The organism is Mesorhizobium sp. M1C.F.Ca.ET.210.01.1.1 (genome assembly GCF_004791585.1).
Taxonomy (GTDB): domain Bacteria; phylum Pseudomonadota; class Alphaproteobacteria; order Rhizobiales; family Rhizobiaceae; genus Mesorhizobium.
In genome coordinates this window covers 1-107,868 of sequence record NZ_SRUU01000019.1, presented here as the reverse complement: position 1 = coordinate 107,868, position 107,868 = coordinate 1, and the positions used below count along the sequence as shown (strand labels likewise).

At 64.6% G+C, this 107,868-nt stretch carries 97 protein-coding genes, 1 pseudogene and 1 riboswitch; of the genes and pseudogenes, 43 read left to right on the top strand and 55 right to left on the bottom strand.

The window, feature by feature from the left end; translation table 11 throughout:
• From EN853_RS21195 to EN853_RS21145, 11 genes are all read right to left on the bottom strand, one after another.
• Positions 1 to 1,583, bottom strand: a 1,583-nt coding sequence (locus tag EN853_RS21195) for an SdrD B-like domain-containing protein (RefSeq protein ID WP_210236090.1), incomplete at its 3' end; no start/stop codon positions are given.
• An 88-nt stretch (positions 1,584 to 1,671) separates the two neighbouring features.
• Positions 1,672 to 2,973 carry an HlyD family type I secretion periplasmic adaptor subunit gene (locus EN853_RS21190; RefSeq protein WP_245517136.1) on the bottom strand — a complete coding sequence of 434 codons (1,302 nt, stop codon included), beginning with the start codon at positions 2,971 to 2,973 and terminating at the stop codon, positions 1,672 to 1,674.
• Position 2,974: 1 nt separating this feature from the next.
• Positions 2,975 to 5,005 (bottom strand): type I secretion system permease/ATPase, encoded by a 2,031-nt coding sequence (locus EN853_RS21185; protein ID WP_245517137.1) that lies wholly within the window; start codon positions 5,003 to 5,005, stop codon positions 2,975 to 2,977.
• Between the two features lie 483 nt (positions 5,006 to 5,488).
• Positions 5,489 to 6,829 (bottom strand): HlyD family type I secretion periplasmic adaptor subunit, encoded by a 1,341-nt coding sequence (locus EN853_RS21180; RefSeq protein ID WP_127861331.1) that lies wholly within the window; start codon positions 6,827 to 6,829, stop codon positions 5,489 to 5,491.
• A complete protein-coding gene (locus EN853_RS21175; RefSeq protein ID WP_127861332.1) occupies positions 6,826 to 8,526 on the bottom strand; it encodes a type I secretion system permease/ATPase in 1,701 nt (566 codons plus the stop codon). The genes EN853_RS21180 and EN853_RS21175 overlap by 4 nt, the downstream gene beginning before the upstream one ends.
• Positions 8,527 to 8,702: 176 nt before the next feature.
• Entirely contained in the window at positions 8,703 to 10,970 is a 2,268-nt protein-coding gene (locus tag EN853_RS21170) for a VCBS domain-containing protein (protein WP_135861331.1), read from the bottom strand.
• A 475-nt stretch (positions 10,971 to 11,445) separates the two neighbouring features.
• Positions 11,446 to 12,300 (bottom strand): patatin-like phospholipase family protein, encoded by an 855-nt coding sequence (locus tag EN853_RS21165; RefSeq protein WP_127861333.1) that lies wholly within the window; start codon positions 12,298 to 12,300, stop codon positions 11,446 to 11,448.
• Positions 12,297 to 13,589, bottom strand: a complete 1,293-nt coding sequence (locus EN853_RS21160; RefSeq protein ID WP_245517141.1) for a pitrilysin family protein — start codon at positions 13,587 to 13,589, stop codon at positions 12,297 to 12,299. Before EN853_RS21160 ends, EN853_RS21165 begins: the two co-directional genes overlap by 4 nt.
• 293 nt (positions 13,590 to 13,882) lie before the next feature.
• On the bottom strand, positions 13,883 to 15,241 hold the full coding sequence (locus EN853_RS21155; protein ID WP_127861335.1) for a pitrilysin family protein: 1,359 nt from the start codon (positions 15,239 to 15,241) through the stop codon (positions 13,883 to 13,885).
• An 83-nt stretch (positions 15,242 to 15,324) separates the two neighbouring features.
• Positions 15,325 to 15,879: a 16S rRNA (guanine(966)-N(2))-methyltransferase RsmD gene (rsmD, locus tag EN853_RS21150; protein ID WP_127861336.1), complete on the bottom strand. Its 555-nt coding sequence runs from the start codon at positions 15,877 to 15,879 to the stop codon at positions 15,325 to 15,327.
• Positions 15,860 to 17,833 carry a pseudouridine synthase gene (locus tag EN853_RS21145; RefSeq protein WP_128357051.1) on the bottom strand — a complete coding sequence of 658 codons (1,974 nt, stop codon included), beginning with the start codon at positions 17,831 to 17,833 and terminating at the stop codon, positions 15,860 to 15,862. Before EN853_RS21145 ends, rsmD begins: the two co-directional genes overlap by 20 nt.
• 182 nt (positions 17,834 to 18,015) lie before the next feature.
• Between EN853_RS21145 and EN853_RS21140 the strand changes: the two genes are divergently transcribed.
• Positions 18,016 to 18,468, top strand: a complete 453-nt coding sequence (locus tag EN853_RS21140; protein ID WP_127861338.1) for a nucleoside deaminase — start codon at positions 18,016 to 18,018, stop codon at positions 18,466 to 18,468.
• Between the two features lie 26 nt (positions 18,469 to 18,494).
• Here EN853_RS21140 and EN853_RS21135 read toward each other — a convergent pair whose 3' ends face one another.
• The 6 genes from EN853_RS21135 to EN853_RS21110 form a co-directional block, all read right to left on the bottom strand.
• Entirely contained in the window at positions 18,495 to 19,172 is a 678-nt protein-coding gene (locus tag EN853_RS21135; protein ID WP_127861339.1) for a hypothetical protein, read from the bottom strand.
• 207 nt (positions 19,173 to 19,379) lie between these two features.
• Positions 19,380 to 22,370, bottom strand: a complete 2,991-nt coding sequence (ileS, locus tag EN853_RS21130) for an isoleucine--tRNA ligase (RefSeq protein ID WP_127861340.1) — start codon at positions 22,368 to 22,370, stop codon at positions 19,380 to 19,382.
• Positions 22,371 to 22,677: 307 nt separating this feature from the next.
• Entirely contained in the window at positions 22,678 to 23,475 is a 798-nt protein-coding gene (locus EN853_RS21125; protein ID WP_127861341.1) for a MipA/OmpV family protein, read from the bottom strand.
• Between the two features lie 114 nt (positions 23,476 to 23,589).
• The gene (locus EN853_RS21120; RefSeq protein WP_127861342.1) at positions 23,590 to 23,802 is read right to left on the bottom strand and encodes a hypothetical protein; all 213 of its coding nucleotides are present in this window, start codon (positions 23,800 to 23,802) and stop codon (positions 23,590 to 23,592) included.
• A gap of 23 nt (positions 23,803 to 23,825) precedes the next feature.
• On the bottom strand, positions 23,826 to 25,370 hold the full coding sequence (locus EN853_RS21115) for an acid phosphatase (RefSeq protein WP_167524546.1): 1,545 nt from the start codon (positions 25,368 to 25,370) through the stop codon (positions 23,826 to 23,828).
• A 115-nt stretch (positions 25,371 to 25,485) separates the two neighbouring features.
• The gene (locus EN853_RS21110; protein WP_127861415.1) at positions 25,486 to 27,411 is read right to left on the bottom strand and encodes an adenylate/guanylate cyclase domain-containing protein; all 1,926 of its coding nucleotides are present in this window, start codon (positions 27,409 to 27,411) and stop codon (positions 25,486 to 25,488) included.
• Positions 27,412 to 27,581: 170 nt separating this feature from the next.
• Here EN853_RS21110 and EN853_RS21105 point away from each other — a divergent pair, with 170 nt between their 5' ends.
• Positions 27,582 to 28,136: an HdeD family acid-resistance protein gene (locus tag EN853_RS21105; protein WP_127861344.1), complete on the top strand. Its 555-nt coding sequence runs from the start codon at positions 27,582 to 27,584 to the stop codon at positions 28,134 to 28,136.
• A gap of 6 nt (positions 28,137 to 28,142) precedes the next feature.
• On the opposite strand, the gene EN853_RS21100 is transcribed toward EN853_RS21105, so the two are convergent.
• Both EN853_RS21100 and EN853_RS21095 read right to left on the bottom strand, forming a co-directional pair.
• Complete coding sequence (locus EN853_RS21100) at positions 28,143 to 29,126, bottom strand: bifunctional riboflavin kinase/FAD synthetase (RefSeq protein ID WP_127861345.1); 984 nt, start codon at positions 29,124 to 29,126, stop codon at positions 28,143 to 28,145.
• Positions 29,127 to 29,158: 32 nt separating this feature from the next.
• Positions 29,159 to 30,019 carry a TIGR01459 family HAD-type hydrolase gene (locus EN853_RS21095; protein ID WP_127861346.1) on the bottom strand — a complete coding sequence of 287 codons (861 nt, stop codon included), beginning with the start codon at positions 30,017 to 30,019 and terminating at the stop codon, positions 29,159 to 29,161.
• Between the two features lie 298 nt (positions 30,020 to 30,317).
• Here EN853_RS21095 and EN853_RS21090 point away from each other — a divergent pair, with 298 nt between their 5' ends.
• The 4 genes from EN853_RS21090 to EN853_RS21075 all read left to right on the top strand — a co-directional run bounded on the left by EN853_RS21090 (position 30,318) and on the right by EN853_RS21075 (position 35,678).
• A complete protein-coding gene (locus tag EN853_RS21090) occupies positions 30,318 to 32,285 on the top strand; it encodes a pilus assembly protein (protein ID WP_127861416.1) in 1,968 nt (655 codons plus the stop codon).
• 26 nt (positions 32,286 to 32,311) lie between these two features.
• Positions 32,312 to 34,285, top strand: coding sequence for a pilus assembly protein (locus EN853_RS21085; protein WP_167524547.1), 1,974 nt, complete (start codon positions 32,312 to 32,314; stop codon positions 34,283 to 34,285).
• 100 nt (positions 34,286 to 34,385) lie between these two features.
• Positions 34,386 to 34,814, top strand: a complete 429-nt coding sequence (locus EN853_RS21080; protein ID WP_127861348.1) for a DUF4440 domain-containing protein — start codon at positions 34,386 to 34,388, stop codon at positions 34,812 to 34,814.
• 231 nt (positions 34,815 to 35,045) lie between these two features.
• Complete coding sequence (locus EN853_RS21075) at positions 35,046 to 35,678, top strand: LysE family translocator (RefSeq protein ID WP_127861349.1); 633 nt, start codon at positions 35,046 to 35,048, stop codon at positions 35,676 to 35,678.
• Between the two features lie 130 nt (positions 35,679 to 35,808).
• Here the strand turns inward: EN853_RS21075 and EN853_RS21070 are convergent, their stop codons facing one another.
• Positions 35,809 to 36,633 (bottom strand): DUF2189 domain-containing protein, encoded by an 825-nt coding sequence (locus tag EN853_RS21070; protein ID WP_127861350.1) that lies wholly within the window; start codon positions 36,631 to 36,633, stop codon positions 35,809 to 35,811.
• A 188-nt stretch (positions 36,634 to 36,821) separates the two neighbouring features.
• Between EN853_RS21070 and EN853_RS21065 the strand changes: the two genes are divergently transcribed.
• Positions 36,822 to 37,331, top strand: a complete 510-nt coding sequence (locus EN853_RS21065; RefSeq protein ID WP_127861351.1) for a CAP domain-containing protein — start codon at positions 36,822 to 36,824, stop codon at positions 37,329 to 37,331.
• Positions 37,332 to 37,492: 161 nt separating this feature from the next.
• Here the strand turns inward: EN853_RS21065 and EN853_RS21060 are convergent, their stop codons facing one another.
• The 4 genes from EN853_RS21060 to EN853_RS21045 all read right to left on the bottom strand — a co-directional run bounded on the left by EN853_RS21060 (position 37,493) and on the right by EN853_RS21045 (position 43,875).
• Positions 37,493 to 40,180 carry an EAL domain-containing protein gene (locus EN853_RS21060; protein ID WP_127861352.1) on the bottom strand — a complete coding sequence of 896 codons (2,688 nt, stop codon included), beginning with the start codon at positions 40,178 to 40,180 and terminating at the stop codon, positions 37,493 to 37,495.
• Positions 40,181 to 40,398: 218 nt separating this feature from the next.
• A complete protein-coding gene (locus EN853_RS21055) occupies positions 40,399 to 41,931 on the bottom strand; it encodes a DHA2 family efflux MFS transporter permease subunit (RefSeq protein WP_127861353.1) in 1,533 nt (510 codons plus the stop codon).
• Between the two features lie 283 nt (positions 41,932 to 42,214).
• The gene (locus EN853_RS21050; protein ID WP_127861354.1) at positions 42,215 to 43,399 is read right to left on the bottom strand and encodes an HlyD family secretion protein; all 1,185 of its coding nucleotides are present in this window, start codon (positions 43,397 to 43,399) and stop codon (positions 42,215 to 42,217) included.
• Complete coding sequence (locus EN853_RS21045; protein ID WP_127861417.1) at positions 43,396 to 43,875, bottom strand: MarR family transcriptional regulator; 480 nt, start codon at positions 43,873 to 43,875, stop codon at positions 43,396 to 43,398. Before EN853_RS21045 ends, EN853_RS21050 begins: the two co-directional genes overlap by 4 nt.
• Before the next feature lie 83 nt (positions 43,876 to 43,958).
• Here EN853_RS21045 and EN853_RS21040 point away from each other — a divergent pair, with 83 nt between their 5' ends.
• The 7 genes from EN853_RS21040 to EN853_RS21010 all read left to right on the top strand — a co-directional run bounded on the left by EN853_RS21040 (position 43,959) and on the right by EN853_RS21010 (position 50,229).
• On the top strand, positions 43,959 to 44,321 hold the full coding sequence (locus tag EN853_RS21040) for a hypothetical protein (RefSeq protein ID WP_127861355.1): 363 nt from the start codon (positions 43,959 to 43,961) through the stop codon (positions 44,319 to 44,321).
• Positions 44,322 to 44,423: 102 nt separating this feature from the next.
• Complete coding sequence (locus EN853_RS21035; protein ID WP_127861356.1) at positions 44,424 to 45,032, top strand: CDP-alcohol phosphatidyltransferase family protein; 609 nt, start codon at positions 44,424 to 44,426, stop codon at positions 45,030 to 45,032.
• Between the two features lie 66 nt (positions 45,033 to 45,098).
• Positions 45,099 to 46,856 (top strand): bifunctional alpha/beta hydrolase/class I SAM-dependent methyltransferase, encoded by a 1,758-nt coding sequence (locus EN853_RS21030; RefSeq protein WP_167524549.1) that lies wholly within the window; start codon positions 45,099 to 45,101, stop codon positions 46,854 to 46,856.
• Positions 46,857 to 46,869: 13 nt separating this feature from the next.
• Positions 46,870 to 48,198, top strand: coding sequence for a phosphatase PAP2/dual specificity phosphatase family protein (locus EN853_RS21025; protein ID WP_127861358.1), 1,329 nt, complete (start codon positions 46,870 to 46,872; stop codon positions 48,196 to 48,198).
• Positions 48,195 to 48,638 (top strand): hypothetical protein, encoded by a 444-nt coding sequence (locus tag EN853_RS21020; RefSeq protein ID WP_127861359.1) that lies wholly within the window; start codon positions 48,195 to 48,197, stop codon positions 48,636 to 48,638. The genes EN853_RS21025 and EN853_RS21020 overlap by 4 nt, the downstream gene beginning before the upstream one ends.
• A complete protein-coding gene (locus EN853_RS21015) occupies positions 48,635 to 49,294 on the top strand; it encodes a lysophospholipid acyltransferase family protein (RefSeq protein ID WP_127861360.1) in 660 nt (219 codons plus the stop codon). Before EN853_RS21020 ends, EN853_RS21015 begins: the two co-directional genes overlap by 4 nt.
• Positions 49,294 to 50,229 (top strand): phosphatidate cytidylyltransferase, encoded by a 936-nt coding sequence (locus EN853_RS21010; RefSeq protein ID WP_127861361.1) that lies wholly within the window; start codon positions 49,294 to 49,296, stop codon positions 50,227 to 50,229. Before EN853_RS21015 ends, EN853_RS21010 begins: the two co-directional genes overlap by 1 nt.
• Before the next feature lie 9 nt (positions 50,230 to 50,238).
• Here EN853_RS21010 and EN853_RS21005 read toward each other — a convergent pair whose 3' ends face one another.
• From EN853_RS21005 to EN853_RS20995, 3 genes are read right to left on the bottom strand one after another with little or no spacing between them, the layout of a single operon-like run.
• Entirely contained in the window at positions 50,239 to 51,225 is a 987-nt protein-coding gene (locus EN853_RS21005; protein WP_127861362.1) for an iron ABC transporter permease, read from the bottom strand.
• Positions 51,226 to 51,254: 29 nt separating this feature from the next.
• Positions 51,255 to 52,202 (bottom strand): ABC transporter substrate-binding protein, encoded by a 948-nt coding sequence (locus EN853_RS21000; RefSeq protein ID WP_127861363.1) that lies wholly within the window; start codon positions 52,200 to 52,202, stop codon positions 51,255 to 51,257.
• Between the two features lie 40 nt (positions 52,203 to 52,242).
• The gene (locus EN853_RS20995; RefSeq protein ID WP_127861364.1) at positions 52,243 to 53,031 is read right to left on the bottom strand and encodes an ABC transporter ATP-binding protein; all 789 of its coding nucleotides are present in this window, start codon (positions 53,029 to 53,031) and stop codon (positions 52,243 to 52,245) included.
• 179 nt (positions 53,032 to 53,210) lie between these two features.
• Positions 53,211 to 53,416, bottom strand: a riboswitch (cobalamin riboswitch).
• Positions 53,417 to 53,742: 326 nt separating this feature from the next.
• Between EN853_RS20995 and EN853_RS20990 the strand changes: the two genes are divergently transcribed.
• The 4 genes from EN853_RS20990 (at position 53,743) to EN853_RS20975 (ending at position 60,179) form a co-directional block, all read left to right on the top strand.
• Positions 53,743 to 54,882 (top strand): efflux RND transporter periplasmic adaptor subunit, encoded by a 1,140-nt coding sequence (locus EN853_RS20990; protein ID WP_127861365.1) that lies wholly within the window; start codon positions 53,743 to 53,745, stop codon positions 54,880 to 54,882.
• 2 nt (positions 54,883 to 54,884) lie between these two features.
• Positions 54,885 to 56,453 carry an FAD-dependent monooxygenase gene (locus EN853_RS20985; protein WP_245517138.1) on the top strand — a complete coding sequence of 523 codons (1,569 nt, stop codon included), beginning with the start codon at positions 54,885 to 54,887 and terminating at the stop codon, positions 56,451 to 56,453.
• Positions 56,454 to 56,568: 115 nt separating this feature from the next.
• Positions 56,569 to 59,670 (top strand): efflux RND transporter permease subunit, encoded by a 3,102-nt coding sequence (locus tag EN853_RS20980; protein ID WP_281061507.1) that lies wholly within the window; start codon positions 56,569 to 56,571, stop codon positions 59,668 to 59,670.
• Between the two features lie 176 nt (positions 59,671 to 59,846).
• Complete coding sequence (locus tag EN853_RS20975) at positions 59,847 to 60,179, top strand: hypothetical protein (RefSeq protein ID WP_127861367.1); 333 nt, start codon at positions 59,847 to 59,849, stop codon at positions 60,177 to 60,179.
• 121 nt (positions 60,180 to 60,300) lie between these two features.
• Here EN853_RS20975 and EN853_RS20970 read toward each other — a convergent pair whose 3' ends face one another.
• A complete protein-coding gene (locus EN853_RS20970) occupies positions 60,301 to 61,794 on the bottom strand; it encodes a winged helix-turn-helix domain-containing protein (RefSeq protein ID WP_127861368.1) in 1,494 nt (497 codons plus the stop codon).
• A gap of 149 nt (positions 61,795 to 61,943) precedes the next feature.
• Here EN853_RS20970 and EN853_RS20965 point away from each other — a divergent pair, with 149 nt between their 5' ends.
• A complete protein-coding gene (locus EN853_RS20965) occupies positions 61,944 to 62,777 on the top strand; it encodes an AraC family transcriptional regulator (RefSeq protein WP_127861369.1) in 834 nt (277 codons plus the stop codon).
• A gap of 36 nt (positions 62,778 to 62,813) precedes the next feature.
• Here the strand turns inward: EN853_RS20965 and EN853_RS20960 are convergent, their stop codons facing one another.
• The 4 genes from EN853_RS20960 to EN853_RS20945 all read right to left on the bottom strand — a co-directional run bounded on the left by EN853_RS20960 (position 62,814) and on the right by EN853_RS20945 (position 67,539).
• Positions 62,814 to 63,749, bottom strand: a complete 936-nt coding sequence (locus EN853_RS20960) for a bifunctional helix-turn-helix transcriptional regulator/GNAT family N-acetyltransferase (RefSeq protein WP_127861370.1) — start codon at positions 63,747 to 63,749, stop codon at positions 62,814 to 62,816.
• A gap of 180 nt (positions 63,750 to 63,929) precedes the next feature.
• Positions 63,930 to 65,063, bottom strand: coding sequence for an alanine racemase (locus EN853_RS20955; RefSeq protein ID WP_127861371.1), 1,134 nt, complete (start codon positions 65,061 to 65,063; stop codon positions 63,930 to 63,932).
• Positions 65,060 to 66,340 (bottom strand): D-arabinono-1,4-lactone oxidase, encoded by a 1,281-nt coding sequence (locus EN853_RS20950; protein WP_127861372.1) that lies wholly within the window; start codon positions 66,338 to 66,340, stop codon positions 65,060 to 65,062. Before EN853_RS20950 ends, EN853_RS20955 begins: the two co-directional genes overlap by 4 nt.
• 14 nt (positions 66,341 to 66,354) lie before the next feature.
• Positions 66,355 to 67,539, bottom strand: a complete 1,185-nt coding sequence (locus tag EN853_RS20945) for an MFS transporter (RefSeq protein WP_127861373.1) — start codon at positions 67,537 to 67,539, stop codon at positions 66,355 to 66,357.
• Between the two features lie 122 nt (positions 67,540 to 67,661).
• Between EN853_RS20945 and EN853_RS20940 the strand changes: the two genes are divergently transcribed.
• The 4 genes from EN853_RS20940 (at position 67,662) to groL (ending at position 71,144) form a co-directional block, all read left to right on the top strand.
• On the top strand, positions 67,662 to 68,288 hold the full coding sequence (locus tag EN853_RS20940) for a TetR/AcrR family transcriptional regulator (protein ID WP_127861374.1): 627 nt from the start codon (positions 67,662 to 67,664) through the stop codon (positions 68,286 to 68,288).
• A gap of 270 nt (positions 68,289 to 68,558) precedes the next feature.
• Positions 68,559 to 68,903, top strand: a complete 345-nt coding sequence (locus EN853_RS20935) for a hypothetical protein (RefSeq protein WP_189343904.1) — start codon at positions 68,559 to 68,561, stop codon at positions 68,901 to 68,903.
• Between the two features lie 226 nt (positions 68,904 to 69,129).
• On the top strand, positions 69,130 to 69,426 hold the full coding sequence (groES, locus tag EN853_RS20930) for a co-chaperone GroES (protein ID WP_040975262.1): 297 nt from the start codon (positions 69,130 to 69,132) through the stop codon (positions 69,424 to 69,426).
• A 65-nt stretch (positions 69,427 to 69,491) separates the two neighbouring features.
• Complete coding sequence (groL, locus tag EN853_RS20925; RefSeq protein ID WP_127861375.1) at positions 69,492 to 71,144, top strand: chaperonin GroEL; 1,653 nt, start codon at positions 69,492 to 69,494, stop codon at positions 71,142 to 71,144.
• Positions 71,145 to 71,249: 105 nt separating this feature from the next.
• On the opposite strand, the gene EN853_RS20920 is transcribed toward groL, so the two are convergent.
• Positions 71,250 to 71,858, bottom strand: a complete 609-nt coding sequence (locus EN853_RS20920; protein WP_127861376.1) for a TetR/AcrR family transcriptional regulator — start codon at positions 71,856 to 71,858, stop codon at positions 71,250 to 71,252.
• Positions 71,859 to 71,970: 112 nt separating this feature from the next.
• Between EN853_RS20920 and EN853_RS35320 the strand changes: the two genes are divergently transcribed.
• From EN853_RS35320 to EN853_RS20905, 4 genes are read left to right on the top strand one after another with little or no spacing between them, the layout of a single operon-like run.
• Entirely contained in the window at positions 71,971 to 72,564 is a 594-nt protein-coding gene (locus EN853_RS35320; protein WP_348631851.1) for an alcohol dehydrogenase catalytic domain-containing protein, read from the top strand.
• Positions 72,468 to 72,953: a zinc-binding dehydrogenase gene (locus tag EN853_RS34655; protein WP_245517139.1), complete on the top strand. Its 486-nt coding sequence runs from the start codon at positions 72,468 to 72,470 to the stop codon at positions 72,951 to 72,953. The genes EN853_RS35320 and EN853_RS34655 overlap by 97 nt, the downstream gene beginning before the upstream one ends.
• 23 nt (positions 72,954 to 72,976) lie before the next feature.
• Positions 72,977 to 73,411 carry an OsmC family protein gene (locus EN853_RS20910; protein WP_127861377.1) on the top strand — a complete coding sequence of 145 codons (435 nt, stop codon included), beginning with the start codon at positions 72,977 to 72,979 and terminating at the stop codon, positions 73,409 to 73,411.
• Between the two features lie 18 nt (positions 73,412 to 73,429).
• A complete protein-coding gene (locus EN853_RS20905) occupies positions 73,430 to 73,816 on the top strand; it encodes a nuclear transport factor 2 family protein (RefSeq protein ID WP_127861378.1) in 387 nt (128 codons plus the stop codon).
• Positions 73,817 to 73,890: 74 nt separating this feature from the next.
• Here EN853_RS20905 and EN853_RS20900 read toward each other — a convergent pair whose 3' ends face one another.
• Together EN853_RS20900 and EN853_RS20895 are read right to left on the bottom strand one after the other, a co-directional pair.
• The gene (locus tag EN853_RS20900; protein WP_127861379.1) at positions 73,891 to 74,406 is read right to left on the bottom strand and encodes an OsmC family protein; all 516 of its coding nucleotides are present in this window, start codon (positions 74,404 to 74,406) and stop codon (positions 73,891 to 73,893) included.
• Between the two features lie 54 nt (positions 74,407 to 74,460).
• The gene (locus tag EN853_RS20895) at positions 74,461 to 74,886 is read right to left on the bottom strand and encodes a GFA family protein (RefSeq protein WP_127861380.1); all 426 of its coding nucleotides are present in this window, start codon (positions 74,884 to 74,886) and stop codon (positions 74,461 to 74,463) included.
• A gap of 44 nt (positions 74,887 to 74,930) precedes the next feature.
• Between EN853_RS20895 and EN853_RS20890 the strand changes: the two genes are divergently transcribed.
• Positions 74,931 to 76,127: an AraC family transcriptional regulator gene (locus EN853_RS20890; RefSeq protein WP_127861381.1), complete on the top strand. Its 1,197-nt coding sequence runs from the start codon at positions 74,931 to 74,933 to the stop codon at positions 76,125 to 76,127.
• Here the strand turns inward: EN853_RS20890 and EN853_RS20885 are convergent.
• From EN853_RS20885 to EN853_RS20860, 6 genes are all read right to left on the bottom strand, one after another.
• Positions 76,124 to 76,735: a LysE family translocator gene (locus tag EN853_RS20885; protein WP_127861382.1), complete on the bottom strand. Its 612-nt coding sequence runs from the start codon at positions 76,733 to 76,735 to the stop codon at positions 76,124 to 76,126. The genes EN853_RS20890 and EN853_RS20885 overlap by 4 nt on opposite strands.
• A 99-nt stretch (positions 76,736 to 76,834) precedes the next feature.
• Entirely contained in the window at positions 76,835 to 77,179 is a 345-nt protein-coding gene (locus EN853_RS20880; protein ID WP_127861383.1) for a YkgJ family cysteine cluster protein, read from the bottom strand.
• A gap of 197 nt (positions 77,180 to 77,376) precedes the next feature.
• A complete protein-coding gene (locus tag EN853_RS20875; RefSeq protein WP_127861384.1) occupies positions 77,377 to 78,156 on the bottom strand; it encodes an SRPBCC domain-containing protein in 780 nt (259 codons plus the stop codon).
• Complete coding sequence (locus tag EN853_RS20870) at positions 78,156 to 78,476, bottom strand: metalloregulator ArsR/SmtB family transcription factor (RefSeq protein ID WP_127861385.1); 321 nt, start codon at positions 78,474 to 78,476, stop codon at positions 78,156 to 78,158. Before EN853_RS20870 ends, EN853_RS20875 begins: the two co-directional genes overlap by 1 nt.
• Positions 78,477 to 78,558: 82 nt before the next feature.
• On the bottom strand, positions 78,559 to 79,314 hold the full coding sequence (locus EN853_RS20865; protein ID WP_127861386.1) for an SDR family NAD(P)-dependent oxidoreductase: 756 nt from the start codon (positions 79,312 to 79,314) through the stop codon (positions 78,559 to 78,561).
• 107 nt (positions 79,315 to 79,421) lie between these two features.
• A complete protein-coding gene (locus EN853_RS20860; RefSeq protein ID WP_127861387.1) occupies positions 79,422 to 80,081 on the bottom strand; it encodes a glutathione S-transferase family protein in 660 nt (219 codons plus the stop codon).
• Between the two features lie 177 nt (positions 80,082 to 80,258).
• On the opposite strand from EN853_RS20860, the gene EN853_RS20855 reads away from it, so the two are divergent.
• On the top strand, positions 80,259 to 80,438 hold the full coding sequence (locus EN853_RS20855; protein ID WP_127861388.1) for a CsbD family protein: 180 nt from the start codon (positions 80,259 to 80,261) through the stop codon (positions 80,436 to 80,438).
• Positions 80,439 to 80,453: 15 nt separating this feature from the next.
• Here the strand turns inward: EN853_RS20855 and EN853_RS20850 are convergent, their stop codons facing one another.
• A complete protein-coding gene (locus EN853_RS20850) occupies positions 80,454 to 81,587 on the bottom strand; it encodes a metallophosphoesterase (protein WP_167524551.1) in 1,134 nt (377 codons plus the stop codon).
• 147 nt (positions 81,588 to 81,734) lie between these two features.
• Between EN853_RS20850 and EN853_RS20845 the strand changes: the two genes are divergently transcribed.
• Positions 81,735 to 82,328: a hypothetical protein gene (locus tag EN853_RS20845; RefSeq protein ID WP_127861389.1), complete on the top strand. Its 594-nt coding sequence runs from the start codon at positions 81,735 to 81,737 to the stop codon at positions 82,326 to 82,328.
• A gap of 197 nt (positions 82,329 to 82,525) precedes the next feature.
• On the opposite strand, the gene EN853_RS20840 is transcribed toward EN853_RS20845, so the two are convergent.
• Positions 82,526 to 83,125, bottom strand: coding sequence for a TetR/AcrR family transcriptional regulator (locus EN853_RS20840; protein ID WP_127861390.1), 600 nt, complete (start codon positions 83,123 to 83,125; stop codon positions 82,526 to 82,528).
• A gap of 27 nt (positions 83,126 to 83,152) precedes the next feature.
• Between EN853_RS20840 and EN853_RS20835 the strand changes: the two genes are divergently transcribed.
• The gene (locus EN853_RS20835) at positions 83,153 to 84,094 is read left to right on the top strand and encodes an NIPSNAP family protein (RefSeq protein WP_348631598.1); all 942 of its coding nucleotides are present in this window, start codon (positions 83,153 to 83,155) and stop codon (positions 84,092 to 84,094) included.
• 60 nt (positions 84,095 to 84,154) lie between these two features.
• Here EN853_RS20835 and EN853_RS20830 read toward each other — a convergent pair whose 3' ends face one another.
• The 3 genes from EN853_RS20830 to choX all read right to left on the bottom strand — a co-directional run bounded on the left by EN853_RS20830 (position 84,155) and on the right by choX (position 86,577).
• Complete coding sequence (locus tag EN853_RS20830) at positions 84,155 to 84,634, bottom strand: sulfocyanin-like copper-binding protein (protein ID WP_245517142.1); 480 nt, start codon at positions 84,632 to 84,634, stop codon at positions 84,155 to 84,157.
• Between the two features lie 162 nt (positions 84,635 to 84,796).
• On the bottom strand, positions 84,797 to 85,621 hold the full coding sequence (locus EN853_RS20825; RefSeq protein WP_127861391.1) for an alpha/beta hydrolase: 825 nt from the start codon (positions 85,619 to 85,621) through the stop codon (positions 84,797 to 84,799).
• Between the two features lie 17 nt (positions 85,622 to 85,638).
• Positions 85,639 to 86,577 (bottom strand): choline ABC transporter substrate-binding protein, encoded by a 939-nt coding sequence (choX, locus tag EN853_RS20820; protein ID WP_127861392.1) that lies wholly within the window; start codon positions 86,575 to 86,577, stop codon positions 85,639 to 85,641.
• Positions 86,578 to 86,659: 82 nt separating this feature from the next.
• On the opposite strand from choX, the gene betI reads away from it, so the two are divergent.
• Positions 86,660 to 87,310 (top strand): transcriptional regulator BetI, encoded by a 651-nt coding sequence (gene betI, locus EN853_RS20815; RefSeq protein ID WP_127861393.1) that lies wholly within the window; start codon positions 86,660 to 86,662, stop codon positions 87,308 to 87,310.
• Positions 87,311 to 87,465: 155 nt separating this feature from the next.
• Here the strand turns inward: betI and EN853_RS20810 are convergent, their stop codons facing one another.
• Entirely contained in the window at positions 87,466 to 88,434 is a 969-nt protein-coding gene (locus tag EN853_RS20810; protein ID WP_127861394.1) for a LysR family transcriptional regulator, read from the bottom strand.
• Positions 88,435 to 88,538: 104 nt separating this feature from the next.
• Between EN853_RS20810 and EN853_RS20805 the strand changes: the two genes are divergently transcribed.
• The 4 genes from EN853_RS20805 to EN853_RS20790 all read left to right on the top strand — a co-directional run bounded on the left by EN853_RS20805 (position 88,539) and on the right by EN853_RS20790 (position 91,845).
• The gene (locus tag EN853_RS20805) at positions 88,539 to 89,021 is read left to right on the top strand and encodes a cupin domain-containing protein (protein ID WP_127861395.1); all 483 of its coding nucleotides are present in this window, start codon (positions 88,539 to 88,541) and stop codon (positions 89,019 to 89,021) included.
• A gap of 261 nt (positions 89,022 to 89,282) precedes the next feature.
• A complete protein-coding gene (fumC, locus tag EN853_RS20800; RefSeq protein ID WP_127861396.1) occupies positions 89,283 to 90,680 on the top strand; it encodes a class II fumarate hydratase in 1,398 nt (465 codons plus the stop codon).
• A 188-nt stretch (positions 90,681 to 90,868) separates the two neighbouring features.
• On the top strand, positions 90,869 to 91,291 hold the full coding sequence (locus EN853_RS20795; protein ID WP_127861397.1) for a DoxX family protein: 423 nt from the start codon (positions 90,869 to 90,871) through the stop codon (positions 91,289 to 91,291).
• A 131-nt stretch (positions 91,292 to 91,422) separates the two neighbouring features.
• Positions 91,423 to 91,845 (top strand): DoxX family protein, encoded by a 423-nt coding sequence (locus EN853_RS20790; protein ID WP_127861398.1) that lies wholly within the window; start codon positions 91,423 to 91,425, stop codon positions 91,843 to 91,845.
• A 4-nt stretch (positions 91,846 to 91,849) separates the two neighbouring features.
• Here EN853_RS20790 and ppx read toward each other — a convergent pair whose 3' ends face one another.
• Positions 91,850 to 93,385, bottom strand: coding sequence for an exopolyphosphatase (ppx, locus tag EN853_RS20785; RefSeq protein WP_127861399.1), 1,536 nt, complete (start codon positions 93,383 to 93,385; stop codon positions 91,850 to 91,852).
• Positions 93,382 to 95,577, bottom strand: coding sequence for an RNA degradosome polyphosphate kinase (locus EN853_RS20780; RefSeq protein WP_127861400.1), 2,196 nt, complete (start codon positions 95,575 to 95,577; stop codon positions 93,382 to 93,384). Before EN853_RS20780 ends, ppx begins: the two co-directional genes overlap by 4 nt.
• 238 nt (positions 95,578 to 95,815) lie before the next feature.
• Between EN853_RS20780 and EN853_RS20775 the strand changes: the two genes are divergently transcribed.
• Together EN853_RS20775 and EN853_RS20770 are read left to right on the top strand one after the other, a co-directional pair.
• Complete coding sequence (locus EN853_RS20775) at positions 95,816 to 96,061, top strand: zinc-finger domain-containing protein (protein ID WP_127861401.1); 246 nt, start codon at positions 95,816 to 95,818, stop codon at positions 96,059 to 96,061.
• A gap of 28 nt (positions 96,062 to 96,089) precedes the next feature.
• Positions 96,090 to 97,325: an FAD-dependent monooxygenase gene (locus EN853_RS20770; protein WP_127861402.1), complete on the top strand. Its 1,236-nt coding sequence runs from the start codon at positions 96,090 to 96,092 to the stop codon at positions 97,323 to 97,325.
• A gap of 77 nt (positions 97,326 to 97,402) precedes the next feature.
• Here the strand turns inward: EN853_RS20770 and EN853_RS20765 are convergent, their stop codons facing one another.
• The 5 genes from EN853_RS20765 to EN853_RS20745 form a co-directional block, all read right to left on the bottom strand.
• Positions 97,403 to 98,071, bottom strand: coding sequence for a TIGR02117 family protein (locus EN853_RS20765; RefSeq protein WP_127861403.1), 669 nt, complete (start codon positions 98,069 to 98,071; stop codon positions 97,403 to 97,405).
• A 109-nt stretch (positions 98,072 to 98,180) separates the two neighbouring features.
• On the bottom strand, positions 98,181 to 98,984 hold the full coding sequence (locus EN853_RS20760) for an amino acid ABC transporter ATP-binding protein (protein ID WP_126084530.1): 804 nt from the start codon (positions 98,982 to 98,984) through the stop codon (positions 98,181 to 98,183).
• A gap of 14 nt (positions 98,985 to 98,998) precedes the next feature.
• Positions 98,999 to 100,156 carry an amino acid ABC transporter permease gene (locus tag EN853_RS20755; RefSeq protein WP_127861404.1) on the bottom strand — a complete coding sequence of 386 codons (1,158 nt, stop codon included), beginning with the start codon at positions 100,154 to 100,156 and terminating at the stop codon, positions 98,999 to 99,001.
• A gap of 4 nt (positions 100,157 to 100,160) precedes the next feature.
• A complete protein-coding gene (locus EN853_RS20750; RefSeq protein ID WP_127861405.1) occupies positions 100,161 to 101,348 on the bottom strand; it encodes an amino acid ABC transporter permease in 1,188 nt (395 codons plus the stop codon).
• A gap of 62 nt (positions 101,349 to 101,410) precedes the next feature.
• A complete protein-coding gene (locus EN853_RS20745; RefSeq protein ID WP_127861406.1) occupies positions 101,411 to 102,439 on the bottom strand; it encodes an amino acid ABC transporter substrate-binding protein in 1,029 nt (342 codons plus the stop codon).
• A gap of 554 nt (positions 102,440 to 102,993) precedes the next feature.
• On the opposite strand from EN853_RS20745, the gene EN853_RS20740 reads away from it, so the two are divergent.
• From EN853_RS20740 to EN853_RS20720, 5 genes are all read left to right on the top strand, one after another.
• Positions 102,994 to 104,160, top strand: coding sequence for a cystathionine beta-lyase (locus EN853_RS20740; protein WP_127861407.1), 1,167 nt, complete (start codon positions 102,994 to 102,996; stop codon positions 104,158 to 104,160).
• A 226-nt stretch (positions 104,161 to 104,386) separates the two neighbouring features.
• Positions 104,387 to 105,472: an HPP family protein gene (locus EN853_RS20735; protein ID WP_127861408.1), complete on the top strand. Its 1,086-nt coding sequence runs from the start codon at positions 104,387 to 104,389 to the stop codon at positions 105,470 to 105,472.
• 79 nt (positions 105,473 to 105,551) lie between these two features.
• The gene (locus tag EN853_RS20730; RefSeq protein WP_127861409.1) at positions 105,552 to 106,265 is read left to right on the top strand and encodes an RNA polymerase sigma factor; all 714 of its coding nucleotides are present in this window, start codon (positions 105,552 to 105,554) and stop codon (positions 106,263 to 106,265) included.
• Positions 106,266 to 106,484: 219 nt separating this feature from the next.
• Positions 106,485 to 107,009 carry a DUF4142 domain-containing protein gene (locus EN853_RS20725; RefSeq protein WP_127861410.1) on the top strand — a complete coding sequence of 175 codons (525 nt, stop codon included), beginning with the start codon at positions 106,485 to 106,487 and terminating at the stop codon, positions 107,007 to 107,009.
• Positions 107,006 to 107,320 (top strand): cupredoxin family copper-binding protein, encoded by a 315-nt coding sequence (locus EN853_RS20720; RefSeq protein ID WP_127861411.1) that lies wholly within the window; start codon positions 107,006 to 107,008, stop codon positions 107,318 to 107,320. The genes EN853_RS20725 and EN853_RS20720 overlap by 4 nt, the downstream gene beginning before the upstream one ends.
• Here EN853_RS20720 and EN853_RS20715 read toward each other — a convergent pair.
• Positions 107,299 to 107,712: pseudogene (locus EN853_RS20715) on the bottom strand (enoyl-CoA hydratase-related protein); the annotation flags it as partial. The gene EN853_RS20720 and the pseudogene EN853_RS20715 sit on opposite strands and share 22 nt — an antisense overlap.
• Positions 107,713 to 107,868: the final 156 nt, after the last annotated feature.

The following is a 107,868-nucleotide window of genomic DNA, read 5'->3' as shown; positions in this document are numbered from 1 at the left end:
ATGTTGTCGTGGTTGTCGTCCTTGTAGAGCGTGATCGTCCAGTTCTCGACCGGCGTCTGGTCACCCGTCGTCCCCAGGCTGCCGTCGGCGTCCTCGAGCTTGTGGCCCGAGATCGAGCCGAGCTCGAAATTGCCGAAGTCGTTGTTGTGGCTCTCCTCGCCCGCCGCCAGAGTGACGGTGTACTCGCCCTCCGCGTTGTTCGGCGCATCCTGCGACCATCCTGCCTGCGCCACCTCCCGGATCGTGTAGGTGCCGGGCGTGACGGTGAAGTGATAGTACCCGTTTGCGTCGGTGACCGTAGACGGCTCGCCCGAATCCAAAGAGTTGTTGCCATTGATGTCAAGGTAGATCGTCCAGCCGCTGAGAGCCGGCTCCCCGGCCTCCCAAACGTGGTCGGCGTTCAGGTCGTTGAATTTGTGACCGTCGATCACTTGGCCGATCTGGCGGTTCCATTCCTCGAAGCCGGAATCAGCCGTCCAGGTGCTCTGTGCGGTTTCCGTGGGCCCTTGATAAGTACCGGCCTGATAACCGAACCCGGAATAGAGATAGATATAGGGCTTGCTCGGATCGAAACTGCTGATGGGAACCAGCAATGACATATCGGTGGTGTTGCCGCTGCCCGGCTGAAGCTCGCCGTTCAGCCCGACGAACTTGTCGCCGCCGGCATCCAGATTGTAGATCAGCGAAGCGTTGTCACCTGCCGGGAAGGCGCCGGTGCCCTGCTCCGGGGTCGCTCCGGGTGCGTAATCATGCAAATCGCCTGTAGGGGCCTGCCAGATCTGGAGCGAATCCAGGGAAAGGTTTTGTGACGTGGCAACGTTGGACTCGTTGATGTCGAGATCGAATCGATAGTAGCCGACACCATTTACGAATTGAATCGGAATGTCGGCAATGTTCACCGAATGAACGTACTGACTACCGCCCTTGGAGGTATTATCAAGAATAAAAGCATTAAAGTCGGTATTATACCCCTGCTCCGTCGTGTTGTTACCTGACGCCGAAATTCGGACGAAAGGATCAAGCAGACCTGTTCCCGCGCCGGTCGCGACATCCGAGGATGAAAAGAGGGCACCGTTGATCGTTACGGTGGTCTTGAAGGTCAAATCGTAGGTCGGCGCGTTCACCGCATCGGTGAAATTCACCGTCGCGACCCGGCCGCCTGCTTGGTCTGCCGCCGAGAGCACGAATGCCTGGTTGGCCGCGTCGCTGTTGACGTACCACGACGTCTGGATCTTGCCGTTGACTGTGCCGTCGAGGTCGCCGGCGCCGCCATCGGTGACGACCCAGGGCGTACCGGTCCCGGTCAGGTCGTAGGTGAGCACATCGTCCAGGGTGCCGAGGATTCCGTCGGCGCCCGCGCTGACATGGGCGACCGAGAACGTGAGCGAGCCGCCGTCCCCTACGTCGGTGGCCGTGATCCCGACCGTCTCGCCGGGCGCGTAGTCCGCGTCCGCCTGGTCGACCGCGACCGCAAGCGGCGGCACAGGGTCGGAAGAAGCCGGATCGGTGCTTCCGGTCACGGTGGAATCAAGTGTTGCAAGCGGATCGTTCGACAGATTGTCGCTGATATCGCTAGACGTCATGGCATTTTCCCCTAGCTTCGTGTTCAGTTTCTTATCGTGGCTGCTGCTTTCTCTTGGCTGCTGTTTTTCATTTTCCCGTTGTGCGGGCTTACTCTCTAAAGGCGCGGCTGATCTGGTCCTGCAACGGCTTCACCAGGTAGGACATCACCGAACGGTCCTCGGTCTTGATGAAGGTTTCCACCGGCATGCCGGGCACCAGCTTGACTTCGCCGAGGCGCGCGACCTCGGCGGCGGTCGTCTTGATGCGCACGGTGTAGTAGCTGACGCCGGTGCGCTGATCGGTGGCGATATCGGGCGAGGTTCTCTCGACAACGCCATCGATCTGCGGCGTCGTGCGCTGGTTGAATGCCGAGAAGCGCAACGATGCCTGTTGGCCGACCCATAGCTGGTCGATGTCGCTTGGCGCGATCTTGGCTTCCACCGCGAGGCTGTCATTGTCCGGCACGACCTGCATGATCGTCTGGCCGGGCGTGATCACCCCGCCGACGGTGTAGGCGAGAGACTGCTGCACGACGCCGTCCTGGGGCGCGCGAATGTCGACCCGCTTCAACTGGTCCTCGGCCGCCACCTTGCGCTCGAAAAGCTCGCCCATCTTGCCGTCGATGTCGCGCAGGTCCCGGTTCACTTCGGTGCTGAGGTCAAGGTCGATCTGGATGATCTGCAGCTTGATCTCGGCGATGCGCCCCTGGGCCTGCGCCTGCGCAGCGACAAGCTGGCCGCGCTCGCCATCCAGGCGCGTCGCCTCGCGCTCGGTCGAGGTCAGCCGGTCGATGGAAATGAGCTTCTTGCCCCAGAGCACGCGCACGGAAGCGAGCTCCTTTTGCACGAGCTCTATCTCCTTGCTTTTGGCTTCCATCTGCGCGGTGTCGCCGGCGATCTCCTTCTCGAGCTGGACGATGCGTTCGCCGAGCTGGCCCTTCTGGCCGGCGCGGGACGTGCGCCGCGTGTCGAAATGCTGCTTCTCGCCGGAGATCGCCTCGGCGACATCGGGATCGGCCGAACGAGCGAGGACCTCCGCGGGAAAAGTGATGCTGTCGGCGCCCCGACGCTCGGCGTCGAGCCTCGCCTTGCGAGCCGTGAGCTGGTCGAGCGCCTTGCTCACCACCGCGAGATTGGCAGCCGGCACGGTGCGGTCGAGACGCAGCAGCAGGTCGCCGGCTTTCACGAGGTCGCCGTCGCGGGCATCGATCTCGGCAACGATGCCGCCGGTCGAATGCTGCACATTCTTGACGTGGGAGTCGACGACGAGCGTGCCGGGGGCGATGACCGCGCCGGCAATCTCGCTGACCGATGCCCAGCCACCGACGCCTCCGCCAAGCAGGAGCACGGCTCCGAGCCCGAGCCTTATGTAGAAGCGGATCGATGCATGGGAGGTGCCCGGCGCAGCCATGCTAGTTCCCTCCCCCGGTTCCGTTGGCGAAAGCCTGCGGGGTGCCATCCGCGGCCGACCTCGGCGGCGGATTGGCCGTGGGCACCGCCCTCAGCATCGGGAACATCTTGCCGAAGACCTTGTCCTTCGGCCCAAAGTCATGGATGCGCCCGTGGTTCATCGCCAGGACGAAATCGACAGCCGCGAGCACGTTCGGACGATGAGCGACGATCACCACCACGCCACCGCGTTCGCGAACGCCAAGCATGGCCCGGATCAATGCCTGCTCGCCATCCATGTCGAGATTGGAATTCGGCTCGTCGAGCACCACGAGAAACGGGGTGCGATAGAGCGCGCGGGCCAAGGCAATGCGCTGACGCTGGCCGGCCGAAAGGGCCTCGCCATGGTCGCCGATCTCCGTCTCGTAGCCCTGACGGAAGCCCACGATCATCTCGTGCGAGCCAGCCGCCTTGGCCGCGGCGATGATCGCGGCCGGGTCGGCGTCCAGCTCGAAGCGGGCGATGTTTTCGGCGACGGTGCCGGCAAACAGCTCGACATCCTGCGGCAGGTAGCCGATATGGCGGCCGCGCTCCCGCGGCGACCACTGGTCGAGATCGGCACCGTCCAGCTTTATCCGGCCGGCCACTGGCAACCAGGCCCCGACAAGCGCGCGCACCAGGGTGGACTTCCCCGATCCGCTCGGGCCGATGATGCCAAGCGCATGGCCTGCCTCCATGGCGAAGCTGGCTTCCTGGACCAGCAGCCGCTGCGCCCCCGGAGCCGTGATCGCAACATTGTGCATTGTGACACTGGCACTTGGCGCCGGCAGCGGCATGGGCTCGGTCTCGGCGGGCAACGCCGTCAGCACCCTGGTCAACCGTTGCCAGCCCTGCCGCGCGCTCGCGAAACCTTTCCAGTTGGCGATCGCAAGATCGACCGGCGCCAGCGCGCGGCCGCTGAGGATTGAAGCGGCGATGATGATGCCCGCCGTCGCCTGCTGTTCGATGACCAGCCAGGCGCCGATGCCGAGCATGGAGGACTGCAGCAGCATGCGCAGTACTCTCGATACCGAGCCGATGCCGCCGGCGACGTCGCTCACCTTGCGCTGGTCGGCAATATAATCGAGGTTGGCATCTTCCCAGCGTGCGGCGAGCCCGCCGGCCATGCCCATGGCGGCAACGACTTCCGCGTTGCGACTGCCGGCGGAAACCAACCCGCTGCGGCGGTTCCCGCTCGAGGTTGCGGCCGATACCGGCTGGCGCGTCAATCGCTCGGCAAGCACCGTCAGCGTAACCAGCACGATCGCCCCGAACAGCGCCGTCACACCAAGCAGCCAGTGGAACATGAAGATGATGGCCAGGTAGAGCGGCAGCCATGGCAGGTCGAACAGTGCCGTCGGACCCGTGCCGGACAGGAAGGCGCGCACGCTGTCGAGATCGCGCATCGGCTGCAGGCTGTCGCCCTCGCGCCCGGCCTTCAGCGGCAATCTAAGCACCGACGTATAGACACGGCGGCCAAGCGTCTCGTCGAGGGCACCGCCGATGCGCGCCAGCACCCGCCCTCGCACGAAATCGAGAACGCCCTGCCCGCAATAGAGGATGATGAGCAGCATCGAAATACCGACCAGCGTCGGCAGGCTGCGGCTCGGCAGCACGCGATCATAGATCTCGAGCATGTAGAGCGAGCCTGCGAGCATCAGGACGTTGAGCATGCCGCTGAACAACCCGACCGCAAGGAAGGCCGACCGGCAGCTGGCAAGTGCCGCGGCCAGTTCCGAGCGAGCGGACTTGGCCGCTCGCCCAGTCGGTTTCGCCGACGGCTTGCTACGCGCCCCGGCCCGATGGAGCGTGTCGCCGACACCATTCTTCGCCGCCCCGCGGGCGCGAAACACGGCCAGGTAACCGGCGCCTGCCGTCGCCACCGCAACAAGCATCCAGCCTATCGAGGCGTGCCGGCCTAAGCCGAAGAGAAAAAAGCCGGCGACGCATGCGACGAGTGTCAGGCCGAAAAGCCTGACCTTCGCCTGCGCCGAACCAAGCGTTGGTTTGCCCATCAACCCGGGCGACGCCTTACTGAACCCCAACGTCACGACTTGCCCTTCCCAATCAGGGACGCGTCAGCCGCGCGCATCGGCGCATTGATCGCGCAAACGCGGCTGACTGGCCATGGCAATAGCGCCGAGATTCAGCGCTCAAGTCCGAGAGGGAGGAGGATCGGCGTAGCGTCTGGCAACCCGCGGCGGCAGCCGGCGAACTGCAAAACGCGACAGCGCCTCACGACGACTGGCGGCTCGATGGTGATGCGGCGGCGACTGATATGTCACCGCGCGGCGTTCCCACCCCCTGTAGCGCCGTAACTCGTTGTTGCCGGTCGGGAGATTGCTAACGCTACTATATTAGAACATTATTAACTCTATCTGAGCGTGCGTCAACGGGCATTTCGACGAAGAATTGGCTCGCTGGGATTGAAGTATAAGGGAGTATAACGCTGCGCGAAGCGAAGCGTCTCAATCCGTTTCCGCCGCGCCGAACCGCCCCTATTTCTGCCGGAACGCGGTATGCAGCGACGCCGTCAACGGCCCAAGGATGTAGTCCAGCGCGGTGCGTTCCTCGGTCACGATCATCACAGAGGCCGGCATGCCGGGATAGAGCTGGATCTGCGGGGCGGCGGCGAGTTCCTGCCGATCAACCGCAATGTCGGCGACATAGTAGGGAAACCCGGTCTTGGCATCGGTGACGCGGTCGGCGGAGACGCGGGTAACGCGGCCGTGGATGACCGGCGTCGTGCGCTGCTTGTAAGAGGTGAAGCGGACCTCGGCCGTCATGTCGGCGCGCAGGCTGGATATGTCCTCGACCTTGACCTGCGCCTGGACGATCAGCGAATTCCTGGTCGGCACGATATCGAGAATGGTCTGGCCGGGGGCGACGATCGCGCCGGTCGAGAAGACGGTGAGATCCATCACCTGGCCGTCATAGGGCGCCCGCACTTCGGCGCGGTCGACAGTCGCTTGCGCGGCGAACATCTTCGGCACCAGGTCGGCGAGGTTCGACTGGGTGTCGATCAGCATGGCCGACAGCTTTGCGCGGCGCTCGTTGGTGAGCTGCGCGATCTGGCTCTCGAGCTCGGCCTTGCTCTGGCGGTTTCCCGCGATTTCGCCGAGAGCCTGGTCGATCAGGCCCTGCAGGTCGGAGGCGGAGCGATCGAGCTCCAGGATGCGCGTGCGCGTCGTCAGCCCGGCCTTCAGCAGCTTGTTGAGGCCTGCCTTTTCATCGACCGTCGACTTGAGCTGCGCGCGGAAGGATTCGACGCGCGCCTGCTTGCCGTCAATCTGCTCCTCGAGTTCGGCTATCCGCTTCTCAAGGATCTGCCTGGCACCGGCCATTGAGGCGCGCTGGCTCTCGAGGTCAGCAATCTGGTTGGCCATGGCGTCCTGCAGATAGGCCTGGTGCTCGGCGGTGATGTCCTTCGGAAAGGCGACCGCCTCATGGCCGTCGAGCTCGGCGCGGATGCGGGCATCGGTGGCGCGCAGCAGCGCATATTGCTGGGAATAGAGGTTGAATTCGGAACGGGCGCGGGTGTCGTCGAGCACCACCAGCACATCGCCCGCCTTGACGATGTCGCCGTCCTTGACGCGGATTTCCTTCACCGTGCCGCCATCGAAATGCTGGACGCTCTTGCGGTTGCCCTCGACCTTCACCACCGCGTCGGCAAGCACCGCGCCGTTGAGCGGCGCGACCGCCGCCCAGCCGCCGAACACGCCGAAGAAGGCAACGATGATGAGCACGCCGACCGAGACCGGTCCCCTGATCGAATCCTGGTTGGCGCCCGCGTGTTCGGCGCCTGAGAGGCTGCTATAGGTGGCGGCGACGTCGGTCATTGGGTTGCCACCGCAATCGGCGCGGCGCGCTGGTTGAGCAGGGCCACGATCTCGTTCTTCATGCCGAAGGCCTCGACGGCGCCATCCCGCAGAAGCAGGATCTTGTCGACATTGGCCAAAGTCGAGGGCCGGTGCGAGACGATGATGACCGTGCTGCCGCGACGCTTGAGCTCCAGCGCGCATTCGGCGAGCGCGCGGTCGCCGTCGGAATCGAGGTTGGAGCTCGGCTCGTCGAGCACGATGAGGTTCGGCATGCCGAACACGGCGCGGGCAAGCGCGATGCGCTGCCGGTAGCCGCCGGACAGCACCGCCCCTCCCTCGCCGATCTGCGTCTCGTAGCCCTGCGGCAGGCGGATGATCATCTCATGCACGCCGGCGAGCCGCGCCGCCTCGATGACCTCGCGGTCGACATCGCTCTTGAAGCGGCCGATATTGGCGGCGACCGTATCCGAAAACAGCTCGATGTCCTGCGGCAGATAGCCGATATGATCGCCGAGCGCCTCCCGCCCCCATTGCGTGAGGTCGGCGCCATCGAGCCTCACCGTGCCGCGGCTCGGCTGCATGATGCCGGCGAGATGACGCGCGAGCGTGGACTTGCCGGCGCCGGAAGGGCCTACGATGCCGAGCGCTTCGCCTGCTTCCAGCCGGAACGAGACGTCGCGCAGCAACACTTTCTGCAGGCTGGGAATGGCGAAGCTGAGCTGCTCGACGGCAATCTTGCCGGTGGGCTTCGGCAGGTTGAACGAACGTTCGTTCTGCGCGCCGCCATCGAGGAGCTTCTCGACCCTTGCGAGCGCGGCCCGCGCCAGGATCAGGCTGCGCCAGAGGCCGACGATCTGCTCGATAGGCTGCAGCCCCCTGCCCAGCAAAAGGCTCGCCGCGAACATCGAACCGCCGGTGATCTGCCGCTCGATGACCAGATAGGCGCCGAGGCCGAGGATCAACGACTGCATGGTGAGGCGCAGGAAGCGGATCAAGCCAGACATCAGCGCGGCGCGGTCGCTGGCCTGCCCCTGCTGCTTGAGCGCCAGGCCGCGGTCTCGCCCCCAGCGGCGCACGAGGCCGTCGATCATGCCCATGGCGCGGACGACTTCCGCGTTCCTGAGGCTCATTTCGGTGAAATTGTAGTTAGCCGTGGCAAGGTCGTTGGCCTGCTTCAGCGGCGCCCGCACCATGTATTCGTTGAGCACCGCCATGGCGATCAAAAGCAGCGAGGAGCCGAGCGCGAAGAAACCCAGCCAGGAATGCAGGAGGAAGATGATGCCGATGTAGATCGGCGACCAAGGCAGGTCGAACAGCGCATGGATGCCGCTGCCGGTGATGACCTGCCGGAACGTGTCGAAATCGCGAATCGACTGGCTTTGCGAAGCGCCCTGCGACGGGGTCTCGACGGAGGCCGCCAGGATTTTTGCCGAAAGCAGCCGGTCGAGCCGCGCGCTGGCCCGCGTCAGGATCGCGGCGCGCACCAGATCGAGACCGGCGAGCGCCAGGAAAGCGGCGAGCAGCACCAGGGTGAGCATCACCAAAGTGGTCTCGCTGCCGCTGGTGACCACCCGGTCGTAGATCTGCAGCATGTAGAGCGGGGATGCGAGGTAAAGCAGATTGATCGCCAGGCTGAACGCCGCCGCGAAGAGGAAATAGCGACGGCAGGCGCGAAGCGCATCCGTTACGATCTTGGATTTCTTGTCGAAATTCACATACCCAGCGGAGAACCGCCCCCCTGTCCAAACCGCATGCCCCGGAAGCGATCCTACTCCCTATCCCTCAACTGGCCACGCGATCCGCTCGTAAACCTGCTGTAAACCTTAATTCATAACCTCGAATCGTCGGTTTTCGGGAGACGAGGTGAGCCGCGCGTGGCTCACCTCCTCCGTCACAGCACGAAGTCGCTCGCCGTCAGTCCGAGATTGACGCCGGTCAGCGTGATCTGGAAGTCGGCTGACGTGTTGCCATTGACGTCGACATGCACAATCGTGTTGCCACCCTGTTCCGACCAAGTGAGGCTGTTGGCGACGGTGGCTGGGTTCTGGCCGCCAAAAAGGAAGGCCTGATCGCCGCCGCTGCCGGTATTCGCGTCGATCGAGGACAGGTCGATCTTGTCGACGCCGTGGACGAAGTCGGTGATGATGTCGTTTGCGGCACTTGCCGGCGAATCCGAGACGTCCGGTCCGTAGTAGAACGTGTCGGCCCCTGCACCGCCGGTAAGTGAATCGGCGCCGGCGCCGCCGACGATCTTATCATTGCCATCGCCGCCGTTCAGCGTGTCGTTGCCGCTTTGGCCGAACAGCGTATCGTTGCCGGCCAAGCCAAAAATCTGATCCGCGCCCCCGTTGCCGTAGAGGATGTCGTCACCGTTGTTGTTGCTGGGGCTGTTGAACGTTTCTCCCGAATTGCCGTTGCTGCCGGTGATGAACTGGAACGTTTCGCTATACTGGTAAGCGGGCCCGGCCGGATCGCCGACCTGGGTGGCCTGCACAGTCACAGTGGATGTGTTGCTTGTCGTGAGATTTCCCGAGCTAAGCGTGTCCCCGCTGATCGAAAACAGGCCCGCGCTCGATTGCGATGTGATGCTGTAGACAAAACTGCCGGGATCCGGATCTGTCGCGCTCAGCGTTCCCGAGAAGCTGAACTGATTGAAATTCACGTCCCCGGTGGGGCTGGTGTTCGGTGTGAGCTGGATGTCGGTCGGAGCAAAGCGCGGTGGTCCGTCGTCTGTGCCGAGGATATCGATGGCGACCGAGGTGTGGGTGCCGTCGGCGCTGACCACATCGAAGTTCTCGGTGTAATGCTGGCCAGCCACGAACTCGTCATGCGCCGAGGACGCCGTGTAGCTCCAGTTGCCGTCGACATCGATCGAGAACGAGCCGTAGGTGCCGGCGGTGCCAGCCTGGGCGACGAAGTGCGGGTCGCTGTCGACGTCCGAGATGGTGAGCGCGCCGCTGGTCGAGATGTCGGCCGCGTCATCGGTCTCGGTCAGGTTGACCGAGGCCGAGGACAGCACAGCCGCATCATTGGTGCCGAGGATGTCGATATGGACCGAGGTGTGGGTGCCGTCGGCGCTGACCACATCGAAGTTCTCGGTGTAATGCTGGCCAGCCACGAACTCGTTGTGCGCCGAGGACGCCGTGTAGCTCCAGTTGCCGTCGACATCGATCGAGAACGAGCCGTAGGTGCCGGCGGTGCCAGCCTGGGCGACGAAGTGCGGGTCGCTGTCGACGTCCGAGATGGTCAGCGCGCCGCTGGTCGAGATGTCGGCCGCGTCATCGGTCTCGGTCAGGTTGACCGAGGCCGACGACAGCACAGCCGCATCATTGGTGCCCGTGATATTCACGACGATGTTATAGCTGGCGGTCCCATCCGCCGACGTGACCTGCAGCGTGTCGGTTACATGCTGGCCCTCGGTCAGCGGGTCGGCGAGGGCCTGGTTGAGCGCATAGGTCCACGCGCCGGATGTCGTGTCGAAGGTGAAGGTGCCGTAGGTCCCCTGGAGGCTCGCGGGCGTCTGGAAATGGTTTTGTCCCGCATCCGCGTCCGAAATGTTTAGCTGCCCGGAGGCATTGGGGTCGCCCGGCGTGCCGTTGGCGACACCGCCCGCTTCAACCACGCTGTTGTCAGCGCCAGCGGCAGCGGTGACTGTCGCACCGTCGTTGGTACCCTGGATGTTGACCGAAACGCTGGCCCAGCTCAGCGTCCCGTTGGCAAGCTTGATCGCATAGGTGAAGGTCTCATTGATGTGATCGCCGGCGCCAAGCGCCTGCAGGCTGGCAACGCCGTAGTGCTGCTGCAGATATTGGCTAAGGTCCATCTCGACCTTGCCGTTGTTGATGCGGATCCGGACGCCGTCGCCGATGCTCTCCCAACTGGAGATGCCGCTCGTCTGATAGTCCTGGGTGGTCAGGTCGAGGGGGGCGTATTGCTTGGTGGACGTCGTTGCGGACGTGCCGTCGTCGATCGAATAGAGGGTCTTGGCATTCCCACCCAAATCATTCGCCAAAACGTCCAGCAGTATACTGGATTGGGAGCCGGAAACGATGACGGCTGTGTCTTCGGTGTAGTTGAAGACATCATTTTGCGCCTGCGGCGTGTTGGAGAACGACGTCGTGGTGCCACCTGCACCGGAAATTTGCGTAGTAGTAGCCATCTATTTCCACCCCTGGCAGACGCGCGCGCGGCGTCCGCTCATTGCCGTCTAGCGACGACAGACCACCCCATGCCGAATGATTCGGCGCCCAGTCTTCGGGGAGAGGAAATGACCAGAATTTGCCGTGCAACCAGGCGCAACCCGACGGCTCGGCCCGTGAACGGCCAGCCCATCATGGCGGTTCACAGACAGCGGGTGGCTCAATGGTGACGGCTGCGACGGCGATCGATACCGCGCTGCGTTTCCCCTACCCCAGTAGCGCCGTGACTCGTTGTTGCCGGTCGGGAGATGTTCACGCTACCCTTATATTAGGATATTATTAACTCTACCCCCGAAGCGTCAACAGCCAATTCCGAGAAGAGTTAATGACAAAACGCGTACTTGTACGCGTTTGTGGATAAACTTCATTGATTGGAGTGCAACTGCGAGCCAAAAGGCGGTCGCTGGGCGGGGGAACCGAACCGGCTTAGCGCCCTCACATCGCCTTCTTGCCGCGCTTGCCGCCGCGCGCCGCAACCGCCTTGTCGACAGCGCGCTTCAGCTCGTCCTTGATTTCAACGGTGTCGGCCATCAGTGCCTCGATCTTCAGGAAATCGAGCACGCGGTATTTCGAGACCGCCGGGCGGATGAGAATGTCCGGCTGGTGCTGCTTCAGCTTGTTGGCGATGATCGACTGCATCATCAATTGGTTGGCGCCATAGAGCAGGTCGACCGTGGTCGGGTGCTTGCGCTCGGCCTCGCTCGGCGCCCCGACCACGTCGATGGCGATGATGATGTCGGCATCCTTCTCGACGAGATCGAAGGGCACCGGGTTGTAGATGCCGCCGTCGATCAGCAGCCGGCCGTCACGCGTCACCGGGCGGAACACCGCCGGAATGGCGGCGGAGGCCGCCAGCGCCGATTGCAGGTCGCCCTCGGCGAACACCGCGAGCTTGTGGCCGAAATAGTCGGTCGCCGTCACCTTGAGCGGGATCTTCAGCTCCTCGAAGGTCGCGGGGATGGCGTCGGGCAGAAAAGCTTTGAGGATACGCTCGACGTTGAACTGGCCGACGCGGATGCCGCCCTGCATGGCCTCCGCGATCGTGCCCGGGCGCGAGCGCCACATGCGCGCCGCCATCTCGGCGCGGCTGCCGAGAACCAACCGGCTGTAGTCGTGGATCTCGGCCCCGCGCATGCCGGCGGCCATGCCGGCGCCCATGATGGCGCCGATGGAAGAGCCGGCGATCGAAACCGGCTTGATGCCGAGCTCGTCCAGCGCCTCGATGGCATGGATATGCGCAAGTCCCCGAGCGCCGCCGCCGCCGAAGGCAACCGCGAAGGTCGGGCTCATCCTTTGCCGCTCCCCGCCACCTGAACCAGCGGCGGACCGATCACCATCACCGCCGGGTCGGTTGACAGGAGCTTCTTCGCCGCCGCCTTGACGTCGGCAAGCGTCACCGCGTCGATGAGCGCGGTACGGCGCTTGATATAGTCGATGCCGAGGTGGTCGAGCTGCAGTTCGACCAGGGTTGAGGCAATGGAGCTGGAGGAGTCCAGGTTGTTGATGGCGTAGGCGCCGGTCATGTATTTCTTGGTCGCCGCGAGCTCCTCCTCGGTCGGCCCCTTCTCAGCCATCTCCTTCACCACCTGGCGCACGATCGAGAGCGTCTCGGCGGCGCGGTCGGAGCGCGTCGCTGTCGTGACCAGCAGCGCGTTGGAATGCTGGTGATCGACGAGATCGGAGCTGACGCCATAGGCAAGGCCTCGCTTCTCGCGCACCTCCTCGTAAAGGCGCGACGTGAAGGTCGAGCCACCGAGGATCTCGTTCATCAGCACGGCGGCGTAGAAATCGGGATCGCTGCGTTTTACGCCAGGCCAGGCAAGCTGCAGCGAGGTCTGCGGCAGGTCGTAGTTCACTTCGAGCTGCTGGCCGAGCTTGGGCGCAATGTCGGCAACCGGTGCCAGCGTCTGCTTGTCCGGCAGATCGCCGAACACCTCGTCCAGCTTGCCGCTCAGCGTGGCGGCGTCGATGTCGCCCACCACTGCCACATGCAGGCCGCCGCGGGCGAAATTCGCCTTGTGGAAGGCCTTGAGGTCGCCGGCGGTTATGGTGGCGAGGCTCTCCTTGTTGCCCTCGTCCGGCCGGGCATAGGGATGCTGGCCGTAGATCGCGCGCAGCCAGCGCTGCTGGGCGATCGTGTTGGGGTCGCGCTCATTGGCGAGAATGCCGGAGAGTATCTGGGCGCGGATGCGGTCGATCGGCGCCTGGTCGAAGCGCGGGCTGTTCACGGCCAGCTTCAGCAGGCCGAAAGCCTCGTCCTTCTGGTCGGAGAGCATGCGCATCGAGCCATAGGTGCCATCGCGCGCCGCCTGAAAACTCATCTCGGCGCCGGCATCGTCGAGCTTCAGCTGGAAGGCCTCGCTGTCGAGGTCGCCGGCGCCCTCGTCGAACAGGCCGGTCATCAGGTTGACCAGCCCTTCCTTGCCGGCGGGGTCCTGCGCGGTGCCGCCGTCGAAGACGAAGCGGATGGCAACCAGCGGGATCGAGTGGTCCTCCACCAGCCAGGCGGCGATGCCCTTCTTCGACTTCACTTCCTGGATGTTCATCTCCGCGTGGGCGGCAAGCACCGGCAAGAGCAGGAAGAAGAGGGCGAAGCAGAGGGTGGCGAAGGCGCGGTAGAGCCCCCCTTCTCCCTTTGCGGGAGAAGGTGTCGCCGAAGGCGACGGATGAGGGGTGCTGGACGGAGCGCAACCTTGGAGACTGCCAGCGCTCAATGCCCGACGAGAAAGGTCGCGTTTCTTCCAGCACCCCTCATCCGTCTCGGCGCTGCGCGCCGATCCACTGCCCGGGGGCGAGCCACGGGTCTCGCCCCGTCCTTCGGACCCCACAAGGGGAGAAGGAAAGGTGCTCGTGCCAAGAACCACACCCATCATCAATTCCCCGCCTGTTGCTGCGGGAGGAGATAGCCGGTCGTCGAACGATCGAGCACCAGGTAGCGGGCCGCCGCCTTGACCTCTGCGGCAGTGACCTTGCGGATGCGGTCCGGCCATTCCTCAACATCCTTCACGTTGCCGCCGGTGGCGAGTGTCGAGCCGTACATATTGGCCATGTCGTCCTGCTTGTCGCGGGCAAAGATCATCGAGCGGACATAGCGGGTCTTCGCCCGCTCCAATTCGTCGTCGGTCACGCCGTCCTTGACAATGCGCGCGATCTCGGCGTCGACGGCCGCCTCGACATCGGAGAGCTTGGCGTCGCCGCGCGGCGTGCCATAGACGGTGAAGTTGGTGGCGTCGAGCATGGTGCCCTGGAAGAAGGCGCCGGCCTCGGAGGCGATGCCTTGCTTCACCACGAGCTGCTGGTAGAGGCGGCTGCGGTTGTCACCGCCCAAGATCGCGGCCAGGAGGTCGAGCGCCTCGGCCTCGCCGGGCTTGGCGGTGTGATAGGACGGCACCACCCATTGCGTGGAAAAGCTCGGCACCGAGACGCGCGCGTCGGCGAGCGTGACGGTGCGCTTGGTGTTCTGCTCGGGCTCCACAGGGCGGATGCGCGGCGGCAGGTCCGGCCCGCGCGCGACCTTGCCGTAGGTTCGCTCGGCCATCGCCTTCACCGCGTCGGGGTCCACGTCGCCGGCCACCACCAGGACCGCGTTGTTCGGCCGGTAGTAGTTGTCGTAGAAAGCCTTGGCATCGGTGCGGTTGAGCTGCTCCATCTCGTGCATCCAGCCGATCACCGGGATGCGGTAGGGCTGGTTCTGCCAGAGCGTCGCGTCGACCTCCTCGTCGAGCACCGCCTGCGGATTGCTGTCGATGCGCGAGCGGCGCTCCTCCAGGATAACGTCGCGCTCGGTCTTGATGACATCGTCGGTGAGGATGAGGTTGCGCATGCGGTCGGCCTCGAAACCCATCATCTGCTCGAGCGCCGAGGGCGCCACCGTCTCGTGGAAGGCGGTGTAGTCGTAAGAGGTGAAGGCATTGTTCGAGCCGCCGATGTCGGACACTGCGCGGTCGAATTCGCCGGCGGCGTGGTTGGCCGTCGCCTTGAACATCAGATGCTCGAAGAAATGCGCGATGCCGGATTTGCCGGGCGGCTCGTCGGCGCTGCCGATCTTGTACCACACCATATGGGTGACGATCGGGGCGCGGTGATCGGGGATGACGACGACCTCCATGCCGTTGTCGAGCAGGAAGTCCTTGACCTCGGCATCTTCAGCGGCGCGCGCCGGAACCTGCGCTGCGAGTGCCAGCGTGCCGGCAAGGAATGCCGCAAGCAGCCGTCTGGTGCCAAATGTCATCGAATGCTCCGGTTTCGGTCGCGCGACGATAGAAAAGGTCGCTGACGAGGCAAAGTGAATTGTTCGTCATTTTCGAGGCGTTGCTACCCGACCGCGATGAATCGGATGATCGTATCGCCATAGCCGCGCTCGTCCACCACGGAAAAACCGGAGCCCGGCTCGAACGCCGCCGAGGCCGCCTCCTCGACCACGCAGAGCGCGCCGGGCAGAAGCCAGCCGCCGGCCTTTGCCGAACGCAGCGCGCGCTCGCCGAGGCCCTTGCCATAGGGTGGGTCGGCGAAGACCAGGCCGAAAGGCGAGAGTGTGCCGGCCTCGCCGAGATGGGTGGCATCGCGGCGGAAGATCTTTGTCCGGCCGGTCAGCCCGAACGCCTCGACATTGTCGCGGATCAGCCCGCGCCCTTCCGCCGATTCCTCGATGAAGACGCAGTAGGAGGCGCCGCGCGACAGCGCTTCAAGCCCGAGCGCGCCGGTGCCGGCAAAGAGGTCGAGCACACGGCCGCCTTCGAGCTTTTCGGCGTGGCGATGCGCCAGCACGTTGAACACCGCCTCGCGGGTGCGGTCGGTGGTCGGGCGGATGGCGTTCGAACGGGGCGTCGCCAACGGACGCCCGCGAAGCTCACCGCCGACGATCCGCATTGCCACCCCTCGGAGTCTTGGGACCGCGTGGCCGGTCGCCCCCCTTTCCTTCGGGTCGATCGCCTTTCGGCTTGCCGAACGGCTTGCCCTTGCCGCCGGGCTTGAACGACGCCTTGCGCGCCTTCGCCTCCGCGGCCCTGGCAGCGTCGGCCTCCGCCCTGCCCTTGCCGATCGGCCGCGCGCCCGGCGCCATCCAGACATTGGCCTTGCGCTGGCCGGGCGGCTCGATCGGGCGAGGTTCGCGTTTGCCGCCGCCCGGCTTGCCGCCGAAGCCGCCGCGCTCGGGCTTGCCGAAGCCGCGCTCGGATTTGTCGAAGTCGGACCTGGGGCCGCGCTCGCCGAAGGCCCTGTCGGGCCTCGTCGACAGCTTGCCCAACGCCTCGTCACGGCTGCCTTCGCGGCGCTTGCGGGCCTTGATCAGCCCGCCCTCGCCGATTGGACGGCGGTCGCCCTCGCGCGTGAATTTCGGCCGCTCCGCCTCATCGCGACGCGGGTCGCTGCGCCGCACCGGCTTGTTGGAAAAGGGTTTTTGGATCTCGGCGTCGAAATTGGCGCCGGACTCCTCGATCAGCCGTTCGCCGAGCTGCTCGCGCAGCACGCGTCCCTTGATCTCCAGCACATGGCCCTCGGGCAGGTCCTCGAGCTGGAATGGCCCATAGGAAATGCGGATCAGCCGCGTGACATCGAGGCCAAGTGCGCCAAGAATGTTCTTCACCTCGCGGTTCTTGCCCTCGCGCAGGCCGATCGTCAGCCAGGCATTGGTCCCTTGTTCGCGGTCGAGCGAGGCTTCGACCGAGCCGTAGAAGACGCCGTCGACAGCGATGCCTTCGCGCAGGCCGGCGAGCGCGCTCTCCTCGACCTTGCCGTGGACGCGGACGCGGTAGCGCCGCAGCCAGCCGGTGGCCGGCAATTCGAGCACACGCGACAGCCCGCCGTCGTTGGTGAGCAGCAGCAGCCCTTCCGTGTTTATGTCGAGCCGGCCGATGGTCATCAGCCGCGGCAGATCGGCCGGCAGCACGTCGAAGACGGTCTTGCGGCCTTCCGGGTCGCGGTTGGTGGTGACCACGCCCGCCGGCTTGTGGAACAGGAACAGCCGCGTGCGCTCGATCGGCGGGATTTCGGTGCCGTCGAGATGGATGACATCGTCGGCTGTCACATTGAAGGCCGGCGAGGACAGGACCTTGCCGTTGACCTTGATGCGGCCGGCCGCGATCAGTTCCTCCGCATCGCGGCGCGAGGCGATGCCGGCGCGCGCCAACCGCTTGGCGATGCGCTCGCCGGCTTCCGGCGCTGCCTCCGCCGGACGTGGGCGCGGCTTGAAGCCGCCCTGCTTGGGCGCGGCGTCGCGTGGCGGGCGATCGCTAAAATCGCGCTTTGGCCGCTCCGCGAAATCGCGTTTGGGACGCTCGAAGCGCCTTTCGCCGCGCTCGCCTTCGGCAGCCATCGGCCGGTCGCCGCGCGGCGTATAGGGTTTGCGCGCGCCGTCGCGTTTCTCGAAGGGCTTGCCCTCGGGGCGCGGCCCCTTGCGGAACGGCTTTTCGCCGCGCTCGGCGCCCTCGCCCGCTTCACGTGGCTTGTAGGCCCGCTTGAACTGCGGCCTCTCGCCTTCGGCGGCCATCGGCCTGTCGCCGCGCGGCGCGTAAGGCTTGCGCGCGCCGTCGCGCTTCTCGAAGGGCTTGCCCTCGGAGCGCGGTCCCTTGCGGAACGGCTTGTCGCCGCGCTCGGCGCCCTCGCCCGCTTCACGTGGCTTGTAGGCCCGCTTGAACTGCGGCCTCTCGCCGTCGGCGGCCATCGGCCTGTCGCCGCGCGGCGCGTAAGGCTTGCGCGCGCCGTCGCGCTTCTCGAAGGGCTTGCCCTCGGAGCGCGGTCCCTTGCGGAACGGCTTGTCGCCGTGCGGCGCCGACCCGCCTTTGCGCGGCCCCTTGTGTCGTGGTGGTTTCTTGTCGTCGTCCATATGGATCTTGCTCGTCTTGGACTGCTACGGCGCACGCGCCCGTTCGGACGCGCAACGCAGGCAGTGTCATCTTGATTTTGCGCGTGCAGCAGCGCGGCAAAAACCGATTCCGGTTTTCAGGGTCACGCGCTAGATAACAGGATCACCGTCGGGTGGCGAGGAGTAATCGGAATGGAAAGCGCGTGAAGCGGCCGGATTTCATGGCTTTGGCGCTCAAGGAGGCCGAGGCGGCCGCAGGCCGCGGCGAAGTGCCGGTCGGAGCGGTCATCGCTAACGGCAACGTTGTGGTGGCGAAGGCCGGCAACCGCACGCGCGAGCTTGCCGATCCCACCGCCCATGCCGAGATGCTGGCGATCCGCGAGGCCTGCCATAAACTCGCCAGCGAGCGGCTCACCGGCCACGACCTCTACGTGACGCTGGAGCCCTGCGCCATGTGCGCCGGCGCCATCTCGTTCGCGAGGCTGCGGCGGCTCTATTTCGGCGCTACTGACGAGAAAGGCGGCGCGGTGGTCAACGGCGCGCGCTTCTTCGCCTTGCCCACCTGCCACCACGTACCGGACATCTATTCGGGGATGGGCGAAAGCGAAGCGGCACTCATCCTCAAGGATTTTTTCCGCGAGAAGCGGGAGATATAGAGCTGCGGCGCGGCTGACCGCGGCGTTTACAGACCCAGCCAGTCGAACCAGCCGCCGCTCTTCTTGCCTTCCGCCTGCGCCTTGAGCCGGCGCTCCTTCTTGTACTCGTCCTCGCCGAGCTCGTTCTGCGGCGCGGTGCCGGCGGCCTGACGATAGGCAAGCGGCGGCTCGCTCAGATATTTGCGGACATTGGGATTGCCCTGCTTCTGCTCGGCGAGGCGACGCTGGATCTCGGCGGTGCGGGTAGCACTGGAATCATCCGGCGACCAGCGCGGCGGATGGCTGGAAGCCGAATCGGCCATCGCCTTCTTCACCGCCACAGGATCGGTCTGCACGTCCTCGACGGCTTCCGGCTGGTAGTTCGGGTCGTTCTGGTGCGCGGTCGCGTCGGCGCGGATGCGGGCGCGCCGCGCCTCGGGCGATTCGGGCCAGTCGGCGCTCGCCGTCTGAATGCTCTCCTGCGGCGGCGGCAGGTTTTCCTTCTGGCCGGGAGCCGGCTTAACCAGATCGGGGCGCGGCTTGTAGTCGATCGGATCGCGGTGCTTCGGCGTGATGGCGATGGCGCCGGAAACGTCATCGGCGAGCTGCTCTGCGGCCGTCTTGTCGGTGCCGTAGGTCGGCGAGCCGACGCAGCCCGACATGGCAAAGGCCGATGCCACAAGCGGCGCCAGCAGCGCGGCGCGCGCAAACGTTCTTCCGGTCATGCCAAAAAGTCCCACTCTAACAGCCTTTCGGTCGCCACCGGCCACAGGGGCGCGGTCCCCTTCTTCCCCGCACTTGCGATGGAAATCCGGCGACAATTTGTCTGCCGGAGTGTCGCGTGTTTACCTCAACCACTTATTAAGGGCAACGCGCGGGCGGATTTGCGCCGCCCGGCGTGGCATTTCTGCATCGGCTTATAGATCTTGATGCTACAGCCGCCCGAGCGCCTTCAGCTCATGCAGCACAGCCGCGTCGCGGGCCGAGACATCCGGGAATTCCGGGTCCTGCCCGACATCGGCCGTGTAGCGCCAGGAGCGCGCGCATTTGATGAGACCACGATCCTCGGCCTTCTCGACCACCACCGCCACGCCCTTGACGTCATCCAGGGTAAAGGCGCCTTGCGGAGCCTTGCCGTGCTGGATGACCAGGTCGCTGGTGATCGCCATTTCGGCCATGTCGACGTCGGCGATGGCCGCTTCGAGCGCTGCATCGTCGATGGTCACCACCGGAACGGCTTCCAGCGAGGAGCCGATCAGCTTCTCGGCACGCGCGATCTCGAGCGCGCCGGTGACGACGCGACGCACCTGGCGGACCTTGCGCCATTTCTCGGCCAGCGCCTCGTTCCTCCAGTTTTCCGGGATCTCCGGGAACTGGTCGAGATGCACCGAGGCGGCGTCCGGGTGACGGTCGAGCCAGGCCTCCTCCATGGTGAAGGGCAGCATCGGCGCCAGCCACTTCACCAGGCATTCGAAGAGATTGCGCACGACCTGGACCGCCGCCTTGCGGCGCAGGCTCGACGGCCCGTCGCAGTAGAGCGCGTCCTTGCGGATGTCGAAGTAGAAGGCCGAGAGCTCGACCACCATGAAGTCGAGCAAAGCACGCGTGATGCGCTTGAACTCGAAGGCATCGTAGCCCTGGCGCACCACCTCGTCGAGCTCGGACAGCCGGTGCAGCATCAGCCGCTCCAGCTCCGGCATCGCCTCCAGCGGAACCTCCTCGCCGTCGTCATGGGCAAGCGTGCCCAGCATCCAGCGGATGGTGTTGCGGAGCTTGCGGTACGCGTCGATATTGGTCTGCAGCACGTTGCTGCCGAGCCGCTGGTCTTCCCAATAGTCGGTCGTTACCACCCAGAGCCTGAGGATATCGGCGCCGGACTGCTTGATGACGTCCTGCGGCACGACGGTGTTGCCGAGCGACTTCGACATCTTGCGGCCTTCCTCGTCCATGGTGAAGCCATGGGTGATGACCGTGTCGTAGGGCGCCCTGCCCCTGGTGCCGCAGCTTTCGAGCAGCGAGGAGTGGAACCAGCCGCGATGCTGGTCGGAGCCTTCGAGATAGACGTCGGCTGGCCATTTGAGATCGGGACGATCCTCCAACGTGAAGACATGGGTCGACCCGGAATCGAACCAGACGTCGAGGATGTCCATCACCTGGTGCCATTTGGACGCATCGTTGTTGCCGAGGAAGCGCTCCTTGGCGCCCTCGGCGAACCAGGCGTCGGCGCCTTCCTTGTCGAAGGCGTCCATGATGCGCTGGTTGACCGCCTCGTCCTTCAGCACATTGCCGTCGACATCGGCGAAGACAGCGATCGGCACGCCCCAGGCGCGCTGGCGCGACAGCACCCAGTCGGGGCGCTCCTCGATCATGGCGCGGATGCGGTTCTGGCCGGCCGCCGGCACGAAACGTGTGTCGTCGATCGCCTTCAGTGCGCGGCTGCGCAGCGTCGTGCCGTCGCCGAGGTCCTTGTCCATATAGACGAACCATTGCGGCGTGTTGCGGAAGATGATCGGCTTCTTCGAGCGCCAGGAATGCGGGTAGCTGTGCTTCAGCCGGCCGCGCGCGAAGAGCGCGTTGCGCTTGATCAGTTCCTCGATGACCGCCTGGTTGGCGTTGCCCTTCTTGCCGTTGTCGTCGATGACGCGCGCCGGCCCACCCTCGCGGTCCGGGCCGAAACCCGGCGCATCCTTGGTGAAGAAGCCGGCATCGTCGACGGGGAACGGGATAGCGGTGTCGACACCGCGCTTGAGCAATTCGGCGACCGCGTCCATCCAGGCGTCGAAGTCCTCGCGGCCGTGGCTCGGCGCGGTATGCACGAAGCCGGTGCCGGCATCGTCAGTGACGTGTTCGCCGGCGATCATCGGCACTGGGAACTGGTAGCCCTCCGCAAAGCCCCTGAACGGGTGCGAAAGTGTCAAGCTTCCAAGCTGTTCGGCCGAAACGTTGTGAAGGCGGTTCAACGTGACCTTGGCCTTGGATGCGGCGTCCTCGGCCAGCGCGTCGGCGAAGATCAGCTTCTCGCCGGGCTGCGGGCCGAAAGCGTTCTCGGCCGCCGTCACCTCATAAAGGCCATAGGCGACGCGCGGCGAATAGCTGACGGCGCGGTTGCCGGGCAGCGTCCAGGGCGTCGTCGTCCAGATGACGACATGGGCCTCAAGCAGGTCGAGCGAGGCTTCGGACAACGCCGCCGGCTGCCCGCCCTCGCCGCCGTCCACCGGGCGCGCGAGGCTCGCGACCGGGAATTTCACCCATATCGTGTCGCTCTCATAATCCTGGTACTCGACCTCGGCCTCGGCCAGCGCGGTACGCTCGACCACGCTCCACATGACAGGCTTGGAACCGCGATAGAGCTGGCCCGACATGGCGAATTTCAACAGTTCGCCGGCAATGCGCGCCTCGGCATGGTAGGCCATCGTCGTGTAGGGATTGTCGAAATCGCCGATGACGCCGAGGCGCTGGAACTCGCCGCCCTGCACCTTGATCCAATGCGTGGCGAAGTCGCGGCATTCCCTGCGGAACTCGTTGACCGGCACCTCGTCCTTGTTCTTGCCCTTGGCGCGATACTGCTCCTCGATCTTCCATTCGATCGGCAGGCCGTGGCAGTCCCAGCCCGGCACGTAATTGGCGTCGTAGCCGCGCATCTGGAAGGAGCGGTTGATGACGTCCTTGAGGATCTTGTTCAGCGCATGGCCGATATGGATGTTGCCGTTGGCGTAGGGCGGGCCGTCATGCAGCACGAACTTCTCGCGGCCGGCGGACGTCTCACGCAGCTTGCGATAGAGGTCCATGTCCTGCCAGCGCTTGACCAGCACCGGCTCCTTCTCGGGGAGACCGGCGCGCATCGGGAAATCCGTCTGCGGCAAATAGAGCGTGCGGGAATAGTCGATCGTCTCGGACGCATCGGTCGTGGGGGTATCGGTCATCGATCTGTCATCTCAATTGCCCGGCGGCGCAACAGCCCGGGCGTTGAAGTCTTGATTTGACGCATATCGTTTTCCCAAAACCGGAGCCCACATTTGGGCGATATGCGTTGATGTTCAGAAAAAGCGCGAGGGGCCGCGCGCACGAGTCCCGGCGGCTCCGGCGGCGCTCAGGCCACCCGGAACACCGGGCCCGTAATTCGTATCGCGATCGAAAAAAGGCGCGAAAAGCTCGTCATGGCGGGGCTTTTAGCGGATGGCGCGACAGGAATAAAGCGCAGATTTCAACGCAAAGCGCTGGTTTCCTGGCCTACATCGAGAAATTGAAGCGATAGGAGGTCGACACGCCGACGGTCCACTGGTTGCGATCGCCGCGCTCCTTGACCAGGCTGGAATCGGCCGCCGGCCCCATCAGGCGCGAATATTCGGTGAAGACGCTGGCCGTCATCGGCTCGGTCACCTTCCAGGTGATCGCGCCGCCGAGGCCCGTCGACTTCAGCCCGCCGCCCGGATGGTATTCGCTGAGGCCGGACGCGGCGGCCTCCGTGGCGTTGACGCCGTAATAGGCATCGAAATAGCCCGCGGAGGCGAAGGAGACGCGCGGGCCGCCGGAGATGCGGACCGTGGGTGTGACGTCGTAGAAGGCGTCCGCCGCGATGTCGGCGACGAAGCCGTCATGAGCGCGGATGCCGTGCCTGAGCTCGGCGCGTGCCCGGACCCAGTCCAACGGGTAGAATTCGAAGAAGCCGCCGACCTCGCCGCCCCAGCGCACCGGGTCGAGGCCTTTCAGCTCGTCCTTGCTGTCGCGCGAGAACAGGAGCTTGCCGGTGAGGCCGGCGCGCACGCTGCCGTCGTCGATCAGCGCCAGCGAGATGTTGTCGTTGCGCGAGGTGAAGCGCGCCTCGGGGCCGGCCTTGCCGAGCGAGATGATAGGCTGGGCGCTCAGCATATATTTCTTGCCGCCCTCGAAATTCGGAGCGACCAGGCCCGTGGCGCCGAGCGTCAGGTACCAGTCGCCGGAAAACCAGCTCCCCTCGCCCGCATGGGCTGCGGAGACGGCCATCAGGCCAGAGGCGAGAACCAGCGGAATCGTCCCGGCAATACGCATTATCAACCCTTACGCGAAACACGCCGGCACGAACACCCCGGCGGTGCAGAAGCCATGGCGTCAGTTCGGTAAAATTTGACTTAAGATCGTAACGCTGGGCGACAGCCGCGCGGCTCAGCGGCCACGCGGGGCGGGCGGCAGGTCCAGCAGCCTGGCCACGGCCCTGGCACCCTTGCCGGCAGCGCGGGCGGATCCGTCGTCACCCACCTCCACGGTCGCGCCGTTGGAGAAACTAAGCGACCAACCGTCACCTTTGGCGCTGCGGCGGCGGTCGGTGAGCTCGATGCCGGCAGCACTGACCAGTGCGACGATCCTGTCGGCGTCCATCTTCGTCCTCCGGATGCGGCGCCTCAATTCAGATCGAGCCCGCCGGTAAGATCGCCGAGCGGCGGCTCCCCATGCGCGGCAACGGTCCTGTCGCGCACCACGATGCCGTGCAGGACCGGCAGTTCGAAGCGCTCGGTGATGAAGCGCAGGATCGACGTCGTGTCATAAGGCGTCTGATCGACATAGCCGTGTTTGGCGAAGGGCGAAATGATGATCGCGGGGATGCGCGTGCCCGGCCCCCAGCGATCGCCCTTGGGCGGAGCAACATGATCCCAGATGCCGCCGTTCTCGTCATAGGTGACGACGACCAGCATATGCGGCCATTGCGGGCTTTTCTCCAGATGCGCGACGACATCGGCTATATGGCGGTCGCCGGACTGGATGTCGGCATAGCCGGAATGCTCGTTGAGATTGCCCTGCGGCTTGTAGAAGGAGACCTGCGGCAGGGCGCCATCGTCGATGGCCTGGATGAAGCTCACGCCGGCGAGCCCGGCGTCGCGCAGGTGCTCGCGCCTGGCCTCGGTGCCCGGAGCATAGTTGGCGTAGTAGTTGAACGGCTGGTGATGGTACTGGAAATTCGGGGTCGGTGTGTGGTTGCCGTGGTCGAGCGTGTATTGCCAGGCGCCCGAATACCACGCCCAGCTGACATGCTTGAGACTGAGCATGTCGCCGATTGTCGGCTCCGTCTGCGGCGGCAATGTCGTCGGCTTGGCCGGATCCGCCAGGCGAGGATCGGCGCCGGGCGCCGCATCGTTGCCGCTCGGCTGGTAAGGCGGCTGCATGGTGTTCACCGCGTAGAAATCCGGCGTCAGATTGCCGTCTGAGACGAATTTCGGGATACCCTCGCGCACCGATTTCGGCGAATTGTCCGCGATCTTCAACGCTGCGCCGCTATCGTCCGTCACCGAAATCGACGGCTTGGCCGGGTTCTTGTCGGCATCCGCGTAGTAAGGCGCGCAAGCGCAGATCAGCCATTGGTGGTTGAAAAACGAGCCGCCGAAACCGCCCATGAAGAAATGGTCGGCCAGCACGTATTTCTGCGCCACAGCCCACATGTCGGTCTTGGAGGCATCCCAGTTGCTCATCGGCATGGCGCCTGAATCGGCCCAGGCGACGAACATGTCGTTCTTGCCGCCATTGATCTGCATCTGGTTCTGGTAGAAACGGTGCCAAAGATCGTGCGTGGCGACGCTGAGCGGGACGTTGAAACCCTTGCCGTCGTTCACTGTGAACGGCGCGTTCGGAAGGTGCTCGGTCATCGCCTGCGTCACCGGCGGCGTGACGCCCTTGGCGGTCAACCCGTCCCAGACAGGCGGCAACTCAGACAGAACCGAACCGTCACGGTCGCGCTGCTCAAGGCTTTCCTTGCTCGCCTTGTCGATGCCCTCGGCGCCGGGAAAATGGCCATAGAGATTGTCGAAGCCGCGGTTCTCCGCGAAGATGACGACCACCGTCTCGATCTTGGTGATGCCATCCGGCGGATCGGCGGCCCGCGCCGCGAAAGCCGAAGCGGCAGCGGACAGAGCGAGAGTCGAGGAGAACAGGGCGAGCCCAGAGGATCGCTTCATCGTCATACCTCCCTAGCGCAAAGCGCGATGACAGCAGCTTCGGCGCATGTTGGCAATAGCCACCGCGCTGGACGGGTAGTGCCATTGGCGGCAGCCCGCCAATCGCGGGGCTGTTCTATGGCTGCCCGAGAGGCCGCGCCTCGCCCGCCTCGCATTCTGGCAGCCGCACAGGCTTGGCGAGTTTCGCGAGCGCCTCGGGCTTGGCGCAAGCTGGAAAGCCGGCGAGCGGCATTGTTTCAATAAACCGGCTGCGCTCTTTAGTACTCAAGCCAACCTCATTAATCATGCCCTCGACGGTCAGGTCCGGGTACTGCCTGAGAGTTTCCCTAACCGAAGCCTTCGCCTCCTCCATTCGACCCAGAGCCGCAAGGGAGCCGCTAAGCACCACCCACCTCCAATGGTCGTAGTTGTTAGGTGCCATGCGCTCCAGCATCTTCAACGCATCCTCATACCGGCCGGCCATAAAATAGGCAGGGCCGAAAAAGTTGGACGCCCACATCGGATAGTTCGGGTCGAGCCGCAATACCTGGTCGACCATCTGAGCGCCGCGTTCGGGTTCACCGAAGCGTGCCGCATAGCCGGTATAGAATGTCAGGATTTCGGACGAACCGGGAGCAAGACGAAGGGCCGTATCCAGTTCAGCCTTGGCGCGCGCGATGTCGCCCTTGTGGCTGAGGCTCATACCAAACACGGCGTGTGCCTCAGCGTCGCCTGGATCGAGCCGCACCGCGCGTTCGGCCACCTCGGCAGCCGCCTTGATCTCGCTCTCGGGATTGATACCGAAGCCAGCCAATATGCCATGAGCATGGTAAAGTTCTACCCAGGCGCGGGCCAGCCCGGGGTCCAGATCAATGGCGCGATTGAGAAGCGCGATTGCCTCTTGCTCATCCGCTACGGTGATCTCTTCAATCTTCTCGGTGCCGAGCAGATAGTAATCATAAGCATTCAGGTTTTCAGGTCGTTTGCGTTTGGCTGCGGCCCGCCCGGCCGCCTGAATCAACCCTACGCCGCCGCCCAGACGGTTGGAGACTTGCTCTGCGATCTCGGTTTGGACGGCGAACACGTCCTCAGCGGGCCGGTCCCAACGATCCGACCAAAGGTGGTTGCCGGTTTGCGCATCGATCAACTGCGCGGTGACCCGCACCCGCTCATCTTGCCGCTGGATGGAGCCTTCCAGTACGAAACCGACATGGAGCGCATGTGCGACCTGGCGGGCATCCACCGGCTTGCCCTTGTAAACTTCCGTCGAATTCCGGGCCACGACGTCAAGTTCGGGAAACCGCGCAAGGTCGGTGATGATATCCTCAGTCAAGCCATCGGCCAAACGCCCGCTGGCCTCGTCGCCATAGTTATTGAAAGGCAGCACCGCGACCGACGGCTTGGCCCCCAGTGACGTGGGCTGAAAGAACCACCAGGTCCCCCCAGCCACCAAAGCCAGCATCACGATGGCCGCCGCAGCCGTCCTGGTCCAGTGCGGCATCGCCTGGCGTAAGGTCCGGTGCACCCGCTTGCCATCGAGCCTCACCCGGTACATCCGCACCGGGCGGCTGATATTCTTGACCTGCTGCTCGCCGACGAAATCGAGTGGCCAATCAAGCTTGCCCTGCAAATGGTCGTAGGCCGTACCTGACACCATCACCCCGCCCGGATCGGCCAGTTGCTCTATGCGAGCGGCGACATTGACGCCGTCGCCATACACATCGCCATCCACCAGCGCCACATCGCCAAGATTGATCCCGATACGGAACACAATCCGCTCATGCTCCGGCAATCCACCATTGCGAACGGCCACAGCTTTCTGAATTTCGGCTGCGCAGATCACCGCATCGACCACGCTGTCGAAGACGACAAGTGCGCCATCTCCCAACAGCTTGACAATTCGACCCTGGCGCAAAGCGATCGCTGTATCGGTTACGTCGGCTCGGATAGCTCTCAGGCGCCCGATGGTGCCAGCTTCGTCAATCTCGGTCGCCGTTGAATAGCCGACCATATCCAACGCAAGGATCGCCAGCAGTTTCCGGTTCAATGGAGGGACGATCATCATTCGGCCCCGGCCCAACATGGCCAAAATGGTACACCCAACCCAGCACGCTGACGAGAGGCCCGACCCGCCAGGGCGGGATGCCCTGTCCTGCTCGCTGGACGCGCAATGCCATCGGGATTACCCTCATTGCGGCATGATAAGCGGCGAATTCTGGAGGAGATGCAGCCATGACCTTGCGAGGTGATGCCCTGAAAGACGCGATCGGACGGACGCGCGACAAATGGGGATGGTTCGTGGCTCTCGGCGTGCTGCTTCTGATTTTCGGCGGCATCGCCTTCGGCAATCTGTTCATCGCCACCGTCGCCTCGGTCTATGTCGTCGGCTGGCTGATGCTGATGGCGGGCGCCATCGAGATCATCCATGCTTTCGGCGTCAAGACCTGGGGGCGCTTCTTCTATTGGCTGGCGAGCGGCCTGCTCTACGCCGTCGCCGGCTTCTTCGCCTTCGACAACCCGCTGCTCGCCTCGGCGGTGCTGACGCTTCTGCTCGCCATCGCGCTTGTCGCCTCCGGCCTGCTGAGGGCCTGGGTTGCCTTCGATCACCGCCCCGAGAAAGGCTGGGGATGGCTGGTCGCTGCCGGCGTCATCTCCATCCTGCTCGGCCTGACCATCTCCATGGGCTGGCCGGTCAACAGCCTGTGGGTGCTCGGCATGTTCCTGGCGATCGACCTTGTCTTCCAGGGCTGGAGTTTTATTGCCATCGGGCTGGCACTGAAGCGGTAGCTCCCGTCAGAAGCACATCGCGGCGTCCAGATCCGACAGCGGGCGCACACCTGAGAGCAGCGCCCTCGCCTCTGCCTCGTCGCGCTTCATCTGCACCACCAGCGCGTCGAGCCCGTCGAACTTTAGCTCGGGGCGCAGATAGCCGAAGAACGACACCTCGCAGGTCTCGCCGTAGAGGTCGCCGGAAAAGTCGAAGACATAGGTTTCGAGCAGCGGCGCGCCATTGTCGTCGATGGTCGGACGGCGGCCGAAGCTGGCGACGCCGTCGCGAAGCGTGCCGTCGGCGCGGCGAAAGCGGACGGCGTAAATGCCTTCCTTCAGAGTGGCTTCCGGCGAAAGCCTCATGTTGGCTGTCGGGAATCCCAGCGTACGGCCGAGCTCTTGGCCGCCGATTACCTCGCTCTCGACGGTGAAGCGGTAGCCGAGCAGGCCGGCGGCCTCCTCGACCTTGCCGTCGCAGAGCAGGTCGCGGATACGGCTCGACGAAACCACCTCGGCGCCTTCGTCGCGGAAGGCGTCCACCAGCGTGACGCCGAAGCCGTGGCGCTCGCCGGCCGCCATCAGGAAGGCCGGGCCGCCCTGGCGGTCCTTGCCGAAGTGGAAGTCGAAGCCGGTGACGGCATGGCTGATGCCGAGCCTGTTCTCCAGCACATCGGTCACGAAAGCCTCGGCCGAAAGCGCGGCGAAGGCGCGCGTGAACGGCTGCTCGACAAGGGCGGCAAAGCCGAGCTTGGCCAGGAGCCGCGCCTTCATCGGTGGCGGCGTCAGCACGAAGAGCGGCAGCTCCGGCCTGAACACCTTGCGCGGGTGCGGCTCAAAGGTGAGCACCAAGGCCGGCACGCCGCGCCGGCCGGCCTCGGCCAGCGCGCGCTCCAGCACCGAAAGGTGACCGCGGTGGACGCCGTCGAAATTGCCGATCGCCACGACGCCGCCGCGCAGATGGGCAGGCAACGGCGCGACCGCCGAAATGCGTTGGAAAGCTTCTCTCATGTCCGAGGCGTCCGTCATGGCGAGGCTACAGCCTATTGCAGCCGCGGGATGACCGCGACAGGTCGATAGCCGTGCGTTGCCAGGAAACCCGCCAGCCTCTCGGGATCGGGCTTGAGCGGGTCGCCATAGTCGCGGGCATGGATGCCACCCGAGACATAGAGCACGTCGAAGCCGTTATCGGCGGCGCCCTTGACGTCGGTCATCATGCCGTCGCCGATGGCGAGAACCTTTCTGCGCTCGACCGGGTGGCCGAGCAGGCCGGCAATCTCCTTCATGGCGAGACTGTAGATCGGCGCAAAGGGCTTGCCGGCAATCAGCGTGCGGCCGCCGAGCTGCGCGTAGTCGCGGGCAAGCGCGCCGGCGCACCAGATGGTGCGCTCGCCGCGCTCGACCAGGATGTCGGGGTTGGCGCAGATGAAAGGTAGTTTGCGGGCACGCAGCCGCTGCAAGAGCTCCGCATAGTCGGCGGGCTTCTCCACCTCGTCGTCATAGAGCCCGGTGCAGACGACGCCGGAAGCTTCGAACTCCTCCACTATTTCGACTTCCAGGCCGTCATAGAGGGTGAAGTCACGCTCGGGGCCGATGTGGAAGATCTTCCTCGGACCCTCGGCGATGAGGTCACGCGTGACGTCGCCCGAAGTGACGACGCGGTCATAGGCATCGGCCGGCACGCCGATCGCATTCATCTGCGCAATGACGTCGGCGCTGCGGCGCGGTGAATTGGTGATCAGCACCACCGGCACTTTTGCCGCGCGCGCTTGGGCGAGCGCCTTCGCGGCGACGGGAAAGTGCCATTCGCCATTGTGCACCACGCCCCAGACGTCGCAAAGGATGGCTGCGTAGTTTTCCGTCAGATCGGCGAGCGAAGCGATGATGTCGGGCGTATCCGCCATACAGTTTTCCTGAGGCTGATCATAGACAAAGCCGCGACAGCCATCCTTTTGGTCCGGAGGCCGCCACGGCCGGTCCCGCATAACCGAAGCGCTCCATCCTGTCACCAGCTTTCGCCATCCCGCGGGGCGAGCCGCGACATCGCCCGTTCGGAAGCACAGGGTTAATGCGCGGTCAAAAAGGCAGCGCGTTCTTGATTGTTTCGCGCAAGCTGAAATTTATCGATCTATGACCATGGTTTCAGATCAACTACGACCTTGGTCGTACACAACATGGGATCCTTGGCGGGGGCTAAGCGCGATGATCCGCGAATTTTTACGCGACAGGCGGGGCAACTATGCCCTGATGACAGTTATCACGATGGTGCCGCTGATGGGCGGCGTGGCACTTGCAGTCGACTACACCGAGTTGATCCGGGAGAGGCAGGAGACGCTGAACGCGCTGGATGCGGCCGGCGTCGCGACTGCACAGCAGATCGTCACCGGAGCAAGTGATACTGATGCCAAGGCCTATGCCAGGCAGTTCTTCGAGGCCAACCTCAGGCACGTCCTTCCGTCCAACACGACGCTGACGGTCACCCTGCCTAACAACAATACCGGCGGCGGCACGCTGGTCATGGAGGCCTCCCTGAAATACCACCCCTATTTCCTTCCGGCTGCGACCATGCTGCTCGGCAGGAAGGCGAACGACTCGATCGTCAACTTCTCGGCAAGGTCGGAAATCCGGCTCAAGAACACACTGGAAGTGGCGCTCGTGCTCGACAATTCCGGCTCGATGTCGATCCTGGGCTCGGGAACCGGGCAGAAGCGCATCGACCTGCTAAAGGCCGCCGCGAAACAGTTGGTCAACACGTTGGCGCTGCAGGCCCAGCAGATGAAGCAGGTTTCGCAGCCGGTGCAGTTCTCGCTGGTTCCATTCTCCGCTTCGGTCAATGTCGGCCCGACACATGATCAAGACAGTTGGATGGACCAGGACGGAATCTCGCCCATACATCACGAGAATTTCGACTGGACGACGATGACCAAGCAGAACGATGCGAACAAGTACGCCGAGAGGGTCGACGGCGTCTGGTACAAGCGCGGGGCCGATTGGGGCGATACCATGAATCAGCCGCTGACCCGCTTCAGTCTTTATTCCGACATGACGGTCGAGTCTGACCGCGAAACGGTGCAACCCCCCAAGCAGTATGTGTGCGACGTCACCAAGAAGGACGGCACCTGCAGCAAGGGCCATTGGGTCACCCCGGCCCCGACATACGTCTACACCACAAGCCGCTATGCCAGTTGGCAGGGTTGTGTTGAGGCGAGGCCGTATCCTTACAATGACGATGACACGACGCCCGATAGCGCCAATCCTGCCACGCTATTCGTGCCGATGTTCGCGCCGGATGAGGCCGGCACGCTCTGGCGTGATTTCAATCGCGACGGCACGAACGACGTCAGCAGCACAAGTTACGGCTACGGCAACAACTGGTGGGCCGACTGGCCTTACTCATCCAACCCGACCGCGTCGCAGCGTCAGTCCGACATGCGAAAGTATTTTCTGGTGAAGCCTTACGGCTCGGCATCGGCCAGCGCCGGGGACGGTCCGAATTCGGCCTGCACCACCAGTCCGATCACACCGCTCAAGGATATCACGGTGGCTGCGCAGAAGCAGGAACTGGTCGACGCGATCGACGAGATGGCGCCCACCGGCAACACCAACGTGCCGGAGGGTCTCGCCTGGGGCTGGCGGACAGTTTCCAGCAACGAACCTTTCACCGAAGGCCGGCCAAACACCGAGAAAGGCAACGACAAGGTCGTCATAGTGCTGACCGACGGCGCGAACACGTACAGCGCAATCAACGATTCCAGCTACGCCAACGACCGTTCCACTTACGCCGCCTACGGCTATACGGGCCTGATATACCCTGGATCGGGTAGCGTCACACGTCTGTTCATGAACACGACCAGCGCAGTGCCTAAGACCACCTATACCGATGGCAACTATACAGCCGCGCTCGATGAACAGATGCAGACGCTATGTGCCAACGCAAAAGCGGCTGGGATCATGGTGATGACGGTCTCGCTCGACCTGGTTGATACCAAGGCGGATGAGAAGAAGGCCATGGCAGCGCTCAAGGCCTGTGCTTCCGATTCCCGCTTCCGCAGGGACCCGACCGATCCGAGCAAACCGGCGAAGCTGTTCTGGAATTCGACCGGTGCCACCCTGTCGGACGACTTCAAGGAAATCGGCAACGAATTGTCGAACCTGCGCATCGTCAGTTGATCCGAAAAAGGGACGGCTTACCGAAGATGCGCGAATTCTGGCGTCGATTTTGCCGCGACCGGGGCGGCAATTATGCCCTTATGACGGCAATCGCGATGGTGCCCCTGATGGGCGCCCTGGCTTTGGCCGTCGATTTCACCGAGCTCAACCGCCAGAAGCAGATGGTGCTGAACGCGCTCGACGCTGCCAACTTCGCCGGCGCACGGCGGCTCTCGGAAGGCGCCACGGACGACCAGATCAAGGCCTACGCAACCGGCTTCTTCAACGCCAATCTGAACAACATCGACCCGGCCAATGTGACGCTCGATATCACGCTGCCCGGCAACCAGGCGGGCGGGGGTCTGATGACCATGAACGCGACGCTCAGCTATCACCCCTATTTCTATCCGGCCGCGGCGCTGCTCGTCGGCGTGTCCGAAGGCGACGCGAACAAGCCCATCGAGCTTGGCATGACTTCCCAGGTGCGGCTGAAGAACACGCTGGAAGTGGCGATGGTGCTCGACAATTCGGGCTCGATGAGCATCAAGGGATCCGGCACGGGGCAGAAGCGCATCGACCTGCTCAAACAGGCCGCCAAGCAACTCGTCGACACGCTGGCGCAGCAGGCCGCACAGATCAAGCAGATCGACAAGCCGGTCCAGTTCAGCCTCGTGCCATTCGCGGCGTCCGTCAATGTCGGGCCGGACAACGACAATGCCTCCTGGATGGATATCTACGGGCTGTCGCCGATCGCCAACGAGAATTTCGACTGGTCGACGCTCAACGCATCCAACAAATACGCCGAGAAGACCAACGGCATCTGGTACAAGAAAGGCACCGGCTGGGGTACGGAAGAAGGCCAGGCGCTGAGCCGCTTCTCGCTCTATCGGGACATGAAGGTCATCACCAGCCACGAGCGCATCGTCGGCAGCAAGCGTGTCGTCTGCGACGAATACCGTTCCAACAACACCTGCAGGCGCAGCCACAACGAATATGACTACAACGACACCTATGGGCCGTTCGCGAGCTGGCAGGGTTGCGTGGAAGTACGCCCCTACCCTTACAATGTCGACGACACACCGGCGTCCGGCGGTCCAAACAACACAGGCATCGGCGTCGGCGACCCCGCGACCATGTTCGTGCCGATGTTCGCGCCGGACGAACCCGGCAATCATTGGAAAGTGACGCAGGATCCCGACGAGCCCAATCCGGTTACCTACGGTGCAGCCAACAGCTGGTGGAACGACGATCCATCGAGCTCCACCGGCAAGACCAGGCAGTCCAATATGGCGAAGTACTTCCAGCCCCGGCCGATCGACGCGCCGGTGCTGGGCGCAGGCGCCGGCCCGAACTACAGCTGCACCACCACGCCGATCACGCCGCTCACCGACGTCACCAATGCCGACGGGCTCGCATCCGTCAAAGCGGCGATCGACCTGATGCAGCCCAACGGCAACACCAATGTTCCAGAAGGCATGGCCTGGGGCTGGCGCACCGTCTCGAGCGCCTCGCCCTTCACCGAGGGACGGCAGGAGACCGAACGCGGCAACGACAAGGTCGTCATCGTGCTGACCGACGGCGAGAACACCTATTCGACGGTGAGCTCCGATCCGGCCGGCAACAAGTCGACCTATGCCGCCTATGGCTATACCGGCATCGGCTACAACGGCACTTCGGTCACGCGCCTGTTCGGCGGCACGTCGAGCGACATAGGCCAGTTCAACTATTCCTCGAGCAATTACACCAATGCGCTGAACGAGCAGATGGCCAAGCTCTGCGACAACGCCAAGGCGGCCAACATCATGGTGATGACGGTGGCGCTCGACATGTCCTCGACCGACTCCGGCGACAAGAAAGCAATGGAGGCGCTGAAGACCTGCTCGTCCGACTCCCGCTTCCGCAAGGATCCGACCGATCCCGGCAAGCCCGCAAAGCTGTTCTGGAACGCGACCGGCGCGACGCTCTCCGACAATTTCAAGGAGATTGCGAACGAGCTGTCGAATTTGCGCGTGGTGGGATAAGGCACATAAACGAATGCTGGCGTGCCAAGAAATGAAAAGGCAGTATTAGGAGCTGGTTTTCAGATAGTATCCTCTTTCCCTGTCATCTGAGGATGCTGAGATGTTGGCCGACCTCGCGAAACTCATCGAGCAGAACCATTTAGCCGTGGATGCCTTCGTCAAGGGCGATCCCGAGCCTTTGAAAAGTCTCTATTCCCAACGGGATGACGTCGTCATCGCCAATCCGTTCGGCCCGCCTGCCAAAGGATGGAGGGAAGCTGCCGAAACGATGGACCGTGCCGCCACCAACTACCGGGACAGCGAGGTTATCGGCTTTGAGCGCATTTCCGAGTATGCAACGACGGATCTGGGTTACATCATTGAGATCGAGCGGTGCCGATCCAAGGTCGGCGGCAGCGACAAGCTGGTGCCGATTGCACTTCGAACCACCACTATATTTCGACGGGAGGAAAGCGCGTGGAAGATCGTCCTTCGCCATGCCGATCCCATAGTCTCGCCTCGCCCGGCGGCCTCGGTCGTCGGTGAGTAGAAAGCCACCGACACCTGGAGATGACAGCCTCCGTTTGGGGCTGCGCAGTGCAGCGATATCGATATAGACCTCACCGCGGAAGCAAGGCCGAGACTACCCATCCCTGCGCATCTGCCCGCTCTGGCGCAACGGCCGGAGCCGGCAAGCCCTTGTGCGCGTTCGCGGCACAAGGCACATGTCCGTGCTCACCGGCATCGGACCGTCCCTGCCGCAGGCGCTGGAGATCAAGCCATGCCCGACGTCGCCAACCATCTCACTTTCGCGCTGATCTGCCTCGGCATGGTGCTCACGCCCGGGCCGAACATGATCTACCTGATCTCACGCTCGCTGTCGCAAGGGCCGAGGGCGGGGCTGATCTCGCTCGGCGGCGTGGCGCTCGGCTTCCTGTTCTATGTGCTGTCAGCCGCATTCGGCATCACGGCGCTCATCTTCGCCGTGCCTTACGCCTATGACGCGCTGCGCTTCGCCGGCGCGCTCTACCTTCTGTGGCTCGCCTGGCAGGCGCTCAGGCCCGGCGGACGCTCGCCGTTCCAGGTCCGCGAGCTGCCGAAGGACAGGCCGCGCAAGCTCTTCGTCATGGGGCTGATGACCAACCTGCTCAACCCGAAAGTGGCGGTGCTCTATCTGTCGCTCTTGCCGCAGTTCATCAACCCGGCCAAGGGCCATGTGCTGTCGCAGCTCCTGGTGCTTGGCGTGACGCAGATCTCGATCAGCCTCACCGTCAACGCCATCATCGCGGTGACCGCCGGCTCGATCGCCAGCTTCCTTGCCGGACGGCCGTTCTGGCTGGTCGTCCAGCGCTGGATGATGGGCACGGTGCTGACCGCGCTGGCGTTGAAGATGGCGACGGAAGCGCAGCGTTAAAGCGCGTCGCGCAGAAACGAATTCAGGCGACGCGCTTTAAGCTCTTGTTTTGATGCATGTCGTTCTCCCAAAACCGTTGCGCACCTCGGGTCAAGCCCGAGGCATGCTTTTGGACGGCATGCATTAAACGTCACATCGGCCGGCGGGCCGGCCGGATCTGCACCGGCTCCACCACCTTGCGGTAGAGATGCCAGGTCGCGTGGCCTAGGATCGGCATGACGACCGCAAGGCCTGCAAACAGCGGGATCGAGCCGATCACCAGAAGCACCGCGACGGTGAGGCCCCAGAGCGCCATCTGCAGCGGATTGGCCATCACCGCGCGCGCCGAGGTCTCGATCGCCGAGACGGCGCCGACATCGCGGTCGAGCAACAGCGGGAAGGCAATCACGGTGGTGGCGAGCACGACGACCGCGAAGACGAAGCCCGCTGCATTGCCGAGCAGGATCAGCGTCCAGCCCTTGCTGGTCGTCAGCACGTCGCGCAGGAAGGTGCCGACGGAAGCCGGCGGCGCGGCGCCAAACAGGCTGGTGTAGATCGACTGCGCGGTGAACAGCCAGAGCAGGAAGAGGGCGAACAGCAAAATGCCGATTACCGCGATCGAGGGCAGCGCCGGCGAACGGCGCACGTCGAGCGCATGGCGCCAGCTGGTGTCCATGCCGAGCTCGCGCCGGCGGCTGATCTCATAGAGACCGATGGCCGCGAACGGACCGATCAGCGCAAAGCCGGACATCAGCGGATAGACGAGCTGGATGGCGTTGGTGCCCGACGTCCACCGCGTCAGGATCAGGCCGACGACCGGATAGATCAGGCACAGGAACACATAATGCGAAGGCTTGGCCCAGAAATCCTCGGCGCCGAGCCGCAATGCATCCCAGAGATCCGACGTGCTGATGTGGCGCACCGTGGGTTGCACATGCATCCCTTGCGCGTCCGCCATGACATGAAAACCGGCCATTACCGTCCTCCGTTTTGTCGCGGGGGGCGGTCACCGCCTGGATGGCCGCCCGTGGCTGCCACTTAGTAGCTGCGGCAATATAGCGCATTTGCCAGGCGTTGTCCTCGCAAGGATTGTATTCGGCCGTCATCAAGCGAATTTCATTGCCTTGCCCGGCAAAAGCCACGATCGCCGGTATCAGAGGCCGGATGACCATCTCGACCTGCCAAGCCCACCCCTCTCTTTCCCGTCGCACGCTGCTCAAGGCCGCAGGCCTTGCCGCAATCGGCGGCGTCGCGGCCTGCAACAGCGTTTCCTTGCCGACCGGCGAAGGCGCCGGCGTTTCGTCCTCCGCGACCACCACATTGAGCACAATCCGCACATCGGCCGGGCTGCCGGCGCTGGTTCCGGATGCGCAGCTCGAACAGGCGGCGCTGCAGCAGGCCGGCTACATGGCGTCGCGCGCCCGCATGAGCCACACGACCCGCTGGGGCAAGGATTTCGCTTCGCGCATGAAGGGAAACGGGGTGCAAGGCGCCGCCGGAGAGAACATCGCCGAGGGCCGCTTCGATCAGCAAAAGCTGTTCGACATCTGGATGCATTCCGACGGCCACCGCCGCAACATGCTCGACCCGGATTTCAGCCGCTTCGGGCTCGCCTACGTGCGCGACGGCCGCGACCCCAGCCTGCGCTATTGGGCGCTGGTGCTGGGGAAATAGGCCTCGCCTACCCCCATTTGATCTTTTCCTGGTGAAGAAGGCGCGCTTCTTCGACAGACGGCGTCGATCATCGGCTCGGGATCGCCGCGGGTGTCACGAGGGGATGCCTCCGCCACGCTGGGCGCCGGCGAAGCCGTCAGGGTTCTCGGCGCAAGAACGCGTCATCCACCACGCTCGCCGCCAAGCAGTTTCGCGATACCCAGGGCTGATACCGGTTTGCTGAAATGATAGCCCTGCATTTCATCACAGTTGTTCTTGCGCAGGAAGGCGACCTGATCGTCTGTCTCGACGCCCTCGGCAATGACCCTCAGATGCAGATTTTGACCCAATGAAATCACGGCGCTGGCGACAGCCTGATCGCTCTCGTCGGCGGCGAGATCCCTGATGAACGACTTGTCGATCTTCAGCCGCGCGACAGGAAAGGTCTTGAGCGCGCTGAGGCTGGAATAGCCTGTTCCGAAATCGTCGATCGATATCTGAACGCCCAGGCCCTGCAACGCATTCATCGTCGCTACCGCCAATTCGACGTCCTGCATGATAAGGCTCTCGGTTACCTCGAGCTCGAGATGTCTGGCCTCCAGGCCGCTGTCCTTCAGTGCGTTCACGACCCGGCCAATCAGGTTCGGCTCCCTGAATTGCCGCGCCGAGACGTTTACGCAGACGGTCAGGGGTGGCAGACCGGCATCCTGCCAGGCCTTGTTCTGCCGACAGGCTTCGTGCAGGACCCAGTCGCCGATCGGCACGATCAGGCCGGTCTCCTCGGCGGTCGGAATGAATGCGTTCGGCGCCACCATGCCTCGTGTCGGATGCTTCCAGCGCAGCAAGGCTTCGACTGCAAAGACGTCCCCCGAGCGAAGATCGACCTGCGGCTGATAGAGCAGAATGAACTCCGAGCGAGCCAGCGCATTTCGCAACTCTTCCTGAAGCACGAATTTCTCATGCGCCCTGGTGTTGAACTCGGGAGCGTAGAACTGGAAATTGTCGCGGCCGAATTCCTTCGCGCGGTACATGGCGGCATCGGCATTGGCCAGCAGTTGATCCGGACCCGTCCCATCCTTGGGATAGTTGGCAATGCCGATGCTGGCCGTCGCCCTCAGCCGATGCCTTCCCAGATGAACCGGCTCCGCGATCGCCGACCGAATCTTTTGCAGGGTCTCGGAGATCAGATCGACGTCGGTCGGCTGATCGAACAGAACGATGACGAACTCGTCGCCGCCAAGCCGCACGACGGTGTCGGTTGACCGGACGCATTCGACCATACGGTTGGCGACGGTCTTCAGCAGCACGTCACCGGCGTTGTGGCCGAGCGTGTCATTGACGAGTTTGAAATTGTCGAGGTCGATGAACACCACCGTCACCCAGCGCTCATAACGCTGCGCATAAAGCAGAGCCTGCGAGAGCCGGTCCTCGAGCAGAGCGCGGTTTGGAAGCCCTGTCAGCACGTCATGGTTGGCCATGAAATGGATCTGGTCTTCAGCCAGTTTGCGCTCGATGGCGATCCCTGCAATGCGTGTCGTGAAGTCGATCAGCCGTGTTTCGGCCTCGGTCGGTTCACGCACCGTCATCGAATACATCGCAAAGACACCCAGAACGGCGCCTTGATGCGACAGGATCGGCGTCGACCAGCAGGAACGATAGCCGAAGGGCGCCACCACGTGACGGTAATCTTCCCAAAGCGGATCCTGCATGATGTCCGAGACGATGACCGGCTCGCGCCGATAGACGGCAGTGCCACACGATCCAACCTTGGGGCCGATGGCGATCCCGTCGACGGCGGTGGTGTAGTCTTTCGCCAGGCTCGGCGCGCCGCCGTGCCGCAAATGGCTACCGTCCTTGTCCAGCAGCAGGACGGAACCGAATATTCCCGTCAATTGCGACTCGACGAGGCGCATCAGGCGATCGAGCACGTCTTCGAGCAGGGCGCTCATCGCGATCATTTCGAGAATATGCGCCTGTCCATCCCGAAGGATATCCGCCTGCTTGCGCGCGGTGACATCGTGAGCGATGCCAACCAGACCGATGATCTCATCCCGCGCATTGCGCAGCGGCACCTTTGTCGACGAAACCCACTTGCCGGCGCCCGACGCATCGACAATAAATTCCTCCTTGTCGATCATCGGTTGCCCGCTGCGGAGCACGATCTCCTCGATCGCGCGAAATTTCCGCGCAAGTTCCGGGGCATGGAGATCAAAATCGGTCAAGCCGATCATGTCGCTGGTCTTCTCCCGCCCGCTGTCGACCGCAAGCGCCCTGTTCGCCACGACGAACCGGCTTTCTGTGTCCTTGACCCAGAGATAATCGGGCACCCAGTCGATCAGCGTTTGCAGCGAGATGCGCTCGTCGACGATCTGTTGATTGGCAGCGAGCGCCGTAATGTCCTCATGCGTGGCCACCCAGCTGCCGTCAGGCATGGGCTGATGGCAGACCTGAATTGCCCGGCCGTCGGCGAGGTTGGCGGTCCAGACTCTTGGAGCCATGCCCGAATTGATGGAACGGGCCAATGCGAGATAAGCGTCGGCATCGGTCGCGGATGTCCCGACGGCGACGCGACGTTCGACGATTTCCCGGAGCGTCAGCCCCGGCTGCAATTGCTCAGGCGCAATGCGGTAGATTTCCGCATAGCGGCGGTTGCACAGGATCAGCCGTTCACTGGCGTCGAAAAAGCAGATGCCCTGCGAAACGTTTTCGATCGCCGTCTCAAATCGCAGCGCCTGCCCTTCGAGCGTTGCAATCCTGGCTCGAAGATCGCGCTCGAGCGTTTCGTAGGAAGCGATCGTCAGCTTCGCCAGCGCGGCAAGATTGGCCGACCCCGGTGTTTCAGCGGCTTTCCTGGATGATTTCGTGCCCAAACAGAGTTCCTCCAGTTTGGTGCCGGCGCAAAGCAACGCGGCTCGCTTTCAACCCAAAAGCGACCGCATCGTGATCGAGATATACTAATGGTAGGTGAACCAGCTCCGAGTCGAGGGCAGGCAGATGTGGATATCTGAAAGTTCCGGGCTGTTCCCGAGCCTACGATCTTGAGCCCGGCTGCAGGCGCGGCCGCTGCGTCGCGCCGGTCCGCGAAACGTCAATCCATATGCGCCGCCGGCGCGCCACCCGCGGGTGCGGCCTTTGGCTTGCGCAGCAGGACCACGAACGGAACGGCGATCAGCGTCATCACCATCAGGATTTTGAAGTCGTTGATGTAGGAGATCATCATCGACTGGACATTCACCAGCCTGTCGACCTGTGAAAGCGCGGCGGGATCGCCGCCCGCCGCGGCCGGCGAGGCCGCCCACAGATTGGGATTGTACGGGTTGATGAAGGCGGAAAGCTCGGTGTGGTTCACCTGCGTGTTGCGCACCATCAGCGCCGCGACCACCGAGACGCCGATCGAGGAACCCAGATTACGCACCAGGCTGAACAGCGAGGTGGCGTCGGTGCGGTAGCGCGCGTCGAGCGTGGCGAAGGCCACCGCCGACAGAGGCACGAACACCATGCCCATGCCGAGGCCCTGGATGACGCCCGAGGAGATGATCAGCCAGTTGTCCATCTGCGGCGTGAAGCTTGCCATCGTGTAGAGCGACTGCGCGGTGAGCAGGAAGCCGATGGCGACGAGGATCCTGGCATCGACCCTGTGCATGATGCGGCCGACGAACAGCATCGAGATCATCGTACCGATGCCGCGCGGCCCCAGCACGACACCGATGGTCACGGTCGGGTAGCCGAAGATGTTGGCGAGCATCGGCGGCAACAACGACATCGAGGCCAGGATGAGCACGCCCATGACGAAGATGAAGCCCAGCCCGGTCACGAAATTGCGGTCGAGGAAGATCTTCGGATCGATGAATGGGTGTTCGGACGTCACCGTGTGGATGATGAACACCCAGAAGCCGGTGATCGACAGGCCGAGCTCGACCCAGATCTCGGTCGAGGAAAACCAGTCGACCTCGCCGCCGCGGTCGAGCAGAAGCTGCAGCGCGCCGACGCCGAGCGAGAGCATGGCGAAGCCGAAGAAATCGAAGCTGCGCACGCGCTTGGCGACGACAGGCAGATAGGCGGCCATGCCGAGGAAGGCGAGGATGCCGACCGGCAGGTTGATGAAGAACACCCAGCGCCAATTGAAGTTCTCGGTCAGCCAGCCGCCGAGCGTCGGGCCCAGGATCGGCCCCAGCATGATGCCGGCGCCCCAGATGGCCATCGCCTGGCCATGGCGCTCCTTCGGGTTGATATCGAGCAGGAAGGTCTGCGACAGCGGCACGATGGCCGCGCCGAACACGCCCTGCAGCAGGCGGAAGAGCACCATGGTCTCGAGGCTCCAGGCGAGGCCGCAAAGCATTGAGAAGATGGTGAAGCCGACAACGGAGGCGAGGAACAGCTCCTTGCGGCCGAGGCGATCGGCAAGCCAGCCGGTGACCGGCGTCATGATCGCGGCGGCCACGATGTAGGAGGTCAGCACCCAGTTGATGTTGTCGGGCGAGGCGCCGAGGTCGCCGGTCATGGTCGGCAGCGCCACGTTGGCGATCGTGGTGTCGAGCGCCTGCATGATCGTCGCCAACATCAGCGCGACTGTGATCAAGCCGCGATGTGGCACTTCCTTGAAGGGTTCGGGCGTGCTCATGATGCTGAACTTCCAGCAGGTAACGAAACCGTGTACACAGGGTTTCCGGGCGGCAAAGCCTTCCGTTGAGAGACCCTCATCGCGGTGGGACGCGATTATCGATGTGGGGGTTACATCGACCGAGAGTCTCTGTTCGAGCGGGATGTGTGCCGCCCGGAAACCTGAGGACCGACGGGTCCGTGTCGAACGCCCCTGCCTTGATCGAACCGCGAGGCGGCCCGTCTCAAGCGCCTGGCTTTCCCACGCCTGCCGTCAGACCAATCCCCTGCTCCAACTCCTTGTCCTACTGCGCTTGCTCGCCGGCCGTGGCGTGGCCGAAGAACGACGGCAGGCCGCGCGCCACGCCGGTGTCGACGGTGACCGTCGCGCTCATGCCGGTGCGCAGCGCCATCTTGGCATCCGGGTCCGTCAGTTCCAGGCGCACTGGGATGCGCTGGGTGACCTTGACCCAGTTGCCGGTGGCGTTCTGGGCGGGCAGCAGCGAGAACTCGGCACCCGTGCCTGCGCCGATCGCCTTGACAGTCGCCTCGAAGGTCTTGCCCGGATAGGTGTCGACCACGATCTCGGCCTTCTGGCCCGGCTTCATGTTGGTGAGCTGGGTCTCCTTGAAATTGGCGTCGATCCAGGTGTCGCCGGTCTCGACCAGCGCGAACAAAGGCGTGCCGACAGCGACATACTGGCCGACCTTGAAGGACGAGGCCTGGTAGACAACGCCGTCCGCCGGCGCCTTCACCGTGGTCTGGGCAAGGTCATAGGCGGCCTTGTCGCGCGCGGCGAGCGCCGACATCACCGTCGGATGCTTGTCGGTCTCGATGTCGGGGTTGCCGCCGAGCGCCGCCTTGGCGCTGACGATGCCCTGCTGCGCCACAGCGAGCTGCTGCTTTGCCTTGTCGAGGTCGTTGCGGGCCTCATCCAGCGACGACTTGGCGTTGATGCCCTTCTGGGCGAGATCGGCCGCGCGGTCATATTGCGACTGCGCGTACTCGACCTCGCTGCCGGCCGACTTCTCCTGCGCCATCGCCTGGCTGTAGGCGGCGCGCAGCTGCTCGACATTGAGACGCGCCGCAGCGACCGCGGCGTCGGCCTCGGCCAGCGCGATGCGATAGGGCTCGGGGTCGATGACGAAAAGAAGGTCGCCGGCCTTGACCGTCTGGTTGTCGGCGATGCCGACCTGGACGATGCGGCCGGCCGCATCTGAAGCGATCGAGATCCTGGCCTGCTGCAGGTTGGCGTTCTCGGTCTCCTGATAGCGCCCGCCCGTCACCCAGACATAGGCGCCGCCGGCGAGCAGCGCCAGCGGCAGGGCGACCATCAGAAGGAAGCGGCCGGAGCGGCGCTTCCTCTTCGGCGCTGCCGGGGCAGGCTGCGGATCGAGCGCCACGGACAACGGGGCAGCCTCCGGCTTCGCCGGCGCTTCCATTTCGAGCTTGGTGACGTTGTCGTCTATCTTCTTGACCTGCGCGTTCATGCCGCTGCGCCTTCCGTATTCTTGGTCTTTTCAACGGACGACGCTTCGTCGTCCGTCAGATTCTGCACGATCGCATCGAGCACCCGGATCAGGACCCGCCGGTCTTCCGGCGAGACGCCGGTGAGCGATTCCTCATAGACCTCGCCGGCGAGGCTCTTGACGTCGGCATAGGCAGCGCTTGCCTTGGCGGTGGGAAATATCAGGCGCACACGCCGGTCGGTCGCGTCGGTCCGGCGCTCGATCCAGCCGCCCTCTTCCATCCTGTCGACCAGGCGCGAGACGCTGATCGGCTCGATTTCCAGCATGTCGGCGAGCCGCGCCTGGGTGATGCCAGCTTCCTTGGCGACGCGCACCATCAGGCGCCATTGCGCCGAGGACAGGCCTAGCCCGCCAGCGCGCGCCTCGAAACGCTTGCGCATCAGGCGCTGCACGTCGTGGATCAAAAATCCCAATCTGTCGATGCCGTCCGAAACCATGAGCGGCATATATAATAAGCGTGCTTACTATTCAAGCGGGATGCTTTGTTCCAGATGGCGGCAAATAGCATGGCAGCCATGCGATGCGATCATGGTCAACGGTTGGTGAAAACGGCCCAGGCGCAAGCAGCGGCTGCCAGGAAGGGCCCGGCGCAGTCAGACAGGCGCAGTCAAAGCGTGCCGAAATCCGGGTCCGGCCCGGCTATGGCACCGCCATCAACCTGTTGCGCATCGAGCGGCTGACGCCGGAGGAATTTTCGGCCGACATCGTCAAGCGGCTGTCGCCGCAGGGCTGGCTCGACGGCTTCGACACCGGGCTGCACACGCTGTCGGACGGCGGCGGCGTCACGCTGATCGATGTCCGGCGCGTCGAGCGCAAGCCGATGCGGCACCTGATCAAGCTGCAATACTGGCTGCGGCGACGGCTTGAGGCAATGCCTTCATAGCAAGGCGTCAACCGACTGAAAATTCACTGTGTTTTTTGCCTCATGCTGGTGCCATTCGGCGTCTTCGTGATACACATAGAGGTGGATCGGGGGATCAACGCAATGCCGACGCTCTATGCGCTCAAGCCGGCTTTCCAGGATAGGCTGCGGCCGCTGGTCGAGAGGCTGGCGACAATTGGCATCACGGCCAACGGCATAACGATACTTGCCGCCTTGCTGTCCATTGCCGCCGGAACGGCGATCGCGCTTCTGCCGGGCTGGCGCATCGTTCTTCTTCTCATTCCCGTCGTGCTTTTCGTTCGCATGGCGCTCAACGCCATTGACGGCATGCTGGCGCGGGAGCACGGCCAGGCTTCGACGCTCGGCATGTATCTCAATGAGATCTGCGACGTCGTCTCCGACCTGGCGCTGATCCTGCCATTTGCCGCCTTTGCGCAGTTCGGCAGCTGGGGTGTCGTCGCTTTCGCGGTCGCTGCTGTGCTCACCGAGTTCGCCGGTGTGCTCGGCGTCGCCGCCGGCATTGGACGCAACTATGCCGGGCCTTTCGGCAAGAGCGACAGGGCGCTGGCGCTCGGCGCGGTCGCGGTGCTGTGCGCCGCCGGGCTTTGGCCGGTATCGATCGCGCCGTTTGTGTTTCCAATCATGGCAACGCTTTCGCTGCTGACCGCCATAAACCGGATACGCGCCGGTCTTATTGGCAGCGCCGGCTAAGCAGTGAGGCTAGCCATGCCGCCCGGGGGAAACACCATGCTTCACGAACCGATCGCCACCGCGCCGATGCAAAGCGTCGCGCGGCAAGCGGAGGAACGCACGTTCCGCAGCCATGACGGCACGCAGATATTCTACCGCTTCTGGCCGGCGGTATCGGCAAAGGCCAAAGGCGCGGTCGTGCTCTTCCATCGCGGGCACGAGCATGGCGGCCGCATGGCGCATCTCGTCGACGAACTCGGCATGCCCGACCATGCCTTCTATGCCTGGGACGCGCGCGGCAACGGCCGCTCCGAAGGCGAGCGCGGCTATGCTCCTTCCTTCGCGGCACTTGTGCGCGACATCGATTGCTTCATGCGCGAGATCGCCGCGAGGGACGGTTTTGCAACGCAGGACATCGCGCTGATCGCGCAGTCGTTCGGCGCCGTGCTCGCCGCGGCGTGGGTGCACGACTATGCGCCGAAGTTGCGCGCCATGGTACTCGCCTCGCCCGCCTTCTCGGTCAAGCTCTATGTCCCCTTCGCCAAGGAAGGCATCGCGCTGTGGCAGAAGATCAAGGGGCGCTTCTTCGTCAATTCCTACGTCAAGGCGAACCTGCTTACCCATGACCAGCTGCGCATCGCCTCCTTCGAAAGCGATCCGCTGATCACGAGGCCGATCGCCTCGAACATCCTTGTCGAGCTCTACCAGCATGCGGCGCGCATCGTTTCGGATGCACGCGCCATCACCGTGCCGACGCAGCTTCTTCTGTCGGGCAGCGACTGGGTGGTGCGGCATGGCCCCCAGCACGAGTTCTTCGTCAATCTCGGCAGCCGCGCGAAAGAACGTCACGTGCTGCAGGGCTTCTTCCACGACACGCTGGGCGAGCGCGACCGCGCCAAGGCGTTCGACCTGATCCGGCCGTTCCTCGATGGGCAGTTCGCTTCGACTGCCGAGGCTGTCGACCTGAAGCAGGCGGATATCGCCGGCTACACGCGCGACGAGGCCGACAGGCTCGCCTCGCCGCTCGATCTCCTGTCGCCGAAGGGCCTCTATTGGGCGATGAGCCGCGCCTTCATCCGCCTCGGCAGCTGGTTCTCGCGCGGCATGAAGGTCGGAGTTGCCACTGGCTTCGATTCCGGTTCGACGCTGGACTATGTCTACGAGAACGAGGCGCGCGGCCTCGGACCTATCGGCCGCATGGTCGACCGGACCTTCCTCGACGCCATCGGCTGGCGCGGCATCCGCCAGCGCAAGCTCAACCTCGAAGAGCTGATCGGCTCGGCGCTGGCGATGCTCAGGGCCGCCGGACGGCCCGGTCACATCCTCGATATCGCCGCCGGCCACGGCCGCTATGTGCTCGACGCCATCGGCAGAAGCCCCGAGCAGCCGGCAAGCGTGCGCCTGCGGGACTATTCAGACCTCAATGTCGAGCTCGGCCGCAAGCTGATCGCCGAGCGGCAATTGCCCGCCAGCGTCTCGTTCCAGCGCGCCGACGCCTTCGACGGCGATGGGCTGGCCAGGCTCGATCCGGTGCCGGACCTCGCCATCGTCTCCGGCCTCTACGAGCTCTTCCGTGACAACGCCCTGATCGCCCGCTCGCTCGGCGGCCTAGCCCGCGCGATGCAGCCGGGCAGCCTGCTCCTCTACACCAACCAGCCCTGGCACCCGCAGCTCGAGATGATCGCGCGCAGCCTGACCTCGCATCGCGGCGGCCAGGCCTGGGTGATGCGGAGGCGCACGCAAGGCGAGATGGACCAGTTGGTCGAGGCGGCCGGCTTCGAGAAGCTCGACCAGCGCATCGACCAGTGGGGCATCTTCACCGTCTCGCTCGCAAGGCGGCGTTAGGAACCGTCCACGCATGCCCACCAGTGCCGAGCCCCCGCCACTTTCAGCCAGCCCAGCAGCCGAACCCTACGGCAGGATCGTGGTCCGGGCAGCGCTTTGGCTCGCGTTGCTCGCGCCATTCTTCTATTCGACCTACGGCTTTGCTAACTGGCTGGCGTCGACACGCGAGCATGTCGGCAGCATCGTGTTCGCCTGGGAGCGGCACATCTCGTTCCTCGCCTGGACGATCGTGCCCTACTGGTCGATCAACCTGTTCTACGGCCTGTCGCTGCTGCTCAACGACAGCCGGCAGGGCGTCGACCGGCTGGCCGGCCGATACCTCACGGCACAGGTCGTCGCCGTCTCGTGCTTCATCCTGTTTCCTCTGACCGCGACTTTCGTGCGGCCGACGACAAGCGGCCTACCAGGTTTGCTGTTTGCCGTGCTCGGAGGCTTCGACAAGCCGTTCAACCAGGCGCCGTCGCTGCATATCGCGCTTTTGGTGATCATCTGGGATCATTGGCGCCAGCGGCTCCCTGGCCCTCTCCTGACGCTCTGGCACGGCTGGTGCTTCCTGATCGGCGCCTCGGTGCTGACGACATGGCAGCACCATTTCATCGACATCCCGACCGGCGCGCTGCTTGGGGTCTTCGCGCTGTGGCTGTTTCCGGCCAGGGGCGAATTGCCCTTCGCCGGCTTCCGCCTGACCGCCGATGCCAAGGCACGGAGACTGGCGCTTTGCTACGCGCTGGGCGCTGCTCTGGCGCTCGCCTGTGCTGCCATCGGCGTCTTCTTTTCTGCTATCGCGCTTGTTCTTGTGTGGCCGTCGCTGGCTCTGGCGACTGTCGCCTTCGCCTACGCCGGAGCCGGCGCGAAAGTGTTCCAGAAGACGGCTGACGGTTATGTGTCGCTGGCAAGCCGCATCCTGCTCTGGCCTTACAGGCTGGGTGCCAGGATCAATGTCTGGGCATGGACGCGCAAGCTGCCGCCGGTGGTGGCGGTCGCCGACGGCGTCTTCCTCGGACGTTTTCCCGACGCTGCCGAAGTTGATCGCTTCGGCACGGTCATCGACCTCGCCGCCGAGCTGGAGCGGCCGCGTTACGCGCCGGGCCGCTGGGAAAGCTTCGGAATGCTCGATCTCCTATCGCCACCGGCGGACGCGCTCGACCGGGCGGCGACGGCAATAGAACCGGCGCGACGGCAAGGCACGGTGCTGGTATGCTGCGCGCTCGGCTTTCAGCGCAGCGCCACCGTCGTCGCCGAATGGCTGGTCGCCAGCGGCCGCTCGCACACGCCGGCGCAGGCGCAAAAGCAGCTCGCAGCATCTGGCCGGCCGGTGCATTTCCAGGACGAGCCGGCATGACGGACGACGCGTATCGGCAGCGGACGGCAGCTTTCGCCGCCATGCTCCTCAAGCAGGCGGCATGGCCGGCCGCGGTCGTGATCGCCGGCGACAGCGTCGCGCCGCTGGTCGCCTCGGCGCGCGGCGCCCTGCAGGCGCCTCTCGCCGTGCTGGCGCTTCTGGTCGCGGCGGGAAGCGCCGTCGCCGTGCTTGGCCTTTCCGCGCTGCTCCTCTTCGATGCGCTGCTGTTCCGGCTGATGGCGACGCACGATAATGAGGTTTCCGGTGGTGCCGCGGTCGACGATCTGCTGGCGCGCATGCGGCTCAAGCCCGCCCCTTCCTCTTCGCGCACACTCGACGACCGTATCGCCGGAACGCGCCGCCTGCTTGCCCGCCAGCGCGTCGCCTTCGCGATCTTTGTCATCTCGTTCCTGACCGCCGGATTCTGGATGCCGCGATGAGCAAGCTGTCGCTGCGGACCTTCACCCTGCTGCAGACGGCGACCTCCGTCGGCCTGTCGGCGCTGGCCTGGGCGGTGACCGGCGTGCGCCCAATCTGGAGCGGCAGCCAGCCGTCCGACCGGCAGCGCATCTATTTCGCCAACCACACCAGCCACGGCGATTTCATCCTTTTGTCGGCCTGCCTCAGCGAGAAGGAACGTGCCATCACGCACGCGATCGCCGCTGCCGAATATTGGGGGAAGTCGCGGCTGCGCCGCTTCATAGCCGAGGACATGCTGTCCTCCGTGCTGATCAGCCGGCAATGGACAAGTCCGGAAGAGAATCCGATCTCCGTCATGCTCTCGGTACTCGACCAGGGACATTCGCTGATCATCTTCCCGGAAGGCACGCGCAACATGAGCGATGAGCTGCTGCCCTTCCGCTCCGGGCTCTACAATTTGTCGATGGCGCGGCCGGACGTGGAACTCATCCCCTGCTGGATCGAGAACATGTCGCGCGTCCTGCCCAAGGGCCAGTTCCTGCCGGTGCCACTGCTTTGCCGTGTGGTCTTCGGCGCTCCGGTGGCGGTGGCGCCTAGCGAGGAACGCCGCGCCTTCCTCGCGCGTGCCCGCGCAGCACTTCTGGCGCTCGATCCGCGCCCTGACCGAGACGATTGATGCGCCATGAAATCAGCATATTGATCATCGGCCTTTTCGTGGTGCTGAGCACCGCCAGCGTCACCGCCGGCGTGCTTTCGGCGCGCGCGCCGAAGCCGCTGAGCGCAACGCTCGTCAACCTCACCCAGCGCATCAACGCCTGGTGGGTGATGGTGGCGCTGATGACGGTCGCCTTCTTCTTCGGCCGCTACGGCATGACCATCCTGTTCGCGCTGATCTCGTTCGCGGCGCTGCGCGAGTTCGTGACGCTCACCCATAGCCGCCGCAGCGACCACTGGGTGCTGCTCGGCATGTTCGGCATCGTCATCCCGTTCCAGTACTGGCTGGTGTGGACGGCCTGGTACGGCCTCTTCGTCATCTTCATCCCGGTCTACTGCTTCCTGCTGATGCCGGCGATCACGGCGCTGCATGGCGACACCGAGCGCTTCCTGGAGCGCATCGCCGCGCAGCAATGGGCGATCATGATCTCGGTCTACTGCGTCAGCCATGTCCCTGCCCTGCTGACACTCAACGTGCCCGGCTTCGAAGGCCGCAACCTCTTGCTCATCGCCTTCCTGATCATCGTCGTGCAGGGCAGCGACGTGCTGCAGTACATCTTCGGCAAGCTGTTCGGAAAACACCGCTTCTCGCCGACCGTCTCGCCGTCGAAAACCTGGGAAGGCCTGGTCGGCGGGCTGGTCGCCTCTAGCCTGCTCGGCGCGCTGCTCTCCTTCATCACACCGTTTTCGCCGCTGCAAGCCTCGGCTGTCGCCTTCGTCGCCTGCACGATGGGATTCCTCGGCGGGCTTGTCGCCTCGGCGATCAAGCGCGACCAGGGCGTCAAGGACTGGGGCCATCTGATCGAAGGCCATGGCGGCATGCTCGACCGCACCGACAGCCTTGTCTTCGCCGCGCCGATCTTCTTCCACATCGTGCGCTATTTCTGGACGGTCTGAGCGCGCGGATCAGAGGCGGCTGCGCATCAGCATGGTGACGACGAAGAAGGCGCCGAGCGAGCTGGTGATGATGCCGATCGGCAGTTCCTGCGGCGGCAGCAGCGTGCGGGCGAGAAGGTCGCTTGCCAGAAGAAGGATCGCCCCGAACAGCGCGCAGATCGCTATCAGGGGCCGGTGCAGCGGACCGGCCAGCGGCCGGCCGAGATGCGGGATCATCAGGCCGACGAAGCCGATGACGCCGGCCACGGCAACGAGGATCGCGGTGGCCAGGGCCGCGATGAGGAACGTCGTGCGGCGCATCCTCGCCACCGGCACGCCGAGGCTTTCGGCAGCACTTTCGCCGGCGAGGAAGGCATCGAAGCGGCGGTGGTTCCAGAGGCCATAGGCAAGGATGATGACGGCGCCCAGCGCCGCTAGGCCGATATTGTCCCAGCAGGCGAGACCGAGCCCGCCCATGGTCCAGAACAGCACCGAATGGGCGGCGCGCTGGTCGCCGGCGAAGACGAGATAGTTGGTCAGCGCGGTGAACATGAAGGAGACGGCGAGACCGGCAAGGATCAGCCGCTCAGGCCCCTGCCCCCTAACCCGCGAGACGAGCAGGAGCACGATTGCCGCCGCCAGTATGCCGCCGGTGAAGGCGGCAAGCGGAAGCGTCCAGATGCCGAAGCTGTCGCCGAAGACGGTGATGACCGAGACCGCGCCGGCGGCGGCGCCCGAGGAGAGGCCGAACAGGAACGGGTCGGCGAGATCGTTGCGGGTGACGGTTTGCAGCAGCGCGCCGACGACACCGAGGCCGGCGCCGACAGCGATCGCCAGCAGCGCGCGCGGTAGCCTGAGGTCGACGACGATGCTGCCGACCGGGCCGGGCACGGCCTCACCGCCCAACCCGGCCGCATGCGCCAGCGCGCCGACGACCTCTCGCAGGGGTATCAGCGTCGAGCCATAAGCAATCGACAGCAGCGCCAGCGCGACGAGCAGCGCCGCGCCTAGCGTCATCGCTAGCACGAAAGATCTATGCGGCGATCTCAAAACGCTTCCGGATGCATGGCCCTGGCGATCTTGCCGATCGCTTCGATGTTGGCGGGTCCGGGCGTCAGCTCGGCGTAGCGCAAGGCGACGAAGCGCTTGTTCTTGACCGCGTCGGTCTCCTTCATCGCCGGATGCGCCGAGAGGAAATCGAGCAGCTTCCTGTAGCCGCCGCCATCCTGGTAATCGAGCAGGATCAGGAACTGCGGATTGCGCGAGGCGACCGTCTCCCAGTCGGTGTTGCCCCAGCTCGTCTCCATGTCGGCCATGATGTTTTCCCCGCCCGCGGCGGCGATCATGGCGTTGGGGATGGCGAACTTGCCGGCGGTGAAAGGCTTGTCCTCGCCAGAATCATAAAGGAACACGCGCGTGCCCTTGTGGTCGCCGACCTTGGCGGTGATGCCGGCCAGCTCGGCCTTCCAGCCGGTGACCAGCTTTTCGGCCTCGGCGTCCTTGCCGAAGATCTTGCCGAGCTTCTCGACGTCGCCAAAGAGCAGGTCCATCGAGGCGGCGGGCCGGTTCTTGTCGAGGTGGACGCAGCTCTCGGTCAGCACCAGCGTCTTGATGCCGTGCGGGGCAAGCGTGTCGGGCGTGACCTCGCCGCCCGGCTTCATGCCGTAGTACCAGCCGGCGAAGAAGAAATCGGGCTGCACGGCGACTAGGTTTTCCAGCGTCGGGTATTTCGGCGCCAGCTCGGGGATCGAGCCTTGCTCGGCCTTGAATTCGGGGCCGACCTTGTACCAGCCGGTGATGCCGGTGAGCCCGACGATCGACGGCTGCAGCTTCAGCGCGAAAGCCATCTCGGCCATGTTGAGGTCCTGGATGACAGCGCGCTTCGGCGGCGCGTCGAAGGTGAGCGGCTTGCCGCAGCTGTCGACGGTCACCGGGAAGGCGAAGGCGGCCGAGGCGGCAAGCGAGAGGGCAAGCGACAAAGCGAGGCGTTTCACGGGATGGTGCTCCTTGATTGGGTTGGATTGTTTGGCTGGCTCAGGACGGCGAGGAAGCGCGCCTGGGCAGCTCAAAGACGGTAAGCTCGCGATCCTCGGTCGGGTGCTGGAGGCGCAGCACATCGATGCCGAACACCTGGCGGATGAGCGGCTGCGCCAGCGCCTCGGGCGGCGGCGCCAGCGCGTGCAGCCTGGCGTTGCTCATCACCGCGACGCGGGTGGCGAAGGGCGCCACCAGCGCCAGATCGTGCAGCACGGCGACGACGGTCATGCCGAAGCCGGCGACAAGGTCGAGCAGTTCGCCGCGGGCGCGCGGATCGAGGTGGTTGGTCGGCTCGTCGAGGAACAGGATCTTCGGGTCCTGCGCCATGGCGCGGGCGAGCTGCGCGCGCTGGCGTTCGCCGCCGGACAGCGAGCCGATGGTGCGCGCGAGCAGCCGCAGCAACCCGGTCCGGCGCAGCGCCTCGACGACGATGTCGCGATCGTCGTGGCGGCGCCTCAAGCCCGCATGCGGAACGCGGCCAAGCTCGACATAGTCGATGAGCGCCAGCCGCGGATCCGGCTGGTCCGTCTGGCCGACGACGGCGATGCTGAGCGCCCGCTCGGCGGCGCTGATTTGGCCCAGCCGGCGTCCGCCAAGGCGCACCTCGCCGCGGCTCGCCGCCAGCGCTCCGCACAGCATGCGCAGCAGCGTCGTCTTGCCGGCGCCGTTGGGGCCAATGATGGCCAGCCGCTCGCCGGCCGCCAGCGACAGGCTGACATTCTCGACCAGCGTCCGGCCGTTGGCCGTCGCACCGAGGCCACGGGCTTCGAGAAGCGGCGCGGTCATGGGCGGATGCCCGCCCGACTGCCCGGATGGATTCTCCAGGGCACGTGTCCGATGGCGTGGTGGATGCGATCGATGGAGCCGTCCTGCATTCCCGTCACTCTCCAAAATGGCGACGGAAGGATGCTGGACGAGCCGGCCAACAGGACCGGCGCCCGCGTCTCCTCCCGGCACACCCCGTCCGGTCAACTCTTGTCTATGGCAGGTCTCCTGGCTCGCGGGTCGCCGCGCCATCCGCCTTCCCAGCCTTGCCGGCCAGTGGCATTCCGGATGGAGCTAACCGCTCACAGTTGCGGGGGCAGCCACGGCCTCGACCCAAGTGGGCCTCACCGTGTTCCCTTTTCACCCCTCGCCTTGCGGCTCGGGGACCATGACGCCGCCATCGTAGGTCGTCCGCACGCGAGTCGCAACGGGCTTGTGCGAGAGGTCCTCATGAAACCGTCCGGGTGATCAGCTTAAGGAAATGCTTTCTCTTGGTTCACCAGCTTTCGATATGTAATAACATTACATACACCCGAGGTATGCCTGTCAATCTCTTGGGGGGCCGTCTCAGCCAAACATCGGAAAATTTTCAGAAACCATTCGGGATTTCCCGGACCCGGAACCGCAAAGAGGTGGGGCTGGCGAAAGACAGGCCGCAACGCCCAGTCAGCCCACATATTTTCCGGTCGAGCATCCTCCCGGCGCGACCGCAACCTTGGTCACGGAGACAACATGATCGCCGCACTCCTTAATAACAAGCCGCTGAGGCGCCGACTCGTCGCTGGATCGATCGCCGTTCTTGCCTGCGGCGCAGCAGTAGTCTGGCACGGCGCAAGAAGCGAGGCCTCGAACGCCACCCCGGCCGCGCCTGAGACGAAGCTCGTCAAGGCTATCGCGGTGGCGCCGACCAGCAACACTGACGCCCGTGTCGCCATCGGCGAGATCAAGCCACGGCGCGAAAGCGACCTCGGCTTCCGTGTTTCCGGCAAGCTGGTCGAACGCATCGCCGAGATCGGCTCGATGGTAAGGAAGGGCGAGGTTCTCGCCCGCATCGATGACCAGGATTATCGAAACCGGCTCGCCAGCGCGGAGGCCGATGTCGCTGCCGCACAGGCCGTGCTCGTCGAGGCCAGCGCCGCCGAAGCGCGTATCAGCGCCTTGCTTGCCAAGGGCTTCACCACTCGCGCCAATCACGACGCGACACTGAAGAATCTGCGCTCGGCCGAAGCCAAGCTGAAATCGGCGACCATCGCTTTTGCCATGGCCAAGGACCAGCTCGGCTACACCGAGCTGCATGCGGAATTCGACGGCATCGTCACCGCCACCGGTGCCGAGGCCGGCCAGTCGGTCAATGTCGGCCAAATGGTGGTGCGCGTCGCCGATCCGCAGAGCCGCGACGCGGTTTTCTCGATCGCGGAAGCCGCTTTCGCCAACGCGCCCGACGGAAAGCGGCCGCCGCAGGTTACCGTCTCGCTGCTCAGCAATCCGGCGATCACCGCGATCGGCACCATCCGCGAGATCGCGCCGATGGCCGATGCCGCGACCCGCACCTTCCAGGTGAAGGTCTCACTGGAGAATGCGCCCGACGAGATGCGCTTCGGCGCAAGCGTCGCCGGCCGCGCCGAGATGGGTGGCACGCCGGTGGTGGTGCTGCCGGGCAGCGCGCTGTTCGACAAGAACGGCAAGCCGGCCGTGTGGGTCGTCACCGCCTCGTCGGCAGTGGAACTCAAGCCGGTCACGGTCGCCCGCTACGAGACCGACCACGTCGTGGTCAGCGAAGGGCTCGCCAAAGGCGATCTTGTCGTCACCGCCGGCGTAAACCGGCTGCGGGAACACGAAAAAGTCCGTATCGTTGAGGGAGAAGGAAAATGACCATGTCCAAGACAAAGGTCCTCATCGCCGGCGCCGGCCCGACCGGACTGACGCTTGCTCTCTGGCTGACCAGGCTCGGCGTCCCGGTCCGCATCTTCGACAAGGCCGCCGCTCCCGGCGAAACCTCGCGGGCGCTCGCTGTCCAGGCGCGCACGCTGGAGTTCCATCGCCAGATCGGCATCGTCGACGACGTGCTTGCGGCGGGCGTGCGGCTCGAGCGGCTCACCGTTCACACGCCGGCCGGCGTCGCAGCCCGGCTGCCGCTCTCTGATTTCGGTCGCGGCATCAGCCCCTATTCCTTCGCCTTCGCGCTGCCGCAGGACGTCCACGAGCGCTTGCTGATCACGCATCTGGAGCGCGCCGGCGTCGAGGTCGAGCGCGGCACCGAGCTTGTCGCCTTCCAGGACAAGGACGAAACGGTCATTGCCACGCTGAGCAAGGATGGCCGAACCGAGACGGTCAGTGCAGCCTATCTCGCCGGTTGCGACGGCGCTCGCAGCACCGTTCGGCATGGGCTCAATATCGGCTTTCCCGGCGGCACCTACGAGCAGGCCTTCTACGTCGCCGACGTCAAGGGCACCGGCGAAGTCACCCACAACGGCATGGACGTCACCATCAGCGCCTATGGCTTCGCCATCGCCATGCCGGTCAGGCAGTTGGGTTCTCTGCGCCTTATCGGCATCGTGCCGAAGGCGCATGAGGCCGACGAGACGATCACCTTCGAGGCAATCCGCGCCGATATCGAGCGCGACACCGGCATCAAGGTGGAAGAGGTCAACTGGTTCTCGACCTACCGCGTTCATCACCGGGTTGCCGAGCGCTTCCGCGCCGGTCGCGTGTTCCTCGTCGGCGATGCCGGCCACATTCACAGCCCGGCCGGCGGCCAGGGCATGAACACCGGCATGGGCGACGCGGTGAACCTCGCCTGGAAGCTTGCAGCCGTGGTGCAGGGTCGGGCCGATCCGCGGCTGCTCGACAGTTATGAGCCCGAGCGTATCGCCTTTGCGCGCAAGCTGATCGAGAGCACCGACACCGCTTTCCGCTTCATCACCAGCCGCTCACGGCTGATCGGCCTGTTCCGGCGCTACCTGATGCCGAAGATCATGAACATCGCGCTGCACACCTCATTCGGCTCACGCTTCTTCTTCGGCGTGATCTCGCAGGCGGCGATCCAGTACCGCGCCGGGCCGATCAGCTCCGGCACGGCAGGCAAGGTCAGCGGCGGCGACCGCCTGCCCTATGTCGCCCATGCAAATGGCGACAATTTCGAGCCGCTGCGCTCGCTCGATTGGCAGGTCCACGTCTATGGCGAGGTCAACTGCGATTTCCGAGGGATGATTGCGCCGAGCGGCATTCCGATCCACGCCTTCGCCTGGACAGACGCAGCCGGGAAAACCGGCCTGCAGCGTGACGCAGCTTATCTGGTGAGGCCCGACGGCCATGTCGCGCTTGCCTCGCCGGTCCAGGAAGCGGCCGCCTTCCAGCGCTATCTCGCCGGCCTCGGCATCCGGCCGAGGACGGCCGAGCGCGCGCCTTACCGGGTGCCGGGCACCATGCACAGCCTGGCCTGAACCTTCGGCGCCCGCCGCGCGGCGGACGCCGACCGAACCCAACCGTCATCTGTTTTCGCTAGCCGGCAGCCGCCGGCGGAACGCGCCTTCGCGCGCGCTGAAAGGGACTTGCATCATGACCAGCTTCAACCTTTCCGATTGGGCGCTGCGCCACCGCAGCTTCATCGTCTACCTGATGATCGCTGCGGCCCTTGCCGGCCTCTACGCCTATCGCGGCCTCGGCCGCGAGGAGGACCCGCCCTTCACCATCAAGACCATGGTGGTGAAGACGATGTGGCCGGGCGCCACCACCGGCGACACGGTGGAGCAGATCACCGACCGCATCGAGAAGAAGCTCGAGGAGCTTCCGGACCTCGACTACGTCAAGAGCTACACCAAGCCCGGCGAATCCGTCGTCTTCGTCAACCTCAAGGACACGGTCGCCGGCGACCAGGTGCAGCCGCTCTGGTACCAGGTGCGCAAGAAGCTCGACGACATCAAGCCGACGCTGCCGTCGGGCGTCCAGGGCCCGTTCTACAATGACGAGTTCGGCGACACCTATTCGCTGATCTATGCGCTGACCTCCGACAGCCTCAGCCATCGCGAGCTGAAGGACCTGGCCAGCAGCCTGCGCGCCGGGCTGCTCACGGTTAAGGATGTCGCCAAGGTCGACCTCATCGGCCAGCAGGACGAGAAGATCTATCTCGAATTCTCGACCCAGAAGGTGGCGGCACTTGGCCTCGACGTCAGCACGCTGTCGCAGGCGCTGCAGGCGCAGAACGCGCTCACCCCGAGCGGCACGGTCGATGCCGGCCCGGAGCGGATCGCCGTCCGCGTCTCCGGAAGCTTCACGTCCGAAGAAAGCCTGAAGGCGATCAACTTCTACGCCAACGGCCATTACTTCCGGCTGGGCGACGTCGCCGAGGTCCAGCGCGCCTATTCCGACCCGCCGCAGCCGATGTTCCGCTTCAACGGCAAGCCGGCGGTCGGCATCGCCATCTCGATGACCGCGGGCGGCGACGCGCTGGCGCTGGGCGACAACGTCAAGGAGAAGATGCATGAGATGGAGGCCGAGCTGCCGCTCGGCGCCGAGCTGGGCATGGTCGCCGACCAGTCGCATGTGGTGGAAGAATCCGTCGGCGAGTTCACCAAGAGCCTCGGCGAAGCGATCGCCATCGTGCTTGCCGTCTCGCTGCTGGCGCTCGGCTGGCGCCCCGGCGTCGTCGTGGCGGTCGCCATCCCGCTGGTGCTGGCGATCACCTTCGTCACCATGGAGTATTTCGGCATCTCGCTGCAGCGCATCTCGCTCGGCGCGCTGATCATCGCGCTCGGCCTTTTGGTCGACGATGCCATGATCGCGGTCGAGATGATGATCTCGCGCATGGAGGAAGGCTACGACAAAATCTCGGCCGCCACCTATGCCTACACCTCGACCGCCTTCCCGATGCTCACCGGCACGCTGGTGACGATCGCCGGCTTCGTGCCGGTCGGCTTCGCCAAGAGCGGCGCCGGCGAATACTGCTTCTCGCTGTTCGCCGTCGTCGCAATCGCGCTCGTCGTCTCCTGGGTGGTCGCGGTGCTGTTCACGCCGCTCACCGGGGTGGCGCTGCTGCCGAACCGCATCAAGGGCCATGGCAGCCATCAGCCTTCGCGCATCGCCCGCGGCTTCCAGGCGCTGCTCGAGGCGGCGATGCGGGCGAAGTGGCTGGTGCTATCGGCGACGGCGGGGCTGTTCGCGCTCTCGGTCGTGGCCATGGGCTTCGTCGGCCAGGAGTTCTTCCCGAAGTCCGACCGGCCCGAGGTCATGGTCGACCTGACCTTGCCGCGCACCGCCTCCATCAAGGCCACCAACGCCGTGGTGGAGCGCGTCGAGAAGCTGCTTGCCGCCGATCCGGACATCGACCACTGGAGCTTCTATGTCGGCCAGGGCGCGGTGCGCTTCTACCTGCCGCTCGACGCGCAGCTCGCCAACGACTTCTTCGCTCAGGCCGTGGTGGTGACCAAGGGCCACGCCGTGCGCCAGGCGGTCATCGACCGGCTGGAGAAGCAGCTATCGACCGGCTTCGACGATGTCATGGCCCGCGTCACGCCGCTGGAGCTCGGCCCGCCGGTCGGCTGGCCGTTGAAATTCCGCGTCAGCGGTCCGGATCCGGACAAGACGCGCAGCCTGGCGCAGCAGTTCGCGCAGGTGCTGGGCAGCAATGCCGCGGTACGCAACATCAACTACGACTGGAACGAGCCGGCCAAGGTCATCAAGGTCGATGTCGACCAGGACCGGGCGCGTGCGCTGGGCATCTCCTCGCAGCAGCTCTCCGAGACGATCAACGCGGTGCTGTCCGGCTCGAAGATCACCCAGATGCGGGACGACATCTACCTCGTCGACATCATCGCCCGTGCGGTGGAATCGGAGCGCGCCAGCATCGACACGCTGCGCGGCTTGACGATCAGCGCTTCGGGCGGACGCCGGGTGCCGCTCGAGCAGGTGGCGAAGCTCACCTACCAGATCGAGCCGCCCCTGATCTGGCGCCGCGGCCGCCTGCCGACCGTGACGGTGCAGGCCGATGTCGCGCCGGGCACCGATGCCACCGCCGTGACGCGCAAGCTGGAGAACGCCATCGCCGCCTTCAAGGCGGAGCTGCCGGCCCGCTACAGCGTCGAACAGGGCGGCGTCCTCGAGGACAGCGCCAAGGCGCAGGCCAGCATCTTCGTGGTCTTCCCGCTGATGCTGTTCATCATGGCCACGGTGCTGATGGTGCAGTTGATGAGCTTCCAGCGCCTGGTGCTGGTGTTGCTCACCGCCCCGCTTGCGATCATCGGCGTCGCCAGCGCGCTGCTGCTCTCCGGCGCACCGATGGGCTTCGTCGCCATCCTCGGCGTGATGTCGCTGATCGGCATGGTGATCCGAAACTCGGTGATCCTGATCGCGCAGATCGACCAGCACATCGCCGCCGGCGAAGAGCCCTGGGCTGCCGTGATCAGCGCCACCACACATCGATTGCGGCCGATCCTGCTGACGGCGGCGGCCGCCATCCTCGGCATGATCCCGATCGCGCCGACGGTGTTCTGGGGTCCGATGGCCTATGCGGTGATGGGCGGCCTGATGGTGGCGACCGTACTGACGCTGGTGTTCCTGCCGACGCTCTACGTCGCCTGGTTCGGCATCAAGGCGCCGGCCGAGATCACCCGGGCGGCCGAGCCGATCACGGCCGTGGCTGATCCGCAGCCGCTTGCCGCCTGAACGAGGCCACGGCGGAGACGCCGCCGTGGGGCGGTTCTTCGCCACTGCCGACGTGCTCGTCGGCGGCGGCGTCACAACCGCGAGCACACTGCTCGCGGTTGCTCACCCCGTGGCGGACGGGCACAGCCCGGCTTGCCGCTTCATCCTTCCAACTTTCAACATCAGGAGAAACGAAAATGCCCATGAAATCTTTCAGGAAAATGCGCCCGGCGGCGGCCTTGCTGGCAATCGCTCTCACCACTGTCGAGATCGTCGGCAGCGCCGTGCCAGCCCTGTCGCTGGTCGGTACCGCCGAGGCCCGCATCGGCGCACCCTGGACGCCGCGCAGCGCCGCGGGCGTTGCCCGCCGCGCCACGACGTGGCGGGTGCTGCGGCACACCACGGCCTGGGTCGCCACGCTGCCGGCAGGCTGTGTCCGCACCAGGGTCAACGGCTTCGACGTCTGGCGCTGCGGCGGCACCTACTACCGGCTCTATCAGGGCCGCTACATCGTGGTCGTTGTCGATTGAGGCGGCTCGGGCAGAGTCTAAAGCGCGTCGCGCTGAAACGGATTCAGGCGACGCGCTTAGATCTTTGTTTTTGATGCATGTCGTTATCCCAGAACCGCTGCACACTTCTGGGCGACATGCATCAGCCAAGGGCAAGCCTGACGCCCTCGGCGAGGTGCTCGGCATCGGCCGGATTTTCAAACGGCACACCGCGCAGCGCGTAGTCGAGCGGCGAGAAAGGTTCGCCCTCCTCGATGAGGGCGATCTGCCGACGCGCCTTTTCCATGTCGCCCATCTGGGCATAGCAGGCCGCGAGCCGCGTCCGGATCCACGGCGCCGGGCGCGTAGCAAGCTCCAGCGCTTCCGCCGCCTGCCGGTATTCCCCGATCATGTAGAGCGCCAGCGCGCGATCGAACTGGTACCAATGCGGATGCAAGGGATCGATGCGGATGCCGCGCGCCAGCCAGGTCAGCGCGTCGAGCGGCCGGCCGCGCATGGTGAGCAGCATGCCCATCTGCTCGATGCTGTCGGCATCGTAAGGGTTGAGCTGCAGCGCGATGCGCATGTGGTGCTCGGCAGCCTCGTGGTCGCGCATATAGAGGCGGATCAACGACTGCACGCGATGGCCGGTCGGCTGGTCCGGCGACAAAGCCAGGCCTTTGTCGGCAAGGTCGCGCGCGTTCTCCAGGACGGCGTCGCTGGCGCGTCCGAATTCCCCATCCAGCGAGCGCGCCAGGGCGAGATAGGAGTAGGCCAGCCCGTAGTTCGGATCCTTGGCGATGGCTGCCTCGAACAACGCCTCGGCGCCGCGCTGGTCGGTCTGGGCCGGATCGCGCAACAGCGCGAAGCCGCGCAGCAGAAGCTCGTAGGCGGCAAGGCTGGTCACCGGCTTGCGCGCGGCATGCTCCAGCCCGGCATTGGTGACCCGCGTGACCAGCCGGCTGACGATCTGCTCGACGATCTCGCGTTCGGTCGCGAACAGCCCGGCGCCCTGCGACTGGTAGCGATCGCCCCAGAGCTGGCTGGCGCTGGCGATGTCGACGAGGCTGACGGCCACCACGACATTCTCGCCCTGCCGACGAAGCGACCCTTCAACCAGATAGTCGGCGCCGATGCGGGCGCGAATCTGGGGCCATTCTGCTTGGCCGAAGGAGGCGAAGGAGAAGCTCGAATTGCGAGCAAGCACGGTGACCGTGCCGAAGCGCGCCACGCCATTGATAATGTCCTCGGCGAAGCCGTCGACCATAGCCTCGTCGGACGGATCGCCGCTGTCGTTGCGAAAGCGAATGACGGCCACAATCGGCTGGGCGCTGATCTCCGGCGCGGCCTCGGCTTCAGCGGCGAGCATATAGCCGCGCTTGGAAACGGTGCGCACCATGTCGTCGCCAAGCACCTTGCGGATTTCGCGGACCGACTGGGTGAGCGAATCCTCGGTGACGTAGACACCCGGCCAGACGACATCCATCAGCTCCGATTTCGGCACGACGCGGCCCATGTTGCGGGCGAGGTGCGAAAGCAGCGCGTAGGCTTTCGGCCGCAGGAACAGGGGCTCGTTGACGCCGCGCAGCGTCCCCATGGCGAGGTCGAGCGTGAACCCGCCAAACCGGAAGACCTGATCGGCCGTCGCCGTCGTCATCGGGACACCCCTTCCCGCCTGCCGCGCGCAATGCCAAGTCGATCCCACCGAAACCGGCACGCGCATCGTCATTATTGCCCAGTGCGCAATTTCGATCAAACTGACTGTCGGCGCGGCGGCTAGTGTCGCCCCGCCAAATGCGAGGAACCATGAACCCGACCGAAAAAGCGCTGTGGTTTGTCGAAAGCCATCTGCCCGACGCCGTCTCTCTCGACGATGTCGCGGCAAGCAGCGGCGTGTCGCGCTTCCACGTGACGCGCGCCTTCGGCGCCGCCACCGGACGGTCGGTCATGGGCTATATGCGGGCGCGCCGGCTCAGCGAGGCGGCGCGCAAGCTGGCCGGCGGCGCGCCCGACATTCTTCAGGTCGCGCTCGATGCCGGCTATGGCTCGCACGAGGCTTTCACGCGGGCCTTCCGTGACCAGTTCGGCACGACGCCGGAACTGGTGCGCGCTGCAGGCTCGACCCATAGGCTTGACCTTGTGGAGCCCATTCTCATGGACAGTTCGCTTCTTACCACGCTCGAGCCGCCGCGCTTCGAGACCAGTCGGCCGTTCCTCATCGCCGGGCTCGGCGCGCGCTACAGCTGCGAGACCAGCGCCGCCATTCCAATGCTATGGCAGCGCTTCGGACCCTATATCGGCAACATTCCCGGCGAGATCGGCGACGTCGCCTATGGCGTCTGCGTCAACGGCGACGACACCGGCAATTTCGACTATATCGCCGGCGTCGAAGTGTCGGATTTCTCCGACCTGCCCAAGGATTTTTGCCGGGTGCGGGTGCCGGCGCAGAAATATGCGGTGTTCTCGCATCGCGAGCACATCTCGACCATCCGCCGCACGGTCAACACGATCTGGAACAAATGGCTGCCGGGCTCCGGCCATGAAATCGCCGACGCGCCGGACTTCGAGCGCTACGGCCCGGAGTTCGATCCACGCAGCGGCAATGGCGGACTGGAAATCTGGGTGCCGGTTAAAGGCTGAAACTCCTTCCCCTTCTCCCCTGGAGGAGGAGGAAGGCTAAAGCTCCAAATCCCAGGTCTGGCCGACCAGATCCTTGCCGAAGGAATGGTGGCGCTCTTCCTCGACCAGCTTGAAGCCTGCCGCCTGGTAGATGCGGCGGGCCGAGCCCAGTATGTCGTTGGTCCACAGCGTCAGCGTCTTGTAGCCCTTGGCACGCGAAAAGGCGATGCACTCGTCGACGAGACGCCGGCCGATGCCGAGGCCACGCGCTGATGGCTCGACATAGAGCAGGCGCAGCTTCGCCACCTTGGGCGACTTGCGCATGACGAACACCGAACCGACCACCTCGCCTTCGCGCTCGGCGACCCAACTGCGCTCCCATTGCGGGACGAAGTTCTTGACGAACTCGCCGAGGATCTCGGCAACCAGCGCCTCGTAGGTTTCGTCCCAGCCATAGTCCTGCGCATAGAGCAGGCCCTGGCGATGCGTGATCCAGCCGATGTCGCCGACCTGGAGCGGCCGCAGGATACAGGGCACCTTGGGTTCGGGTTTGTCGCCGAGCAGGTTCTGGACCGTGCGCATCGCGTTGACCAGCTTTTCCTGATCGGCCGGCGCGAGGCGATCGAGCAGCGCGCGCACCTGGTCGTGCGAATCCTGGTTGAGCGGCGCGAAGGCGTCCCTGCCCGCCAGTGTCAGCGCAATCGGCGAGCGCCGTGCATCGGCTTCGGAAGCGGCGCGCTCGACCAGGCCGCGCTCCTCGAATTTCTTCAACAGCCGGCTGACATAGCCGGGATCGAGACCGAGGTCGCGCACGAGGTCGCTGGCGACGAGACCGTCGCGATGGGCAAGCTCGTAAAGCACCCGCGCTTCGGTCAGCGAGAACGGGCTCTTCAACAGACCTTCGTCGAGCAGTCCAGTCTGGCGCGTGTAGAAGCGGTTGAAGGCGCGCACGGCATCGATGCGTTCCTTGCCGGGGTGGTCGTGGATGGTCATGGCGGGTTCTCCTGTCGAGGAGAGGATCAAGCATTTAGTTGACTGAGTCAATAAATTGATACGGCGAGGACCACACAACTTCGTCATTCTAGGGTGGAGCAAGGAGCAAAGCGACGCGCGCAGACCCTAGAATGACGACCTCACGATCGCCGGCGCTAGTCGCGAGCGCTGAAGCGCTCCTCACCCCATCGGCAGCGCAGGCCAGAATTCGACGATGCGCCCGCCAGCAAACACCGCGATCGATCCGAAATGCTGCAGCACGGCCTCGCTCTGCGTCGGCCTAAGGAAGGCATAGTCGCCGGGCCTCACATTTACCCCGGCGGGCAACCCCATGAATTGCTGGTTGGACGACAGGCCGATCAGGCCGTTCGGCTTCATGCCGTCGGGGAATACCGGCTCGGCCATCCATTTGCCGCCATACAGATAGCAGCCCTTGGGTGGGAACAGGCCGAACGCCTGCAGCATCCTGGAAACCGCTGCCGGGCCCGGCAGCATCGCATCGACAGCTTTCAGGATCGGGGTCGCGATGAAGGCCGCCGGCTGCAAACCCTGGAGGCCAGGCGTGTCGAAATCCTTGGGCAGCACGAAGGCAGAGCCGATCGACACTTCGTTGGCGACGCCTGCGCCATGCAGCAGCGCCGTCTTCGAGCCGCCGATGTTGAGAATGCGGCGCTGGTCCGGATCAAGGGCCGCCACGAATTCCGCTGCCCGCGCCGAAGCTTTCTTCAACGCGTTGGCGGCGCCACCGAAAAGTCCGGGGATTTCCGGCGCGTGCGCCTCATAGGCCATGATGCCTTCGCAGCGCAGCCCCTTGGGAATCGAGAGCGCCCTGATCTCGGCGGGATTGGCGAAGCCGCCGCGATGCAGGCCGACATCGACCTCGAAGGCAAAGCGCAGTTCGGTGCCGCGTTCGGCGGCAAGCGCGCCATATTCGGCCAGCCGCTCGGGCGAATCGATCAGCCAGCAGACGCGCGACCACCAGCCGCCGCCCCTGGTGAGCGCGGCCTTGGCGGCACCCGCCGGCATCGGCTTTCCAAAGAGCAGGTCGGCCTCGGGAAAGGCGTCGAGCACGGCCTGCGTCACCGGCGGATGGAAGGTCATGAATCGGTTCGCGCCGAGCGCCCGCGCGATATGCGAAAGCAGCGGCAGGCATGGCAGCGACTTGTCGACCAGCCGCACGGCAAGGCCCGGCGCCAGCCTTTCCTTCACCAGCGCGACGTTGCCATCCAGCCGGTCGCGGTCGAGCACCAGGCAGGGACGGAAGATCTCCGCCGCTTTCAGCGCCTTCGACAGCTCGGCGAAATAGGCGCTCATCGTTCGATGCCGAACAGGCCGGCCATATAGGGCGACACGAAGCGGTTTTGAGGATCGATGTCGCGGCGGACCGCCATCGCATCGTCCCAGCGCGGGTACAGTTTCTTGAAATCCGCCGCCTTCAGGCTGTGCATCTTGCCCCAATGCGGCCGGCCGCCATACTTCAAGAAGATCGGCTCGGCGGCGCGCATGAAAGGCAGCGGGTCGTTCGCCGCATCGTGGTGGATGGCGATCGAACAGGTCAGCCTTTTGTGGAAGGGCGAGAGCCAGAATTCGTCCGGCGCCACCGAACGCACCTCCATCGGGAAATAGACTTCCGGAAAGTGCTTCTCCGTCAGCGCGATGATCTCGGCCAGCGCCTTTGGCCCTTCCTCGAAAGGCAGGTGGTATTCCATCTCGTTGAACCTGGTCTGCCGATCGCTGACATAGACATTGAGCCAGTCCTGCACAAAGTCTTCCGCCGGCACTTTCTTGACCGCGCCCTTGATCAGCGCGCGACGCAGCGACGGCAGCCAGCGCAGCACGGTGCGCAGCTTGCGCAAGGTCGCCAGGCCCGCCTCGTCGTCCTCTGTCGGCCGCGGCGTTGGCTGCGCGCCGCTCAGGTCGCTGGCGATGAACTGCGCATAGCCGGAAAACGGGATGTAGTAGAACTCGGCCGAACGGTGCGCGGCCATCATCGTCTCGAAGTCGCGCAGCATGTCGCCGATCGGCAGTACCCATTTGCGACGGCGCAGCCGGTAGGTCGGGACGTTGTTCATGGTCACTTCGGTGAGAACGCCGAAGGCGCCGAGCGCGACACCGGTGGCGTGGATCATGTCTTGGTCACGCTCTCGATTGAACTCGCGCAGCCTGCCCTCACCATCGACGAACTGCATCGCCTCCAGTTGCGTGTGATAGGCGCCAAGCGTCGGGCCGGAGCCATGCGTGGCGGTGCCCAGCGCCCCGCCGATCGCCTGGCGGTCGATGTCGCCCATGTTGGGCAGGCCCTGGCCGATGCCTTGCAGGATGTGCATCAACGACCCAAGCCGCGTGCCCGCCCTCACCCGCGCCCGGCTGGTTTCGGCCTCATGCGAGACCAGCCCCTCGATCTTCTCCAGCGAGACGATGGTGCCGTCCGACTGCACCAGCGGCGTGAAGGAATGGCCGGCGCCGGCGACGCGCAGCGGACCAGGCGCCGAGCGTATAAGTTCGGCCAGCTCGCCGGCGTCGGCGGGTGTCGTGATCAGCTTTGGCGCGGCCTTCACGAAGCCCGACCAGTTGCTCCAGGCGTTTGCCATCAAAATCCTCCCGTTCAGGCTCGACCGCGGCGGCGCGCGACCAGCACGAAGACGCCGAGCAGCGCTACGCTGGCGAGCGCGGTTGCGGCGGCGAATTCCGGCACGGGGCGGAAATTCTCGCCATCGATGAGCAGCGAAGCGGCGATCGGGCCGATAGCCAAGCCGAAGAGCTGGGCCGCCGGCACCAAAAGGACCGCCGTTCGCGTTTCGTCGGCGGTGATGGCCATGCGGATCTGATAGGGCACGATGAAAAGCAGGATGAAGCCCATCACCAGCGCCACCGCCCAGAACACCGCGAGCCCAGGTCCGGAGGCGAGCAGCGCCGAACAGACAACAGCGACCGCACCAATGATTGTGATGGCGAAGCGATAGTCGATGCGCGCCTCGAAGGCAGTCGCGGTCATTGCGCCCACCACCTGCGCGGCCAGGCTTGCCGATACCATCAGGCCGACGGTGCTGCCGTCGATGCCGAATTGCGCCCCGAGTGGTTCGAGAAACGCCCAGACCGCGCCGAAGAACATGGAGTAGCAGAAGATCGAGAGCAGCGCGGTGGTCGCCGGCGCAGTCAGCACATTGGAAAAATGCTCCTCCTTCGGCAGATCGGCATAGTCGTCCGACACCAGGCAGGCGACGGCCAGCGACAGGAGGCAGACGACCCCCAACGCGACAAAGCCGCCGGCCGAGCCGGCCGCCGGCACGGCATAGAGCGCAAGCAGCAGCGCCAGGGCGCATTGCGCCAAGGTTTGCAGCGTGATGAAATAGCCGCCGATGCGCTCGGCCCGGCGCGAGCGGGCAATCAGCTCGGTGGCGACGGCGACAAGCCCGCCCTCGGCAAGGCCTGCGAGGATGCGCGCGCCAATAAGCGCATTGGGGCTTTCAGAAAAGGCCGTCCCGAAATTGGCGAGCGCGAGCACGACCAAAAGCACAGCGCTCTTCCAGCGCATGTTGCGCGCCGGCAAGAGCATCGCCACGATGGCTGAGCCGATGGCGATCGCGATCATCTCGGCGGTGGCGACCAGCGCCAGCTCGTCGCCGGTGACATGGCCCTCGGTATAGAGCGCGCCGAGCAGCACTGGCTGCAGGCCCAGGATGAGCAGGCCTACCGAGCCAATCCACAGCGCCGAGGCGAGTTGCAGGCCGGTCGGGCTGCCGACCAGCCAGTCGCCCTCTTCCGCACGTCCGGCATCGGTGACTGTCACGCGGCGCTCCTCCCTTGCAGCCCGATCAAAAAACTGACAAGTTGTCAGCATTTTCACGAAACTGATACTTGATCATGTTTTTTGTCAACTGCGAATTTGCACTCTCGTGAAAGATTTGGCGCATGACGGAAGCAAGGCGAACAGCGACGGAACCGAGGCGCAGGCCAAAACAGGAGCGCAGCCGCGAGCGCATCGATGCGATCCTCGCCACGACCATGCGGCTGATCGGCGAGAAGGGCATCGACGCCGTGACGATGAAGGAAGTCGGGGCTCTGGCCGGCGGCCCGATCGCCACCGTCTATCACTACTTTCCCTCGAAGTCGGCGATCCTGGCGATGCTCTACGAGCGGTTCGCTGAGGAGAGTCGCGCCCGCTTCGCCCCGATCATCGCCAGGATCCGAGGGCCGGAGGATGTAACGGCGGCGGCCGACCGCCTGCTCGACGACTATTATGCCCGCGTCGCCGCCGACCCGGCGATCCAGGACCTGCAGAACGCGATCCAGGCCGACAAGGCTCTGCAGCATCTCGACATCGCCGAGACGCGGTATCAGGCCAAGATGTTCTGCGACCATGTCGCGCCGATGCTGAAACCAGAGCAGCGCGAGGCGTTCGGGCGCGTGGTGTTCCTGATCTTCCAGCTCGCCGGCGGTGTCGTGCGACTGGCGCTGACGCAGGACGAGGAAGAGGGCCGGCGTACGATCGAGGATTACAGGTCGATCATTCACGCGCAGCTGCGGTTGTTTCTTTGAGCGCCGGAAAGGTTACACCTCAATGACAACTGGAACGCCAATTTGGTTTGCAACAGGCGTGTAGATGTCAGTTTCAGGCGTTGTGATCGTAACGATCAGGGAGTAGCGAGCATTCTTTGCCCATTTTTCCAAATACGGTCTCTTCAGCCACCAACCCATAGTGGGATAGACGGCGATAAACCCGCGTGACGCCAGATTGACTGCCGGCCCTTTCCAAACATCAGAGTGAATCGAACCTGTCGTGGTGAGCGATCGGTTGGAGTGCCCGAATTGCCAACCTGGGTCCGCAATTCCTGGGGCCTCATAATCTTCCTCTCGGCCGAACTTGTTCACCCTATTTACACGATACCGGTTACGAGCATCCTCGAACAATTCGAAACGCAGTTCCCCGACCGCAATGAACTTTCCGCGCGGACGGGGTGGGACCTGCCGGTCATCGGCACCATCGATGTCTACCGCAACTCGCCGGCCGTCTACAGCTTCGCGCCGGCGGCGGCCATTGTCGAAGAAGCCGAGGCGTATTTCGGCGATGTCGGCATTGCCTCGACCGGCACATACGGGCTCGCCGAGCGCTGCCCGCTGCTGGTGCTGCGGTCGCCGAGACGCCGGGAGTAACGGGCCAGATTGCTCGTCCGTGGTTCGCTCCAGCCGGCGCATTTCTCTGCGGGCTTCCGCGTGAGAAAAATTTCGCGCGGTCACCCCTTCCCGCGCTCCTTGACTCTCGCCAGCCACCAGCCTATCTCAGCGCCACGTTAGCACTCGCCTTAGGTGAGTGCTAACTCATATCCGGCACTGCCGGATGGAGGAACAGTTCTCACCGTTCTCATTCGAGGAAGACAACATGGCAAAGTCCAAGTTCCGCCCGCTTCATGACCGCGTGGTCGTTCGCCGGGTCGAATCCGAATCCAAGACCGCCGGCGGGATCATCATCCCGGATACGGCCAAGGAGAAGCCGCAGGAAGGCGAGATCATCGCCGTCGGCTCCGGCGCCCGCGACGAAAGCGGCAAGCTCGTCCCGCTCGACGTCAAGGCCGGCGACCGCGTCCTGTTCGGCAAGTGGTCGGGCACTGAAGTCAAGCTCAATGGCGAGGACCTTCTGATCATGAAGGAATCCGACATCATGGGCATCATCGGCTGAATTTCGGCCTCTCTCCATCAACTGAATTTTCGGGCTCTGTACGAGCCCCTGTCAGGAGCTAACACATGGCTGCAAAAGACGTAAAATTCTCCCGCGACGCCCGTGAGCGCATGCTGCGCGGTGTCAACATCCTCGCCGACGCGGTGAAGGTCACGCTCGGTCCGAAGGGCCGTAACGTCGTCATCGACAAGTCGTTCGGCGCGCCGCGCATCACCAAGGACGGCGTCACCGTCGCCAAGGAGATCGAGCTCGAGGACAAGTTCGAGAACATGGGCGCGCAGATGGTGCGCGAGGTCGCTTCGAAGACCAACGACATCGCCGGCGACGGCACGACCACCGCGACCGTTCTCGCCCAGGCGATCGTCCAGGAAGGCAACAAGGCGGTTGCCGCCGGCATGAACCCGATGGACCTGAAGCGCGGCATCGACCTCGCCGTCGGTGAAGTCGTCACCGCTCTCGGCAAGGCCTCCAAGAAGATCAAGACCTCCGAGGAAGTCGCCCAGGTCGGCACGATCTCGGCCAATGGCGACGAGTCGGTCGGCAAGATGATCGCGGAAGCGATGCAGAAGGTCGGCAACGAAGGCGTCATCACCGTCGAGGAAGCCAAGACCGCCGACACCGAGCTGGAAGTCGTCGAAGGCATGCAGTTCGACCGCGGCTACCTGTCGCCCTACTTCGTCACCAACGCCGACAAGATGGTCGCCGATCTGGAAGACGCCTACATCCTGCTGCACGAGAAGAAGCTCTCCAACCTGCAGGCCATGCTGCCGGTCCTGGAAGCCGTCGTTCAGACCTCGAAGCCGCTGCTCATCATCTCGGAAGACGTCGAAGGCGAGGCCCTGGCCACGCTGGTCGTCAATAAGCTGCGCGGCGGCCTGAAGATCGCCGCCGTCAAGGCTCCGGGCTTCGGCGACCGCCGCAAGGCCATGCTGGAAGACATCGCCATCCTCACCGGTGGCCAGGTCATCTCGGAAGACCTCGGCATCAAGCTCGAGAATGTCGGCCTCAACATGCTCGGCCGCGCCAAGAAGGTGTCGATCTCCAAGGAGAACACCACCATCGTCGACGGCGCCGGCAAGAAGGCCGAGATCCAGGGCCGCGTCGCCCAGATCAAGCAGCAGATCGAGGAGACCACCTCGGACTACGACAAGGAGAAGCTGCAGGAGCGTCTGGCCAAGCTCGCTGGCGGCGTCGCGGTGATCCGCGTCGGCGGCGCGACCGAGGTCGAGGTCAAGGAAAAGAAGGATCGCGTTGACGACGCCCTGAACGCGACCCGCGCGGCCGTGGAAGAAGGCATCGTCGCCGGCGGCGGCGTCGCCCTGCTGCGCGCTTCGAATGCCGTCAAGGCGACCGGCGCCAATGCCGACCAGGACGCCGGCATCAACATCGTTCGTCGCGCGCTGCAGGCTCCGGCCCGCCAGATCGCTGCCAACGCTGGTGCCGAAGCCTCGATCGTCGCCGGCAAGATCCTCGAGAACAAGGGCGCGACCTTCGGCTTCAACGCCCAGACCGGCGAGTATGGCGACATGATCGCCATGGGCATCGTCGATCCGGTCAAGGTCGTGCGCACCGCTCTCCAGGACGCGGCCTCGGTCGCCGGCCTGCTCGTCACCACCGAAGCCATGATCGCCGAGGCTCCGAAGAAGGAAGCCGCCGGCGGCATGCCGGGCGGCATGCCCGGCGGTGGCATGGGCGGCATGGGCGGCATGGATTTCTAATCCAGGCTACCTGCCTAATATGGAAAGGGCGGCAGAAATGCCGCCCTTTTTCTATGTCTGTTAGGATGGCTCGTTGTCATGCACCGATAGGATGAAGCGCCAACCTCAGACGGCGGCGTGCGCGCGCTCAGCAACCTTGCCGGAACGCACCGCCGCCTCGATCAGCGCGACCACTTCGTCGGCCACGACAGCGAGCGCCGAGCGGTCGCGGGTGGCGCGGGCGATCACCATCAGGCCTTCCAGCGAGGATTCGACCAGCAGCGCCAGGGCTTGCGCCCGCTGTTCGCCCACCCCTGCCCTGACGAAGGCCTGGCGCAGCAGGCCGATCCATTGCTCGAAGGCGGCGCGGCAGATTTCGGCGAGGTCGGGCACATCGTTCGGCGCGTCGAGCACCACCGGCGCGACCGGGCAGCCGAGCGAGAACTGGTTTTCCTCGAGCATCCGCTCCACCGACCGGTAGATATGGCGAACGGCGACGGCCGGGTCGCTTTCGGCGGCGAGCTCCGCGCCCAGCCGCTCGGTCACGTCAGCCACGCTGGCGCGCGTCACTTCGATGACCAACTGGTCCTTGCCGCCCGGGAAATGGAAATAGAGCGAGCCGCGCGGCGCGCCGCTGGCGCTCAAAATGTCGTTCAGCGAGGTGCCGTGATAGCCGCGCTGCCTGATGAGCAGCGCCGTAGCCTCGATCATGCGGGCGCGTGTGTCCGTCGCCACCTCAACCTCTCGCAATGTCAACCTGTCAGGAGCGCGCATTATAGGGCTTGCCCGGAATATGACAATCGGTCTACATAATATGTAAATCGGTCTACATATTTGGACAGCGACGATGCAAACCTATCGACTTGAGCAGCCAGGCAACATCGAATGGCTGGAGTTGCGTGAAGAGGCAGTGCCACGGCCTAGCCCACATCAGATCGTCGTGCGCATGCGCGCCGCCTCGCTCAACCGGCGCGACACGATGATCCTCAACGGCACCTATCCACTGACGCCCCGGCCCGGCATCGTTCCGCTGAGCGACGGCGCCGGCGAGGTGGTGGCGATCGGCGATAGCGTCACGCGCTTTGCCGTCGGCGACCGCGTGACCGGCAGCTATTTCGCGCGCCGTCGACCAGCTCGGCTGCACACTGGACGGTATGCTCTCAGAATTTGCATTGCTCGACGAGTAGTGGGCGGTGCGGTTGCCGGACCATCTCTCCTGGCACGAGGCCGCGACATTCACCTGCGCAGGACTGACTGCATGGAGCGCGCTGACGGGGCGCGGAGATTCCGAAGCCTGGGCAATGGGTTCTGGTCATCGGCTCAGGCGGCGTCGCACTTTTCGCCTTGCAGTTTGCCAAGCTCATGGGCTGCCGCGTCGCGGCCGTCACCTCGCGCAGCGAGAAGACTGGGAGGCTGCGGGCGCTCGGCGCCGACCTCGTGATTACGGCAGCCGAAACGCCGGAATGGGGCATGAAGCTGCGCGAGGCGAGCGGCGGCATCGACCTGGTCGTAGAAACCGGCGGCCCGGCCACCTTCGCGCAATCGCTGATCGCCAGTTCGCTTTACGGGCGCATCGTGCTGCTCACCGTGCAGGACCACATCGGCAAGTCGCTCGAGATCCCGGGCGCCGTCTATCAGCGCAGCCTGGTCACCATCAGTCGCCTCTTCGTCGGCAGCCGCAACGGACTGGAGGCGATGCTTGCCGCGGTCGCCACGCATCGGCTGAGGCCTGTCATCGACAAGGTCTTCCCATTCGCCGAGGCGCGCGAAGCCTACCGGCATTTTCAGCAGGGCGATGTCTTCGGCAAGGTCGTCATCGACAGCGCCTGACGAACCAGAGAGGAGAAACACCAATGACAATCCGCGATGCATCGGCCGAATGGCAGGGCACCCTCAAGGAAGGATCCGGCCGGCTGCGGCTGGGCAGCGGCGAGTTCGAGGGCGCCTATTCCTTCCCATCCCGCTTCGAGAACGGCCCGGGCACCAATCCGGAGGAATTGATCGCGGCAGCCCATGCTGGCTGCTTCTCGATGGCGCTGAGCGCCATCCTCGGGCGCGAGGGGCATATTCCGGGAAGCATCCGCACCATCGCGAAAGTGCATCTCGGCGGCACCACAGCCGGGCCGACGATCACCCGTATCGAGCTGGAGACAGAGGCCACGGTCCCGGGCCTTTCGAGCGAAGATTTCGAGCGGCTGGCGCAGTCGGCCAAGGCTACCTGCCTGGTCTCGCGGGCGCTTGCCGGCGTCGCTGCTATCACGCTCAAGGCGAGCCTCACAGACCACTGAAACGGAAGGAGGAATTCAATGACCCAGGAACTGATCATCGACACCGCCGCCGCCAAGCGCTCCGCCGAGACGGCTGAAATCATGCGGCGCTACAACGACGTCTTCCAGAGGCATGACCCGTCGGCGCTGGACGAGCTGGTCGCGCAGGACTGCGTGATCGAGAACATAACGCCGGCGCCGGACGGCGCCCGCCGGACCGGTAAGGCCGCCTGCGTCGAGCTGTGGTCGGCGATAGCTACCGCGCCCGGCACGCGCTTCGACATCGAAGAGACTTTCGTCGCCGGCGACCGCGCGACGATCCGATGGCGCTTCTGGATGTCCGACGGCAACTCGCTGCGCGGCGTCAACTTGATGCACGTCGCGAACGGGCGGATCGTCGAGGCGATGGGATATGTGAAGGGATAGGGCCCGGCGCGAAAAGCCGCGCTCAGGCCCAGCCCGGAATCCCCCGCCAAGGTTTGGATTCCGGGCAACTCGCTTTACCGCGCGACCCTGTTGAGCTTAACGAAGGTCTTGGGGCTGCGCTGGATTGTCTGGAAGATCACGCAGTAGCGGTCGGTGAGTTCCATCAGCTGGGTCAGCCTGTTCTGCGGAGCGTCCGTCTCGATATCGAAGCGCAGGCGGATCTCCTTGAAGCCGACCGGCACGCCCTCGGTGACGCCGAGCGTGCCGCGCAGGTCTACGTCGCCTTCGGCGGAGATTTCCGCCGACTTGATCGGAACCTCCAGCACGGCGGCTGCCGCCCTCATCGAGACGCCGGCGCAGGCGATCAGCGCCTCCAGCAGCATGTCGCCGGAGCAGAGCTCCTGCCCGCTGCCGCCGGCCTTCGGGTGGATGCCGGCCAGCGCAAGGCCGCGGCCGGTCTCGACCTTGCAGGTCACCCTGGCGTCGTCAGCGCTGCCCTTGGCCTTCAGCGTAAGAAGTGCCGCCCGCGCATCCTTGCGATAAAGATCCTTGATCGGCTCCTGCGTGGCGCGAAATGTCGCGATGTCCATGCATATTCTCCTGTCGTCGAATTGGGTCCCTTGGATTCGTGCGCCATGGCCGGGCTATTCCGGCACGCTCACGCCGGAGCCTCCAAGCTCGGCCGGAAAATCCTTCAGCTTCGGCAAACCGTCCTTCATCGGCAGGACCGCCTCGGCATAGTTGACATGCACCCCCGGCGTGAACTCCACCGTCGGTATCGTTGCCGCATAGACGTCGACCAGTCCGAGCGGCGGATGATCCGTCATCAGATGACCGCCGCATTTGGTACAGAACTGGCGGTCGCTCGTCGGCGACTTCCTGAAACCGGACAGGAATTCGGCGCCTTTGGTGACCCTGACGTTTTCCGGCTTCCACAGCGTGAAGGCGTTTACCGGAGACGCCGACCACGACCGGCAGGAACCGCAATGGCAATAGCCCATCGCCTCGGCGGTTCCGTGGACCTCGATTTCCACGGCGCCGCAAAAGCAGCCACCCTTATGTACCGTCATGATTTGCATCCTTCCTTGAGTTCGACCGCGCTCGAGCGTCCGATTTGGGAACGGAGCTCAGCAGCGACGGGAGATTTAAAGCTTCGGGCAATGAACGGAATGACGGGGCATCCGCCTTACTTGACAGCGCGTCCGGAACCGGAAAGGGATGTCGCGCCGGATTGCCGCGCAACTTACGGGGCGTGGGTGGAATGGCCGGGGGTGGAATGGCCGGGGACGCTCTGTCTGACCTGTTGAAAACGGTGCGCCTCACCGGCGCGACGTTCTTCGACATCGCGGCGCAGGATCCATGGGCGGTGTGCTCGCCCTCGCCTTCCTCGATATTGCCGAGGATACTGCCGGGCGCGGATCACCTGATTTCCTACCACGTGCTCACGGCCGGCCGGTGCTTTGCCCGCATCGTCGGCCGGGAAGCAATCGTCATGGAAGCGGGCGAGGTCGTGGTCTTCACCAGGAGCGACCCGCATATCATGTCGAGCACGCCCGACCTGGGGGCCGATCCGCCGACCGCCGATGTCCTGGAGATCGCTGCCGCCAGTCAAATCCCGTTCCCCATCAACTACGTCAAGGACGGGGCGGCGTCGGCCCGGCTGGTTTGCGGCTATCTCGCCTGCGATGCCCTGCCCTTCAATCCGCTGCTCGAAGCTCTGCCCCCGGTCATCAAGGCCGGCGACGTGGAAGGCGATGGCGGCTGGCTCGGCCAGTTCATCAGGCTGGCGGTGTCGGAGGTCGCGGAAAAACGGGCGGGCAGCGAGACGGTGCTGACCAAGCTCAGCGAGCTGATGTTCGTCGATGTCCTGCGCCGCTATGTGGAATCGCTGCCGCCGCCACACACGGGCTGGCTGGCGGGCCTGCGCGATCCGCATCTGAGCAAGGCGCTGGCGCTGATCCACGACAGGCCGGCGCACGGTTGGACGCTGGAAGCGCTGGCGAAAGAGTCGGCGCTTTCGCGCACCGTTCTTGCCGAGCGCTTCACCAGGCTCGTCGGCATGCCGCCTATGCACTATCTCGCGAAATGGCGCATGCAGATCGCCTCCGAGCTGCTCAGCGCCGGCAACAGCAACGTCGCGAACATCGCGGCCGAGATCGGCTACGAATCCGAAGCGGCGTTCAGCCGTGCCTTCAAGAAGATGATCGGCGTCCCGCCTTCGGCCTGGCGTCTGGGTATTCGGCCTGCGCCCGGTTCCGGAAGCGACGAGGTTTCGGGAACTGGTGGCGAACCGGCCGCGGCAGCGAACTAGCGATCCGCCAGCGCCAGCTTGGCGCCGAGCATGACGAAGGCGGCGGCGAAGCTGCGGCGCATCCAGGTCAGCACCTTTGGCCGCGACATGATATGGCTGCGAACCGAGGCGGCAAACACGCCGTAGACGGCGAAAACGACGAACGTCATCAGCATGAAGACGCCGGAGAGCTCCAGCATCTTGGCAAAGGCATGCGGCTCGGTGGTGCTGACGAATTGCGGCAGGAAGGCAAAGAAGAAGATCGACAGCTTCGGGTTGAGGATGTTGACCAGGACGCCGGAGGTGATGACCTTGCCAGTCGAGCGCGGCGCGACGTTCTCGTCGATGCTCAAGCCGCCGCGCTCCTTCAGCGTGTTCCAGGCCATGTAGAGCAGATAGGCGACGCCGAGATATTTCAGCGTCTCGAAGGCGACGGCGCTGGTGTGCAGCACCGCGGCGAGGCCGGTGACGGCCGCCGCCATATGCGGGATGATGCCCAGCGTGCAGGCAAAGGCGGCGATGATCGAGGCACGTGCGCCACGCGAAAGGCCGGCGCTCAGCGTGTAGAGAACGCCGGTGCCGGGCGATGCGACGATAATCAGCGACGTCAACAGGAATTCGATGCTCATGAGATCCTCCGCGGCCTTGCCCGCGCGGCAAGGTATCGAGCGATGAGAGTGTGGGCAAGCGGGCGCCATTTCCTCGCCCCATGAAGTGGGGGAGAGGAACTAGCTGACCGCCAGCCCATACATCTCCCTCGCCATCAGGCAGTCGTCGCCGCCGGGCATGCAGGCGCGGCAGACATGCGGGCGGATTTCGTAGATCGTGCAGGCCGTCCCCTTGCCCACCTCGCCACGAAGCGCCGAGCAGCGGCCGCCCTCGCAGCGCATGCCGGACTGATCGGTCGCGACGAGTTCTTCGGGGATGCGGTCCAGTTCGGCATCCTCCTCGGTCGAGAAGCGCGGCCAATCCGCCGAATAGGCGCAGCAGGCGCCGCAGCTCTGGCAGTCGAAAGCGACAGAAGCCTCGAGCGGGGTCGCAAAGGGCTGGTCGTTCGGCAAGGCGGTCCTCATGGTGGCATGCCTCTATCACAGAGCCTGGGAAACACCCCGTATCGGCCGAACAAGATTTTTTTTATTTTGCCGGGAACCCTTTCGCCGGCCGCGAGTTATGTCCTTGCTGTCAGCAGTTCATGAGCAATCGAGAAAGGTTGATGGCAAAAGACGCCTCCCGCGCCGTAAAAAGCGCGAGAGGCGTTTTCTATTGGGCCTTACATGATCGTGCTCATCATCGGCAGGATTTCATAGCGGAAGCCGCGCCCCGAACGCGCCACCGGGTCGCCATCGGTGACGGCCCTCGCCTCGGCTTCGCTGCCGGCACGCAGGATCAGGAGGCCCCAAGGTCCGGCCGGATCGGCAACGGGACCCGCCAGCATCATCGTGCCATCGCGAAGCCGGCCGCGCAGATAGTCGGCATGCGCATTCATCAGCGTCCTCTCCTCCTCAGACATGGTGAAGGCGAAGTCCGGGCGCGGCGGGATCAGCCGGCAATGAAAGACCGAAGGCGGCCTGGCACCGATTTCCTTGGCGAGGAAATCGCCGAGCCAGCCCAGCACCCGCTCCCAGCCGGAACCGTGGTCGCGGCAGGAGTCGTGGCGCACGCCGAAGCCGTCATGGCGCAGCGTCAGCCGGGTGCCGTTCTCCACCGCTTCCAGCGTGTAGATGACGGTGGTGACGTGATCGCCGTCCCACGGCGCCTTCCAGGTCATCACCAGGCGGTGCGGCAGCTCGACCTCGATATATTCGCCGCCGACATGGAATTCGTGGCCGTCGGCGCCCTTGCCTTCTGAGCGCCAGGCGCCGCCCGGCCGGACATCGGCGGTATGCTTCGTCGTCCGGTACATGTCGTCGGCGCCCCACCAGAGCGGGATCTGGTCCTCGGCCGTGATCGCCCGGAAGACACGTTCGGGTGGAACCGCTATCGTCACCGTGGCCAGGATCGTGCCCGCCGAAACGTCCGCGATCGCGCGCGGTCTGTCATTGCTCGCCATCACTCGTCCTCCAGATAGGATTTCAGATTGCTGAGGCTCTGCTGCCAGAAGTCGCGATAAGGCAGGATCCAGTCCGCCACGTCCTTCAGTTCCGCCGGCTCCAGCCGATAGACGCGCTCGCGGCCCTGCCGCTGCTCGGAGACGACGTTGAGCTCGCGCAGGATCCTCAGATGCTTGGAAATCGCCGGACGGCTCTGCGAGAAGGCGGAGGCCAGTTCGTTGACCGGCGCCGGCCCTTGCCGCAGCCGGTCGAGAATGGCGCGCCGCGTCGGATCGGCGATGGCGCGGAAGACGGAACGGTCCTGCTCGGCTTGCGGCATGATGCGTATCCATTTGGTTACGTATTAGGCCGAATTGCAGGACCGGTCAATTCTCCTCGACCTCTCGCCGCGCTGGATTCGATCAGCGTTCCTGGTCGGTCGGGCGGATCAGGATCTCGTTGACGTTGACGCGCGGCGGCTGGCTGACGGCATAGAGGATGGCGTTGGCGATATCCTCGACGGTCAGCGCTTCCATGGTGGCCAGCCGATGGTCGAGGCCCGCCTTGTATTCGGCGTTGGTGATGTGGTCGCCGAGCTCGGTGCGCACCAGGCCGGGCTCGATGACGGTGACGCGCACCTTGTCGGCATAGACCTCGCGCCGCAGCGACTCCGAGAAGGCGACGACGCCGAACTTGGTCGCCGCGTAGCCGCTGGCGCCGGGGTTGGCGACGCGGCCGGCTACCGACGACACGTTGACGATGTGGCCCCTGGACGCCTTGAGATGCGGCAGAGCCGCCTTGGTGGTTCCCATCAGGCCGATCAGGTTGAGCTCGATCATGCGGCGCCAGTCGTCCAGATCGGCCTCGGCCGCGGGCGCAAGCAGCATGACGCCGGCATTGTTGACCAGGATGTCGAGCCGGCCCCACTCGGAAACGACCTTGTCGACCATGCCGGCAATGTCGCTGCCTCTCGCGATGTCGGCCTCGATGGCGAGTGCCTTGCCGCCGGCCTGCTCGATGCGGCCGGCCAGCGCCACGAGGCGATCGGCGCGGCGGGCGGCGATCGCAACTTTCGCGCCGGCGGCGGCAAGCGCGGCGGCGGTGGCCTCGCCGATGCCGGACGAAGCACCGGTGACGAGCGCGACCTTGCCGGCGAGTATTGGATTAGAGGATGACATGATGGAATCTCCGGAAGCCGCCCCGCCCATCACATAGGCCACGCCGGGCGTTCTTGAAGTCCCGCCATCGGAGCAGTTGACGCAGTTTCCGACCGAAACAGCCCGCCTTAATCCTGTTCGTGCGGCCCCGGCTCCGGCCAGGGCTCCTTGGCCGCCTCCGCGTACCAATGCCGCATCGCCGGCGTCGCCAGCACGGCATCGACATAGGTGCGGGTGACCGGCGCCAGCTCGCCGCCATAGGTGTCGAAGCGGGTGACGACCGGCGCATACATGGCATCGGCCGCGGTGAAATGGCCGAACAGGAACGGGCCGCCCTGGCCATGCTGCTCGCGGCACTGACGCCAGATCGCCTCGATCCTCGCCCGCTGCGCCTCGCCCTCGGCATCCAGCGGCTTGTGCGATCTCGGCCGGCGCAGATTCATCGGCCAGCCGTAGCGGACCTCGCGGAAGCCGGAGTGCATCTCGGTCGCCACCGAGCGCGCCAGCGCGCGGGCGCCAGGATCCTCCGGCCAGAGCTTCTTCTCCGGAAAGAGGTCGGCCAGATATTCAAGGATGGCAAGGGTTTCCCAGACGATCCTGCCGTCATGATTCAGGACCGGCACCAGGCCGGTCGGCGAGACCTTGGCGAGGTTCGCGGCGGTCTCGGGCGTGCGCAGGCGCACGAAGCGTTCCTCGAAGGGGATTTCCAGGTGCTTCATCGCCACCCATGGTCTCAGCGACCAGGACGAAAAGCATTTGTTGCCGATGAACAAGGTGAATTCAGCCAAGGCGCTTCCCCCCGATTTTCCGCTCACCTTAGTGGCCGCATCGCGAAGCGGCAAAGTGTTTCGCTCGGAAATTCCGGTCCGCCGCCGCCACACCTTCACCCGGCGCGCCACGGCCGACGGAACCCGGAAGCCCACCAGCCCGTTTCTCTGGCGATTGGATCTCCGGGAGATGCGGAGATGGTGAACATGGACCAGATTGCTGGCCTCGCCAGGCAGCTCAAGGGCTCGGTCCAGCAAGCCGTGGGCAAGGCCACGGGAAACCGCCGAATGCAAATCAGCGGCATGGCGGAAAAGGCCGCAGGCAAGGTGCAGAAGGCCTGCGGCGACATGAAGGCCACCATCAAAAAGGCTATGTGAATCAGACCTTCGCGGTCATGTCTCAAACGCCTTCGTGATGGCATTGGTGAAGACGACCTCGCCATGGTCGCCGGCCGCCTCACCCAGCACGACGTCGATGTTGTCATCGGTCACCCTCGTCAGCGCGAAGCCGCCCATATAGGCGGCCTTCGGCTTGAAGAGGTCGAGCCCGTCGCGCTGGTAGATCATCGGCGTTTCGTGCTGATGGCCGTGAAAAATCGCGATCACATTGTAACCCTTCAGCGCGGCGACCAGCGCCTGGCGGTCGGCCTCGCCCCACCAGTGCGGCCGACCGGCGCCGTCGTCGTCATAGGCGCGCTTTGCCGGATCCCAGCGCTCGATCGAGAAGGTATCCCAGCCATAGTGCTGGAACAGGATCACCGGGCGGCCGTCGCCGGCATAGGTCGCCAGATCCTGCTTCAGCCAGGGCAGGCTGCTTATCGCGCCATGGCCGGTATCGCCGGCGAAGCGATGCGTCTGGACAAGGTGCAGGCCGCCCCAGTCCCAGGAATAGCAGTCGGTGTCGACGTCGTATTCGGTCGCCGGCACCGGCGGCTTGAAGAAGACGCCGGGGCGATGGTTGACTTCGACATAGTCGCGCAGTTCGCGGCGGTACCAGTCGACATGCGGCGGCGAGCCGTTCTGGTCGAGGTCGTGATTGCCGAGCCCGACGTAGACCGGAATGTGGACGCGGTCCGGCCCCATGCCCTGCTGATAGCGCTGGCTGAACTGCAGGAGCTGCGTGCCTTCGCTGGGCTCGGTGACCTGGCCGCCGCCGTCGTCGGTGATGTCGCCGCCGGTGACGAGGCCGAGCGGCGTGCCGATGCGCCTGCCGGCCGAATGCAGGCCGGTGGCGAGCCCGTTGATCTTAACCGGCCACTCCTTGTCCGCGATCGCGTTCAGGGCCGCGACGTTGCGCAGCAAGGCCGCGTCGGTCTTGCCCTCCTGCTCGCAATGGGGGCTCAAGCCGCTCGCCATGCGGCAGGCATGGATATCGGCGATGAACAGGAAGGTGGCGTCGATCGGCTGGATGCGCCGGCCGGTCTGGGCGAAGGCGGCGCGCGGCAAGGCGGCGGCTGCCGCGAGGCCTCCCATCCGGCTCAGGAAAGCGCGGCGGGACAAGAACGCCGAGGAGAGGCGATTCATCATCGCCCGATTGAACATTCTCAGCGCCGGATCGTCCAGATTGGCGATCCATGGACTTTTCAAGCCTTGGTTGAATCGTGAAGGGCACTTGGGTCGACAGCGCGGTGAGGGTCTGTCATTCCTTCCGGAACGCTCCCAGGGGAGGAAGGCATGCAACTCATGACGACCGGCATGGCGCTCGCCATGCTCACCCTTGCCGGCGCGGCGCATGCCGCGGACTGTGTCGACGCCAAATCCGCCAAGGCCGGCTTCGTGCTGGAGAAGTCCGGCATCCGCAGCGAGTTCCGGCCGGCGCCGGGCGGCATGGTCGCGGTCGCCAACGAGTACGAGGCGCAGTCGCCGCAGACGCAGTATCTCTATGCCGGGCTGATCGAGGTGTTTCGCGACAGCGACACCGGCAGGCTGTCGATGATCCCGCTCGGCGACATCAAGAAGCTGTTCCCGCTAAAGGCTGGCGCCAAGAGCAAGACCGAGTTCGTTCGGTTGTCGGCGAAGAAGACGCCCAAGGGCACCGAAACGCTGGCTTTGGCCGTCAAGGGCAAGGAGACCTACAAGCTCGGCGACTGCACCTACAATGTGCTGGCGGTGAAGGAGACGATCACCGGCGATTCCGGCGCGGTGATCGACAGCTTCACCGCGCTCTATTCGCCCGACCTGCAGGCCGTGCTGGCAAAGCGTTATGACGAAGGCACCAGTTCGCAGAGCGAGGTGGGATTCGAGACGATTAGGCCGCTGAAGCAGTGAGGCTGCTCCAGGCGCCTCGTCATCCCAGGGCGAAGCGCATCGGAGATCCTGGGTCCATGCCGTGACCACGGCAGTGCTCCGGCGGGCGAGAATGGGTGCCGCAATCGGCGAAAATTCTTTGATTCGTTGCGCTCTTTGGCCGGCGTCACGGCATGGATCCTAGGGTCTGCGCGCGTCGCTTCGCTCCTAGCTCCGCCCTAGGTTGACAACGAAATGAGCCCTCTCAAACACTCCCGCAATACCCCTGAATCCTGCGCAGTCTTCGCCATCGACATGGCGCCGGAGTAGGCGGCGACGGTCAGCGCCGCGAAGCGATCGGGATCTGTCCCACCCTCCCCGCCTGTCCGCTGATCGTCCCGGACCTTGTCGGCGATCGCCTGCCGCCAGCCGGCGAAGATGCTGGCAAGCGCCGCACGGAATTGGTCATCCGCCAACGACAGCTCATGCGCGAGATTGTTGAGCGGGCAACCGCGCACATAGCCTTGCTGTTCGAGCTCCGCCGCCACCGCCTCGAACACGTCGCGTACGCCTTCGCGCGCCGAAGGCGCTGCCCGCACCGGAGCGATCCAGGTTTCCAGGAGCGCGGCTGCCACGCGCTCATCGATCACCGCCAGGGCCAGCGCTTTCTTGGTCGGGAAATGGTGGTGCAACGCGCCGCCGGTGACGCCCGCCGCCGCCATCAGATCGCCGAGGCTCGAGGCGTGATAGCCGCGTGCCTGGAAGGAGTCCGCCGCCACATCGAGCACGCGGCGGCGCATGCCTTCGGGGTCGTTGGTGCGTTTCTTGCGCATCGCCATCTCCTCTTTCTCCCCTTGCGGGAGAAGGTGCCTGAACGAAGTAAAGGCGGATGGGGGCTGCTCCAGCCTTGCATAGACGGCGATCCGTCCAGCACCCCTCATCCGTCTTGGCGCTGCGCGCCAATCCACCTTCTCCCACAAGGGAGAAGAGAAGGAAAAGATATCAGATTGACAAAACAGGACAACCGGTCTGTTTATAAACAGGATGATCATCCTGTTTTGGAATCGACAATGAACCCTGCTCGAAACGAAACCTCGCTGCGCCTCGCCTCACCGATCGTGGAGCTTCGCCAATACACATTGAAGCCCGGTCAGCGCGAAACGCTGATCGCGCTGTTCGACCGGGAGTTCATCGAGAGCCAGGAAGCGACAGGCATGACGATCATCGGTCAGTTCCGCGACCTCGACCGCCCCGACATGTTCGTCTGGCTGCGCGGCTTCCAGGACATGGAGGCCAGAAAGGATGCGCTGACCGCCTTCTATGGCGGACCGGTCTGGGCCGAGCATCGCGATGCCGCCAACGCGACGATGATCGATTCCGACAATGTGCTGCTTCTGAAACCGGCCTGGCGGGGCGCCGGCTTCGACCTGTCGGGGTCGCCGCGCCCGGCGGCCTCCGATACCGAAAAAGTGAATAAACAGAGCGGCCTGCCCAGTATTGTTGAGATTTCGATTCATCATTTGCACCCAGGCACGGAAGCCGCTTTTGCGGACCGTTTGCGAGCGCAGGCGGTGCCGCAGCTCGCGGCAAATGGCGCCCGCCTGCTCGGCGCTTTCATCAGCGAGCATGCCGAAAACACCTTTCTGCGGCTGCCTGTGCGAGTTGGCGAAGATGTCTTCATCGCCGTCACCGGTTTCGAGGACGAGGCGGCCCAGGCACGATGCCAATTCGAACTCACATCGCCGGACTTGATCAGGACAGAAATCCTGCGGCTTTCGCCGACATCGCGCTCGCTGCTCGGCCGGTAGTCGCCGCCGGAAAGCTGCCGACCGCCGCCGAACGTCAGCCCTTCAACGCTGGCTCGGCTGCTACGGCTTGACGGTGAACTCCGTCCACATGCCAGTCGCGAAGTGACCGGGGACATTGCAGATCAGCACGTACTTGCCGGGTTTCAGGTTCACGGTGAGTGTGCCCGAAGCGCCCGGGTCGAGCTCAGAAACCTCTCCCTTGTCGCCGGCCTTGTCCTCATCGACCCGGTTCTCGGCAGCTATGTAGGGAAGCGGGTCCTTGGGATTCGCAAGATACATCACGATCATTTCGTGGATCGTATCCTTGGAGCTGTTTTTCACCTTGAAAGTGACCTTGCCGGCCTTCGCCGTTGCGGGCGTAGCCGTTATCCCCATGGTTGCCTTGGACATATCGAGATTTGGGGTTCCATAGGCGAAGCCGGGGGTCATGGGCGTGTCCGCCCCTTTGTCCCACAACGAAACCTGAATGGTGCTGGCAGCCTGTGCCGCAGCAGCCATAGCAACAACCGCGGCAAACCCCAGTGCCGCACTCTTCACCATCGTCTTCACAGCAAAATCCTCTCGGCAGCCACCGGTGGAACCGACGCCGGCAATCGACCGCTTAAGAGCGGCGATTGCATGGTTGCACGTACGGGCACGATCAGCCTTGCGCTGAATCAAAACTACTCGGCCGGTGGCTTGGGCGGATCTCTGAGATCGAATTTAAGGGACGTCACTGGCTCCGAAGGTCCGGCTGAAGACCTCCGCGACAAAGACCGGATCCTCCCAATGCGGGTTGTGGCCGCAATCCTGCGCCCACACGAGACGTGATCCGGTCAGGGCTTGGGCCAGTTCCTGCTGGTGCGCTTCACCGAAAAGCGGGTCGCAAGCGCCGGCGATGATCAGCGTCTTGGCCTGCACGGCCTTGGCCGCGGCAGTGAGATCCGTCCTGCGGATTTCTTCGAGAATGGCGCGCCAGCGCGCCGCCGGGATCGCCGAAGCTTCCCTCGCCATGCCGACGAGAAAGGCACGCGGCACGTCGGGTCCGCACTGATGCCACCACTCAAAGAACGGATCAGCCGGAGAGATCGGATCGCGTAGCGCCTCAACGCCGGTCACCAATGGATGATCCGGCAAGAAGCCGGTTTTGAGCGTGCCAGCCATGACCACCAGTCCGCCGACCAATTGCGGGTACCGCGACGCCAGCGCGATGGAAACCATGGCGCCCAGAGAATGGCCGACGACGATCGGCCGGTTGAGTCCCAACCTCCGGATCAGTCCGGCAATGTCCTCGGCGAAATCGGCGACGTCGCAGCCGCCGCGGGCCCGCGAAGCGCCGTGGCCGCGCAGGTCGGGCATGATCAGCCGCCGGCCGGCGAGATGCCGCGCCAGCAGCGAGAAGCTGCGGCTGGTGTCGGTGAAGCCATGGACGAGCAGCAGCGGCGGCTCGGATCCGGCGACCTCGACGTAGGCGAGATCGAGACCGCCGACAGCGGCGAACCGTTTGCGGCCAGCCCAGGCGCCCTGCTCCGCCTCTTGCTCCAGCATTTCCAATGTCGCCGGCCTCACAGCCCGAGCTTTGCCTTGACCGCGGCTAGGCCGGGCTTGCCATTGAAAGTGGTGACGCCGGCCAGCCAAGCATCGAGCCGGTCCTTGCTGAGCGTGATCGACTTCAGCGCCCCCTCCTCCGGCTTCATGCCGTCATTGATGAGGTAGCCCATGCCGACATTCTCCATATCGATGTCGAAGGCGAGGTTCTTCAGGAACTGCGCGACGTTCGGGCATTCCTGCAGATAGCCCTTGCGCACCTGCGTCGTCACGGTGGCGGCGCCGAAATTCGGGCCGAAGAACTTGTCGCCGCCGGTCAGATACTTGAAGTCGTACATCGTGTTCATCGGGTGCGGCGCCCAGCCCTGAAAGACGATGAACTGCTTCTCCTTGATCTCGTAGCCGACCTCCGAGAGCATGCCGGCTTCGCTGGATTCGACCACCTGCCAGCCGTCGAGGCCGAACTGGGGATCGGCGATGGCGTCCATCATCAGCTGGTTGGAGCCGGGCTCGATGCCATACATCTTCTTGCCGAACCTGTCGGCGAACTTATGCAGGTCGGACAAGTCCTTGACGCCGGCCTCCCAGACATAGGTCGGCACGGCGAAAGTGTATTTGGCGCCGACCAGATTGACACGCACGTTCTCAACCGAGCTGTCCTGCTTGTAGGGCGCATAATAGGTGACCATCGCCGGGTCCCAATAGCCCAGGAACAGGTCGAGGTCTTTGTTCTTCATGCCTTCGTAGATGACGTTGATGCCAAGCACCTCGCTCTGCGGCTCATAACCCAGCGCCTGTAGCAGAACCTTGGCCACGCCCGTCGTGAAGGCGAGATCGTTCCAGCCGGGCTCCGCCATGCGGACCACCCTGCACTCATCCGCCTCGGCGGCGTAAGCCGTCTGAGCGGTCAGCATCAAGGCGGCGAGACAGACGCCATTCGCAAGCATGCGCAACATTCCAGTTCTCCTCATCGAGAGATATTGACCTCTTGGTCTATTTATTGTCCCATTGGTCAATCATTGATCTGAGCGGACGAAAATGTCAACGTGGATTCGCAATGCATGGATCGAGCCGGTGAAACTCACGCGTCTCAGCGACATACGCCGCAAGGAGTTGCGGCAGGCGGCCTTCACGGTGCTGGAGCGAGAAGGCATCGCTGGCGCGACGCTTGAAAAGGTGGCGGCCCAGGCCGGCGCCTCGAAAGGCATCGTGCTGCATTATTTCCGCAACAAACAGGAACTGTTCGAGCACGCGATGCGCGAGGCCAATGCTGTGCTGTGCAACGCTGTGGTGGCGCGGCTCAAGCGGGCGCGGACCCCGATGGAACGGCTGGACGCGGTGATCGAGGGCAATTTCGAGGAGCATCTGTTCCTGCCGCCGCTCTGCCATGCCTGGCTCTCGCTCTGCGCCGAGGTGCCGCGCGACGACAAGCTGGCGCGCATCCAGAAGGTCATCCACGCGCGCATGCGCTCGAACCTATTGTCCGGCCTGCATAGCCTCACATCACCGGATGTGGCCGACGAGATCGTGCTCGGCGTCACGGCGCTGATCGACGGGCTGTGGCTCAGGCTCGGCCTGCAGCCGGGCAGCGTCACGCGCGAGCAGGCGGTCCGCCAGGTGAAGGATTATGTCGCGGGGCGGCTTGCCATGCGCCAATCTGCCCCCGTCGGCCTGGCCTCGGCCGGATAAAGTTCAGACCAGGCGATAGGCCCTCGGGTTGACCGTTCGCGCCATTCGGCGCTGCATTCCCGCGGCAAAAGCAGGAGCATGGCGATGCGACTTCGGGGCAAGCGGGCGCTGGTGACCGGCAGCTCGTACACGGCGGCTATACGGCTGGGTGAAGTCTAGTCCGAAACGCTGGCCTCGATGCCATCCCAATCCTTGAATCCGAGTGCGGCGACCTCTTCGAGGATCTGCTCGCGGATCCAGCGATGCGGCGGCTCGTCGTCGCGGCGGGCGTGCCAGTACATTCTCACCGCCGGCGAAAGAATGGCGATCGGCGCCTGATAAATGCCGATCGGCAAGGATTTTGCGGCTGCCGTCGCGAACTGCCGTGGGACGGCCGCCAGATAGGGTCCGCTGGCCACCGCCAGCGCGACGGCCTGGAAATGCGGCAAGGCGAGCATGACGCGGCGCGTCCGGCCCATCCTGCCCAGCGCGTCGTCGGTGAAGCCAGACATCGAGCCGTCGATGGAGCGCAGCGCATGCGGCAGCTCGCAGAAGAGATCGAGCGGCACTTGCTCGCCTTCACTGATGCCCGCCTGGCGTAGCGCGATATTGTCTTTGGCCGCGATGACGGCGAAGGGCGAGCCGAACAGCGGCACGCTGGAGACCCATTCGGCGACCTCCAGCGGACGCTCCAGCGCCACGTCGACCTGATCTTCCTGCAGCAACCTGGAGACATCGCCGATTGCGCTGTCCAGGAAGCGGAACGAGACGCCGGGCGCCACCCTCGCGATGCGCGCGGCAAAGGGCGGCATCAGGAGCATCGAGAAGAAGTCCGCGCCCATGAAGGTGAAGGTGCGCTCCAGCCGGCCCGGATCGAAGGCGGTCGTGGGCTGGAAGGCGCGCTCTATCTCGCGCAGCGCCGCGCGCACCGGCTCGGCCAGGCTTTCGGCGCGCGGCGTCGGCACCATGTCGTTGCCGCGCCGGACAAAAAGCTGGTCGTTGAGCGCGTGGCGCAGCCGGTTGAGCGCCGCGCTGACGGCGGGCTGGCTGAGGCCGATCTGCTCGCCGGCGCGCGTCACGCTTTTCTCGCGCAAAAGCGCGTCGAGGACCCTCACCAGATTGAGGTCGAGCGCATTCAAATTCATCGCATCAATTCAGCCCATACGATCATTCGATTTCCTTCGCCGGCCGGTCCTTGGTTAGGTCTCATCGACGCCGCTTCGCCGGCCCGACAAAGGGAGTTCACCCCATGACAATGATCAACAGCGCCATCGCAGGCAAGGAGCTCCTGTGGTTCAACAACACGCTCGTCGCCATCCAGGTTTCTTCGGCCGACGGCGATGACGGCATCTGCGTCATCGAGCACCGCCTGCCCTATGGAGATTCCCCGCCGCTGCATGTGCACCTGAACGAGGACGAGATCTTTCACATCCTCGAGGGACGGATGCGTTTCCAGATCAACGGCCATGAGCGGATCGTCGGTTCCGGCGAGACCGTCATCGCGCCGAAAGGCCTGCCGCATACGTTCAAGGTCGAATCCCCCGAAGGCGCGCATACGCTCACCGTCACGCGCGGCGCGGATTTCGAGACGATGGTTCGCAAGGCAAGCCGCCCCGCCGAACGGCCGGAGCTGCCGCAGCCGGCGGCGCCAACGCCTGAGATGATTGAGGCGCTGACGAGGCTGTGCGCCGAGAACGGCATCGACATTATCGGACCGCCGATGGGGAGCTGATCTCCCCCTTTCTCCCCTTGTGGGAGAAGGTGTCGCCGAAGGCGACGGATGAGGGTGTTCCAGGGAACGCCAACGTCTCACTCCGCTGGAACACCCCTCATCCGTCTCGGCGCTGCGCGCCGATCCACCTTCTCCCACAGGGGGAGAAGGAAGGGCGCACCTCTTCAAACGATTTGCATCCCTCTGCCCCGCAATCTCCGCTTGATGCCATTTGTGCAACGCGATACGCCCTTGCCCAAATCGACAGACCGGAGACTTGCCGTGAGCGCAGAAAAGACCAGAACCGAAACCGATACATTCGGTCCCATCGAGGTCGCGGCCGACCGCTATTGGGGTGCGCAGGCGCAGCGTTCGCTGGGCAATTTCAAGATCGGCTGGGAAAAGCAACCGGCCTCGATCGTGCGGGCGCTGGGCGTCGTCAAGCGCGCGGCGGCCGAAGTGAACATGGAGATGAAGCGGCTCGACCCGGCGATCGGCAAGGCGATCGTGGACGCCGCGCAGGAAGTCATCGACGGCAAGCTCGACGCGCACTTCCCACTGGTGGTCTGGCAGACCGGCTCGGGCACGCAGTCCAACATGAACGCCAACGAGGTGATCTCGAACCGGGCGATCGAGATGCTCGGCGGCGTGTTGGGCTCCAAGAAGCCCGTGCACCCGAACGACCATGTCAATATGAGCCAGTCGTCCAACGATACCTATCCGACGGCCATGCACATCGCCTGCGCCGAGCGCGTCGCGCACCATCTGATCCCAGCGCTCCACCACCTGCACAAGGCGCTCGATGCCAAGGCCCGCGCCTTCAACCACATCATCAAGATCGGCCGCACCCACACGCAGGACGCCACGCCGCTGACGCTCGGCCAGGAATTTTCCGGCTATGCCGCGCAGGTCGTGTCCTCGATCAAGCGCATCGAGCAGACGCTGCCAGGCCTGCAGGAACTGGCGCAGGGCGGCACCGCGGTCGGCACCGGCCTCAATGCGCCGGTGGGTTTCGCCGAGAAGGTAGCGGATCGCATCGCTTCCATCACCGGCATCGCCTTCGTTACCGCGCCGAACAAGTTCGAGGCGCTGGCCGCGCATGATTCCATGGTGTTCTCGCACGGCGCGATCAACGCGGCGGCCGCGGCCCTGTTCAAGATCGCCAACGACATCCGCCTGCTCGGTTCCGGCCCGCGCTCGGGCCTCGGCGAGCTGTCGCTGCCGGAAAACGAGCCGGGCTCCTCGATCATGCCCGGCAAGGTCAATCCGACCCAGTGCGAGGCGCTGACGCAGGTCTGCGTGCAGGTGTTCGGCAACAACGCAGCGCTCACCTTCGCCGGCAGCCAAGGCCATTTCGAGCTCAACGTCTACAACCCGCTGATGGCCTACAACTTCCTGCAGTCGGTGCAGCTGCTCGCCGACGCTTCCGTGTCCTTCACCGACAATTGCGTGGTCGGCATCGAGGCGCGGGAAGACAACATCAAGGCGGCGCTCGAGCGTTCGCTGATGCTGGTGACGGCGCTCGCACCCACCATCGGCTACGACAACGCCGCCAAGATCGCCAAGACCGCTCACAAGAACGGCACCACGCTGCGCGAGGAGGCCTTGGCCACCGGGCTGGTCAGCGCAGCCGATTACGACCGGCTGGTGCGGCCGGAGGACATGACGCATCCGGGATAAGTGTTGGGAGGTATTTGGCGGCGGGACAATTTACTCCCGCAGCCTAAGCCGGCGACATGAATTTCGCGCCGATCGCGCGATCTCAGAAATATGGATTCTGTGAACAATGTGTTGCCGCATAAGCGGCTTTGGTGAACAGTCTTCGTCGTCTATCTGAATGGGCATTCAACCCCGCTCGGAGACTCGCCATGTCCATCAACACTTCCGCCGCAACCGTCGGCACTGCATCCAACAACTCCACCACCATCCTGCTCGGCCGCGTGCTGCTCGCCGTCATCTTCCTGCTTTCCGGCTTCGGCAAGCTGACCGCCATTTCCGGCACCGCCGGATATTTTGGCGCTCTCGGCCTGCCGTTGCCGACAGTCACCGCCATCGTCGTCGGCCTGATCGAACTGCTCGGCGGCCTGGCCATTCTCGTCGGCTTCCAGACGCGCGCCGCCGCCTGGGTGCTCGCGATCTTCACGGTCGCCACCGGGCTGGTCGCTCACACCGGCTGGGCCGACCAGATGCAGATGATCCAGTTCCTCAAGAACCTCGCCATCGCCGGCGGCTTCATCATGCTCGCTTCTGCCGGCGCCGGAGCCTATTCGATCGACGCCAAGCGCGGCTGAGCTTTCCCCTCCCAAGCCTCAAATGAAAGCGGCGCGGAATTTTCCGCGCCGCTTTTTCGTTTGCCGGTTGCAGGCGTAAACTGCACGGCAGCCGGTGTGATCCCGACTTGTCACCGGCAAGGGAGGTGGCCATGTTCCGCAACGCACTGCTTCTTATCTCGCGGCTCCTGCTTGCCGTGCTATTCGTGCCTTCGGGTTTCCAGGCGCTGACCAACATCGCAGGCACGACCAGCTATTTCGCCGGCCTCGGCCTGCCGCTGCCGACACTTGCCGCCTGGGGCACCGGCCTTTTCGAGCTGATCGCAGGCTTTTTGATCCTCGTCGGCTTCCAGACGCGGATCGTGGCGCTGCTGCTGGCCGCCTTCTCGATCGTCGCCGGCTTCATCGGCCATTTCGGCCAGGGTGCCGACGATGCGATGCTCGCCTTCATGCACCAGCAGATGCTGATGAAGGACATCGCCATTGCCGGCGGTTTCCTGGCGCTCGCCATGGCCGGCGCGGGCGCCTGGTCGGCGGATGGCCGCAATTTCGGCATCGGCGCCGAAGTGACGTGACCTGCTATTTCACCGAGACACTGGGTCCGCCCTCGACCGCCAGCACAAGGCGGCGGTTGGTGATGCGCGCAAGCTGCGCCAGCCGGCCGGCCGGGCGTTCGCCGTAAAGGTCCGAGAGCGAGGCCGGCAGCACCAGCGCCAGAGTGCCGTTGCCGCGGCTTTCCCATTTCAGCCTCGGCATCACGCCCGGCATCGCCGCCGTCAAGAGATAGACGACACGCATCATCGCCGCCAGCACACGCGCCCGCTCAAGATAGCGCGGCGGCGCAATCGCCTTGATCTCGGGCGCGATCGTCTCGTTGAAAATGCCGTCATGACGATAGGCGCTGGCCAGCGCCAGATAGGCGCGGCCAGGGTGGTCGACACCGATGAAAGAGGCGTGCGCGATGATGTTGAGCGACTGCTTGCCGCGATATTCCGGATGCGCCCGCCAGCCGATATCGGCCAGCAGGCACGCCGCCTCGCGGCAGCGCGCCTCGTCCTCGGTCTCGTCGATGCCGAAGGCCCTGAAGGCCTTGCCGGTCCATTCGACCAGGTCATATGCGTGGTGGACAGACCGCGAGCGCAGCAGGGCCAGTTCCTCGGCCGCCGAGATCAGCGGGTCGGTCTTCTGCTCGGCTTCGTCGAGCAGGGAATAGAGGAAACCCTCACGCACGCCGAGCGCGGAGACGACGATCTTCGAGGGCTGCATCGCCGCCATGATCTCCTGCAGAACCAGGGCGCCATAGGGCAGCAGCGAGCGGCGGTTCTTGGACACGCCCTCGATGCCCTTGACCTTCTCGACCTCCCCCCTGGCCACCTGCCTGAGGAAGCTCTGGGCGCTGTCGGCGGCGATCTCGTAATGGTGCATGACGCCGAGCGGGTAGTTGTTCATCTCCATGTGGAGCCGCGCGAGGTTTCGCCAGGTGCCGCCGACGGCGTAGAAGACCCTGCCCTGCCCGCCCTTCAGGAGCTTCGCCCGCGCCAGTTCCTGGCGCGCGATCTTCTGCGCCTGGACGAGCGAGTTCTTCGCCATGTCCTGCAGGCGCAGGCCGCCGAGCGGCAGCGTGATGCCGTCGCCGATGGCTTCGCCATTGATGTCGATGAGCTCCAGGCTGCCGCCGCCGAGGTCGCCGGCGATGCCGTTGGCCGGGTGGAAGCCCGAGATCACGCCAAGTGCCGAATAGTGCGCTTCCTGCCGCCCGGTCAGCACCCGGATCTCGGTCCTCAGCACATCCTCGGCGCGGTGGATGAAGTCCGGGCCGTTGACCGCCTCGCGCGCCGCGGCGGTCGCCAGCACATACATGTGCTCGGCGCCCGCCTGGTCCGAAAGCGCGCGAAAACGGCGGAACTCCTCCATCGAGCGCGTCACCGCCTCTGGGTCGAGCTTGCCCGTCGAGACGATGCCGCGGCCGAGGCCGGCCAGCATCTTCTCGTTGAACAGGATGGTCGGCGAGCGCGCCAGCCCTTCATAGACAACGAGGCGGATCGAGTTCGATCCGATGTCGATGATCGACAGCGGCCGCCGGTCCTGGAGCCGGCCCTGGGACGTTGAAATCACGCGGCGCCGTTCTTCTTGCGGCGCTTGAACTGGGCAATGCGCCTGGGCGCATGCGATTTCAGCGCGTCACCCCGTCCGGAAAGGCTCGGATTGGTCATGAAATATTCCTGCGCGTTGAACGGTTCCTCGCCCTCCTCCAGCACGACGCGCCGGGAGGTCCCGTCTGCCAATACGTCGAAACTTTGCTGGTTGTCCATGATGTTGCCGAGCATGATCTGGCCAAGCACCTGTTCATGCACAGTTGGATTGGTGATCGGCACCAGCGTCTCGACGCGGCGGTCGAGATTGCGCGGCATCATGTCGGCCGAGGAGATGTAGACGATCGCCTCGTCCGACGGCAGGCCGTGGCCGTTGCCGAAGCAAAAGATGCGGCTGTGCTCGAGGAAGCGGCCGACGATCGACTTCACCCTGATGTTTTCCGAAAGACCCGGCACCTGGGGCCGCAGGCAACAGATGCCGCGCACGACGAGGTCGATCTCGACCCCGGCGCGGCTGGCGTCATAGAGCGCGTCGATGATGATCGGGTCGACCAGCGCGTTCATCTTCATCCAGATGCGGGCCGGCCGGCCCTCGCGCGCATGGGCGATCTCGTCGGAGATGTGCTTCAGGATGCGGTCGCGCAGCGTGAAGGGCGACACGGCAAGGCGCATCTCCTCCGCCGGTTCGGCATAGCCGGTGATGAAGTTGAAGATCTGCGCGACGTCGCGCGCGATCGTCGGGTCAGTGGTGAAGAAGGACAGGTCGGTGTAGATGCGGGCGGTGACCGGATGGTAGTTGCCGGTGCCGAGATGGACATAGTTGCGCAGCCGGCCGTCCTCGCGGCGCACCACCAGCGACATCTTGGCGTGCGTCTTCAACTCCAGGAAGCCGAACACGACCTGGACGCCGGCGCGCTCGAGGTCGCGCGCCCAGCGGATATTGGCCTCTTCGTCAAAGCGCGCCTTGAGCTCGACAAGCGCGGTCACCGACTTGCCGGCCTCGGCCGCGTCGATCAATGCACGCACGATCGGGCTGTCGTTCGAGGTGCGGTAGAGCGTCTGCTTGATCGCCACCACCTCTGGATCGGCGGCGGCCTGGCGCAGGAACTGCACCACGACGTCGAAGGATTCGTAGGGGTGGTGGACGATGATGTCCTTCTCCCGGATGGCGGCCAGGCAGTCGCCGCCATGCTCGCGGATGCGCTCGGGAAAGCGCGGGTTGTAGGGCGTGAATTTGAGGTCGTCGCGCGGGATGGCGACAATCTCGGAGATCTGGTTGAGCGCCAGCGGGCCGGTGAGCACGCTGATGCGGCTCGACGACACGCCGAGCTCGCCGGCGACGAACTCGCGCAGCTCGGCCGGCATCAGCGTGTCGAATTCGATGCGGATGACAGAGCCGCGGCGGCGGCGTTTCAGCGCCGTCTCGAACAGGCGCACGAGGTCTTCCGACTCTTCCTCGACCTCGATATCGCTGTCGCGGATGATGCGGAACGTGCCCGAGCCCTTGACCTCATAGCCAGGGAAAAGCTTGCCGATATAGAGACCGACCGCTTCCTCCAGCGGGATGAAGCGCACGTGATGCTTGCGGTCGGGCAGACGGATGAAGCGCCGCAACGCCACCGGCAGGCGCAGCAGCGCGCTCATCTCCTCGCCGTTCTTGCGGTGGCGCAACTGCAGCGCCATCGAGAAGCCGAGATTGGGGATGAACGGGAACGGATGTGCCGGATCGATCGACAGCGGGGTCAGCACCGGGAAAACCTGGTCCTGGAAATGCTCTTCCAGCCAGGCCTTCTCGTCCTTGGTGAGCGCTTCGCGGGTGATACTCTCGATGCCTTCCTTGTTGAGCAGCTCCATCAGGACCGACAGGCTCTTCTGCTGGTCCTCCTGCAGGCGCTCGACCTCGCGCAGCAATTGCTCGAGCTGCTGCTCGGGCGTGCGGCCATCCGGGCTCTTCAGGGCGATGCCCTCGCGCACCTGGCCGGCAAGGCCGGCGACGCGGACCATGAAGAACTCGTCGAGATTGGCGGCCGAGATCGACAGGAAACGAACGCGCTCGAGCAGCGGATGATGCTCGTTCAGCGACTCCTCCAGCACCCGGCGGTTGAACTGCAGCCAGGAGAATTCGCGGTTGACGAAACGGTCGGGATTGCCGCCGTCGGGGCTCGCCGCCTCGACGCCGATGAACTCGCTCTGCACCGGCCTCAGTTCGCTCATGGTTCCTCGTCCGCAACCGTTCTGTTTGAGCGCCACACACCGCCGGGCGCGTGATCGACGCTCTAACACGCTTTTGTGACGCATGATCGGTCACGGAATCGCTCCGATTCCCAAGGTCATGCGCTTAACCGGCTCAACTTATCCTCTGCCAGCCTTTTGCGACAGTTTCATTTCATCGATCTTGCAAACTCGCCGGTTATGATCCAGATGCAAACGTGCCGAACTGAAGGAGACGACGATGGCAGGCGGTTCCATTCCCCATTTCCAGAACGATGCGGGCCATCCGGTCATCGACATCGGCGTCCGGGAATTCATGTGCACCGGCGCCAACCCGCCCTTCGACCATCCGCATGTGTTCCTCGACATGGGCGACGACAATGAGAAGGTCTGCCCCTATTGCTCGACGCTCTACCGCTTTTCGCCGAAGCTGAAGCCGACGGAAACGCAGCCCGCCGGCTGCCTCTATATCGACCAGGCGGCCTGACCCGCCGATCGTGGATGACTGCTAGATCATGACTGAGGCGCGGTCCCGGCAGGTCGTCATCGCCGGGGCCGGTATCGCCGGGCTGACGGCAGCACTTGCCTTTGCCGGGCGCGGTAGCGCCGTCACGGTGCTGGAACAGGCCAGGCAGATCGAAGCCGCCGGCGCCGGGCTCCAGCTCTCTCCCAACGCGACCCGCATCTTGAGCCAGCTTGGCGCGCTCGACCGGTTGCGGCTGAGCGCGATCAGGCCGGAGGCGGTGGTGCTGAAGGACGCCGCCAGCTTGCGCGAGCTGGCGCGCGTGCCGCTGGGCCAGACCGGCGAGGACCGTTGGGGCGCGCCTTATCTGGTGGCGCACCGCGCCGACCTGCAGGCGGCGCTGACGTCGCGGATGGCGGAGCACCCCGAGATCCAGCTCGTCACCGGAGCGCGGGTGACCGACATTGCCGTCGCGCCGCAAAACATCGTCGTTACGGCGCAAACGGACGGCGGCGGCGCGAAGGCGGCCGGCGGCCTGCTGGTGGGCGCCGACGGTGTCTGGTCGTCGGTTCGATCGCAACTTGCCGGGGCACAGCCCGCTTTCGCCAACAGCCGTTTTTCCGGCGAGCTCGCCTGGCGCGCCACAGTGGCGGCGACAAGCGCCGCCGGCCAGGCCTTCACGGCGATCGGCGCCATCGACTGTGTCACCACTTTCCTCCATCCGGGCTTCCACATGGTCGCCTATCCGGTGAGCAAGGGCAGCGCCTTCAACCTGGCGGCCTTCACCAAGGGCGAGCGCATTGCCGAGGGCTGGTCGGGCCATGCTGATCCAGCCATTCTTGCCGGCGCCATGCGCGGCACAGCGCCGGCGCTGGCAAAGCTCGCCGCGCTTGCCGGGCCATGGACGGCGTTTCCGATCCATACCGTCGAGCAGCGGCGCTGGACGATGCCGGAGGGGGTGGCGCTCATCGGCGACGCCGCGCACGCCATGACGCCCTTCGCGGCGCAGGGTGCGGCGATGGGAATAGAGGACGCCGCGATGCTCGCCAATCTGGTTGCCGATTTCCCTGACGATCCGCGGCAAAGCCTAACCATCTGGGAGAATCTCAGGCGTCCGCGCGTTGAGAAGGTGCTCGGGCGCGGCGCGCTCAACAAGCTCGCCTGGCACGCCTGGGGCCCGGTCGCCATCGCGCGAAACCTGGTTCTGGCGACGCGGCCGGCGGAGAAGCTCGCTGCTGATCTGGACTGGCTTTACGGGTGGGAGGAGAGGAAGGTGGTGAGGCGGTAGGACGCCTTACGGGCGAGAAAGTTGAATAGGCTGGCGCGAAGGAACAAGGCGCCGGCAATTGTGCTATTGCGCGATCGCTAATTGTACAACCTCATCGACACCTCCAGCGACACCGGAAGCGGGTTCCACCAGCCGGTGCGCAGGCCGGCGGTGCGCAGTGCCGCTGCCGTCCAGGTGTTGCAGCCGATAAGCGCGTTGAAATGGCTGTTGGCCTCGTAGAAGCGGTCGAAGCTGGAATAGCCGGCATTGTCGATGGCGATCGGCCCCTCCGGCCCCTGGCGGAAGCTCGCCGCGATATAGTCGAGGAGCGCGGAGAAATGCTGCTCGTCAATGTCGAAGCCGGCGACATCGGGGTGCGCCTCGGCAATCGCGCCGACGATGTCGACATGCATCACCGAAGCATCGAGCGTGAGCGCCTTCAGGACAGGGACGGCCTTCAGCTCCGACCAAGTCGGCGTCTCCAGATAGAAGGCGCGGCCGCCCCAGCCGAAAACCAGGTAGCGCGCCGCCGGTGCATCGGCCGGCAGGCCGGCGTCCGCGAGAAAATGGAAGCGCCGGCGCACGCCGTCATCGACCGGTATCGCGATGTCGGTGTGGATCGGGTTCTTGAGCACCAGTATGTGCCGGGCGCCCTCGCCTCCGGCCATCGCCGCCGGCCAGAGCGGACGCGGCACCAACGTGCCGAGCGCCGCGGCAAGAAGCACCGCGGCAACCAGCATGGCCAGGAAGCGCCTGAGCTTTCTCATCACGGTGCTGCGGTTCCCGTTCAATCGAATTGCCCCTCAGCCGATCGCCCGGATAACAAAAAAGCCCGGCCGTTTCGCGGCCGGGCTCTTCAGGTCGGCGATCTGCCGCTCAGTGCAGGATCTGCGACAGGAACAGTTTCGTGCGCTCATGGCGCGGATGGTCGAAGAACTCGGCCGGCGTGTTCTGCTCGACGATCTGGCCCTGGTCCATGAAGATCACGCGGTTGGCGACCTTGCGGGCAAAGCCCATCTCGTGGGTGACGCAAAGCATGGTCATGCCCTCTTCGGCCAGGCCCACCATGGTCTCCAGCACTTCCTTGATCATTTCCGGATCAAGCGCCGAGGTCGGCTCGTCGAACAGCATGATGCGCGGGTTCATGCACAGCGAGCGGGCGATCGCCACGCGCTGCTGCTGGCCGCCGGAGAGCTGTCCGGGATACTTGTTGGCCTGTTCCGGGATCTTGACGCGCTTGAGGAAATGCATGGCGATTTCCTCCGCCTGCTTCTTCGGCGTCTTGCGCACCCAGATCGGCGCCAGCGTGCAGTTCTCCAGGATGGTGAGGTGCGGGAACAGGTTGAAGTGCTGGAACACCATGCCGACCTCGCGGCGCACTTCGTCGATCTTCTTCAGGTCGTTGGTCAGTTCCTTGCCGTCGACGATGATCTTGCCCTTCTGGTGCTCCTCCAACCGGTTGATGCAGCGGATCATGGTCGACTTGCCCGAGCCGGACGGGCCGCAGATGACGATGCGCTCGCCGCGCATCACCTTGAGGTTGATATCCTTCAGCACATGGAATTCGCCGTACCATTTATGCATGCCGACGATGTCGATGGCGACATCGGTGGTCGAGACATGCATCTTCTTGGCATCGACCTTGATGTCTTCCGCGCTGACGGCGTTTTCGGTGCTCATGGCCAATTCCCCTTTTATCGTTTGTAGCCGGTGTCGAGCCGGCGTTCGGTGTACATTGAATAGCGCGACATGCCGAAGCAGAACAGCCAGAATACGAAGGCGGCGAACACAAGGCCGGACTTCGCGGTCTGTGGCGTCGCCCAGTTGGCGTCGGCGAAGTTCTGCTTCACCACCCCGAGCAGGTCGAACATCGAGATGATGAGCACCAGGCTGGTGTCCTTGAACATGCCGATGAAGGTGTTGACGATGCCGGGAATGACCAGCTTCAACGCCTGCGGCAACACGATCAGGCCCATCTTCTGCCAATAGCCGAGGCCGAGCGAATCGGCGCCTTCATACTGACCCTTCGGGATCGCCTGAAGGCCGCCGCGCACCACCTCCGCCATATAGGCGGCGGCAAACAGCGACACGCCGATCAGCGCCCTGAGGAACTTGTCGAAGGTGACGCCCGCGGGAAGGAACAGAGGCAGCATGACACTGGCGAAGAACAGCACGGTGATCAACGGAATGCCGCGCACCGTCTCGATGAAGACGACGCAAAGCCATTTGATGATCGGCATCTTGGAGCGTCGGCCGAGCGCCAAAATCACGCCAAGCGGCAGCGATACGGCGATGCCGACGAAGGAGAGGCTGAGCGTCACCAACAGCCCGCCCCAGCGCGAAGTCTCGACATGCGGCAGACCGAACACGCCGCCGATGAGCAGGAAGAAGGCGACGATCGGCAGCATGAGGAAGAGCAGTATGGCGTTCAGCCCCTTGCGCGGCACCTTCGGGATCAGCATCGGCACCAAAAGCGCCACGAACAGGATGGCGACCAGGATCGGCCGCCAGCGCTCCTCGACCGGATAGGTGCCGAACATGAACTGGCCGAACTTGGCGTTGACGAAAGCCCAGCAGGCGCCGGTCCAGCCGTCGGGATGGATGCCGCCCTGCGAGGCGGTGGTGCACACCGTGCGATCCGGCCCTGTCCATTGCGCGTTGATCAACGCCCAGTTGATGACCTGCGGCAGGATCCAGGCAACGATGGCGATACCGAGAACGGTGAGGATGGTATCGCCAACCGAACCAACGAGGTTCTTGCGCACCCAGGCATAGGCGCCGCGTTCGGTGGGCGGCGCCGGTTGCGCCAGCGCCATCTCCGTGCGCACCCAGGACATGTCGTGTTCCTGCATGGCCCTACCTCTCCACCAGCGCCATTCTGGCGTTCACCACGTTCATCACCGCGGAGGTGATGAGGCTCAGCACCAGGTAGGCGATCATCATGATGAACACGCCCTCGACCGCCTGCCCGGTCTGGTTGAGCACCGTGCCGGCGGTGGCTGTCAGATCGGGATAGCCGATGGCGATCGCCAGCGACGAGTTCTTGGTGAGGTTCAGATACTGGCTGGTCAGCGGCGGGATGACGATACGCATCGCCTGCGGGATCACCACCAGGCGCAGGATCGGACCGGAACGCAGGCCAAGCGCGCCCGCGGCCTCGCTCTGGCCTTTGCTGACACCCTTGATGCCGGCGCGCACGATCTCGGCGATGAAAGCCGCCGTGTAGCAGGACAAAGCCAGATAGAGCGACAGGAACTCGGGCTTGATCTGGAATCCCCCGGTCAGGTTGAAGGTCGACTGCTTCGGGAAATCGAAGGTGAGCGGCATGCCGGCAAGCAGGAAGGCGAGCACGGGCAGACCGACGATCAGAGCCACCGATGTCCAGAAGACCGGAAACTGCTGACCGGTCGACATTTGCCGCTGGCGTGCCCGGTGCGCGACGAACCACGCCATGGCGAGGGCAACGATGAAAGCGACCAGAATGAGCCAGGAGCCGTCGCCCCAGATGGTGCGCGGAAAATAGAAGCCGCGCTGGTTGAGGAAGGAGCCGAACGGCAGGTGATAGCTCTCGCGCGGCGGCGGCAGCACCGCGAGCACGCCCGAATACCAGAAGAAGATGACCAGCAGCGGCGGGATATTGCGGAAGATCTCGACATAGACCGTGCAGATCTTGCGGATCAGCCAGTTATGAGACAGGCGTCCGATGCCGATGACGAATCCAATGATCGTAGCGGTGATGATACCGGCGACTGCAACGATGATCGTGTTGATGAGGCCAACCAGGAGCGCACGGCCATAGGTAGCGTCCGATGTGTAGGCAATCGGCGTGTCGGAGATGTCGAAACCGGCCCTGTTTCTGAGGAACTGGAAGCCTGAGGCGATGTGAAGGCGCTGGAGGTTCTCGATGACGTTGTTGACGATCCACCAGATCGAGGCGAACAGAAGAACCACCACCAGCGTCTGAAAGAACAGGCTGCGTATTTTCGGGTCATTGATGAAGGAGCCGCGACTCGGCTCCTCGCGAAGGATTTCCTGCGAAGCCATGGACAGTCCCCTGGAAAGAGAAACCGGGAGGCAGACGACCTGCCTCCCGGATCACGTTTCAATCAGCGGACAGGCGGACCATATTGCAGGCCACCCTTGGTCCACAGCGCGTTGATCCCTCGCGCGATCTTGAGCGGGCTGCCCGAGCCGACATTGCGCTCGAACATTTCACCGTAGTTGCCGACAGCCTTGACGATGTTGACGACCCAGTCATTGGACAGGCCGAGATCGGCGCCGTACTTGCCATCGGGTTCGGTGCCGAGCAGTCGCTGGATATTCGGGTCGGTCGAAGACTTCATCTCGTCGACATTGGCCTGCGTGATGCCGGCTTCCTCGGCGTTGAGCAGCGCGAAATACGTCCACCGCGCGATATGTGCCCATTGATCGTCGCCCTGGCGAACGGCCGGGCCGAGCGGCTCCTTGGAGATGATCTCGGGCAGCACGACGTGGTCGGCCGGCGAAGAGAGCGTCAGGCGGATGCCATAGAGGCCGGACTGGTCAGTGGTGTAAGCGTCGCAGCGGCCGGAGTCATAGGCGGCGTTGACCTCTTCCAGCTTCTCGAACACGACGGGGTTGTACTCCATCTTGTTCTTCTTGAAGTAGTCGGCGAGGTTGAGCTCCGTCGTGGTGCCGCTCTGCACGCAGACGGCGGCGCCCGAAAGCTGCAGCGCCGAGTTCACGCCCGGCAGCTTCTTGGCGTTGATCATGAAGCCCTGGCCGTCATAGTAGGTGACGCCGACGAAATCCAGGCCGAGCGCGCTGTCGCGGTTGCTCGTCCAGGTGGTGTTGCGCGAGAGGATATCGATCTCGCCCGACTGCAGGGCGGTGAAACGCTCCTTGGCGCTGAGCGGCGTGAACTTGACCTTGGAGCCGTCACCGAAGACGGCAGCCGCGACGGCGCGGCAGAAATCCGCATCGATTCCCTTCCAGTCGCCCTTGTCGTCCGGCGCCGAGAAGCCGGCGAGGCCAGTCGAGACGCCGCACTGGATGAACCCCTTCTGCTTGACGGTATCCAGCGTGCCGGCCGAAGCTGCCGACGCCATAAACCCGAGCGCGGCGGCGCCAAGAATGCCGATTGCAATGTGTTTCATGACCCACAGACCCTTTTCTGCTTTACAGGCGCCCCTGCTTCCCAGGCAGCCCTGATCTTTTTTCGTTCGTGAATGCAGCTCCCGCTTCGGCCCACTCCCGGACCCGCATCATACCGATGCACTGCCTCCCATTCACGAAACGCATCGAAGGCGATTATTCCTGTGAGGTCAAGGGAAATGACCGAATTGCGACGGGTTTGAAAACCGATTGCCGCAAATGCCCGAATTGCAGACAAAAGCGCCCGCGATTTGGTCAAGAGCTGCAACCGGAACCGGCAAATTCGCTCCCGTGAGCATCTGAACGTTACCTGAATCCTTGCCCGCCACTACTGTCGCCGGCAAAGGAAGGACTGACATGATTCATGGCTGAGCAAGGCGCGCCAGCGGCGTTCCGGCAGATATCCGCCGAAGGTCCGCAACGGGCGCGCACGATGAGCCGGAGAATCTTATGTTTGGCCCATCCAAACACCGTCGCTTGGCGGGCTCGGAGCGGTTGCGCGCCCGGTTCCGCCGCTCTATGGCTGGCTCCCGACATCCCACGACAGGCAACGGACATGGCGAAAAACGACAGCGAGATCGGCATCAACACGCGGCTTGCCCATTCCGGCAACAACCCGCGCGACTATTTCGGCTTCGTCAATCCGCCGGTCGTGCATGCCTCGACGGTGCTCTATCCAGACGCCGCCTCGATGGCCTCGCGCGGCCAGAAATACACCTACGGCACGCGCGGCACGCCGACCACGGATGCGCTCACGCTCGCCGTCGACGCATTGGAAGGGTCGGCCGGGACGATCGCGGTGCCGTCAGGCCTCGCGGCGGTGACCATTCCGCTCGTCACCTTCGTTTCGGCCGGCGACCACCTGCTGATCGTCGATTCCGTCTATCACCCGACGCGGAACTTCGCCGACACCATGCTGAAGCGCCTCGGCGTCGAGATCGAATATTACGATCCGCGAATCGGCGCCGGCATCGCCGCTCTGATCAAGCCGAACACCAAGGTGGTGTTCACGGAATCGCCGGGGTCGAACACCTATGAGGTGCAGGACATTCCCGCTATCGTGAAGGCGGCGCATGCCGCGGGCGCCATCGTCATGATGGACAACACCTGGGCGACGCCGCTCTATTTCAAGCCGCTCGATCACGGCGTCGACATCTCGATCCATGCGGCGACGAAATATCCGGCCGGCCACTCCGATGTGCTGCTCGGCACGGTCTCGGCCAATGAAGCGCATTGGAAGCGGCTCTATGAAGGGTTCTGCACGCTGGGCTGCTGTTCCGGGCCGGACGACGTCTACCAGGTGCTGCGCGGCCTGCGCACCATGGGGATCAGGCTCGAGCATCACCAGAAGAGCGCGCTTGAGATCGCGCGCTGGCTGGAGGGGCAGCCGGGCGTGGCGCAGGTGCTGCATCCGGCGCTGCCGAGCCACCCCGACCACGCGCTGTGGAAGCGTGACTTCTGCGGTTCGAGCGGCATCTTCTCAATCGTGCTCAAGGGCGGCGGGCAGAGGGAGCAGCACGCCTTCCTCGACGCGCTGACGATATTCGGCCTGGGCTATTCCTGGGGCGGCTATGAGAGCCTTGCCGTGCCGGTCTTCCTCGGCGACCGCACCATCGCCAAGGGCGACTATGCCGGGCCGCTGATCCGCCTGCAGATCGGGCTCGAGGACGTCGCGGATCTCAAGGCGGATATCATGCGCGGGCTCGCCGCCGCGGCCGGATGATGGGCTGAGCGCTTAACAAGCGGATTGCAAACACACGTAACGTCTTGGCGCTTTTGAGAAAGCCAAGGCCGCCGGCGACATGCCGCGCGGATTGCACCGCGCAATAATATTCTCTGTGGTTGCAATATTGCGGATTGGTTTGGCTTCCAATTCCGTGGCTTCGGCGGCATTGCGAGCAAACGCAATCCACCATTCGACAACTCAAGCTATTCGAACCGGACTTGCCATGGCGTTCCGCCTCTTCGTTCCAATCCTCGCCGGCGCCACGCTGCGTGAGCGTCTGCTTGCCTGCATCGGCGCAACCGTCGGCATCGCGCTGACCGGCTTGATCAGCGGGCTCGCCATGGGCAGTGGCCCGCATGTGGCGCTGCTGGTGGCGCCGATGGGCGCTTCGGCGGTGCTGCTCTTTGCCGTGCCGTCGAGCCCGCTGGCGCAGCCCTGGTCGATCATCGGCGGCAACACCATCTCGGCGCTGGTCGGCGTGACGGTGGCGCATTACGTGCACAGCCCGGTGATCGCCTCCGGGCTGGCGGTGGCGCTGGCCATCGCCGCCATGTCGTTCACGCGCTCGCTGCATCCGCCGGGCGGGGCTGCCGCCCTCACCGGCGTGCTCGGCGGGCCGGCCGTCGCCGCCGCCGGCTTCCTGTTTCCCTTCGTGCCGGTGGCGCTGAACTCGGTCATATTGGTCACGCTCGGCTTCCTCTTCCACAAGCTGTCGCGGCGCAACTATCCGCATGTGCATGTGCCGGCGGCCAGCAGCCACGGCACCGCCGACCGGCCGCCGGCGGAGCGCGTCGGCTTCCGGCCCGAGGATGTCGATGCCGCGCTTGCGGCGCTCGACGAGACTTTCGACATCGACCGCGAGGACATCGAAAGGCTGCTGCGCCAGGTCGAATTGCAGGCGATGGTGCGCGCGCAGCGCACGCTGCTTTGCCGGGACATCATGTCCCGCGACGTGATCTCGGTGCCGGAGAATGCCTCTGCCGAAGAGGCACGCAAGCAGCTTCTCGACCACAATATCCGCACCTTGCCGGTGGTCGACGCCGAGGCAAAACTGGTCGGCGCGGTCGGCCTGCGCGAGCTGACGGGCGCGACCGGCATGGTGAAGGAGGTGATGTCGAAGGCCGACACCGCCTCGCCCGACATGCCGGCGATGAGCCTGCTGCCGGTGCTGACCGACGGGCGCAGCCACGCGGTGGTGATCGTCGACGCCGGCCGGCATATCCTCGGCCTGATCACCCAGACCGACCTGCTGGCCGCCGCAGCGCGCATCCAGGCTGCAGACGGGGCGCCGCTGAAGGCTGTAGCATAGGCACCGAAAAGCCCGGGAACCTTTTGCCGGCAGGCGCATCCAATCCCAGGATGCAACACCTGCCGGGAGTCGTGGCGCAATGAGGAAGCCCGCACTGCAAGCTGCCGCTATCGCCGCGGCCGATGATGGCGACATGGCGCTGGTGCGCCGGGCGCTCGCACGCGAAGCGGGTGCCTTCCGCGCCATCATCAAGACGCACAACCAGCGACTCTACCGCATCGCGCGCGGCGTGGTGCGCAACGACGCCGAGGCCGAGGACATCGTGCAGGAAGCCTATATGCGCGCCTTCGCCAATCTCGAGGCCTTCCGCGGCGATGCCTCCTTGGCCACCTGGCTGTCGCGTATCGTCATCAACGAGGCGCTCGGCCGACTGCGCAAGAAAAAACGCATCGTGGCGATGCCCGAAAACCCGAAGGCACGGATCATCCGGTTTCCCTTGAACCCTAGCGACTTGAACTCAAGTGACTTGAACCCTGGCGACGATCCGGAGCGGACGATGGCGCAGCGACAGATCCTGGCACTTGTCGAACGGGCAACCGACAGCCTTCCCGACGTCTATCGCACCGTCTTCGTCGCCCGCGTCATCGAGGGCCTGAGCATCGAGGAAACCGCCGATCTGCTCGGTATCAGGCCGGAGACGGTGAAGACCAGGCTGCACCGGGCGCGCACGCTGGTGCGCAAGGCGCTGGACGACGAGATCGGCCCAGTGCTGCTCGACGCTTTTCCTTTCGCCGGGCGCCGGTGTGAGCGGTTGACGCAGGCGGTGATGAGAAGGCTGGGGTTCGAGGGCTGAGGCGCGTTCAGACGCGAAGCCCCGCGCTGAGGATAGGCATCGCCGCCATCCCTTCGCCCTAGGATGACGAATTGATGAGCTTTTCGGCCAATCTCCAACATGCAATCTCCAACATGTATGTCCCGCCACCTCTCCCGGGAGGTTTCGCCCCTCCCCGCATCCAATGGCAGTCAACACCAGATGAAGCCCGAAGCCCTCGTGCCGGGCGAAGGAGATGCCATGTTTATTCGACCGACCGCCGCCCTCGCCGCCTTCCTCCTTGTCAGCGCCGCACCGCTGGCCGAAGCCGCGGAAAAACCCACCGACCCGCAGATCGCCCATATCGCCTACACGGCCGGCACGCTCGACATCGAGGCGGCAAAGCTGGCGATCAAGAAGTCCAAGACCAAGGAAGTCGTCGACTTCGCCAAGGACATGGAGCGCGACCATGAGGCGGTGAACAGCCAGGCGCTCGCCCTGGTGAAGAAGCTGAAGGTGACGCCGGAGGACAACGCCACCAGCCAGGCGCTGACCAAGGCAGCGAAGGAGGAGCGCGCCAAGCTGGCGAAGCTCAAGGGCGCCGCCTTCGACAAGGCCTATATCGAGAACGAGGTGGCCTATCACAAGCAGGTCGACGGCGCGCTCGAAACGCTGCTCATCCCGTCGGCCAGCAATGCCGAGCTGAAGAGCCTGCTGGAGACCGGCCTCAAGATCTTCCAGGGGCATGAGCAGCACGCCGAACACGTCGCCGGCGCGCTGAAATGAGGGCCGGCCTGCTTTCGCTTCCGGTCGCGCTGGCGCTGGCGCTGATCGCCTCGCCGGTGCTCGCCGCCACGATCGAGGTGACGATCGACAGACTGGTGTTCTCGCCGGCAAGCGTTGAGGCCAAGGTCGGCGACACGATCGAGTGGGTGAACAAGGATGCGTTCGCCCACACCGCCACGGTGAAGGGAGGCTGGGAGGTGATGATTCCGCCGAAGTCGAAGGGCAGGATCACGCTCAAGGCAGCAGGAGCGGTCGACTATTTCTGCCGCTTCCACCCCAACATGAAGGGTCATGTGGAGGTTTCGCCCTGACCCGCCGCCCGGTCGAGCTGCAGCGAGGCGCACCGCGCCTCGCCTCGACGGGTGGCATGCGCCCATGAGCCGCCATAGGCCGCTTCACGCCGCTCGATCCAGGCGCTGAGCCCTTCGCCTAGGTCGGCGGTCGGGGCCATGCGGGCGAACTGCTCGGCCTCGACCAGCAGGCCCTCGGCTATGCTCAAGTTGATGCCGCGCGCCACGGCTGTGAGGATGCCCGCCACCGCTGCTTGCGAATGGCGGATGATGCGCTGCGCGAGATCGAGAGCGGCCGGCATCAGGTCCGCATGCGGCACGACCTGGTTGACCAGGCCGAGCTCCAGCGCCCGCGCGGGCGAAAACGGCTCGCCGGTCAACAGCAGCTCGAGCGCCCGCTTGCGCCCGGCTAGAGCGGTTCAGCTTTTGACAGAATCGAAGAGGGATTGAACGAAGCCGCTGACGCGGCATTTGGCGGGTCGGTTTGCGGTTGAGGCTTCTGTTTTGAAGGATTGCGGCTGTTGAAGCGCAATCTTGGAACAGGAGCACTGAGATGGCCGAGTTGAGCC

Bases quoted from the DNA above. Each gene is read 5' to 3' on its own strand.
- EN853_RS21190 (WP_245517136.1), bottom strand. From the start codon at position 2,973: ATGGCTGCGCCGGGCACCTCCCATGCATCGATCCGCTTCTACATAAGG.
- EN853_RS21185 (WP_245517137.1), bottom strand. From the start codon at position 5,005: ATGGGCAAACCAACGCTTGGTTCGGCGCAGGCGAAGGTCAGGCTTTTC.
- EN853_RS21180 (WP_127861331.1), bottom strand. From the start codon at position 6,829: ATGACCGACGTCGCCGCCACCTATAGCAGCCTCTCAGGCGCCGAACAC.
- EN853_RS21170 (WP_135861331.1), bottom strand. From the start codon at position 10,970: ATGGCTACTACTACGCAAATTTCCGGTGCAGGTGGCACCACGACGTCG.
- EN853_RS21165 (WP_127861333.1), bottom strand. From the start codon at position 12,300: ATGAGCCCGACCTTCGCGGTTGCCTTCGGCGGCGGCGGCGCTCGGGGA.
- EN853_RS21155 (WP_127861335.1), bottom strand. From the start codon at position 15,241: ATGACATTTGGCACCAGACGGCTGCTTGCGGCATTCCTTGCCGGCACG.
- rsmD (WP_127861336.1), bottom strand. From the start codon at position 15,879: ATGCGGATCGTCGGCGGTGAGCTTCGCGGGCGTCCGTTGGCGACGCCC.
- EN853_RS21145 (WP_128357051.1), bottom strand. From the start codon at position 17,833: ATGGACGACGACAAGAAACCACCACGACACAAGGGGCCGCGCAAAGGC.
- EN853_RS21135 (WP_127861339.1), bottom strand. From the start codon at position 19,172: ATGACCGGAAGAACGTTTGCGCGCGCCGCGCTGCTGGCGCCGCTTGTG.
- ileS (WP_127861340.1), bottom strand. From the start codon at position 22,370: ATGACCGATACCCCCACGACCGATGCGTCCGAGACGATCGACTATTCC.
- EN853_RS21125 (WP_127861341.1), bottom strand. From the start codon at position 23,475: ATGCGTATTGCCGGGACGATTCCGCTGGTTCTCGCCTCTGGCCTGATG.
- EN853_RS21120 (WP_127861342.1), bottom strand. From the start codon at position 23,802: ATGGACGCCGACAGGATCGTCGCACTGGTCAGTGCTGCCGGCATCGAG.
- EN853_RS21115 (WP_167524546.1), bottom strand. From the start codon at position 25,370: ATGAAGCGATCCTCTGGGCTCGCCCTGTTCTCCTCGACTCTCGCTCTG.
- EN853_RS21110 (WP_127861415.1), bottom strand. From the start codon at position 27,411: ATGATCGTCCCTCCATTGAACCGGAAACTGCTGGCGATCCTTGCGTTG.
- EN853_RS21105 (WP_127861344.1), top strand. From the start codon at position 27,582: ATGACCTTGCGAGGTGATGCCCTGAAAGACGCGATCGGACGGACGCGC.
- EN853_RS21100 (WP_127861345.1), bottom strand. From the start codon at position 29,126: ATGAGAGAAGCTTTCCAACGCATTTCGGCGGTCGCGCCGTTGCCTGCC.
- EN853_RS21095 (WP_127861346.1), bottom strand. From the start codon at position 30,019: ATGGCGGATACGCCCGACATCATCGCTTCGCTCGCCGATCTGACGGAA.
- EN853_RS21090 (WP_127861416.1), top strand. From the start codon at position 30,318: ATGATCCGCGAATTTTTACGCGACAGGCGGGGCAACTATGCCCTGATG.
- EN853_RS21085 (WP_167524547.1), top strand. From the start codon at position 32,312: ATGCGCGAATTCTGGCGTCGATTTTGCCGCGACCGGGGCGGCAATTAT.
- EN853_RS21080 (WP_127861348.1), top strand. From the start codon at position 34,386: ATGTTGGCCGACCTCGCGAAACTCATCGAGCAGAACCATTTAGCCGTG.
- EN853_RS21075 (WP_127861349.1), top strand. From the start codon at position 35,046: ATGCCCGACGTCGCCAACCATCTCACTTTCGCGCTGATCTGCCTCGGC.
- EN853_RS21070 (WP_127861350.1), bottom strand. From the start codon at position 36,633: ATGGCCGGTTTTCATGTCATGGCGGACGCGCAAGGGATGCATGTGCAA.
- EN853_RS21065 (WP_127861351.1), top strand. From the start codon at position 36,822: ATGACCATCTCGACCTGCCAAGCCCACCCCTCTCTTTCCCGTCGCACG.
- EN853_RS21055 (WP_127861353.1), bottom strand. From the start codon at position 41,931: ATGAGCACGCCCGAACCCTTCAAGGAAGTGCCACATCGCGGCTTGATC.
- EN853_RS21050 (WP_127861354.1), bottom strand. From the start codon at position 43,399: ATGAACGCGCAGGTCAAGAAGATAGACGACAACGTCACCAAGCTCGAA.
- EN853_RS21045 (WP_127861417.1), bottom strand. From the start codon at position 43,875: ATGGTTTCGGACGGCATCGACAGATTGGGATTTTTGATCCACGACGTG.
- EN853_RS21040 (WP_127861355.1), top strand. From the start codon at position 43,959: ATGCGATCATGGTCAACGGTTGGTGAAAACGGCCCAGGCGCAAGCAGC.
- EN853_RS21035 (WP_127861356.1), top strand. From the start codon at position 44,424: ATGCCGACGCTCTATGCGCTCAAGCCGGCTTTCCAGGATAGGCTGCGG.
- EN853_RS21030 (WP_167524549.1), top strand. From the start codon at position 45,099: ATGCAAAGCGTCGCGCGGCAAGCGGAGGAACGCACGTTCCGCAGCCAT.
- EN853_RS21025 (WP_127861358.1), top strand. From the start codon at position 46,870: ATGCCCACCAGTGCCGAGCCCCCGCCACTTTCAGCCAGCCCAGCAGCC.
- EN853_RS21020 (WP_127861359.1), top strand. From the start codon at position 48,195: ATGACGGACGACGCGTATCGGCAGCGGACGGCAGCTTTCGCCGCCATG.
- EN853_RS21015 (WP_127861360.1), top strand. From the start codon at position 48,635: ATGAGCAAGCTGTCGCTGCGGACCTTCACCCTGCTGCAGACGGCGACC.
- EN853_RS21010 (WP_127861361.1), top strand. From the start codon at position 49,294: ATGCGCCATGAAATCAGCATATTGATCATCGGCCTTTTCGTGGTGCTG.
- EN853_RS21005 (WP_127861362.1), bottom strand. From the start codon at position 51,225: ATGACGCTAGGCGCGGCGCTGCTCGTCGCGCTGGCGCTGCTGTCGATT.
- EN853_RS20995 (WP_127861364.1), bottom strand. From the start codon at position 53,031: ATGACCGCGCCGCTTCTCGAAGCCCGTGGCCTCGGTGCGACGGCCAAC.
- EN853_RS20990 (WP_127861365.1), top strand. From the start codon at position 53,743: ATGATCGCCGCACTCCTTAATAACAAGCCGCTGAGGCGCCGACTCGTC.
- EN853_RS20985 (WP_245517138.1), top strand. From the start codon at position 54,885: ATGTCCAAGACAAAGGTCCTCATCGCCGGCGCCGGCCCGACCGGACTG.
- EN853_RS20980 (WP_281061507.1), top strand. From the start codon at position 56,569: ATGACCAGCTTCAACCTTTCCGATTGGGCGCTGCGCCACCGCAGCTTC.
- EN853_RS20975 (WP_127861367.1), top strand. From the start codon at position 59,847: ATGCCCATGAAATCTTTCAGGAAAATGCGCCCGGCGGCGGCCTTGCTG.
- EN853_RS20970 (WP_127861368.1), bottom strand. From the start codon at position 61,794: ATGACGACGGCGACGGCCGATCAGGTCTTCCGGTTTGGCGGGTTCACG.
- EN853_RS20965 (WP_127861369.1), top strand. From the start codon at position 61,944: ATGAACCCGACCGAAAAAGCGCTGTGGTTTGTCGAAAGCCATCTGCCC.
- EN853_RS20960 (WP_127861370.1), bottom strand. From the start codon at position 63,749: ATGACCATCCACGACCACCCCGGCAAGGAACGCATCGATGCCGTGCGC.
- EN853_RS20955 (WP_127861371.1), bottom strand. From the start codon at position 65,063: ATGAGCGCCTATTTCGCCGAGCTGTCGAAGGCGCTGAAAGCGGCGGAG.
- EN853_RS20950 (WP_127861372.1), bottom strand. From the start codon at position 66,340: ATGGCAAACGCCTGGAGCAACTGGTCGGGCTTCGTGAAGGCCGCGCCA.
- EN853_RS20940 (WP_127861374.1), top strand. From the start codon at position 67,662: ATGACGGAAGCAAGGCGAACAGCGACGGAACCGAGGCGCAGGCCAAAA.
- groES (WP_040975262.1), top strand. From the start codon at position 69,130: ATGGCAAAGTCCAAGTTCCGCCCGCTTCATGACCGCGTGGTCGTTCGC.
- groL (WP_127861375.1), top strand. From the start codon at position 69,492: ATGGCTGCAAAAGACGTAAAATTCTCCCGCGACGCCCGTGAGCGCATG.
- EN853_RS35320 (WP_348631851.1), top strand. From the start codon at position 71,971: ATGCAAACCTATCGACTTGAGCAGCCAGGCAACATCGAATGGCTGGAG.
- EN853_RS20910 (WP_127861377.1), top strand. From the start codon at position 72,977: ATGACAATCCGCGATGCATCGGCCGAATGGCAGGGCACCCTCAAGGAA.
- EN853_RS20905 (WP_127861378.1), top strand. From the start codon at position 73,430: ATGACCCAGGAACTGATCATCGACACCGCCGCCGCCAAGCGCTCCGCC.
- EN853_RS20900 (WP_127861379.1), bottom strand. From the start codon at position 74,406: ATGGACATCGCGACATTTCGCGCCACGCAGGAGCCGATCAAGGATCTT.
- EN853_RS20895 (WP_127861380.1), bottom strand. From the start codon at position 74,886: ATGACGGTACATAAGGGTGGCTGCTTTTGCGGCGCCGTGGAAATCGAG.
- EN853_RS20885 (WP_127861382.1), bottom strand. From the start codon at position 76,735: ATGAGCATCGAATTCCTGTTGACGTCGCTGATTATCGTCGCATCGCCC.
- EN853_RS20880 (WP_127861383.1), bottom strand. From the start codon at position 77,179: ATGAGGACCGCCTTGCCGAACGACCAGCCCTTTGCGACCCCGCTCGAG.
- EN853_RS20875 (WP_127861384.1), bottom strand. From the start codon at position 78,156: ATGGCGAGCAATGACAGACCGCGCGCGATCGCGGACGTTTCGGCGGGC.
- EN853_RS20870 (WP_127861385.1), bottom strand. From the start codon at position 78,476: ATGCCGCAAGCCGAGCAGGACCGTTCCGTCTTCCGCGCCATCGCCGAT.
- EN853_RS20865 (WP_127861386.1), bottom strand. From the start codon at position 79,314: ATGTCATCCTCTAATCCAATACTCGCCGGCAAGGTCGCGCTCGTCACC.
- EN853_RS20855 (WP_127861388.1), top strand. From the start codon at position 80,259: ATGGTGAACATGGACCAGATTGCTGGCCTCGCCAGGCAGCTCAAGGGC.
- EN853_RS20850 (WP_167524551.1), bottom strand. From the start codon at position 81,587: ATGATGAATCGCCTCTCCTCGGCGTTCTTGTCCCGCCGCGCTTTCCTG.
- EN853_RS20845 (WP_127861389.1), top strand. From the start codon at position 81,735: ATGCAACTCATGACGACCGGCATGGCGCTCGCCATGCTCACCCTTGCC.
- EN853_RS20840 (WP_127861390.1), bottom strand. From the start codon at position 83,125: ATGGCGATGCGCAAGAAACGCACCAACGACCCCGAAGGCATGCGCCGC.
- EN853_RS20830 (WP_245517142.1), bottom strand. From the start codon at position 84,634: ATGGTGAAGAGTGCGGCACTGGGGTTTGCCGCGGTTGTTGCTATGGCT.
- EN853_RS20825 (WP_127861391.1), bottom strand. From the start codon at position 85,621: ATGCTGGAGCAAGAGGCGGAGCAGGGCGCCTGGGCTGGCCGCAAACGG.
- choX (WP_127861392.1), bottom strand. From the start codon at position 86,577: ATGTTGCGCATGCTTGCGAATGGCGTCTGTCTCGCCGCCTTGATGCTG.
- betI (WP_127861393.1), top strand. From the start codon at position 86,660: ATGTCAACGTGGATTCGCAATGCATGGATCGAGCCGGTGAAACTCACG.
- EN853_RS20810 (WP_127861394.1), bottom strand. From the start codon at position 88,434: ATGAATTTGAATGCGCTCGACCTCAATCTGGTGAGGGTCCTCGACGCG.
- EN853_RS20805 (WP_127861395.1), top strand. From the start codon at position 88,539: ATGACAATGATCAACAGCGCCATCGCAGGCAAGGAGCTCCTGTGGTTC.
- EN853_RS20795 (WP_127861397.1), top strand. From the start codon at position 90,869: ATGTCCATCAACACTTCCGCCGCAACCGTCGGCACTGCATCCAACAAC.
- EN853_RS20790 (WP_127861398.1), top strand. From the start codon at position 91,423: ATGTTCCGCAACGCACTGCTTCTTATCTCGCGGCTCCTGCTTGCCGTG.
- EN853_RS20780 (WP_127861400.1), bottom strand. From the start codon at position 95,577: ATGAGCGAACTGAGGCCGGTGCAGAGCGAGTTCATCGGCGTCGAGGCG.
- EN853_RS20775 (WP_127861401.1), top strand. From the start codon at position 95,816: ATGGCAGGCGGTTCCATTCCCCATTTCCAGAACGATGCGGGCCATCCG.
- EN853_RS20770 (WP_127861402.1), top strand. From the start codon at position 96,090: ATGACTGAGGCGCGGTCCCGGCAGGTCGTCATCGCCGGGGCCGGTATC.
- EN853_RS20765 (WP_127861403.1), bottom strand. From the start codon at position 98,071: ATGAGAAAGCTCAGGCGCTTCCTGGCCATGCTGGTTGCCGCGGTGCTT.
- EN853_RS20760 (WP_126084530.1), bottom strand. From the start codon at position 98,984: ATGAGCACCGAAAACGCCGTCAGCGCGGAAGACATCAAGGTCGATGCC.
- EN853_RS20755 (WP_127861404.1), bottom strand. From the start codon at position 100,156: ATGCAGGAACACGACATGTCCTGGGTGCGCACGGAGATGGCGCTGGCG.
- EN853_RS20750 (WP_127861405.1), bottom strand. From the start codon at position 101,348: ATGGCTTCGCAGGAAATCCTTCGCGAGGAGCCGAGTCGCGGCTCCTTC.
- EN853_RS20745 (WP_127861406.1), bottom strand. From the start codon at position 102,439: ATGAAACACATTGCAATCGGCATTCTTGGCGCCGCCGCGCTCGGGTTT.
- EN853_RS20740 (WP_127861407.1), top strand. From the start codon at position 102,994: ATGGCGAAAAACGACAGCGAGATCGGCATCAACACGCGGCTTGCCCAT.
- EN853_RS20735 (WP_127861408.1), top strand. From the start codon at position 104,387: ATGGCGTTCCGCCTCTTCGTTCCAATCCTCGCCGGCGCCACGCTGCGT.
- EN853_RS20730 (WP_127861409.1), top strand. From the start codon at position 105,552: ATGAGGAAGCCCGCACTGCAAGCTGCCGCTATCGCCGCGGCCGATGAT.
- EN853_RS20725 (WP_127861410.1), top strand. From the start codon at position 106,485: ATGTTTATTCGACCGACCGCCGCCCTCGCCGCCTTCCTCCTTGTCAGC.
- EN853_RS20720 (WP_127861411.1), top strand. From the start codon at position 107,006: ATGAGGGCCGGCCTGCTTTCGCTTCCGGTCGCGCTGGCGCTGGCGCTG.